The organism is Paralteromonas sediminis, from assembly GCF_003820355.1.
Taxonomy (GTDB): domain Bacteria; phylum Pseudomonadota; class Gammaproteobacteria; order Enterobacterales; family Alteromonadaceae; genus Alteromonas_F; species Alteromonas_F sediminis.
Window position 1 is genome coordinate 807,399 of sequence record NZ_RPOK01000001.1, and the last position, 115,343, is coordinate 922,741.

Annotated in this window: 102 protein-coding genes, 3 tRNA genes and 1 pseudogene (2 of these 106 cut by a window edge); 67 read left to right on the forward strand and 39 right to left on the reverse strand. The window is 46.4% G+C overall.

Translation table 11 applies throughout. The features are described 5' to 3' along the window. The 4 genes in view from DRW07_RS03660 to DRW07_RS03675 are tightly spaced (at most 6 nt apart) and all read left to right on the forward strand, a layout consistent with a single transcriptional unit that may run on beyond the window. Positions 1-769, forward strand: the 3' portion of a protein-coding gene (locus DRW07_RS03660) for a WcaI family glycosyltransferase (protein WP_124026513.1). The gene continues 479 nt to the left of window position 1, outside the view; only the last 769 of its 1,248 coding nucleotides appear in the window; its start codon lies off the left edge, out of view; the stop codon is at positions 767-769. Beyond that, positions 766-1,893 (forward strand): GDP-mannose 4,6-dehydratase, encoded by a 1,128-nt coding sequence (gene gmd / locus DRW07_RS03665; protein WP_124026514.1) that lies wholly within the window; start codon positions 766-768, stop codon positions 1,891-1,893. The genes DRW07_RS03660 and gmd overlap by 4 nt, the downstream gene beginning before the upstream one ends. 6 nt (positions 1,894-1,899) lie before the next feature. Continuing rightward, positions 1,900-2,859: a GDP-L-fucose synthase gene (fcl, locus tag DRW07_RS03670; protein WP_124026515.1), complete on the forward strand. Its 960-nt coding sequence runs from the start codon at positions 1,900-1,902 to the stop codon at positions 2,857-2,859. Between the two features lies 1 nt (position 2,860). After that, entirely contained in the window at positions 2,861-3,310 is a 450-nt protein-coding gene (locus tag DRW07_RS03675) for a GDP-mannose mannosyl hydrolase (protein WP_124026516.1), read from the forward strand. Between the two features lie 15 nt (positions 3,311-3,325). On the opposite strand, the gene DRW07_RS03680 is transcribed toward DRW07_RS03675, so the two are convergent. The 9 genes from DRW07_RS03680 to DRW07_RS18245 all read right to left on the reverse strand — a co-directional run bounded on the left by DRW07_RS03680 (position 3,326) and on the right by DRW07_RS18245 (position 11,075). Beyond that, positions 3,326-3,793, reverse strand: coding sequence for a VanZ family protein (locus tag DRW07_RS03680; protein WP_124026517.1), 468 nt, complete (start codon positions 3,791-3,793; stop codon positions 3,326-3,328). Beyond that, positions 3,780-4,922, reverse strand: coding sequence for a nucleotidyltransferase family protein (locus tag DRW07_RS03685; protein ID WP_124026518.1), 1,143 nt, complete (start codon positions 4,920-4,922; stop codon positions 3,780-3,782). The genes DRW07_RS03680 and DRW07_RS03685 overlap by 14 nt, the downstream gene beginning before the upstream one ends. Continuing rightward, complete coding sequence (locus DRW07_RS03690) at positions 4,907-5,626, reverse strand: tyrosine-protein phosphatase (protein WP_124026519.1); 720 nt, start codon at positions 5,624-5,626, stop codon at positions 4,907-4,909. Before DRW07_RS03690 ends, DRW07_RS03685 begins: the two co-directional genes overlap by 16 nt. Before the next feature lie 15 nt (positions 5,627-5,641). After that, positions 5,642-7,906, reverse strand: coding sequence for a GumC family protein (locus DRW07_RS03695; RefSeq protein WP_124026520.1), 2,265 nt, complete (start codon positions 7,904-7,906; stop codon positions 5,642-5,644). Positions 7,907-7,929: 23 nt separating this feature from the next. Beyond that, positions 7,930-8,460, reverse strand: a complete 531-nt coding sequence (locus DRW07_RS03700; protein ID WP_124026521.1) for a polysaccharide biosynthesis/export family protein — start codon at positions 8,458-8,460, stop codon at positions 7,930-7,932. 14 nt (positions 8,461-8,474) lie between these two features. Then, the gene (locus DRW07_RS03705) at positions 8,475-9,653 is read right to left on the reverse strand and encodes an outer membrane beta-barrel protein (RefSeq protein WP_124026522.1); all 1,179 of its coding nucleotides are present in this window, start codon (positions 9,651-9,653) and stop codon (positions 8,475-8,477) included. Between the two features lie 217 nt (positions 9,654-9,870). After that, entirely contained in the window at positions 9,871-10,026 is a 156-nt protein-coding gene (locus DRW07_RS03710) for a putative RiPP precursor (RefSeq protein ID WP_124026523.1), read from the reverse strand. Positions 10,027-10,042: 16 nt separating this feature from the next. Then, positions 10,043-10,750: a hypothetical protein gene (locus tag DRW07_RS03715; RefSeq protein ID WP_124026524.1), complete on the reverse strand. Its 708-nt coding sequence runs from the start codon at positions 10,748-10,750 to the stop codon at positions 10,043-10,045. Positions 10,751-10,901: 151 nt separating this feature from the next. Further along, positions 10,902-11,075, reverse strand: coding sequence for a hypothetical protein (locus DRW07_RS18245; RefSeq protein WP_165870388.1), 174 nt, complete (start codon positions 11,073-11,075; stop codon positions 10,902-10,904). A 128-nt stretch (positions 11,076-11,203) separates the two neighbouring features. On the opposite strand from DRW07_RS18245, the gene DRW07_RS03720 reads away from it, so the two are divergent. Beyond that, positions 11,204-13,153, forward strand: a complete 1,950-nt coding sequence (locus tag DRW07_RS03720) for an asparagine synthase-related protein (RefSeq protein ID WP_124026525.1) — start codon at positions 11,204-11,206, stop codon at positions 13,151-13,153. On the opposite strand, the gene DRW07_RS03725 is transcribed toward DRW07_RS03720, so the two are convergent. The 3 genes from DRW07_RS03725 to DRW07_RS03735 are packed head-to-tail and all read right to left on the reverse strand — an operon-like array spanning position 13,132 to position 15,544. Continuing rightward, positions 13,132-13,572 (reverse strand): lasso peptide biosynthesis B2 protein, encoded by a 441-nt coding sequence (locus tag DRW07_RS03725; protein WP_124026526.1) that lies wholly within the window; start codon positions 13,570-13,572, stop codon positions 13,132-13,134. The genes DRW07_RS03720 and DRW07_RS03725 overlap by 22 nt on opposite strands. Continuing rightward, positions 13,572-13,847: a PqqD family protein gene (locus DRW07_RS03730; protein WP_124026527.1), complete on the reverse strand. Its 276-nt coding sequence runs from the start codon at positions 13,845-13,847 to the stop codon at positions 13,572-13,574. Before DRW07_RS03730 ends, DRW07_RS03725 begins: the two co-directional genes overlap by 1 nt. 44 nt (positions 13,848-13,891) lie before the next feature. Beyond that, on the reverse strand, positions 13,892-15,544 hold the full coding sequence (locus tag DRW07_RS03735) for an ABC transporter ATP-binding protein (protein ID WP_124026528.1): 1,653 nt from the start codon (positions 15,542-15,544) through the stop codon (positions 13,892-13,894). Between the two features lie 160 nt (positions 15,545-15,704). On the opposite strand from DRW07_RS03735, the gene DRW07_RS03740 reads away from it, so the two are divergent. Next, positions 15,705-16,526 (forward strand): mechanosensitive ion channel family protein, encoded by an 822-nt coding sequence (locus tag DRW07_RS03740; protein ID WP_124026529.1) that lies wholly within the window; start codon positions 15,705-15,707, stop codon positions 16,524-16,526. Between the two features lie 71 nt (positions 16,527-16,597). Continuing rightward, the gene (locus tag DRW07_RS03745) at positions 16,598-18,127 is read left to right on the forward strand and encodes an AbgT family transporter (RefSeq protein ID WP_124026530.1); all 1,530 of its coding nucleotides are present in this window, start codon (positions 16,598-16,600) and stop codon (positions 18,125-18,127) included. A gap of 58 nt (positions 18,128-18,185) precedes the next feature. Here the strand turns inward: DRW07_RS03745 and DRW07_RS03750 are convergent, their stop codons facing one another. Beyond that, positions 18,186-19,406: a sensor histidine kinase gene (locus DRW07_RS03750; protein WP_124026531.1), complete on the reverse strand. Its 1,221-nt coding sequence runs from the start codon at positions 19,404-19,406 to the stop codon at positions 18,186-18,188. Further along, a complete protein-coding gene (locus DRW07_RS03755; RefSeq protein ID WP_124026532.1) occupies positions 19,393-20,076 on the reverse strand; it encodes a response regulator transcription factor in 684 nt (227 codons plus the stop codon). The genes DRW07_RS03750 and DRW07_RS03755 overlap by 14 nt, the downstream gene beginning before the upstream one ends. 139 nt (positions 20,077-20,215) lie before the next feature. Here DRW07_RS03755 and DRW07_RS03760 point away from each other — a divergent pair, with 139 nt between their 5' ends. The 8 genes from DRW07_RS03760 (at position 20,216) to DRW07_RS03795 (ending at position 33,558) form a co-directional block, all read left to right on the forward strand. Then, complete coding sequence (locus DRW07_RS03760; RefSeq protein WP_124026533.1) at positions 20,216-21,097, forward strand: ABC transporter ATP-binding protein; 882 nt, start codon at positions 20,216-20,218, stop codon at positions 21,095-21,097. After that, positions 21,094-24,666, forward strand: coding sequence for an ABC transporter permease/M1 family aminopeptidase (locus tag DRW07_RS03765; protein ID WP_124026534.1), 3,573 nt, complete (start codon positions 21,094-21,096; stop codon positions 24,664-24,666). The genes DRW07_RS03760 and DRW07_RS03765 overlap by 4 nt, the downstream gene beginning before the upstream one ends. Further along, complete coding sequence (locus DRW07_RS03770; protein ID WP_124026535.1) at positions 24,663-25,382, forward strand: hypothetical protein; 720 nt, start codon at positions 24,663-24,665, stop codon at positions 25,380-25,382. Before DRW07_RS03765 ends, DRW07_RS03770 begins: the two co-directional genes overlap by 4 nt. A 330-nt stretch (positions 25,383-25,712) precedes the next feature. Next, a complete protein-coding gene (locus tag DRW07_RS03775) occupies positions 25,713-28,730 on the forward strand; it encodes an ExeM/NucH family extracellular endonuclease (RefSeq protein WP_124026536.1) in 3,018 nt (1,005 codons plus the stop codon). A gap of 55 nt (positions 28,731-28,785) precedes the next feature. Then, positions 28,786-29,340 (forward strand): hypothetical protein, encoded by a 555-nt coding sequence (locus DRW07_RS03780; protein WP_124026537.1) that lies wholly within the window; start codon positions 28,786-28,788, stop codon positions 29,338-29,340. Between the two features lie 213 nt (positions 29,341-29,553). Beyond that, entirely contained in the window at positions 29,554-30,645 is a 1,092-nt protein-coding gene (locus DRW07_RS03785) for a 3-deoxy-7-phosphoheptulonate synthase (RefSeq protein ID WP_124026538.1), read from the forward strand. A gap of 61 nt (positions 30,646-30,706) precedes the next feature. After that, a complete protein-coding gene (gene tyrA, locus DRW07_RS03790) occupies positions 30,707-31,852 on the forward strand; it encodes a bifunctional chorismate mutase/prephenate dehydrogenase (protein ID WP_124026539.1) in 1,146 nt (381 codons plus the stop codon). A gap of 113 nt (positions 31,853-31,965) precedes the next feature. Further along, complete coding sequence (locus DRW07_RS03795; protein ID WP_124026540.1) at positions 31,966-33,558, forward strand: glycoside hydrolase family 16 protein; 1,593 nt, start codon at positions 31,966-31,968, stop codon at positions 33,556-33,558. Here DRW07_RS03795 and pheA read toward each other — a convergent pair. From pheA to DRW07_RS03810, 3 genes are all read right to left on the reverse strand, one after another. Next, complete coding sequence (gene pheA / locus DRW07_RS03800; protein WP_124026541.1) at positions 33,539-34,717, reverse strand: prephenate dehydratase; 1,179 nt, start codon at positions 34,715-34,717, stop codon at positions 33,539-33,541. The genes DRW07_RS03795 and pheA overlap by 20 nt on opposite strands. Before the next feature lie 142 nt (positions 34,718-34,859). Continuing rightward, on the reverse strand, positions 34,860-35,660 hold the full coding sequence (locus DRW07_RS03805) for a response regulator transcription factor (protein ID WP_124026542.1): 801 nt from the start codon (positions 35,658-35,660) through the stop codon (positions 34,860-34,862). A 9-nt stretch (positions 35,661-35,669) separates the two neighbouring features. Further along, positions 35,670-35,999, reverse strand: a complete 330-nt coding sequence (locus DRW07_RS03810) for an SUI1 family translation initiation factor (protein WP_124026543.1) — start codon at positions 35,997-35,999, stop codon at positions 35,670-35,672. Positions 36,000-36,115: 116 nt separating this feature from the next. Here DRW07_RS03810 and DRW07_RS03815 point away from each other — a divergent pair, with 116 nt between their 5' ends. From DRW07_RS03815 to DRW07_RS03840, 6 genes are all read left to right on the forward strand, one after another. Next, complete coding sequence (locus DRW07_RS03815; RefSeq protein WP_124026544.1) at positions 36,116-36,421, forward strand: STAS domain-containing protein; 306 nt, start codon at positions 36,116-36,118, stop codon at positions 36,419-36,421. Continuing rightward, positions 36,408-38,096, forward strand: a complete 1,689-nt coding sequence (locus tag DRW07_RS03820; RefSeq protein WP_124026545.1) for a fused response regulator/phosphatase — start codon at positions 36,408-36,410, stop codon at positions 38,094-38,096. Before DRW07_RS03815 ends, DRW07_RS03820 begins: the two co-directional genes overlap by 14 nt. A 75-nt stretch (positions 38,097-38,171) precedes the next feature. Further along, positions 38,172-39,212, forward strand: a complete 1,041-nt coding sequence (locus tag DRW07_RS03825; protein ID WP_124026546.1) for a Fe(3+) ABC transporter substrate-binding protein — start codon at positions 38,172-38,174, stop codon at positions 39,210-39,212. Further along, positions 39,213-40,832 carry an ABC transporter permease gene (locus tag DRW07_RS03830; protein ID WP_124026547.1) on the forward strand — a complete coding sequence of 540 codons (1,620 nt, stop codon included), beginning with the start codon at positions 39,213-39,215 and terminating at the stop codon, positions 40,830-40,832. After that, complete coding sequence (locus DRW07_RS03835; protein WP_124026548.1) at positions 40,816-41,799, forward strand: ABC transporter ATP-binding protein; 984 nt, start codon at positions 40,816-40,818, stop codon at positions 41,797-41,799. The genes DRW07_RS03830 and DRW07_RS03835 overlap by 17 nt, the downstream gene beginning before the upstream one ends. A gap of 2 nt (positions 41,800-41,801) precedes the next feature. After that, on the forward strand, positions 41,802-42,245 hold the full coding sequence (locus DRW07_RS03840) for a tellurite resistance TerB family protein (RefSeq protein WP_124026549.1): 444 nt from the start codon (positions 41,802-41,804) through the stop codon (positions 42,243-42,245). Positions 42,246-42,268: 23 nt separating this feature from the next. Here the strand turns inward: DRW07_RS03840 and DRW07_RS03845 are convergent, their stop codons facing one another. Further along, the gene (locus DRW07_RS03845; RefSeq protein ID WP_240630492.1) at positions 42,269-43,144 is read right to left on the reverse strand and encodes a DUF72 domain-containing protein; all 876 of its coding nucleotides are present in this window, start codon (positions 43,142-43,144) and stop codon (positions 42,269-42,271) included. A gap of 64 nt (positions 43,145-43,208) precedes the next feature. On the opposite strand from DRW07_RS03845, the gene aspS reads away from it, so the two are divergent. From aspS to DRW07_RS18640, 21 genes are all read left to right on the forward strand, one after another. After that, positions 43,209-44,987 (forward strand): aspartate--tRNA ligase, encoded by a 1,779-nt coding sequence (aspS, locus tag DRW07_RS03850; protein WP_124026550.1) that lies wholly within the window; start codon positions 43,209-43,211, stop codon positions 44,985-44,987. A gap of 3 nt (positions 44,988-44,990) precedes the next feature. Then, positions 44,991-45,434, forward strand: coding sequence for a dihydroneopterin triphosphate diphosphatase (gene nudB / locus DRW07_RS03855; protein ID WP_124026551.1), 444 nt, complete (start codon positions 44,991-44,993; stop codon positions 45,432-45,434). Further along, positions 45,428-45,949, forward strand: coding sequence for a crossover junction endodeoxyribonuclease RuvC (gene ruvC, locus DRW07_RS03860; protein ID WP_205665365.1), 522 nt, complete (start codon positions 45,428-45,430; stop codon positions 45,947-45,949). The genes nudB and ruvC overlap by 7 nt, the downstream gene beginning before the upstream one ends. Before the next feature lie 20 nt (positions 45,950-45,969). Further along, the gene (gene ruvA / locus DRW07_RS03865; protein ID WP_124026553.1) at positions 45,970-46,584 is read left to right on the forward strand and encodes a Holliday junction branch migration protein RuvA; all 615 of its coding nucleotides are present in this window, start codon (positions 45,970-45,972) and stop codon (positions 46,582-46,584) included. 8 nt (positions 46,585-46,592) lie between these two features. Next, positions 46,593-47,594 carry a Holliday junction branch migration DNA helicase RuvB gene (ruvB, locus tag DRW07_RS03870; protein WP_124026554.1) on the forward strand — a complete coding sequence of 334 codons (1,002 nt, stop codon included), beginning with the start codon at positions 46,593-46,595 and terminating at the stop codon, positions 47,592-47,594. 323 nt (positions 47,595-47,917) lie between these two features. Further along, on the forward strand, positions 47,918-48,316 hold the full coding sequence (ybgC, locus tag DRW07_RS03875; protein ID WP_124026555.1) for a tol-pal system-associated acyl-CoA thioesterase: 399 nt from the start codon (positions 47,918-47,920) through the stop codon (positions 48,314-48,316). 213 nt (positions 48,317-48,529) lie between these two features. Further along, positions 48,530-49,219 (forward strand): protein TolQ, encoded by a 690-nt coding sequence (gene tolQ / locus DRW07_RS03880; protein ID WP_124026556.1) that lies wholly within the window; start codon positions 48,530-48,532, stop codon positions 49,217-49,219. Between the two features lie 19 nt (positions 49,220-49,238). Next, positions 49,239-49,661 (forward strand): protein TolR, encoded by a 423-nt coding sequence (tolR, locus tag DRW07_RS03885; protein WP_124026557.1) that lies wholly within the window; start codon positions 49,239-49,241, stop codon positions 49,659-49,661. 5 nt (positions 49,662-49,666) lie between these two features. Continuing rightward, positions 49,667-50,434 carry a cell envelope integrity protein TolA gene (gene tolA, locus DRW07_RS03890; protein WP_124026558.1) on the forward strand — a complete coding sequence of 256 codons (768 nt, stop codon included), beginning with the start codon at positions 49,667-49,669 and terminating at the stop codon, positions 50,432-50,434. 26 nt (positions 50,435-50,460) lie between these two features. Further along, on the forward strand, positions 50,461-51,780 hold the full coding sequence (gene tolB, locus DRW07_RS03895) for a Tol-Pal system beta propeller repeat protein TolB (protein WP_240630510.1): 1,320 nt from the start codon (positions 50,461-50,463) through the stop codon (positions 51,778-51,780). A gap of 34 nt (positions 51,781-51,814) precedes the next feature. Then, on the forward strand, positions 51,815-52,381 hold the full coding sequence (gene pal, locus DRW07_RS03900; RefSeq protein WP_124026560.1) for a peptidoglycan-associated lipoprotein Pal: 567 nt from the start codon (positions 51,815-51,817) through the stop codon (positions 52,379-52,381). A 15-nt stretch (positions 52,382-52,396) separates the two neighbouring features. Next, entirely contained in the window at positions 52,397-53,194 is a 798-nt protein-coding gene (gene ybgF / locus DRW07_RS03905) for a tol-pal system protein YbgF (protein WP_124026561.1), read from the forward strand. A gap of 125 nt (positions 53,195-53,319) precedes the next feature. Then, positions 53,320-53,395 (forward strand) — tRNA-Lys (locus DRW07_RS03910). A gap of 36 nt (positions 53,396-53,431) precedes the next feature. After that, positions 53,432-53,507: transfer RNA gene (locus DRW07_RS03915), tRNA-Lys, on the forward strand. A gap of 267 nt (positions 53,508-53,774) precedes the next feature. After that, positions 53,775-54,827: a quinolinate synthase NadA gene (gene nadA / locus DRW07_RS03920; RefSeq protein WP_124026562.1), complete on the forward strand. Its 1,053-nt coding sequence runs from the start codon at positions 53,775-53,777 to the stop codon at positions 54,825-54,827. A 116-nt stretch (positions 54,828-54,943) separates the two neighbouring features. Next, a tRNA-Ser gene (locus DRW07_RS03925) sits at positions 54,944-55,034 on the forward strand. A gap of 668 nt (positions 55,035-55,702) precedes the next feature. Continuing rightward, positions 55,703-55,912: a helix-turn-helix domain-containing protein gene (locus DRW07_RS03930; RefSeq protein ID WP_124026563.1), complete on the forward strand. Its 210-nt coding sequence runs from the start codon at positions 55,703-55,705 to the stop codon at positions 55,910-55,912. A 249-nt stretch (positions 55,913-56,161) separates the two neighbouring features. Next, positions 56,162-56,464: a type II toxin-antitoxin system HigB family toxin gene (locus tag DRW07_RS03935; protein ID WP_124026564.1), complete on the forward strand. Its 303-nt coding sequence runs from the start codon at positions 56,162-56,164 to the stop codon at positions 56,462-56,464. Positions 56,465-56,481: 17 nt separating this feature from the next. Further along, positions 56,482-56,850 carry a helix-turn-helix domain-containing protein gene (locus DRW07_RS03940; RefSeq protein ID WP_124026565.1) on the forward strand — a complete coding sequence of 123 codons (369 nt, stop codon included), beginning with the start codon at positions 56,482-56,484 and terminating at the stop codon, positions 56,848-56,850. Continuing rightward, on the forward strand, positions 56,843-58,216 hold the full coding sequence (locus DRW07_RS18635) for a TOTE conflict system archaeo-eukaryotic primase domain-containing protein (RefSeq protein WP_240630493.1): 1,374 nt from the start codon (positions 56,843-56,845) through the stop codon (positions 58,214-58,216). Before DRW07_RS03940 ends, DRW07_RS18635 begins: the two co-directional genes overlap by 8 nt. Further along, complete coding sequence (locus tag DRW07_RS18640) at positions 58,213-59,202, forward strand: DEAD/DEAH box helicase (protein ID WP_240630494.1); 990 nt, start codon at positions 58,213-58,215, stop codon at positions 59,200-59,202. Before DRW07_RS18635 ends, DRW07_RS18640 begins: the two co-directional genes overlap by 4 nt. A 572-nt stretch (positions 59,203-59,774) precedes the next feature. On the opposite strand, the gene DRW07_RS18250 is transcribed toward DRW07_RS18640, so the two are convergent. Continuing rightward, positions 59,775-59,921, reverse strand: coding sequence for a hypothetical protein (locus tag DRW07_RS18250; protein ID WP_165870389.1), 147 nt, complete (start codon positions 59,919-59,921; stop codon positions 59,775-59,777). A 221-nt stretch (positions 59,922-60,142) separates the two neighbouring features. Here DRW07_RS18250 and DRW07_RS03950 point away from each other — a divergent pair. After that, positions 60,143-60,325 (forward strand): annotated as a pseudogene (locus tag DRW07_RS03950) (LytTR family transcriptional regulator DNA-binding domain-containing protein); the annotation flags it as partial. On the opposite strand, the gene DRW07_RS03955 reads toward DRW07_RS03950, so the two are convergent. After that, on the reverse strand, positions 60,322-60,768 hold the full coding sequence (locus DRW07_RS03955) for a hypothetical protein (protein WP_124026567.1): 447 nt from the start codon (positions 60,766-60,768) through the stop codon (positions 60,322-60,324). The pseudogene DRW07_RS03950 and the gene DRW07_RS03955 overlap by 4 nt on opposite strands. 211 nt (positions 60,769-60,979) lie before the next feature. Here DRW07_RS03955 and DRW07_RS18505 point away from each other — a divergent pair, with 211 nt between their 5' ends. From DRW07_RS18505 to DRW07_RS03970, 4 genes are all read left to right on the forward strand, one after another. After that, the gene (locus tag DRW07_RS18505) at positions 60,980-61,108 is read left to right on the forward strand and encodes a hypothetical protein (protein WP_276310702.1); all 129 of its coding nucleotides are present in this window, start codon (positions 60,980-60,982) and stop codon (positions 61,106-61,108) included. A 393-nt stretch (positions 61,109-61,501) separates the two neighbouring features. Continuing rightward, entirely contained in the window at positions 61,502-61,831 is a 330-nt protein-coding gene (locus DRW07_RS03960; RefSeq protein WP_124026568.1) for a hypothetical protein, read from the forward strand. A 119-nt stretch (positions 61,832-61,950) separates the two neighbouring features. Continuing rightward, positions 61,951-64,206 carry a YgiQ family radical SAM protein gene (locus DRW07_RS03965; RefSeq protein WP_124026844.1) on the forward strand — a complete coding sequence of 752 codons (2,256 nt, stop codon included), beginning with the start codon at positions 61,951-61,953 and terminating at the stop codon, positions 64,204-64,206. A 71-nt stretch (positions 64,207-64,277) separates the two neighbouring features. Beyond that, positions 64,278-64,982, forward strand: coding sequence for a glycosyltransferase family 2 protein (locus DRW07_RS03970; RefSeq protein ID WP_124026569.1), 705 nt, complete (start codon positions 64,278-64,280; stop codon positions 64,980-64,982). Positions 64,983-65,060: 78 nt separating this feature from the next. Here DRW07_RS03970 and DRW07_RS03975 read toward each other — a convergent pair whose 3' ends face one another. After that, positions 65,061-66,410, reverse strand: a complete 1,350-nt coding sequence (locus DRW07_RS03975) for a YjiH family protein (protein WP_124026570.1) — start codon at positions 66,408-66,410, stop codon at positions 65,061-65,063. Between the two features lie 140 nt (positions 66,411-66,550). Here DRW07_RS03975 and DRW07_RS03980 point away from each other — a divergent pair, with 140 nt between their 5' ends. The 4 genes from DRW07_RS03980 (at position 66,551) to DRW07_RS03995 (ending at position 71,247) form a co-directional block, all read left to right on the forward strand. Continuing rightward, on the forward strand, positions 66,551-67,078 hold the full coding sequence (locus DRW07_RS03980; protein ID WP_124026571.1) for a heme NO-binding domain-containing protein: 528 nt from the start codon (positions 66,551-66,553) through the stop codon (positions 67,076-67,078). 178 nt (positions 67,079-67,256) lie between these two features. Next, positions 67,257-68,306 (forward strand): N-acetylmuramoyl-L-alanine amidase-like domain-containing protein, encoded by a 1,050-nt coding sequence (locus DRW07_RS03985; RefSeq protein WP_124026572.1) that lies wholly within the window; start codon positions 67,257-67,259, stop codon positions 68,304-68,306. Positions 68,307-68,345: 39 nt separating this feature from the next. After that, positions 68,346-68,885, forward strand: a complete 540-nt coding sequence (locus DRW07_RS03990; protein WP_124026573.1) for an isochorismatase family protein — start codon at positions 68,346-68,348, stop codon at positions 68,883-68,885. Between the two features lie 127 nt (positions 68,886-69,012). After that, positions 69,013-71,247, forward strand: a complete 2,235-nt coding sequence (locus DRW07_RS03995) for a hybrid sensor histidine kinase/response regulator (protein ID WP_124026574.1) — start codon at positions 69,013-69,015, stop codon at positions 71,245-71,247. A 26-nt stretch (positions 71,248-71,273) separates the two neighbouring features. Here the strand turns inward: DRW07_RS03995 and DRW07_RS04000 are convergent, their stop codons facing one another. The 8 genes from DRW07_RS04000 to DRW07_RS04035 all read right to left on the reverse strand — a co-directional run bounded on the left by DRW07_RS04000 (position 71,274) and on the right by DRW07_RS04035 (position 81,915). Then, positions 71,274-72,185 (reverse strand): gluconeogenesis factor YvcK family protein, encoded by a 912-nt coding sequence (locus DRW07_RS04000; RefSeq protein WP_124026575.1) that lies wholly within the window; start codon positions 72,183-72,185, stop codon positions 71,274-71,276. Positions 72,186-72,219: 34 nt separating this feature from the next. Continuing rightward, complete coding sequence (locus DRW07_RS04005; protein ID WP_124026576.1) at positions 72,220-74,049, reverse strand: sugar transferase; 1,830 nt, start codon at positions 74,047-74,049, stop codon at positions 72,220-72,222. Position 74,050: 1 nt separating this feature from the next. After that, positions 74,051-75,184, reverse strand: coding sequence for a glycosyltransferase (locus tag DRW07_RS04010; protein WP_240630497.1), 1,134 nt, complete (start codon positions 75,182-75,184; stop codon positions 74,051-74,053). 141 nt (positions 75,185-75,325) lie between these two features. After that, positions 75,326-76,756: a chain-length determining protein gene (locus tag DRW07_RS04015; RefSeq protein ID WP_124026577.1), complete on the reverse strand. Its 1,431-nt coding sequence runs from the start codon at positions 76,754-76,756 to the stop codon at positions 75,326-75,328. Further along, on the reverse strand, positions 76,753-77,874 hold the full coding sequence (locus DRW07_RS04020; RefSeq protein WP_124026578.1) for a glycosyltransferase: 1,122 nt from the start codon (positions 77,872-77,874) through the stop codon (positions 76,753-76,755). Before DRW07_RS04020 ends, DRW07_RS04015 begins: the two co-directional genes overlap by 4 nt. A gap of 213 nt (positions 77,875-78,087) precedes the next feature. Beyond that, positions 78,088-79,119: a glycosyltransferase gene (locus DRW07_RS04025; protein WP_124026579.1), complete on the reverse strand. Its 1,032-nt coding sequence runs from the start codon at positions 79,117-79,119 to the stop codon at positions 78,088-78,090. A 2-nt stretch (positions 79,120-79,121) separates the two neighbouring features. Then, positions 79,122-80,501: an O-antigen ligase family protein gene (locus DRW07_RS04030; RefSeq protein WP_124026580.1), complete on the reverse strand. Its 1,380-nt coding sequence runs from the start codon at positions 80,499-80,501 to the stop codon at positions 79,122-79,124. Position 80,502: 1 nt separating this feature from the next. Next, positions 80,503-81,915 carry a lipopolysaccharide biosynthesis protein gene (locus tag DRW07_RS04035; RefSeq protein WP_124026581.1) on the reverse strand — a complete coding sequence of 471 codons (1,413 nt, stop codon included), beginning with the start codon at positions 81,913-81,915 and terminating at the stop codon, positions 80,503-80,505. 268 nt (positions 81,916-82,183) lie between these two features. Here DRW07_RS04035 and DRW07_RS04040 point away from each other — a divergent pair, with 268 nt between their 5' ends. From DRW07_RS04040 to DRW07_RS04055, 4 genes are all read left to right on the forward strand, one after another. Beyond that, positions 82,184-83,305: a glycosyltransferase gene (locus tag DRW07_RS04040; RefSeq protein WP_124026582.1), complete on the forward strand. Its 1,122-nt coding sequence runs from the start codon at positions 82,184-82,186 to the stop codon at positions 83,303-83,305. An 11-nt stretch (positions 83,306-83,316) separates the two neighbouring features. Next, entirely contained in the window at positions 83,317-84,258 is a 942-nt protein-coding gene (locus DRW07_RS04045; protein WP_124026583.1) for a glycosyltransferase family 2 protein, read from the forward strand. 33 nt (positions 84,259-84,291) lie between these two features. Next, positions 84,292-85,440, forward strand: a complete 1,149-nt coding sequence (locus DRW07_RS04050; protein ID WP_124026584.1) for a polysaccharide pyruvyl transferase family protein — start codon at positions 84,292-84,294, stop codon at positions 85,438-85,440. Between the two features lie 108 nt (positions 85,441-85,548). Beyond that, positions 85,549-87,129: an N-acyl-D-amino-acid deacylase family protein gene (locus DRW07_RS04055; RefSeq protein WP_165870390.1), complete on the forward strand. Its 1,581-nt coding sequence runs from the start codon at positions 85,549-85,551 to the stop codon at positions 87,127-87,129. Here the strand turns inward: DRW07_RS04055 and DRW07_RS04060 are convergent. From DRW07_RS04060 to DRW07_RS04080, 5 genes are read right to left on the reverse strand one after another with little or no spacing between them, the layout of a single operon-like run. Next, entirely contained in the window at positions 87,123-88,115 is a 993-nt protein-coding gene (locus tag DRW07_RS04060) for a glycosyltransferase family 4 protein (protein ID WP_124026586.1), read from the reverse strand. The genes DRW07_RS04055 and DRW07_RS04060 overlap by 7 nt on opposite strands. Positions 88,116-88,129: 14 nt before the next feature. Then, positions 88,130-88,840, reverse strand: coding sequence for a P-loop NTPase family protein (locus tag DRW07_RS04065; RefSeq protein ID WP_124026587.1), 711 nt, complete (start codon positions 88,838-88,840; stop codon positions 88,130-88,132). Beyond that, a complete protein-coding gene (locus DRW07_RS04070) occupies positions 88,840-90,945 on the reverse strand; it encodes an SLBB domain-containing protein (RefSeq protein WP_124026588.1) in 2,106 nt (701 codons plus the stop codon). Before DRW07_RS04070 ends, DRW07_RS04065 begins: the two co-directional genes overlap by 1 nt. Beyond that, positions 90,938-91,756, reverse strand: coding sequence for an OmpA family protein (locus tag DRW07_RS04075; RefSeq protein ID WP_124026589.1), 819 nt, complete (start codon positions 91,754-91,756; stop codon positions 90,938-90,940). Before DRW07_RS04075 ends, DRW07_RS04070 begins: the two co-directional genes overlap by 8 nt. Continuing rightward, positions 91,753-92,094, reverse strand: coding sequence for an STAS domain-containing protein (locus tag DRW07_RS04080; protein WP_165870391.1), 342 nt, complete (start codon positions 92,092-92,094; stop codon positions 91,753-91,755). The genes DRW07_RS04075 and DRW07_RS04080 overlap by 4 nt, the downstream gene beginning before the upstream one ends. A 281-nt stretch (positions 92,095-92,375) precedes the next feature. On the opposite strand from DRW07_RS04080, the gene DRW07_RS04085 reads away from it, so the two are divergent. From DRW07_RS04085 to DRW07_RS04100, 4 genes are all read left to right on the forward strand, one after another. After that, the gene (locus tag DRW07_RS04085; protein ID WP_165870392.1) at positions 92,376-93,689 is read left to right on the forward strand and encodes a response regulator; all 1,314 of its coding nucleotides are present in this window, start codon (positions 92,376-92,378) and stop codon (positions 93,687-93,689) included. Positions 93,690-93,767: 78 nt separating this feature from the next. Beyond that, on the forward strand, positions 93,768-95,207 hold the full coding sequence (locus DRW07_RS04090; RefSeq protein WP_124026592.1) for a sigma-54-dependent transcriptional regulator: 1,440 nt from the start codon (positions 93,768-93,770) through the stop codon (positions 95,205-95,207). 7 nt (positions 95,208-95,214) lie between these two features. Next, complete coding sequence (locus tag DRW07_RS04095; protein WP_124026593.1) at positions 95,215-95,466, forward strand: hypothetical protein; 252 nt, start codon at positions 95,215-95,217, stop codon at positions 95,464-95,466. Between the two features lie 85 nt (positions 95,467-95,551). Further along, the gene (locus DRW07_RS04100) at positions 95,552-96,733 is read left to right on the forward strand and encodes an acyl-CoA dehydrogenase (protein ID WP_124026594.1); all 1,182 of its coding nucleotides are present in this window, start codon (positions 95,552-95,554) and stop codon (positions 96,731-96,733) included. Here the strand turns inward: DRW07_RS04100 and DRW07_RS04105 are convergent. From DRW07_RS04105 to DRW07_RS04115, 3 genes are all read right to left on the reverse strand, one after another. After that, on the reverse strand, positions 96,718-97,950 hold the full coding sequence (locus DRW07_RS04105; protein ID WP_124026595.1) for an MFS transporter: 1,233 nt from the start codon (positions 97,948-97,950) through the stop codon (positions 96,718-96,720). The two genes, DRW07_RS04100 and DRW07_RS04105, sit on opposite strands and share 16 nt — an antisense overlap. A gap of 67 nt (positions 97,951-98,017) precedes the next feature. After that, positions 98,018-98,881, reverse strand: a complete 864-nt coding sequence (locus DRW07_RS04110; RefSeq protein ID WP_124026596.1) for an ATP-grasp domain-containing protein — start codon at positions 98,879-98,881, stop codon at positions 98,018-98,020. Positions 98,882-98,916: 35 nt separating this feature from the next. Beyond that, a complete protein-coding gene (locus DRW07_RS04115) occupies positions 98,917-100,986 on the reverse strand; it encodes a TonB-dependent receptor (protein ID WP_124026597.1) in 2,070 nt (689 codons plus the stop codon). 267 nt (positions 100,987-101,253) lie between these two features. Between DRW07_RS04115 and DRW07_RS04120 the strand changes: the two genes are divergently transcribed. Genes DRW07_RS04120 through DRW07_RS04155 form a run of 8 tightly spaced genes read left to right on the forward strand, consistent with a single transcriptional unit; the run spans position 101,254 to position 110,918 of the window. Continuing rightward, positions 101,254-101,529, forward strand: coding sequence for an STAS domain-containing protein (locus DRW07_RS04120; protein ID WP_124026598.1), 276 nt, complete (start codon positions 101,254-101,256; stop codon positions 101,527-101,529). A gap of 11 nt (positions 101,530-101,540) precedes the next feature. After that, positions 101,541-103,166 carry an ATP-binding SpoIIE family protein phosphatase gene (locus tag DRW07_RS04125; RefSeq protein WP_124026599.1) on the forward strand — a complete coding sequence of 542 codons (1,626 nt, stop codon included), beginning with the start codon at positions 101,541-101,543 and terminating at the stop codon, positions 103,164-103,166. 9 nt (positions 103,167-103,175) lie between these two features. After that, positions 103,176-104,996, forward strand: a complete 1,821-nt coding sequence (locus DRW07_RS04130; protein WP_205665350.1) for a chemotaxis protein CheA — start codon at positions 103,176-103,178, stop codon at positions 104,994-104,996. Then, positions 104,974-105,471, forward strand: coding sequence for a chemotaxis protein CheW (locus DRW07_RS04135; protein ID WP_240630498.1), 498 nt, complete (start codon positions 104,974-104,976; stop codon positions 105,469-105,471). The genes DRW07_RS04130 and DRW07_RS04135 overlap by 23 nt, the downstream gene beginning before the upstream one ends. Beyond that, complete coding sequence (locus tag DRW07_RS04140) at positions 105,468-108,521, forward strand: methyl-accepting chemotaxis protein (RefSeq protein WP_124026601.1); 3,054 nt, start codon at positions 105,468-105,470, stop codon at positions 108,519-108,521. Before DRW07_RS04135 ends, DRW07_RS04140 begins: the two co-directional genes overlap by 4 nt. Then, positions 108,518-109,327, forward strand: a complete 810-nt coding sequence (locus tag DRW07_RS04145) for a CheR family methyltransferase (RefSeq protein WP_124026602.1) — start codon at positions 108,518-108,520, stop codon at positions 109,325-109,327. Before DRW07_RS04140 ends, DRW07_RS04145 begins: the two co-directional genes overlap by 4 nt. Further along, positions 109,324-109,896 (forward strand): chemoreceptor glutamine deamidase CheD, encoded by a 573-nt coding sequence (gene cheD, locus DRW07_RS04150; protein ID WP_124026603.1) that lies wholly within the window; start codon positions 109,324-109,326, stop codon positions 109,894-109,896. Before DRW07_RS04145 ends, cheD begins: the two co-directional genes overlap by 4 nt. After that, complete coding sequence (locus DRW07_RS04155) at positions 109,893-110,918, forward strand: protein-glutamate methylesterase/protein-glutamine glutaminase (protein ID WP_205665351.1); 1,026 nt, start codon at positions 109,893-109,895, stop codon at positions 110,916-110,918. The genes cheD and DRW07_RS04155 overlap by 4 nt, the downstream gene beginning before the upstream one ends. Positions 110,919-110,935: 17 nt before the next feature. On the opposite strand, the gene DRW07_RS04160 is transcribed toward DRW07_RS04155, so the two are convergent. Both DRW07_RS04160 and DRW07_RS04165 read right to left on the reverse strand, forming a co-directional pair. Continuing rightward, a complete protein-coding gene (locus tag DRW07_RS04160; protein ID WP_124026605.1) occupies positions 110,936-112,555 on the reverse strand; it encodes a GGDEF domain-containing response regulator in 1,620 nt (539 codons plus the stop codon). Between the two features lie 67 nt (positions 112,556-112,622). Next, on the reverse strand, positions 112,623-115,343 hold the 3' portion of the coding sequence (locus DRW07_RS04165) for an efflux RND transporter permease subunit (RefSeq protein WP_124026606.1). It continues 438 nt past the right edge of the window; the window shows 2,721 of its 3,159 coding nt (coding positions 439-3,159); the start codon falls outside the window, past its right edge; it ends in the stop codon at positions 112,623-112,625.

Consider the following 115,343-nt stretch of genomic DNA (forward strand, 5'->3'; position numbering starts at 1 on the left):
GGCTCGCGGTTTTGAACGTTTTATGTTGAGGCGCTTTGACGCAATATCAACAATATCTTATTCGATGATGAAAAATGCTGAAGCCAAAGGTGTTGATAAAGACAAGTTAATCTTTTTTCCAAATTGGTCTGATATTGACTTTGTTACGCCCAATACATGTGGTCGAAAATTGAAGGCTGAATGGGGCTTTCAGGAACATGACAAAATAGTTCTTTACGCAGGCAACATTAGCCTGAAGCAAGGTCTGGATATTGTAATTGAGGCGGCCAAATCATTTTCAGAAAACGAATCTGTTAAGTTTGTTATGGTTGGCGCGGGGGCCTATGTCTCAGAGCTTGAATCATTAGCCCAACAGGCAAACCTGAGTAATGTTTTTTTTAAACCGCTTCAACCGTGGGAAAAAGTGCCGCAAATGTTGGCATTGGCAGACTTGCACCTGGTTATACAGAAAAAGGGCGCCGCTGACGCAGTACTACCGTCGAAGTTAACGAATATATTGGCCGCTGGAGGAAATGCAATAGTAACAGCAGAGCCAAACACCGAGCTTGGCGCAATAGAAAGCAAGCATCCAGGCATTTATGATTTGATAGAACCTGAATCTACGAAAGTACTGATACAGGCTATAAAAAATCATTTCAAAAAGGGTGAAACAGCGCCAAACATGGTTGCTCGCACATATGCAGAAAATAATTTGAATAAAGATGCCGTCATTGACCAATATTGTCGGGATCTAAATAACTTGGTTGAGAGTGGAGGAGCCGGAAAATGAGTACGGATAAGAAAGTGGCATTGATTACCGGTGTAACGGGACAAGATGGTAGTTACTTAGCAGAATTTTTATTAGAAAAAGGGTACGAAGTTCACGGTATCAAACGCCGCGCCTCTTTGTTTAATACAGAAAGGGTTGACCACATCTATGAAGACCCGCACGTAAAAAATCAGAGCTTTAAGCTGCATTACGGTGACTTGACCGATACCTCCAACCTTACGCGCATACTGCAAGAAGTACAGCCAGATGAGGTGTATAACCTAGGTGCACAGTCACATGTGGCAGTCTCGTTTGAAGCGCCCGAATATACCGCTGATGTTGATGCCATTGGAACGTTACGATTGCTTGAGGCCATTCGTTTTTTAGGATTAGAAAATAAGACCCGTTTTTATCAGGCTTCTACCTCTGAGCTATACGGCTTAGTGCAGGAAATCCCGCAAAAAGAAACCACACCTTTTTATCCGCGTTCGCCCTATGCTGTAGCAAAAATGTATGCCTACTGGATTACGGTTAACTATCGTGAGTCGTACGGCATTTATGCATGTAATGGTATTTTGTTTAACCACGAGTCACCACGCCGTGGTGAAACCTTTGTTACCCGCAAAATTACTCGTGGTATTGCCAACATCTCCCAAGGGCTAGAGGCTTGCTTGTACTTAGGCAATATGGATGCTTTACGTGACTGGGGGCATGCCAAAGACTATGTTCGCATGCAGTGGATGATGTTGCAGCAAGATAACCCAGAAGATTTTGTAATTGCTACCGGTAAGCAGATCTCAGTGCGTGAGTTTGTTACTATGACAGCTAAAGAAGCGGGCATTGAGCTTGAGTTTAGTGGTGAAGGTGTCGATGAAATCGCTACTGTTACGGCTGTCGATGCTGATATAGCACCTGGTGTAAAAGTAGGTGATGTGATTGTTAAGGTTGACCCACGTTATTTCCGTCCGGCAGAAGTAGAAACCTTACTTGGCGACCCAACTAAAGCAAAAGAGAAATTGGGCTGGGTACCTGAAATAACCGTTGAAGAAATGTGCGCTGAAATGGTCAGAGACGATATTCAAAAAGCAAAGCAAGTTGCACTGCTTAAAGCGCATGGTCACAAAATTTCGGTAGCTATAGAGTAATTTAGTATGACCAAGCGTATATTTGTTGCCGGCCATCGCGGTATGGTGGGCTCTGCTATTGTTCGCCAGCTTGAAAATACTGATGCGATAATTGTTACAGCAGGCAGAGAAAAGTTAGATTTGCTTGATCAAGCCGCCGTGTTTGCTTTTTTTGAGCAACAAAAGGTGGACCAGGTTTATCTGGCTGCCGCCAAGGTTGGCGGTATTGTGGCAAACAATACCTATCCGGCAGAGTTCATTTACCAAAACCTAACCATTCAAAACAACATTATTGAAGGTGCTTATAAAAGCGGCGTGAAGCAGCTGCTCTTTTTAGGTTCTTCATGCATTTATCCAAAATTGGCTGAACAGCCAATGACAGAGCATGCGCTGCTAACCGGTACGTTAGAGCCCACCAACGAGCCTTACGCCATTGCCAAGATTGCTGGTATAAAAATGTGCGAGTCGTATAACAGGCAATATGGCGTGGACTACCGCTCTGTTATGCCAACCAACCTGTACGGTGAAAATGACAACTTTCACCCAGAAAATTCTCATGTTATTCCTGCGTTAATGCGTCGGTTCCACGAAGCGAAGCTGGCGGGTGATAAAAAGGTTACTGTGTGGGGTAGTGGCAAGCCTATGCGTGAATTTTTGCATGTAGACGATATGGCCGCTGCCAGTATTCACGTTATGAACTTAGACAGCAAAACTTATGCGGCCAATACCGAGCCTATGTTGTCACATATAAACGTAGGCACAGGGGTAGACTGCACTATTCGTGAACTAGCCGAAACTATGGCTTCAGTGGTCGGTTTTGAAGGCGAACTGGAATTTGATGCAAGTAAGCCAGATGGGACCCCCAGAAAACTAATGGATGTTAGTAGGCTTAAAAGTTTGGGCTGGGCCTATTCGATATCGTTAAGTAATGGCCTTTCCAGTACCTACACTTGGTTCTTGAATAATCAGGACAAATTTAGGAAATAGTATGTTTCTGGATAAAAGCACCTTTACCACAGTTATCGACTCCACGCCTTTAGTATCGATTGATCTGGTAGTGAGCAATGAAAACGGTGAGGTGCTTTTAGGCAAACGCGTAAACAGGCCAGCTAAAGGATATTGGTTTGTGCCCGGCGGACGCATTCAAAAGAATGAATCACTGGCGAAGGCCTTCCTGCGTTTAACTCAAGAGGAACTCGGTAAACAATACTCTATTAAAGAGGCAACCCTACAAGGCCCTTATGATCACTTTTATGATGACTTTGTGTTTGGTGATCAGGTGTCTACGCACTATGTGGCCATTGCCTACCAACTTCAGGTTTTACAAAGCGAATTAGAGTTACCTTTAGGTCAGCATAACGAGTATGCTTGGCTAGCCGTAAGTGAACTGACAAAATCCTCCACTGTACATCAGCATACCAAGCTGTATTTTTTATAAATAGGCCCTTAATAGTTAAAAGCTTTGCAAAGCCTGTCTAAATGCCGGTGCCAGTTCAAGATAGCAGAGTGCAAAAACGGCCAATAATCCAACGCCGCTTATTGTTTTTCCAGTCAGCGTTTTAGACTTTATGCATAGCATAATACATAAGCTAAGGCTCACTCCTAACATGTTGCGTACAATGTCTTCTACCTGAAACGTTCGCCCCACATAATCTTGCACAACTTCAATTGTATAGCTGGCGATGAACAAAATGAGGAAAGTGTAGGCCGATTTTTCAAATAGCGTTCGTTTAATAGACGCAAAAAGCAAAAAACCAAAGGCTAAAAAGATAAAGATGTGTGAGCCATCCTGAAGCTTTTGTGTAGACTCTGGCAAGTTGAGATTTTTTACACTCACAAAAAACAAGGGAAGTGTGCAAATAGCAAATAGTATTAGCAAGCCTGCTACCAGATGCTTAGGCGGAGAGTTAGTTTTGCTCATGGCTTTTGCTTTTCAAAAGGGTTTTAAACAGGCCGCCACTGATTCTTTTTATATACCAATAAGGCAGTGACCAAGCTGGCTTTCGACCATATTTGTTGTAAACCTCATTTGGATTTGGAACGAAGCTTTCAAGGAAATAATTCAGTTTGTGTTTGATACCGCGGATCTTGGAAAAATAAAAAGCAAACATTTTCGCTTGAGAAGGCGAACTCAAAAGAAACATTATCTCTTTGTTAGGTACGGAGTCTGAAGCACGCATTTCTTTGAGGTATTGGCTGGCTCTCTTGTTAGGAAACAGGCTATTTACCTCTTCAAAAGCTGCGTAAACAAGATGCAAACAGTTTTTTTGTTTGGTTATTTCTGTGAAAGATTTCCAATCATGCTCCGTTAATAAATCTATTAACAATACAATATCCAGCAACCAAACTGCTTTTATACAGTCGCTTTGATGACGATGGCCAATCATATGAAGTATGGCGTGAAAGAGTGCATATTTTGGCGTAAGACGCGATTGTAGTGTGTTGCAAAAAGCCTCTTCTGCGGGAAGCAGTTCATCGATAATGGGATTGTTACTAATTTTTAAGTGAATGTCGAAATCAACCTTGACACCGGGGGCAATCACTTTTCTTTGGCTAAATTGGTTAACAATATATTTAGGTTCCCAACGTCTTGGATTGTAGAAACCTTGATTAGTAAAGACTTCTATAGCTTTGGCTTTAGCGCACGGTTTTATTAAGATATCTACATCTGAAGCAGGTCTGAATTCTTGTTTTTTATACAAATATCTTTGAAGTGCCCGACCTTTCAGTAAAACGAAGTCCACGTCTTTTTTTTCAAGTTCTTCTAATACCGACCGGATATATTGCTCTTGAAAGCCATTCTGTATCTTAAGTTGGGTGCAATATTCTGATAGCTCAGTGACTAATGCAGCGACATTAGCTGGTAAGGTTTGGGACGACTGAGTGACAACATCAACCAAGTAACCTGAGATACCATGTGCAATACAAACTGACTTTAGGAAAGGTATTCCTCGTGACTCAATAGTAGCGTCTACTGCTAAAAAGTCCTCTTTATGACATGCCAAAAAAAGACCGCGTAGTAGTTCTATTTCTTCTAACTTCCCACGCATCTAAGACGCCTTTTAGCAAAACTGGGAAAGAAGTTGATGCCAGTATAGCCCTCTTTATGTAACCAATCCCCAGTCTCGCCCAAATCCGGCTTTCTGCCTTTTAGATTGTGACAATCACTGGCAACTGCAAGTACCTTGTTTTCTTTAATCATCGCTAAGGCAAACTTTTGACAGTCTTCACCAAACTTACCGGTAATACTGGATGCGGTAAGCTGAATAGGGCAGCCAAATGCCATTAATTGCGCTAGTTTCTCAGGGCGCTTGATAAACGCATGGTTGCGTTCCGGGTGAACAATGATGGGCATATAACCCTGTTGGATAAGCCAACTAATGAGGTTGTCGCTGCCATGGGGCACTTCGGCACGGGGAAACTCCAGTAAAAACAGTTTTTTTCCGTTCTGCTCACCCAGTGTGGGAATGGCATTTTGTTTGGCCAGCATCATCAACTCAGGGCCTATACGAAGTTCTGCGCCAAGACGCAGTTCAACCTTAATATTGTTGCTGTCTGCTAGCTCCTTGAATTCGTTAAATCGCTGTTCAAGGTCGGCTTGTTGATTGGGGTAGCGACCAAAATGAATATGCGGCGTTAAATACTGCACGGTCACACCCTGGTCTACCGCCATGCGAAGCATGTCCAGGGCTTCCTGATTATTGCGGGCGCCGTCGTCAACGCCGGGCAGGATGTGCGCGTGAATATCTATCATAAGTACTTATAGACGTTATACGTTGGCCACTTTGAGCTCTTTTGGGTCTACATCGCCATAATATTCTTCGGCGTAATAGTGGTTACCGTAATAACTCATTTTATTGGGCTCTGCCACAGTAAGCACTGCGCCGATTACATTGGCGTTATGATTACGCAAACGTTTAATGGCTTCTTTGGCTACGTTCACCTTGGTGTCTTCTGCTTTCACCGCCATGACGACAGCATCCATTTTATTGCCTAGAATGCAGGAATCACTTACAGGCAGGGTAGGTGGGCCGTCTAGTACGATATAGTCGAAGTTGCGTTTGAGCGCTTCCATGACTTTTTCAAACTTCTTTGACGATAAAAGCTCTGCCGGGTTTCTGGGCATGGCACCTGATGTGATGACCGTAAGGTTGTCTTTTACTTTAGTTTGAAGCAAAGACTCGGTATTTTGCACGCTGCCGGTAACCAGTTCCGATAAGCCTTCTTGCGGTGTAAGCCCTAAATATCGAGCAATGCTGGGTTTGCGTAAATCCACTTCCAGCAATAGCGTTTTACCAATATTGCTGTACGCCGCAGCCAGATTAAGGGCCAACGTAGACTTGCCTTCAGAACCCGTGGAAGAGGTAACCAATACCGTTTTGGGTGGGTTATCGATATTCGAGAACAACAAGCCAGTACGTATGGTATTAATGCTCTCTGAGAAGGTAGAGCGCGGATCGTCCAGATATTGTTTTTCTGGCGTCGATTCGCTCTTTGATTTTTTCACCACAGGGGTAATTCCCAGGCTGGGTATTTTAATTTTATCTTCTATGTTGTCGGGCGTTTTAAAGGTGTTGTCTAACAGCTCTTTTAAGAACACCAGAACCGTACCGGCAAATAAACCAAACATGCCCGCCAGAACAAGAATCAACTTTTTATTGGGCTTGTAAGGGGCTTTTGGCACAGTGGCGCGGTCGATGATATGCACGTTTGACGCATCAAACTCACTATTTACATTGGCCTGCATTAACTGGCTCTGGAACGACTCATACACGCGGCGGTTGTTTTCTACTTCACGCTCTAAACGCACCAGTTCCAGGTTGTTGCCTTGCAGCCCCTGAATTTCTGCGCGGCTCTCGGCAATTAAGCGCTGTACATTTTGAACCTGGGTTTGTGCCGAGCGGTAGTTCTTTTCTACGTTAGCGATAATTTTTTCAATTTCGCTGTTCAGGTTGTCGCGGGTAGATTTTAGTGCAGAACGAGCCGCTATCATTCGGGGGTGCTTTTCGCCGTAGCGCTGCTCAAGTTGCTCTACTTCACGGGCTCTGGCTGCTTGCTCTTTTACCATGTCGCTGGCCGTTTTATTTGCCAACACGGGCGCTAACGAATAATAGCCAGGCGTGCCTGGTGTAACACTTTGTACCGCCTGATACTGTTCCGTTTCTTCACTCAGCTTGGTTTGTGCACGAATAAGTTCGCTATTCAGGTTTTGCAGCTGGGCATTGGCCAGGCGCTCTTGCTGAGACGTGTCTACCAGGCCCTGGCTGGAGCGGTAAGCACTTAATGCTGCTTCGGATTCTTGCAGCTTTTCACCCAGTTTTTGATACTGCTCGCCTAACCACTGTTCGGTGTTACGCACTTCGCCCAAGCGCGACTCTAAACCAAAGGCGATGTAGGCATCGGCCACGGCATTGATAATATCAGCGGCTTTTTGTGGGTCGTCTGAACTGTATGACACATTAATTACCTGGCTTTGTTTACCACCAGACACCTCAAGCCCGCCCTGAATCTGCATGGCCAGCATGGTTTTAATTTCTGCATCGCTGAGGGGTTTTGCCGGCGCGGCAGCTTCCTCTTTTCCGGCAAGGGCACTGAGTTCCATTTTCCAATTATCCAGCATGGCTGACAAGCCAGATTTAGGCTCTGCCTTAAGTGCGGCTTGCTCTTGTTTGTATTTTTCTACCAGTCCCAGCTTGTCGACCACGGTTTCGGCAATATTGCGAGACTGGATAATTTCATACTGGGTTTCGTAAAACAAAAAAACCAAGGCTGAAGCGATATATTGTTCATCTCTGTTTGCATTGGGCTGTTGAGGGTCGGCCAGTATTTTAGACGTGGCCTGATAGAGAGGCGTCATATTACTGGCTAATAGGCCGCCCAATATCAGGCAGCTTAATGTAATTAACAGTATTATCCACTTGCCGCGTTTAATGGTGCGCCAGTATTGCCCCAGGTCGATTAAATCATCTTCGTGATGAGCCGGGTGCCCGTTGTTGTCTAAGCCTTGTTGGTTAAGGTTACTTACAGAGTTCATTAATACAATTCCTTGGCTAAGACTTAGAAGAAGCTTTCGCTAACGGTGATCACGTCACCGGGTAATACAGCGTATGATAACGCAACCCCTTCAACCGTGGTTGACTGCCCCTGACGCACCAGTTTGATGGTGGTTTTTGAGGCGCGCTCAGTAAATCCGCCTGCCAGTGCCACGGCTTTTTCAACCGTTAGCCCTTTGCGGAACGGGTAGCTGCCCGGTTCGTCTACTTCACCGTTGATATAAAACGGGCGGTATTCGGTAATCGATACAGTCACATTGGGCTTTTTTAAATAGCCGTCGAGTAATAGTTCAGTAACTTTAGCCTCTACCTCTTCAACGGTTAAGCCTTCTACGCTTACCTGACCAATCAAGGGCATAGAAATGGCGCCTGTGGTGCTGATACGGGTTTTTTGCACACTCATATCGGGTTCCTGGAAGACGGTAATTGAAATCTCATCGTCTACCGATAAGCGGTAATTATCAAATTCGTCGGCACTGGCGCTACTTATCAGCATAACGCTGATTTGCAAAAGGATTAGGTAAACGGCTTTCATCTTATATCCTTGGATTAGTCAAAACTTACAATGGCGCCAAGCTCAATAAGCTGTGCATCAAATTCAAACAGGGCATTGTCGGAGGTGCGCTCCTGAAAACGGTACATTAATTCAATATCAAGCCAGCGCCTTAGGTCGTGGCTAAACCCAATGCCGATTTCCTGGCGCTTATCGGTGCGGCCAAGCGTTGAAGTAATATCGTATTCGGCAAAATCGTAGGTTGCTTTTAATTTAGTGCGCTCAGTAAAGGCGTGCTCAACACCTGTACGCAGGCTATTACTGATAAAACCGCCTAACCCAAGGTTAGCCGATTCATTAATGGTTCGTGCTGCACCTATGGTGACCTTGGTGTAAGTATTCGGTAACCAGGTCATATCCAGGGCGTATGACAAGCCAGAAATATCGTTAAAGGTGGCGCTGTCATCGTAACTTTTGGTTTGATAACCGGCTTTAAAGGTGCCGGATGTTTTGGCGGTAATTTCCCACTCAACACCCACTAAGTAACGGGCATCCTTACTGGACAAGTCAAACCGCTCAGTATTTTTATAGCTGACGTCGTCGTAACTGGCTTCGAACAGCATGCGGGTTTTAGGGGCTACACGGTAATAAAACTGGGCGGTAACGCCGTTTCGGTCTAAGTCGCGGTATTCTTGCTGATTGTTGTTATAGCGCTGCTGATTGTGATTAAGCATAAGCACAATCTGGCCAATACTGTCGCGACGGCCATACGCGCCCTTACCCTGTATGCGCACGATGTCCAGTTCGTTAAATTCTTGCAGGCCAAGTGTTGACTGATCGGTTACACCGGGCTCTTCAATGCGGTTTTGGTATTGCAATAGTAGGCCTGAAGTAAAGCGCTGGCTATGGTCTAGTTTGGCTTCAAACTTTAGGTCGTGAGAATCGTAGTCGAGATCATCAAGGTCGAAATACTTTTTATAGTCGCCCTGATAATTAACAGAAAAGCGGTGTTTGCCATACAAACCCACCAGTTCCAGTTCGGGGGTAACGGTTAAGCTGGTGTCAGACGCTTCTTCAGCTTGCCTTAGCACATTGCTGTCGTGGCCCAGATAGATGCCTGCGCCATAGGTAGCACCGGCTTCTTCCTGTGCATGTGCTGAAAATACACTGCATAGCATTGTCAGGCATACTGCGCGAGGTAACCGCGCCTGTTTTGTTGTAATTCTTAACGCCATAAGCTTTTATACCAATTCCAAATACTTACACATCATCAACTACGTTTAGCTTACTGCAGACGTTAGCAAAAAACACCAGCGTTAATATTGCACCTTTACTCACTAACGCTTAAAACTAAAACAGCGCCATTATCACACTTCGTATTTGAAGCTTATTGTGACATAGGGCGCTGATTTTCTTACTTCTTATTGTTAACAGCTACTAGCCGCAGGCTAATTAACCTTGGAACGGGTTACGCTTAGTGTGCCCGCCTTGCTCATCAGGAATACTGCCTGAAAAGCCTTTAGTTAGTTCGGCCAGTGTACCTGGGTTGTTAATAACCGGCTTAACGTACACTTTTTTGCTGTTAGTGTTCATATCTTGATTGTTCATAATATTAACCCTTTTCTTAAGCTTGACGCTTTCTGCGGGCAAACGCAGAGAAGGCAAGTGCCAGACCTAATAGTGAAAACACATGCGGTGCAGAAACTTTTTCGACCAGGTCAGTATCTGCCCAAAAAGAAAATCCGGCGTTGCTGGCAAATTCAAGCGTAAGGCTTGAGAACAATTCGCCTTCTACCTGGTCGTTGTAAGATGCTGCTACTTTGAAGTCGCTACCGGGTAACAAGAAGAAACCGCGACCCGTGCCACTGCCTAAGGTATCAAGTACCGGGCCGGCTGTTTCGTTGTCAAATACCGCCAGCAAATCACCTGAAGTGCTTACTGTACTGATAACTAGCTTATTGATGTTTGCGCCTTCTTGGAAAAACGACCATGCACCGTAAATTGTTGCACCTTCTGGCGTACATGGTGAACATTCACCCAAAGTGAAACCTTCCTGTTCGAGGCTCCAGCCAGTGCCTGATACGCCACCGCTTAACTCTTCAGCATCATCATATTCATTGCCGCTTGTACCAGGTACAGTGTTAATGGCTTGCCAGGTAAAGGTTTCGAAAAGTACATCGTCGATATAGGCGGATACCTGAATGCCTGCCATTTCATCGCCCGTTACTACATTGTCTGACACAATGTAAGCGGCCTGGCTGCTGAATGATGTCATTGCCATCAGCCCTGCGCCGGCTAGCAAGCTCAATGCAGATGAAAGTTTGTTCTTCATATTCATTCCTTAACCCTTATTCAGGCATTATCGCTTTATGCGTTATTTTCAACTGGTCGCAAAAAAACTCTGTAGAAGCGCGCCTGAGCGGGCCTCTTTAAATTCTGTTTTGTATTTTTAGGTCATGTTGATTTTGAGGTGCTGGTCCATTCTAGAGGATCCCTAAATCAAACACGCTCACATGACTGGTCTTTCCACTTACCGATAAAGCAAAAAGCGGGCCTGTTTTGAAAAATGCTTTTAATACAGGGGTATAGAAGAACGTTTTAGCGTTAGATACCCAGTTTTTCCCAAGTAAACCGTGAAGTGTAAAAAATGCTGACAAAAAACGGCTTAGTTTTGAATGGCTTAGGTTTTACAAAATTTTAACCTTTTGCTGGTAGCCGCTTCGTTGCATTTTTTTTATCAAGTGCGCATTATCGTTTTTCAATTCATAAATTGTAGTGATTACTGGTGCCGTTAACTTCTTCTGACATAGTGCTGTATGGCAGGCATGCCGGTCAGGCTGCGCAAGTGCTGCAGGATATTTTGCATGCGCAAACACCGAATAATGCGCAGCCGGTCAGGCTGGCTTTTGTCAGTAAAAATAGAGTGTTAGCACAGGTTTTACCGAATGCTGATAGCCGTTTCCCTGTTTCAGACTATGCCAAACACGGAATGATTTGTCAGGCGTCCCCACATTTTTCAGCACCAAAAAAGGGCGGTTTTGCCCCATTTGAGGGAAATAGCAGCAAAAGTGAATTTTCCATAACACTTTTCTTACAGCAGCTGGCTTCTCAATGTGTAAAAGATTTTGACACTAGTTCAGTTTTAGACCAAAACGACTTGTTTTCACAAGCCGTCAACAGCCTAACTGGCGACTTTTACCTTGGCTGCCCCGATGAAAGCGGGCAGTGTTTTATGCTGGCTACGTCGGCGTTTAATGCCCAAACCCTGTTCTATGCTTCGTTCCCTGATTTAGCTGAAACCTACCTTATCAGCGCTAACCTGGCGCTGCTGTTACAACTTGTACCGCCTAAGGTATGCCAAACGGCGTTGAGTTTGTGGTTGTCGGGCAGGCCGGACCCTAACCGTTCTTTGTATGCCAACATCCATCAGGTGCCGCAGGCGAGCGTAGTGCTGTTTCGGCCTGGCTTAAGCCCCAGTACCCGTTTGTATTGGGATATTAACCCCAATACCACAGAGCACAGTGTAAAAAGGCCGCTGAATGACTATCAGGACGAGTTAAGCGCAATACTGCAAAGCAGTGTGGCTGATTGTCTGCCCCCATCGGACGGGCAAATTGGCGATACCTTGTTTACTCAGTTGAGCGGGGGCATGGATTCCACGTCAGTCTCTGCCACGGCCTGGGCGCTGGCGCAGCAGCAGGGGCTTAACCTGCACAGCGTGTCGCATACCTATAAACATACCGCTGCCTGTGACGAGAGCGATAATATTGCTGCGATGATCGCACGCTACCCGTTTACCCAAAGCCATTTTATTGAGCTGGATAAGTTTACCCCTATGCGCTTTGGAGAGGTGTATCCTACCCATGTACAAAGCCCTGGCATGGTACTCTCTCCCAAATACCACGAAGAAGCCGCCTTGCTAAACGCGCAGGGGGCGGGCACCTTGTTAACCGGTAACGGCGGTGACGAAATGTTCTGGGGGCACAGCTTAGTCTATTTTGACCGGCTAATGGCCGGTGATATGTCGGTGGTTGGTGAGGTAAGCCGAAGTGCCAGGCAATTGGGCTTACCGGTATGGGGGGCCTTGAAAAGTGCCTTGCTGGGGCCTTTAAAGCGTCAGCTGGCCAGCACCTTAAAAGGTGATCCTATTGAGCAGCGCCTGGCGGCATTTGCGTATCCTGCCTGGCTAACCGGCCAAGCCAGAGCGCTGATTGAGGCTGCCCCCAAAAGGGCCAACCCTTTTACCGGGAGCAAACACAACCTGGCCCGCTATGCCCGCTACGAGGGCTTGTTTCAAACCTCTACCTTTAATTCAATGCGCTCTTATCAGGCCGTGTTTGATAACTATGGCTTGCAGGTAAAGCACCCGTTAATGAACAAGGCGCTGGCCCAGTTTAGTTTTGATGTACCCCAGCACCTGCATATTAGCGGAGAATTTCCCAAACTATTATTGCGCCAGGCCATGAGCGGCAAATTGCCGGAACAGGTATGCTGGAACAAAAGCAAAACCGTGTTTGATCAGCATTTTGCCAATTTGATTAAACACAACCAAACCGAAATACGGGCACTGCTGGCCCATGAGGCGCTGGCCGATTTAGGGCTAATTGATAACCATCAGGTACTTAGCAGCTTTGATAAGGTGGTGGCCAGCCCTGTGCCGAGTTTGCAGGTGGATTTGTTATACGCGATTTTAGTGCAGTCCTGGTATCAGACTTATTGTGTGGCTAACGCCTGAATTAGTTTTTGCGTGTCGTCGGTTATTTCTGAATACTGGGCCACATTGTCTGCCGTATCATTCAGACATTCCCCCACAAGGCTTAACCAGGCATGGGCCGCAAGCTGTTTATTGTCGTCAAACTTCACCCCGATATGCAGTGTTGGTGCTATGCCTTGCTGGTTTAGCAGGGTTTTTAATGCCAGGGTGCGGCGCATACAGTTAAAGGGGTAAGGGGATTTACGCACTACCAGAGCCAGATGTTTGGCCACATACTGGGCCGTGGCTAAATGGGCATTGCTGCTTACCGTGCCAGAGGGCGAAGTAAGCGCCGGCTTCCAGGCTGAATAGGCTGAGAAACGCAGGGTAATATCCCACTTTATCAGTTGATATAGCACCTGTAGGAGTAGGCTTAAACGATACCCTTTTATGTACACCATCAGGCAGGTTCAACCAGCTTCTTTTCCAGTAGCGTGCTGATCATCGCTTGCACATCGCGGGTAACGTCTTGTTCTGTGGCGTCGTATTCTGCGCATACTTTGCTCACTACTTCAGGCACGCTGTCTCCGGCTTTTAGCCAGTCGAGTATTTGTGTGGCCATGGTATTTAACGTGTAGTACTGGCCACTTTCCATATCCAGAATAACCATTTCACCCGACACACTTTGCACCAGAGCAGATTCGCACAGGCTAATTCGTTGGGGAAGTGAAGTCATAGAAGGCCGTCCTTTCGCTGTTTATGGGTGATTTACAAGATAAATTACTTCTCGACAATCTCAAACCGATCAATGGCATACACCTTATCTGCAATTTTTTGCATGTTTGTGTCGTGGGTAACAATAATGACAGTGCGGCCTGCCAACAGCTGTTTGATCAGCGCCGCAAACTCTTCGTGGCCCTGCTCGTCAGAAGCCGAGGTAGGCTCGTCAAAAATAATAATACGGCTGTTGAGCAAAAGCGCCCTGGCCAGTGAAATTTTCTGGCGCTGCCCGGCAGACAATAACACACCGTTTTCGCCTACCTGTGCATGGTAGCCATCTTCTAACTGATTTATAAAGCGGTCGGCACCTGATGCTTTTGCGGCTTTCACAACCTGTTCCAAACTGGTGTCAGGGCGGCCATAGGCAATGTTTTCAAAAATGCTGCCGTTACTTAAGGCCACGTCCTGCGACACAAGGGCAATATGACTGCGTAGCGATTGCAGGCTGACTTTCGAAATGTCCTGATCATCAAGCAAAATACGACCCTGCTTGGGTTCGATAAAGCGCATAAGTAAATGCAAGATGGTGGTTTTGCCCGCGCCGTTGTCGCCGATGAGCAGGGTAATGTTGTCGGGTTTAAATTCAGCATTTACGTTGGCAAGCAAAGGCTTGCCGCCATCATAGTGAAAGGTGATATTTTCCAGTTGAATATGGCCCTGTTTAAACGCGAGCTCATTGGCGCTCTCATCGATGGTTTCAGGTTCAATTTGCAGTACATCCAAAATGCGTTTAGACGCACCCTGCGCCTGCTGATACTGGCCATAGGTTGCCGCCAGGCCACTCATGGGTTTGGCAAATAGCAGGCCGTACATTAGCAGGGTGATCAGTTCAGAAATGGTCAGCTCACCACTTCGGTAGTGAAGCACACTCACCAGGGCGATTAGCACTATGCCAATGGAGATAAGCATTTGTACCAGGGGCGATAACAACGCCTGAATGTGAAACTGCGAGCGTCTTAGCTCCAGCATTTTTTCGGTGTTGTGTTTAAATTTGTCGCTTTCGGTTTGCTCACGACCAAACGATTTAAGCAGGTGAATAGCACCAATATTTTCAGAGGCATGGGCCACAATGCTGGCCTGCTGCTCGGTAACCTGCTCAGACAGCGGACGAATACGCTTGCCCAGAAGCTTGAGCAATAAGTAGAAGCCCGGAATACACACAGCAATAATTAACGCCAGGTACACATTAATACTGGCCATCAGGATAAGCGAGCCCACCGCAATAATAAGACTGGGGGCCAGACTGGTTAAAATGCCGGATAAAAAGTAGGCCAGTACATTGGCATCATTGCTGATGAGCGCCAGAATTTCGCCTTTTTTGCGCTTAGAAAAATAGCTAATAGGTAGCATTTGTACGTGGTCGTACAGCCTACAGCTGAGGCTAGACAGAATATTCGCGCCTATCATATTAATGCGAAAGCTGAACTGGTAGCGAACCAGTGCCTGAATAACAATTAACGCCAGCCAGGCACCAATAAAGTAGGAGTAATGGGCATCAATGGCTGTAGGCTCACCTAGCGCTGCACTGGAAAACTGCCCCACCAGATACGGAATACCCAGGCTGACGGCACTTTCAACCAGCATCAACACCATAATAAAGGCGTACTTATGCTTTTGAGGTTTAACGTATTCTAAAAAGTGGTTGATAAACATGTGACTGGGTCAAAGGATACGGCAAACTTATCGTATCTTAACCTTGGTCTCTTGCAAAGCACCCATTGCAGTGGTCAGAACTGACACTTAAACAGTTTACGCTTTGTCGTATATCAGGTTTAATAACTCAACCTTCCTTGTTTAGCTAATGCGGCATGCCATGGAACAAGAATTGGAACAAATCCAAACCCTGTATAACACTCTCACTGAGTTTGCTGTGACCTACAGCTTTCAGATAGTGGGTGCCATTATTATCATTATTATTGGTGCCTGGGTGGCCAGCAAAGTGGGGCACTTTGTTGAACACACCATGCGGGCCCGTGAGATTGACATCACCTTAAGCCGTTTTACCGGCGGCACCGCCAAAACCATTGTACTGGTGCTGGTATTTATTATCGCATTGGGGCAGTTGGGCATAAGTGTGACGCCTTTTATTGCTGCCATTGGTGCTTTGGGTTTGGGTGCGGGTTTAGCCATTCAGGGCATGCTGTCGAACTATGCTGCCGGGTTTACCATTATTATCACCCGGCCTTTTGTAGTGAACGACACCATAAAAGTGCAGGGTGTGGCCGGCCTGGTGGCCGAGGTGCATTTGGGCTACACCATTTTGCTGGATGAAGACAATGTGCGTATTCAAATTCCCAATCGTCTGATTGTGGGTGAAATTCTGCATAATTCAGCGGGTAATATTTTGGTTGAGCTGAGCATTGGTGTTGCCTACAGCTCGAATACCGATGAGGTGATGAGCGTTATCAGCAACGCGCTGGAGAAGGTTGAGGGCATTGATGAAAACAACGTGCCTTTAATTGGTATTGATAACTTTGGCGACAGCAGTATTAATTTTGGCGTGCGTTTTTGGGCGCCTACCGACAAACACTACCAGATAAAATACGCGGCGAATAAGGCCATTCACGACGCCATTATTGCTGCCAGTATTGAGATACCCTTTCCACAGCGGGAAGTGCGTATGCTTGGTGATTAGCCATTGCTGTGGCACACTGTGCCGCTTGGAAAAAACGACAGAAACAACAATATAATAAAAACGGAGAAACCATGAGCACTCAGTCTACCTGGGCCACCCGTGCGCTGGACAAAGTCGAGCGCGTCGGGAATAAGCTGCCCGATCCTGCCGTCATCTTTTTAATTTGCTTAGTTATTGTATGGGTGCTTTCAGCCATACTGTCTCAATTTACCTTCAGTGCAATCGACCCCAGAACACAAGAAGCGGTAGTGGTGAACAACCTGCTAACCGGTGAGGTGATGGCCGACTTTTTAAGTCGCATGGTAACCATATTCACCGGCTTTGCGCCCCTGGGTGTGGTGTTGGTAGCCATGCTGGGTGTGGGTGTTGCTGAGCACTCCGGTTTTATTAGCGCCGGGCTTAAGCGCATGCTTGACAAAACGCCGGGTGCTTTATTAACACCAATGGTGGTATTGGTGGCGATAATCAGCCATACCGCAACCGACGCCGGTTATGTACTGGTTATTCCGCTAGCCGGGGTTATTTTTTACGCCATGGGCAGACATCCGCTGGCCGGTATTGCCGCTGCCTTCGCCGGGGTAAGTGGCGGTTTTTGTGCCAACTTTATTCCGTCGGCTATCGACCCGTTACTGCAGTCGTTCACGCAGTCGGCTGCGCAGATCATCGACCCTGACATTCAGGTTAACCCGCTGAACAACTGGTTCTTTAACTCGGCGTCTACCTTACTGATTGTGGGTATTGCCTGGTATCTTACTGACAAAGTTATCGAGCCTCGCTTAAAAGACACCGAAGTTGATGGCGACCCTAATGAAATTCCCAAAATTGAAGAATTAACTGACAAGCAATCTAAAGCCTTGCGCTGGGCGTCGCTCAGCATGTTGGTGGGTATTATTGTGCTGATTGCGATTTTGATACCCGAAACTTCACCACTGCGTGATGCCGAAGGCAAGCTCACCTCATTTGCTGCTCCTGTGATGCAGTCTATTGTACCGCTTATCTTCTTGCTGTTCTTATTGCCAGGCGTGGTGTATGGCTTTATGTCGGGTACCTACCAAACCACCAAAGACATGATTGATTCCATGACCAAAGCCATGCAGGGCATGAGCTACTACATTGTTATGGCGTTTTTCTGTGCCTTGTTCATTGATGCCTTTGGTAAATCGAACCTTGGGGCCTTGCTGGCCATTGAAGGGGCGCAGGTACTGAAAACCCTGCAGTTGCCAAGCATGGTGACAATCGTGGGCATTATCTTCCTGACCGCGTTTGTTAACCTGTTTATTGGTTCATCTTCTGCGAAATGGGCGCTGCTTGGCCCTATTTTTGTTCCTATGCTGATGCAGCTGAACATTTCACCTGACTTAACGCAGGCCGCGTATCGCTTAGGCGATTCCAGCTCGAACATCATTACGCCGCTGTTGCCGTACTTCCCGCTGGTGGTGGTGTACTGTCAGCGCTATGTGAAAGGCACGGGTATTGGTACCTTGTTGTCACTCATGCTGCCGTATTCCATTGTAATTCTGTTCGCCTGGACAGCCTTCCTGCTACTTTATTGGAGCCTGGGCTTCCCACTGGGTGTACAAGCCAGCTACGTTTATCCTTAACGTTTTATTATGAATGTCTGTGGCCGTGTTCTGTGGCCACAGACATTTACTGCTCGACTTAACTTGCCTGTTGCCCAGCTATTAACGACACAGCGAATGTCGATTCGTCGTGTTTTATTTCAATACGGTGTGTAAAACGATGAGCTAGTTTTGTCACCAACAGCAGGCCTAAGCCAAAATGTTGCGGTCCGTCAGCTATTTCAAACTGGTGATTGTCATAGGCATTGGTGAGGGTAATCTGCTGCTTATCTATTGTAATCTGCAACTGTTTTTTACCCTTGCTTAATGCAGCGTATTGCACGGTATTATTTACCAGGGCATATACAATAAAATCAAACACTACAGTGGGTATATCCAGGAACAGTTGCCCGTTCTCAATTTGTTTTATAGATAGGCCATGGGCGTGGTAAGTAGCGTGCAAATCGTCCTGCAGGCTAGTTAAATGCCGGTTAATTGACAATGTATTTTGTGAAGGTTCGTCAGACAACAGCCATAACATGGCCTCACTGATGCGGTACATTTTTGTTAGTGAATTTTGTAGGCGTTTATATACCTGCTGATCAGCCAGTGCCGGATGTTTGATGGCGATGAGTTCAACCGCGTGAGTCATGGATTGCAGCGGCGTTCTTAACTCATGACTCATGCCCTGATTAAAGGTAATTTGTTCAGATAGCAATTCCTCTTTTTGCGAAAGTGCATGTGCCAACTCATCGGCAATTTGTTTTATATCTTGCTCCCGTATGAAGGCGTTTTCCCGTATCAATTCGGCGGAGTTTTTTTCTGGCTGCAAAAAGCGTTCTTTTAGTGTTAGAAAAGGGGAAAGGGCATATTTCGATAAGTGTCGTGTGGTAAGAATCGTAATAATAGAACAGGGCACTAATGCAACCAGCAGCAGTTTAATGATGCCGCTTACTCGTTGTGACACCGCAAGCAGCGGTGTGCTGTCTGTAACCAAATAGCCACTGTCGACAATCATAAAATGGTAGTGTTTTCCGTCAGCTGAAAATTCAGCAAAGGCGTTAATGCGATTTTTTAATTGTGCTTCACTTTGTGACGTGTATCCGAGCTGCTGAAGTTCCTGAAAGGTGACCTGCTTAACGGCACTGTTGTCATAAGATGTTTGCTGACTAGCTTGCCTGAGTACGTTGTGGATCATGGTGTCTTCGATTATGAAGGCAATGAGTACCGCCATGAATGAAAACACTAAGAACAGAATGAGCGTAAGCAGGGTAAGCGTTTTAGCCACTCGCCCTGTTAACGTAGTGCTACGCGTCAGCATCAAATTTATATCCTATACCTTTAACGGTTTGAACTAGTTCTTTGTTGAAGGCCTTTTTGAGTTGTTGTCTCAACGTATAAATATTGGCCCGTAAAGGATTACTGGGTGGCACTTCATCCGGCCACAGCTGGTCGATCAAAGAAGAGGTGGATACAGTTTTAGGCGCGTGCTCCAGCAATATTTTTAAAATCAAAAAGCCCAATGATTTAAGTTGAACGCTAGTACCGCATTCATGGGACAGACTTTTTGATTCAAGATCTAATACAAACCCCAGATGTTTCACACCAGCAGCGGTGTTGTTTGAATAACCTCGTGCTAAGGCGACATTGATTCTTGCAGTGAGCTCAGCGTATGAAAACGGTTTTTTAAGGTAGTCCCAGGCGCCTGACTGAAACCCCTTTATCACGTCTTTTTCATGGGTGTTGGCCGACATCATGATCACGGGAATAGCGGCCAGCTGGTCGGAAAGCAGATCCTGGCAAATATCGTATCCACTTAAGTGCGGTAAATTGATATCTAACAAAATGAGATCATAACGCTCAGCCCTAATCATCTGCTGTGCCTGAGTACCTGTATAAGCAAAATCTAATTCGTGACCGATGGTTTCAACGTACTCAGCGATACCTGTTGCGATATCAATATCATCTTCAACAATCAATATACTAGCCATGGAATCCTATTCATTGCAGCTTATTAAGTACAACGCAGTTTATGGTACCTGTGTAAAACCAAAGTAAACGTGTGTTTTACGTTAATTTTACCCCGCCCAACTAAAGTACCAGAACTTAAACTGTTACGGGGTAAAATCTATGCTCACGGTTACATCACTGTCTAAGCAATACGACAATGGCGTGAAGGCGTTAAACAATATTGAGCTTCAAATTGGCAAAGGTATGTTCGGTCTGCTAGGGCCAAATGGTGCAGGCAAGTCTAGTTTAATGCGCACCCTTGCCACTATTCAGGCCCCGGATAGCGGGTATATTCAGTTTAACGATATAAATGTGCTAAACAGGCCACATGCGCTTCGTAGGGTTCTTGGCTACTTGCCTCAGGAGTTTGGGGTTTATCCGCGAGTATCAGCATTCAGGCTGCTCGACTACCTTGCTGTATTAAAGGGCATTCACAATAAAAACGTCCGCCATAAAAAAGTGAATGAACTGCTCGAACAAACTAACTTACTAAACCATAAGCATAAGTCGGTTGCTACTTTCTCTGGGGGTATGGTCAGGCGGTTTGGTATTGCGCAAGCACTTATTGCCTCACCAGAGCTTATTGTTGTTGATGAACCTACAGCGGGCCTGGACCCTCAGGAACGCAATCGCTTTTATAGTTTGTTGAGTGAGGTAAGTGAAAACGCCACGCTCATTCTTTCGTCTCACATTATTGAAGATATTGAAGGACTATGTAGCAATCTGGCCATAATCAATAATGGCAAGGTGGTGAATCAGGGGGGTATTTCGTCGCTATCTAATGTACTTGGTGGCAAAGTATGGCAGGCACAAACGAACGAGCAGCAGGTGAGTCAATGGCAAAAGGTTTTTTCGTTCTTGTCAGTAAAAAGTATAGGGGCAGAGCGCTTTGTTCGCGTGCTGGCTGATATTCCGCCAACCCCTGATTTTTACGCGGTCCCGCCCAATTTAGAAGACGTGTACTTTGCCGCTCTGGCCAATCAGGGGCAGGAGGCAAAATGAACGTCACTGTAAAATCATTGCTGCAATTTGAAGCGTATTATTTTCTGCGCCAGCCCGTGTTTTTGCTTGGAGCCGTGTTCGTTGTGGCTCTGGGTTATTTCTTGTCTGGGCGAGTGGTTATTTCTGGCAATGTTGCCTTCTTTTCTGCTCACAATCTGACCTACTTCCTGGTTATGTTTTCCATACCAGCGTTATTTATTACCACTTTGCTTTCGTCCAACACACTGATAAGGGACAAAAGTTTCGGGTTTGCAGAGTTGGTCAACGCTGCGCCCATTAGCCATGCTCGTTTGCAGCTAAGCCGATACCTAGCGTTGGTATTGGCCAGCACAATGCTCTCACTGATTGCGTTTGTATGCTACGTGGTGCCTGCACTGTTGTCTCCTGAGGGCGAACTGATCTTTGGTCGCTTTTCATTAGCCAATACCCTATGGCCTGTAGCGATTATTCTGATACCCAATGTTATTTTTACTTGCTCTGTGCTGTTTTTCTTCAGTCAGTTCATTAGTAAAGCCCTTTGGATATTCTTAACCGGGCTTGGCATTTATGTTTTTTACATGTCTGTCACTGCCTTCTTTGACTCACCCATGTTCACGGCCTCAGAGCAAATACAGGGGGCGCAGTTACTTTTAACCAGCATACTGGACCCCTTTGGTGTGTCTGCATTTTTAGAGCAAACTCAGTTATGGTCGACGGCTGAGAAAAACACGCAGCGGTTTAGCCTAAGCGGTTCCCTGTTAATCAATCGTTTTGTATGGCTTGCGATCAGTACGGGCTTGGTTTTGCTGACGTTAAAAAATAGTGTATCGCTTTCCTCTCACAGGACTAAGACGTCTGAAGCTACACCTAAACCTGCTCCCGAACCTAAAAAGCAGATTCTCCAAAACGTGCAATACGCGACAATGAACCATGTGTATTCTGGCTGGTTGATGTTCAAACGAAGCCTGGCGATTGAACTTTCAAGTACAATTTTCAGTGTACCCTTTGCATTATTGCTCCTGTTAACCGCAGTGCTAGTCGTGGGGCAACTGATTGCTTCTCTTGAGATGAATAGCGTTATAGGTGCACTGCATCCTTATACCAGTTCAATAGCGCCTATTATTGTGACATCGCTGAAAGTAGTCAGCATTATCACAGTCTCATTTTACGCGGCAGAGTTAGCTTACAGAGCAAAAGAAAACAGATTTTACGAGGTGTTGATGGCGACACCTGTTTCTCGATGGAGCCTTTATTTATCGCAGTTGGTCACGCTTTGTGTGCTGGTGCTAAGCCTTTTATTAACCGCCATTATTTGCGCATTAGGTTACCAGCTGATTAATGGGTTTTATGACGTTAACTGGTTGCTATACGTTAGTTTAGTGCCCGTTTACGCCCTGCCAATGATGTATCTGGCGGTTTTATGTATGACGATTCAGTTCGCATTGAGTAACAAATATGCGGGTATATTGGCTTCCGTGTTAGTGATGGGCGTATTTGGGACCTCCATGGGTGCAAACCTGGGGCTTGAGCACGTGCTGGTGAAGTTTTCGACTCTGGGCACAATACGGTATTCAGACTTCAACGGCTTCGATTACTTTTGGTACAACATTTCCGCCATGTTATTTCACTGGGCAACCTATACGGGGATGCTCATATTTTTGGGTTTTGCGTTATTCAATAAACAATCTGGTAAAAGTAGAACTCAGGCTATTTTTACATTGAGCCAGGCACTTAGTGTAAAGCAGCGCGCTAGTATGATGGTGATAGCTGTATCTGCTGTCATGTCGACCCTGTTTGTTTATTGGAACACAAATGTTGTTAATACCTACCAATCAGGCAACAGCCGTGATAGCCATGCATTTGAATATCAGCAAACGTTTGCAAAGTACAAGGGGGCAAATGCGCCACTTATCACAGATATCAACGTGAATGTGGCGTTTTATCCACAAAATTATGGCTTAACTATTCATGGTAAATTTGCGCTGCAAAATACCAATATGGCGCCCATATCTGAATTTATCATCAGTGTTCCTGAGCAGGCTGCGATTACTGACATTACGATTCGTGACGCCCAGTCAATTGAACATATTGAGGCGTTCAATACCTTTAAAATCATACTGAAATCGCCACTAAAAGCGGGTGAGCGGATCAGCATGACGTTCTCTAGTGAACTATTTCGAAAGGGATTTAAGAGCAAAGACACAGACCTGACCCTAACAGCCAATGGTAGCTATTTTCATTCGGAAGCACTGTTTCCATATATTGGTTTTAATCAGGCAATGGGAGTGGATGCGCCCCCCAGGCGGCCACGACTTGTGGCTGGGACCCGCTATGATGATCACTTAAAGAAGAAAGATGCGAATTTAGTCAGCTTTGAAGCCATTGTCTCTACGCACCACGAGCAAACAGCAGTGGCACCAGGCGATCTGGTGGCGCAGTGGACGGAGGGTAACAGAGCATTTTTTCATTATAAAGTGCATAAACCCACCAGTAATTTCTTTGGTTTTTCGTCAGCGCGTTATGAGACGCTGCAACAGACCATAAATAACACACTAATAACGCTTCATTACCACCCCGGGCACCACAAAAACGTTGCCCAAATGATGAAAGCGGCTAAGTTGTCAGTAAAAACGTTTTCTGAGGATTACGCACCTTACCCTTTTAACCATCTGACTATTGCTGAAATCCCTTATCGGGGATTTGCAAGGGCCTATCCGGGAACTATTTTTTTCTCAGAAAATGCAGGGTTCAAAGAAAACCTATCCCGGCAGAACAATCTGGATGATGTATCGTCTATCGTTGCCCATGAGATTGCTCATCAATGGTGGGGGCATCAGTTAAAAACCGCCAACACTGAAGGGGCAACCTTATTAATAGAGTCTCTTGCAGAGTATTCATCATTAACGATAATGCGGCAGTTATACGGTGAGCCCTATGTAAAAGCGGAACTACAACGGGCTACATCCCGATATTTGGCTCAGCGAGGCCAGGTTGATACAGAGGAATCTGCACTCTATGTGATGAATGATGAGCGTTATCTTCGTTACGAAAAAGGACTGGTTGCTTTTTACGCCATCGCGCAAAAAGTCGGGGAGGATACGTTCAATAAAGTATTAAAAAATTTGCTAGCGGAAAAGGCTTTTTCCGATGGTGATTTTGCCACAAACCTCGATTTTCTCAATGCGTTTAAAGAACACAAATACGAGTCATTCATTAAAAACTGGCTCACAAGAGTCATGTTATATGACCTTGCGATTTCTGACGTTACGGTAACATCCAATGCGGCAGGTAACTTCACAGCAAACGCCACTATCAGTATGACTGAAAAGGATTATACACACTCTGCAAAAGGTGAATTTCATTTGTCTAACCAAGTTGTAGATTACGTTATTTACACACATAGCCAAGATAACAAAATGACCATTCATTCTGGTCAAATCCGGCTTGTTAATGGCAAAGCACAATTGCAAGTCTTACTGAACGAAAAACCGGCCAAGATCATTGTCGATCCATATCAGTTTTACACAGATCGCAACGCTCTGGACAACTCAGCGGCATTTTCAAATAAAAACCACAGGATACCCTTATGACGAAATTAACGATGAAAAAAGAATGGCTGCTTGCGGTAATATTAGTCGCGTCAGTGAATGGTTTCGCCTCGCCAGTAGATAACTCAGACAAAACGTTGGTAATGCAGCAAGTGAAGGCTGTTAAGTGGCATTCCATTATTGATGACATGGCGTGGGCTTATACGATTGAAACACGTCTTGATACGGGCAGGGGCGAGGTGCAGCAACGGGTTCAGCGCTTTAGTCCCGACTTGCCATCCAATGCACAATGGCAGTTGTTGGAGCAACAGTATGAAACGCCATCTGAGCATGCCTTACATGAATACCGTCAAACGATGTCTGCGCTTACAGATGAACCTGAAGAAGTGAAAAGTAGTAAAATTATAAGCTTGGAAACACTGCGTTATCAGGGTACCTCAGCAGAATACATTGAGTACCAATTCCAGCCTTCTCTTCCCATGTTTGATCAGGACAATGAACGAAGTTTTTCAGGCACCCTGTACGTTAACCAGGACAACAAAGAGCTTGCCTACTTAACTGTATCTCTTGTCAACCCCATTTCTCCCAGCTTTACCGTAAAGCTCATGAAGTACGAACTCAGGCTAGACTTTGCAACTGATAACAAGAGCATTCATGTTGTAAAAGTAGAATCTCACAAAGTTGGGAAGTTACTTTTTGTCTCAGAATTCAATGAAAAGTCGACACGGATTATCTCAGAAATATCAGCAGTGGACTGATTCCGATAACCTAACTGAGTGGCACAGGAAACACCTTATTCCCGTGCCACTTTTCATCGACATACACACCGTCACCTTTTTTTACACCCGCTTTTGCCTCCCTGTACGCTTAAGTCAGTGAATCTATTCATTTTTGCTCAATCAGGGCGCTAAATCACTGTCAGTATTTTTAACAAAATAAGCTTATTTTTAATTGATTCAGGTTAACTAACGTTCTGAATTTATTACTGTAATTCTGATTTTTTAACGATAAAGAAACTGTCAAAAAAGCATCATAATTGACGCGTAACGTCCTTCTGGAAAACGGAACTAACGTCCAGTGGAGGACACATGAGACATTCAATTACGCGCAAGGCAACACTGTTGGCCACCGCCATTAGTGCGGTATTTGGCTCTGCGATTGCACAGGCCAGTACGCCTTTTATCAATGAAATTCACTACGACAACACAGGCACAGATCAGGGCGAGTTTTTTGAAATAGCCGCGCCTGCGGGCACGGATTTAAGTGGTGTGTCTGTGGTGCTTTATAACGGTAGCAACGGCAACGTCTACAACACCATCAATTTAAGCGGTGTAGTAACAAACCAGGGCAATGGTTTTGGCACCGTCAGCTTTTCGTTGCCGACTAACGGCCTGCAAAACGGTAGCCCGGACGGTTTGGCGCTGGTAGCCGCTGATAGCAGTGTTATTCAGTTTTTAAGCTACGAGGGCGTATTAACTGCAAACAATGGTCCGGCGCAAGGGATGACAAGTGAAGATATCGGGGTGAGCGAGCAAAGCAGTACCCCTGTGGGTGACTCCTTGCAGCTTGAGGGCACAGGCTCATCGTATGCTGATTTTACCTGGGCTGGCCCACTGGCTAGCACACCTGATGCCATTAACACCAATCAAGAATTTGAAGCACCGTACTCGGTAGCCGACACCTTTATTAATGAAATTCACTATGACAACACAGGCACAGACCAGGGCGAAGGCTTTGAAATTGCGGGTCCTGCGGGTGTCGACCTTAACGGTGCCAAAGTTGTGTTCTACAACGGCAGCAATGGCACCCAGTACAGAACGGTTGATTTAACGGGCATACTGCCCGATCAGGAACAAGGCTTTGGCGTGCTCAGCTTCGCGTTGCCTACCAATGGCATGCAAAACGGCGCGCCGGACGGCTTAGCCTTAGTGGATGCTGACAACAATGTTATTCAGTTCCTGAGTTATGAAGGTACCTTAACCGCTACAAACGGTGTGGCTGCTGGCCTAACCAGCACGGATATTGGTGTAAGCGAGGCGTCAGGTACCCCTGTCGGTCATTCTTTGCAGCTGGCGGGTGAAGGCTTTGCTTACAGCGATTTCACCTGGACAGCGGCACAGGCGGCTACATTTGGCACGCTGAATACCGGCCAAACCATTGGTGAGTCTACTGGCGGCGGTGATGGTGGTGGTGACGGCGGTAACGGCGGCGGTGGCGATGGCACGGCTGAATTAGGTCAGTGCGCGACCCCAGCTACATTGATTAGTGCTATTCAGGGTAGCGGCGACACCTCGCCAGTAGTCGGGCAAACTCTGGTCGTGGAAGGTGTGATCACCAACTTATTGCCTGACCTGGGCGGGTTCTTCATGCAGGAAGAGCTGGCGGATGAAGATGGTGATAGCAACACCTCGGAAGGGCTATTCATTGAACTTGCCGACAGCGGTTTGTTAACCGGGCTGGCCAATGAACAAGTGGTACGTGTACGTGGCCGTGTGTCTGAGCAATACGGACGGACTCACATGGACGCCGTTGAGTTAAGAAACGACTGTGGTTCTGACTCCGGTATCATTGCAGTAGAAATGCAATTGCCATTCGCCAGTGAAAACGCCGCTGAAATCTTCGAAAATATGCTGGTTGAATTGCCACAAACGCTTACCGTCTCAAGTAACTACGATCTGACACAATATGGTCAGGTATTGGTGTCAAACGGACGTCTATACAAATCTACCCAGCTGTTTACACCTGGTTCCGCCCAGGAGCGTGCCCTTGAAGCGGCCAATAAGCTCAATCAGCTGATCATTGATGACAACAAAGACGGTAGCTACAGCGAAGAGGTGGTTTACCCGAACTTGTCACTAGGTGGCCTTTCTGCGCAGAACACACTTCGCCTGGGCGACACCATTCAGGGGCTGGTGGGTAACCTGGATTACGGTTTTGGCGATTACAGAATTCGTCCGTTAAATGAACCTGACTTTACCCCGTCTAACCCGCGTTTAAGCACCCCTGATATCAACCGTGGCAACGTGGTAGTAGCCAGCTTTAACGTGCTGAACTACTTCACGACGCTGGATAGCCGTGGTGCAGACAACAGCGAAGAGTTTGAGCGTCAGGCGGCCAAGATAGTCACCGCCATTGCCGAGATGAACGCTGATGTTGTGGGTCTGATGGAAATTGAAAACAACGGATTTGGACCAGGCAGTGCCATTTTTGATTTGGTTGAAAGACTGAATCAAACCATGGGTGAGGGGACTTACGCCATGGTTAACAACAGCGGCGACACGGGTACTGATCAAATTAAAGTCGGCATGATTTACAAGCCTGATGCAGTAACGCCAGCCGAAGCACCTCGTACTCTGGACTTTGGCGACAACAAAAACCGCAATTCTCTGGCACAACTGTTTAGTGTGAACGAGAACGGTGAAACTTTCGTGGTTAACGTTAATCACCTCAAGTCTAAAGGGTCTGGCTGTGGTGCCGGTGACGACGACACCCAAACCGGGCAGGGCAACTGTAATGGTACCCGTACTCGCGCCGCGAATGACCTGGCCAGCTGGCTGACGCAGTTTGGCAGCACGCCTGCATTAATTGTGGGTGACCTGAATGCCTATGCGAAGGAAGACCCCATTACGGCACTGGCCACTCAGGGGTACACCGATTTGGCGCGCTACTTTGACGGCGAGCTGGCTTACAGCTATGTGTTCCGCGGCGAGACAGGCTCGCTAGACTATGCCTTGGCTAACGCCGCTGCACTGGCCAAAGTGATTGATGTGACCGACTGGGCCATTAATGCCGATGAGCCTCGCACCCTTGATTACAACCTCGAGAAGAAAACACCGCTGCTTCAGGACCAGTTGTACAGTCCGAATGCCTATCGCGCGTCTGATCACGACCCGGTTATTGTGTCGCTTAACTTTGAGGCGGCAGTCAGCACCGGTGATGTTAACGGCGACGGTGTTATCGACTTTAGTGATTACATGATGATTGCCGGTGCATTGGGGGCCACAGAGGGGCAGGACAACTACCTTGCCGCTGCTGACCTCGATGAAGATGGCACTATCAGTTTCGCTGATCTTCGTTTGTGGTATCAGATTTATATCGCTCAGTAACCCAATGTGGCCCCGTGCATGGGGCCGCTATTTACGACTATTAGGAATATTAAAAATGCGTTTGTTTTATTCAGTTTTGTTATTTTGTGCAATGGCCTTTAGTGCCACCGCTAATGCGGCGGTAGTCACCATTGAAGTGAGCGACATGGCCCCTTCGGTTAATGACGTGGTGATCGTGGATATTTTTGCTTCTACGTCAGGTGTTCCGGTTGATACTGTGGGTGGTTTCAGCTTGTCGTTTTTATTCGACGAAGCCCGCTTATCGCTCGCCAGTGCAGTAACGCTGGGCAGTGATTTTATTGGCGCGCCCGTTCAGCTTCCGGCGTTTATTAATGGTGCTTCAGCCAATATCTTTGGTTTGACCGGCGCGAATATTTTGTTGGCTTCACTTGAGCTTACTGTATTGGCAGAGGGTGTTACGCCTGTCACTGTGAGCGGTCAGTTATTCAGAGGTGGCTTTCAGCCGGTCTCTGATCTGGTCAATGTAACCCAGACGATTACTGTGCAGGCAACGGATCCGGTAGACCCGGCAGAGCCTGTCAATGCGCCGGCATCCATTGCCCTGGTTAGTCTTGCGCTGGCGTTATTGGTTGCACGCAGAAAGCGTTAGTCCGCGATTATAAAACAATACCTTGTTTTACCGGCTGTGTGGTACGGCCGGTTTTTTTATTTATTCTACGCCTTTTTCTATTCTTTCCTTGATTAATTTTTAGCGCTTTGTTACAAAGTCAAGCCTCTTAGGTTTTCAAGAATATTTTAGGTGTAAACAATAGTGTACACGCTGGTTTTCTTGGCCCACTTTGTTTTCTTTTAAGGGCTTATTATGCGTAAAGATTCTCTCAATAATGTTCATGTCAGTTCTGAAAATGTACTGATCACACCGTCACAATTATCCGAAGAGCTGCCTGTCTCTGAAAAAGGGCTAAAGGGCATCGGTGAAGCACGCAAAATTATCAGCGATATCATTCATGGTGAAGATCACCGCCTGTTAGTGGTGTGTGGCCCTTGCTCTATCCATGATGTAGAAGCCGCGAAGGAATATGCACTGAAACTGAAAGAACTGCACGAGTCGTGCAAAGATTCTTTGTATATCGTGATGCGCGTTTATTTTGAAAAGCCGCGTACCACCACTGGCTGGAAAGGCCTGATCAACGACCCTTTCATTGACGGCACCTTCGATATTGAAGCCGGTTTGAGAAAAGCCAGAGAACTGCTTATTTGGCTGGCCGAGTTAGAGCTGCCTGTGGCCACAGAAGCGCTGGATCCAATCAGTCCACAATACCTGGCTGAATTGTTCAGCTGGTCGGCCATTGGTGCAAGAACCTCTGAGTCACAAACGCACCGTGAAATGGCCAGTGGCCTGTCGATGCCTGTTGGCTTTAAAAACGGCACGGACGGCAGCTTAGGCATTGCTATCAATGCGTTAAAATCGGCCGCCTCGCCGCACCAGTTTATGGGCATCAACCAGTCGGGTCAGGTAACGATCATTCAAACCCAGGGCAATCCGGACGGACACATTATTCTGCGTGGTGGCCAGCAACCTAATTACGATTCTGTGTGTGTGGCTGACTGCGAAGATGCACTGAAAAATGCTGGCCTGAATGCGGGTTTGGTTGTGGATTGCAGTCACGCTAATTCCAGTAAAGACTATCGTCGCCAGCCACTTGTTGCTCAGAACGTGGTAAATCAAATTCTGGAAGGTAATCAGTCGATTATTGGTATTATGCTGGAAAGTCATATTAACTCTGGCAACCAGTCGTCTGACGGAAAACAGGTGAGTGAACTGGAATACGGCGTGTCTATTACCGACGGCTGTATTGACTGGAAAACCACCGAAGAAGTCATTATGCAGGCGCGCGAAAAACTTATCACAGTGCTGCCCATGCGTTTATCGAAACGCGCTCAGGTTGCTTAACGTTTTTCATTGAACAGAAGGTGTGTCACCATGCACCTTCTTGTTATCTGAAAAGAACCCCATGGACCAACACCAAGATAAACAACAGCTTCACCAGGAATTGCTTTCGTGCCGCGATGGCATAGATGACATTGATCAGGCTCTGGTTGAACTGCTTGCCAAACGGTCAGCACTCACTACCCGAGTGGGTGAGATAAAGTCGCAAACCGGCATGCCTATTTATGTTCCCGAGCGCGAGAAAGAACTCTTGAGTAAGCGTCGGGCCCAGGCGCAGGAACTGGGTATTTCCGAACAACTCGTTGAAGATTTGTTGCGACGCATGATGCGTGAGTCTTATCGCACTCAGAACCGGCGTTACCTATGCGTAAACCCGGCTATTAAAAAAGTAGTCGTAATAGGGGGCGCAGGCGCACTGGGTAAGGTGTTTGTTAACCTGTTTGAAAGCAGCGGCTATCCGGTTACTGTTATGGAAAAGTCCGACTGGGATAACGCCGAAGTGATTCTTGGTGATGCCGATATGGTATTGGTGTCTGTGCCTATTACGCTCACCGAGCAGGTAATTCAGCAACTGACTATGTTGCCTGAACACTGTGTGCTGGCTGATATTACCAGTGTTAAAGTAAAGCCATTAAACGCTATGCTGGCAGCGCACAAGGGGCCTGTGGTTGGCCTGCACCCTATGTTTGGTCCTGATGCACCGGGCATGATCAAGCAAGTTGTGGTGGTGTGTCATGGTCGCGAACAAGCCGCTTACCAGTGGCTGGTTGAGCAAATGAAAACCTGGGGCGCGAATTTGTATGAAAGCACTGCTGAAGAGCATGACAATGCCATGGCATTCATTCAGGTAATGCGACACTTCAGTTCTTTTGTGTACGGTAAACACCTTTCGGAAGAAAGCCCTGACCTGGACACACTGCGCGACTTCAGCTCGCCTATATACCGCCTGGAGCTGGCCATGGTTGGGCGGTTGTTTGCGCAGGCCCCAGAGCTTTATGCTGACATCATATTTAACAACCCCGATAATGTGGCGCTTCTAAGGCGCTTTCACAAGCGATTTGGTGACGCTATTGAACTTGTGGAAGCGCAGGACAAAGCGGCCTTTATTAAGCAATTCCTGTTAACCAGTAACTGGTTTGGTGAATACGCCAAGCACAGCTTAGTCGAAAGTAAAAAACTGCTGCTTAAAGCTGATGACGACAGGGTATAAATCCTTGCCTGGTCTGGCTTAATCGCCACTCAGGTCCGTGTCATCGGATTTGGCTTGTTGTGCACTCTCTCGGCGCGGTACGCTGACTTTCTTTGCTCTTTTGGTGAGGCTGTATGCACTTCACGTTGCGCGTTTCCGTTTTTCTTTTGTTCATGTCTATACCTGGCCAGGCGATAGCAGGGTGGGAGCTTGCCTGGATCGACCGCTTTGACGGCAACGGCGTCAACTGGGACAAGTGGACGGCGCAAACCCAGGCTAATTACAACAACGAAGTGCAGTGTTACACCGATGACGACAGCTCACAAAGGCGCAATTACGAGGTGTCTGACGGCACCTTAAAAATCATCGCGCGAAAAGGCGATATTGTGTGCCAGGGCCTGAATGGTGAGGTTCGCCCCTGGTCATCGGGCCGCTTGAACAGCAAAGACAAAGGGGAGTTTTTGTATGGCCGGGTAGAAGCAAGGCTGCGCTTTCTTGAGTTAAAAGGGGGCACCTGGCCGGCGTTCTGGATGCTGGAAAACCGTATTGCCGAGCAACCGATAAAAGGCGATAACGACAACGTGCCCTGGCCAAACCCCGGCGCAGGAGAAATTGATGTGTGGGAATGGTATGCCAATAACGGTGACCGCTATATCACCAACTTTTTTAATGCTGCCAGCTGTGGCGGTGAGCGCCGTATAAACTACCCGGGAGGCGCGCCCGACGTCATGTCGTTTAACACCTATGCCATCGAATGGGATGCCGATAACATCAGCTTCTTTATGAACGACACTGTGGTGGCGGAACACGATTTGTCGGCTTGTCCACAATATGAAGAGCCCATGTTTGTGCTGCTTAATGTGGCCATAGGCGGAAACTTGGGCGGTCAAATTGCACCTGATTTAGACACCGCTACCTTAGAAGTCGATTACGTGGCCTATTGTACGCCCACAGACGCCAATAATTGGCAGGGGTGTAATGAGAGCACCCCCCTGATGCAGGACGACGATGGTGACGGTGTAAGTAATACGCTTGATCAGTGCCCGAATACATCTTCTGGCGTAACGGTTGATGCTAACGGTTGTGAGCTTGTTACAGAACCTGCGCAAGCGGCAGATTCACCCACTATCGATGCCGAGTATGTTATTTCGCTATTCAGTGATCACTACGACAACATTGAAGACATCAACTACAACCCCAATTGGGGGCAGGCAACTCGGGTAAGTGAATGGCAAATCGACGGCAATAACATTCTCAAATACGAGAACTTTAATTATCAGGGCACGGGGTTTGAAAACAATCCGCAGGATGTGTCAGGTATGGACTATTTGCACTTAGACTACTGGACACACAATGCTAATGCGCTTGATGTGTTTATCGTTAGTCCCGGCCCTTTGGAAAATGCGTTTTCTGTTGAAGTTGAACAACAGGCCTGGACGTCAGTGCGCATTCCTTTAACACACTACACAGTGCCCGATCTTAAGGACATCTTTCAACTAAAGCTAGTAGGTAACGGCGCGCTGTTTCTAGACAATATCTATTTTTCGTCTGAGCCTCCGCCGAGTGATCCACCTCCCAGCGACCCGCCACCTACGCCCACTCCAACACCTGCTCCCACACCTGAACCGCCGCAATCTGAAGGGGGAGGGGGAAGTCTGACCCAGTGGGGGCTTTTATTGTTGCTGGGTAGCGCCTTATTCAGGCGCGTTATTCATTCAATGCGTTAACCGCTGCCACACGGGTGGGGCTGATTTCCTCGCTAGGGTAGCAACCAAGAACTTTTAGCGAACGGGTTATTTTCTTCAGTTCGTCTAATGCATTCTGCATGGGACCGTCTTGAATATTGCCCTCTACATCAATGTAAAACATCTCTTCCCATGGGTTGCCCGTAATCGGGCGGGACTCTAGTTTGGACATGTTAATGCTGTTGTCTTTTAGCACTAACAGGGCATCTACTAAGGCACCTGGCGTTTGCACGGTCGACATGACCAAAGTGGTTTTTGCGGGTACCTGAAGTGGTACCGTTACCGCATTTCGCGCAACAACGATAAAGCGGCTGTGATTCTCTTTTTGATTGGCAAGGTTTGACTTAATGGCAGACAACCCATACAAGGCACCGCCTGCTTCACTGCCAATCGCGGCAACGTCATCACGCCCTGACTCACTCACGCTTATCATGGCGGCAGAGGTGCTGTCACAGGTTTTTACTTCAACATTCCCCAGCTCTGCCAAGAAGTGACTACACTGGGCAAATACTTGCGGGTGGGCATACAAGGTTTTTATCTCACTGATTTGCAGAGGCTTGGCCACTAACAACGCATGGCGAATGGGGTGGGTGAGTTCACCGATAATACTTAAATGGGTATGTTGTAGTTGGTCGTACACCTCATTGATACTGCCTGAACTAGTATTTTCTATGGGCAGTACGGCATAGTCAGCTTCGCCATTTTCCACTTTTTGCACAATTTCGTTAAAGCTTTGGCAGCCCATTTCCACAATTTCACCGGGGCGACGAGAGAAGTACTTTTGCGTGGCCAAGTAACTGTATGACCCTTTGTCACCCAAAAAGGCAACCCGATTAATGGGCAAGGTGCTGCCCGGATTGGCGCGTTCTGCCAGTAAGGCTTGCTGGTTTAACACTGAGTCTTCCAAAATGACATGGAACAGCTGCGTCACATAATGCGCATCCAGTCCAACCGCTTTCCCTTGTTTGATAAGGCGGATAAGTAACTGCTCTTCGCGCTTTTGATCGCGCACGGGAATGTGATGCTGAATTTTCGTTTCAGCTACATTATTGGTTAAACCCCGTCGACGGGCCAATAGTTCGAGTAACTCGCTATCAATGGTCGTGATCTGATCACGGAGTGAATCGAGAGGGTTTGACATGCTTTGTTTTACCTGTATACCGCTGCTTGTGAGATAACGCGTATAGCGTTGTATTGTGAAGCATTAGAATGTAAGAAGAAGGCATTGGTATGTCAATGCCTGTATACAGTTAAAAGCGCTTTTATTTTATGTTTTGCTTGACCTATTCGCCCAGCAGTGCAGCCAGCATGGTTCTGACTTCGGTAGGCTCAAACGGTTTATCACACAGGGCGTTTACACCGGTTTGTTGGATATTGGTCATATGCGCACTGTCAGCCGACTCTGAGGTCACCATAATAATAGGAATATGCGTAGTTTCAGGGTTGAAGCGAATAAACTCAGACAGCTCACGACCGTCCATCTCTGGCATGTTGTAGTCGGTCACGACTAAGTCGAAGGCATTATCTTTTATCAAGGTCAGTGCCATAGCGCCATTTTCGGCTTCCATGATTTTACGCAGACCCATACCTTCTAATACACGGCGTATATGGTTACGGGCTAGTTTGCTGTCATCGACCAATAACACTCTGACTTCATGAATATCGAACAATTCGAGGTCGAGTTCATCGGTATTGATAAGGTCGATACTGGCGCGCAGAGCTCTGGCTAGGTGCAAGGGCTCAAAGGGTTTGGGCAAAATAGCCGCGACGCCCGCTTGTTTAAACTCTTCTAATTTACTCAACCTGTTTTCACTGGAGACCAGCATAAAGGGGATGCTGGAATAGGCATCGTCATCTTTAAGGAATTTGAGCAAATCGATAGCTGTGCCGTCTTCAAAGTACATGGCGCTCACGACCACATCGGCAGCATGATTGCGCAGTGCTGCCTTGGCTTCACCCACGGTGCTCACTGGGTCAACCTGTTGCACGTTTTCTTTCAGCAATAGGGTAGTAATGATTTTGCGCTGGGTGTCTGACGGTTCGACAAGAATAATGTTCAAGTCGGCGATTGAGATGTTATCCATGATAATTCCTTAACTGCCCGCAATTTTTACTTTATAGCCTGCAGTTTGCAGTAACTGACTGATTTTTTCCCGATTGTCGGTTTGTAGTTCAATGGTGCCGTCTTTAATGGCACCGCCACAGCCGCATTTTTGTTTGAGCATTTTGCACAGGGGCTTGAGCTCGTCCTTGGTCTTTTCTAGACCTCTGACAATACTCACGCCTGCGCCTTTTCGGCCCTTGGTCTCTCTGTGGATACGCACAAAACCGTCGTTGGAGTATGAGAGGTCTTCCTGTTGTTTCGAATTGGCCTTTACCCGACCTGTTTCAGTACTGTAAACAAGGTGATTAGCGTTGGACATAAAAGTAATGAAATCCTTACAACGTTAATTTTTATAAAATATCTCATTTAGGTTAGCACCTTTTCTAAATAACGACATATACTTAAGTCACCACTTACCCAACGAATGTTATGTAAATGAGTATAGAAAAATCACTTTCTGCCGACGGAACGACGCTGACAATCAAAATGGACAGCAAGTTCGATTTTAGTAAGGTTAAAGATTTCCGCGAAACCTATGACGATGTGGGCGACGAGTTAACTACGATAATTGTTGACCTCTCGCGTACTGAATACATGGACAGCTCGGCGTTGGGCATGATGCTGAATATGCAAAAAACGCTCAGTGGTCGTCCGGTTAGCTACAAAATCCAAAACTGTCAGGAGCAGGTAGCCCGGATCCTTAAAATTTCACGTTTCGACAAGAAATTTGACATCAGTTAACCCCATGCTCGACATGCGCATACTGGTTGCCGATGATGAACCCATCAATCGGTTTCTGTTGTTGCATATGTTGGAAGAACAGGGCTTTAAGGAGTGCTTTGAGGCTGAGAATGGCCGCGAGGCAGTCGAGCTCGCACGGCAGATAAGCCCCGATCTGATACTGCTTGATATCGATATGCCTGAAATGAGTGGTTTTGAAGCGGCTGAAATTCTGAAAAATGAAGCTGAAATCCATCTGCCTATCATCTTTATCACGGCCACCGAAGACAAAGAAAACCTCATAAAGTGCCTTAAAGTGGGTGGCGATGACTTTGCCATCAAGCCTTTCGATAAGGCCATTTTGTCAGCCAAAATTAATGCGCATTTGCGCAGTCGACGTATGTCTCAACACATAGACGCTCAGAACAAAGAATTATCTAAGTTCCGGGCTGAAGTTGATCAGGAACATGCCATGATTGAGCATATCTACAATCATGCGCTGACAAATCCTGAGCATGTGATGGCTTACTTTGATGTGCTTCAGCAGCCAGCGGCCAACTTCAATGGGGATTTATTCCTGGTGCAGCCTCATCCCAATGGAGGCCTGTACTTCTTTTTAGGTGATTTTACCGGGCATGGTCTGGCGTCTACCGTTGGTGCCTTGCCCGTATCTCGTACCTTTACGGCTATGGCCGTAAAGGGGCTGTCGGTGGTTGAAATTGCACAAGCCATCAACGAATTACTTTATACCTTTTTGCCTATCGACAGATTTAGTGCTGCCACCTTGGGTTATGTTAACGAAACGGGAACTCGGGTAACGATTTGGCAAGGCGGCATGCCAGATTTTTACATTCAGCGAAGCGCCGATAAATCGGTTTATGCCGTATCCTCTGAACATATGGCGTTGGGCGTGTTAGAACCGTCGGATTTTGATTCTGATTGTAATATTCTTGATCTTGAAGCGGGCGATACGCTGACCTTGTTTTCGGACGGGCTTATTGAAGCCTCCTTCACTGATGAGGAAACGGGTGAAGAATCTAACGAGTGGTTGGGCGAAGAGGCGGTAAGGAACTGGTTGCTGGAATACTCTGATCTAACCTCCCAGAAAATATTCGAACTGGCAAAAAAAGCGTTAAAGCGCGAGTATTTTGACGATGACGTTGCCGTAATTCGATTTGAAGCAAAGGATCTGCAAAGTTTGAAATCGCAAGAAAGTCACATAAGTTTACCCTTTTTGTTTTCTGTCTCACTAGGGCCAGATGAACTTCGTTCGGAATACGGGTTAAATGAGGTATTTCATATACTAAATAGCCAATCAGGGTTGGGCAGTGTGCGCGCAGACTTGTTTACGGCTATTTCAGAAATGTATACCAACGCACTTGAACACGGTGTTTTGGGGCTGAGCTCATCGCTTAAAGATACGCCTGATGGCTTTATGGAATATTATCAGGCCAGAGAGGCAAAACTCGCAGAGCTAGAAGAAGGCTTTGTGCGTATCGACATCAATATGTATCCGAAAGAAGGCGTTATCTCGGTTGCGGTGAGCGACAGCGGAAGTGGCTTTGATTATAAAACCGCCCAGCAGATTGATGACGAGGCGTCTTCAGGCCGCGGTATTATGCTTCTCAACGAGATTTGCGAGTCGCTTTGGTTTGAAGGAAACGGCAACCGCATCGTCGTTGAAATGAAGATTTAAAGAGATAATTGCCACAATTATCAGGTGACACCCCCCGCATTTTTGTTACTATGAGAATAAGAATTATTATTAACAATGCTTCCGGAGTTTCACTTGAAGTTTAAAACGTTATTGGCCACGTTAAGTAGCGTGCTGGTTTTGGTAACCCCTACAGCAGGCTTCGCGGATGAAATTAACATTTATTCAGCCCGTAATGAGGCGTTGATTAAGCCTATACTGGACAAATTTACTGAAAAAACGGATATCAAGGTGAACCTGGTGACAGGTAAAGCCGATGCCTTGATCAGTCGCATGCAAAGTGAAGGGCAATTCAGCCCGGTAGATGTGCTGGTAACCACTGATGCAGGCAGACTGGCACGCGCCAAATCTATGGGTCTGACCCAGATTATCCCCAATGAGGTTTCGCTTTCAAGTGTGAACGCTACGCTGGTTGATCCTGACCGCCATTGGACCGCATTAACAAAGCGTGCTCGCCCCATTATGTATGCCAAAGACCGCGTTGATCCGGCGACCTTGTCGACCATGGAGGCATTAACCGACGCCCAGTGGAAAGGTCGAATTTGTATTCGTTCATCCAGCAATATATACAATCAGTCTATGACGGCCGCCCTGATTGAGCAGTTAGGCGAACAGGCAACCGAGCAATGGGCCAAAGGGCTGGTAGCAAACTTTGCCAGACCACCTGCTGGTGGCGATCGCGACCAAATTCGCGCGGTGGCGGCAGGCCAGTGCGATATCGCTGTTGCGAATACATACTATCTGGCTGGAATGAGAGAATCACAAGACAAAGCCACCCGCGATGTGGCTAATTCTGTAGCCGTTTTTTGGCCTAATCAGGATGACAGAGGGGTTCACATTAACATTTCAGGCATTGCTATCGCTAAACATGCAAAAAATCTTGCACAAGCTGAAGCCCTCATCAGCTTTATGCTAAGTGAAGAAGCACAGCAATGGTATGCTCAGACAAACGGTGAATACCCTGTTGTTGACGCGGTTGCATGGAGTGACACATTAAAAGCAATGGGTACGTTTAAGCATGAAAGCATCCCGCTACAAACTGTGGGTGAGAAAAATGCTGACGCATTAAAATTGATGGACAGAGCCGGCTGGAAATAGTTGTCACGCATACTCTTCTGGCTGCTGCTGGGGCTGATTTTACTGCCGCTGGGCGTAGTTTTATCCAGCATAGCCAATCCTGACTTTTCTTTGTTGCAGCACCTCTATCAGACGGTGCTGCTTGACTATGTGAGTAACAGTGTATTGCTCGCCGTTGGCGTGGGTGTTGGGGTGGCCATCATTGGCGCCAGCCTGGCCTGGGCACTTACCCAATATTCGTTCTATGGCAGCAGATTACTCGGTTGGCTGGCCGTCTTACCCCTTGCGATGCCTGCTTACATTATCGCTTACACCTATACGGGCTTATTAGATTACAGTGGGCCGGTGCAACAATTTTTGCGTGCGACGTTTGACTGGCAATACGGTGATTACTGGTTCCCCAATGTGCGTTCTTTGGGGGGGGCTATTGTGATGATGACGCTGGTTCTGTTTCCGTATGTGTATTTGTTAGCCAGAAACGCGTTTACTGCCCAGTCGCATAGTTTGCGTGAAGCGTCAGCCAGTATGGGGGTAACCCGCTGGCATTATTTTTCGCGTATTGCCTGGCCACTTGCCTGGCCAGCCATTGTTGCAGGTATGGCGCTGGCAATGATGGAGGCGCTGGCTGACTATGGCACTGTGGCCTATTTTGGTGTGAGTACCTTTACGTCTGGCGTTTTTCGTACCTGGTTTGGTATGGGCAGTCGACAAACGGCGTTGCAGTTGGCGGCCATGTTAACCTTGATTGTATTTGTGGTGATCTGGCTTGAACAGCGCAGCAGGCACAAAGTCAGACATGCGACCAAGGGCAATGCCCGTGAGCCTGTTCGGTTAACAGGCCTAAAAGGGATGGGCATGGCGTTGGCCTGTAGTCTCCCTGTTTTTTTGGGTTTTATACTGCCCGTTATTCAGTTAAGCAGTTGGGCCGTTAGCTACTTGCCTGACTGGTCGTGGCAAGATTATGCGCCACTGGTGTCTCAGTCAGTGATGCTGGCTGGCATTACCGCACTGGCCACTGTATTGCTTGCCCTGTTTTTAAGCTATACCAAGCGCTGGTATACCGCGAGTATTCCACAGTGGGCCATTAATCTGGCCAGTATGGGCTATGCCTTGCCTGGCATTGTGATTGCCGTAGGCGTACTGGTTCCCTTGGGCTTTTTTGATATTAAACTTAATGCCTTTACTAATGCCTGGTTTGGGTACCAGCCCGGGCTCATCTTATCGGGCACTATGGTCGTGCTTGTGTTCGCCTATATGGTGCGGTTTGTGGCGGTTGCTCTGCAACACACGCAAACCGGTCTGCAAACCATTACGCCCAATATGGATGACGCTGCCAGAAGTCTAGGGGTGGGCAGTGTTAAAGCCACTTGGCGGGTGCACTTACCCATCATGAAGCCCAGTCTTATTGCCGCCTTGTTACTGGTATTTGTGGATGTATTGAAAGAGCTTCCGGCTACCTTGGTGTTGCGCCCGTTCAACGTTAACACGCTGGCCGTGAAGGCTTATGAACTGGCTATGGATGAACGATTACAACAAGCCGCATTGCCAGCCTTAAGTATTGTATTATGCGGGATTTTACCGGTGTTATTGCTTATCCGGCAGTTGAGAAAACACGAGGACAAATATGCTAAACGTGCATGATATAGCATTGAGTTATGGCACTACCCCTGTGTTGCATTCAGTGAACTTTTCACTTTTACAAGGCCAAATTGGGTGTTTACTCGGCCCGTCTGGCAGTGGAAAAACCACCTTGTTGCGCGCCATTGCCGGTTTTGCCCGTGTGGATAGCGGCAGTATTGAGATAAACGGGCAACAAGTGTCCTCTCCCGCTACCACGCTTGCTGCTGAGAAACGCGGCGTCGGCATGGTGTTTCAGGACTATGCACTTTTCCCACATTTGACGGTGGAAGATAACGTGGCGTTTGGTCTTTTTAAGGCTAACAAGGTCTATCAAAAACAGCGGGTGGATGAGTGTCTGGATATGACGGGGCTGGGGAAAATGCACAAACGCTACCCTCACGAATTATCAGGCGGGCAGCAGCAACGGGTTGCCATCGCCCGTGCACTGGCCCCAAAACCGTCCTTGCTGTTATTAGACGAACCCTTTTCGTCGTTGGACGTGTCCTTGCGCGATACCCTGGCTAATGACATCAGGCGGGTGATAAAAGATGAACAAATCACAGCCTTGCTGGTGACCCATGATCAGAAAGAAGCGTTTGCAGTCGCCGATGAAATTGGCGTGTTCGCCGACGGTGTCTTGCAGCAGTGGGGTGATGCCGGTAGTTTGTACCATAACCCGGCAAATCGTTTTGTAGCCTCGTTTATCGGTGAGGGGGCCTTGGTCGATTTTGCTTCGCTTGACAAAACCGTGTTGGTGCGACCCGAAGTTGTATCCATATGTGCCGGTGGACAGTATAAAGGCAAAGTGGTGTCGCGTTACTTCAGGGGCGATCACTTTATTTATGCACTGACAGTAGAAAAAGAGCAGGGCATAACGCTGCACACAGAGCTGCTTAGTTGTAAAGGTGAGTTAGCGGACGCTGTTGATGTTGATGAATCTGTTTCGTTTGACGTTGACCTGAACAAGGTCACCGTTTTAGAGAGGTAATCATGCTTAAGAAAATGCTTGCATTGTTTGAACCGGAAGCGGTTGAGCAAACCCCAGAGCACAGTGTGGAGCTGGCCACTGCAGCCTTGCTATTTGAAGTGATCCGCGCTGATAACGAAACGACAGAGCAAGAACGTGAAAGTTATAAAGCACAGCTTAAAAAGCATGTCAGCTTGTCAGATGATGAACTGCAAACCATTTTATCAGAGGGTGAAAAACACGCCCATGATGCGGTAGATTTAGTGCAGTTTACCCGTCGCCTAAACGATGTATTTACTCAGCCTCAAAAGCAAGCTGTACTCGAAAGTCTGTGGCATATAGCCGCAGCAGATGGCGTGATTGATAAGCACGAAGAACACATTATCCGTCGTATTTCTGACTTGCTGCATATCCCGCATAGCCAGTACATTCAGATAAAACTGCGTGTATTGGATAACGAAAGCTAACCTCTTCTCATTCACGACAGCTCTTAAAGTAAACTGGCCTGAACCTCTGATGCAAAACTCAGCTCGGGCAAACTGGCATCGGGGTAGCTTGAATTATAAAGGGTGATAAACCGTCTAAGCAAAGCCGGGGCGTCTGCATTGTCCGGGCAGTGAATAAAAACAAAAGGCGTCTTGCCTTGTTGCCGCCATTGATGGCATTTGGTGATCCACGGCAGCAACTTTTGTTCATTAATAGCAGCAGTGTTTCCACCTACAAAGCGTACGATGGGCTGACCGCCTGTGGCAATAACATTAACCGGCACCCTGGGCTTTTTTTGTTGCACCTCTTCTTCAAGATGGCTTTGTGGTGGCGTGGCAAACAAAGCGCGGGTGTCCATAATGACCCGATTAACCTTATTCTCAACAAGCAAGCGGTTCAGTGCTCTCTCTTCTGCCCCTTTGGCAAAGAAAGCCAGATGTCTCACTTCTACTGCAAGTGGAACGGGTAAGTGATAATGCTCAATAAACTGCCTGAGCTGAGGCAAATGCTCAGGCCCAAAAGAAGCGGGTAACTGAGCCATCAGCGCCCCTAGTTTTGATTGCATAGGTACTATGGCGTGCCAAAATGCAGCCAGTATGTCTTTAACGCTATTCAATTTATGGTTATGGGTTATCTCACGAGGCAATTTGAGCGTGAAGCGAAAATCAGCGGGCACGACACTTGCCCATTGCTGTGCCCGTTCTTGTGTAGGTGTTTGATAAAAAGACGTATTTCCTTCAACACTGCTGCATTGCTGAGCGTAGTCAGCTAAACCGGCTTTGGCTGTGCCAAACCAGTTTTGATGCCACTTAGGGTGGGTCCACATTGGGCAGCCCACAAAGAGTGGCGGTAATGAAGGATTACTATTGGGGTTTAACATGCATTTGTTTATACTATGCGGCCTCGAAATACAGCAACATCAACATTCTTAGGGGTCATTGAGCATGCGCTCAGATTATTGTGGAAATATTAATGCAAATCATGCGGGTCAGGAAGTCACTCTTTGCGGCTGGGTAAATAAACGTCGTGATTTAGGTGGACTTATTTTTATCGATTTGCGTGATCGCGCAGGCATTGTTCAAGTGGTATTTGAACCCGACCACCAAGAAGTGCTTGAAACCGCCAACAGCCTGCGCAACGAATTTTGTGTCAAGGTGACAGGCAAAGTACGCCTGCGTCCGGAAGGGCAGATAAACAAAGATATGGCGACGGGTGAAGTGGAAATTGTCGGTACTGCGCTGTCTATCTTTAACCGCTCTGCGCCACTGCCACTCGATTGGAATCAGGAAAACTCTGAAGAGCAACGCCTGAAATACCGTTATCTGGATCTTCGCCGTCCTGTGATGAATGACCGCTTACAGTTTCGCGCTAAAGTGACCGGTCAGGTTCGACGCTTCCTGGAAGATGAGGGCTTTCTCGACATTGAAACCCCTATATTAACCAAGGCAACGCCGGAGGGGGCCCGTGATTATTTAGTGCCAAGCCGCACACACAAAGGCGAGTTCTTTGCACTGCCACAATCGCCGCAGCTGTTTAAGCAGTTGCTGATGATGGCAGGAATGGATAAGTACTATCAAATTGTGAAGTGTTTCCGCGATGAAGACCTGCGTGCCGATCGCCAGCCAGAGTTTACGCAAATCGATTTGGAAACCACATTCTTGGATGCCGACGGTGTAATGGACATCACTGAGCGACTGGTTCGTCAGGTGTTCAAAAACTTGATGGATGTAGACCTGGGCGATTTCCCAAGAATGACCTATGCCGATGCGATGAAGCATTACGGCAGCGACAAACCCGATCTGCGTAACCCGCTTAAGCTAATCGATGTCGACCATATCCTCAAAGACGTTGAATTTAAAGTATTCAACGGCCCCGCGAATGATCCTAACGGCCGGGTAACTGTAATTTGTGTGCCCGGTGGGGCGAGCTTGTCCCGTAAGCAGCTGGATGAGTATACCAAGTTTGTGGGTATCTACGGCGCGAAAGGTATGGCATGGCTTAAGGTGAACGAGAAAGGCAAAGGAATGGACGGCCTGCAGTCACCAATCTTGAAATTCCTGAATGAGTCTGTGGTTGAGCAGCTGTTGTCGGAAACCAATGCCAACGATGGCGACATTCTATTGTTTGGTGCCGACAATGCCACTGTTGTCACTGAAGCCTTGGGAGCACTGCGCCTTAAAGTGGGTGAAGATTTTGATTTGCTTGAGGGCGACTGGCGTCCACTTTGGGTTGTCGATTTCCCTATGTTCGAAGAATTTGACGGACAATTGCACGCCCTGCATCACCCCTTTACCGCGCCGCGTGATCTCACGCCTGAGCAACTCAAAGAACAAGCGGCAACGGCATTGTCTAATGCCTATGATATGGTGCTTAACGGGGTAGAGCTCGGCGGTGGTTCTGTGCGTATTCACGATCAAACTATGCAATCAACGGTATTCGAACTCTTGGGTATCGATGAAGAAGAAGCCGAGCTTAAGTTTGGTTTCCTGTTGGAAGCCCTTCGCTATGGTGCGCCACCGCATGCTGGGTTGGCTTTCGGTCTAGACAGAATGGTCATGCTTATGACGGGTGCATCCAGTATACGTGATGTAATGGCCTTTCCTAAGACGACAACGGCGGCTTGTCCGTTAACTGATGCGCCTGGCGCGGCCAATCCACAGCAACTGGAAGAGCTTGCGATTAGAACGGTAGCAAAAGCATCAGACAGCGCTTCAGACGAGTAATTCATGGCATATAAACGCCCAGAATCTGTGTTGGTGGTTGTGTACAGCGACCAGCACCAGGTTCTGTTGCTGCAGCGCAAGGATGATCCTGAATTCTGGCAGTCTGTTACGGGCACGCTAGAAGACGGGGAAACGCCTGCCATGACGGCATTCCGTGAGGTGAAGGAAGAATTAGGCATAGACTTGTCTGATGATCCCATGGCCATTATTGATTGTCATACAGTCAATCAATTTGCGATTCGACCGCGTTGGCGGTACCGCTATCCACCAAACACATACAGCAACACTGAATATGTGTTTTGCACACAGATTAGTCAGTCGGCGACGATTATTCTGACCGAGCATTTGGCGCTGGAATGGCTGTCCAAGCAGCAGGCTATAGAGCGTGCCTGGTCACCGTCAAATCGTCGCGCGATAGAAGCATTTGTCCCCGAGCCTAAATCATGATAATACTGGGTATAGATCCAGGTTCTCGTGCTACAGGCTATGGTGTGATTAAGTTTGCATCAAACCAGTACATCTACCTTGGAAGTGGCTGTATACGCACACCTGATGGGGAATTGGCAGGGCGTTTAGACTGTATATTTCAAGGCGTCAGTACCATTATTGAACAGTACAAGCCTGATACATTTGCGATTGAACAAGTGTTTATGGCAAAAAATGCGGATTCCGCCTTAAAGCTGGGGCAGGCGCGTGGTGCGGCAATTGTGGCAGCAACGCAGCATAAACTGCCGGTCAGCGAGTACGCTGCCAGACAAATTAAGCAGGCTGTGGTTGGCAAAGGCAGCGCGCAAAAGAGCCAGGTACAGCATATGGTGACTTATATTCTGGATCTAACCAATACGCCGCAAAGCGATGCGGCAGACGCGTTGGCAGTGGCGTTATGTCACGCGCACTCGCAGCAGTCTCTGTTAAAAATGGCAGGGCAGGCAACGCGAACAGCTAGGCGTCGTTTGCGCTAATAATACCAATAGGAAGTCTTATGATTGGCCGGATCCATGGCACCTTAATTGAAAAAAGTCCACCTGATGTACTAATTGATGTAAATGGGGTGGGGTATGAAGTACAAATACCCATGACCTGTTTTTACGAGTTACCTGAACAGGGTGAATCGATTACCTTGTATACCCATTTTGTGGTGCGTGAAGACGCGCAACTGTTGTTTGGTTTTACCGATAAAATGGCCAGAGAATTGTTCAGGGAGCTGATCAAGGCTAACGGCGTGGGGCCTAAATTGGGGCTCACCATATTGTCGGGTATGTCGGCCAGTCACGTATTAAGCAGCGTACAAAATGAAGATATTTCTGCGCTGGTTAGCTTGCCCGGTGTGGGTAAAAAAACCGCAGAGCGTTTGGTGGTTGAATTAAAAGACCGACTAGCAAAATTTGCTAAGAAAGCAGAATTGCCTGCTTTACCCATTGACGGGCAAGTCAGCAGCTATGCTGAGGTGCCGGTGAATGCCGAGGACGAAGCCGTAGACGCTTTGGTCTCGCTAGGTTACAAGCCTGCGCAGGCAACCAAGATGGTGAAAAGTGTGGCGCAGTCTGGCATGACCAGTGAACTCATTATTCGCGATGCACTGAAAGCTGCGATTTAGGTAACGATATGATTGAAGCTGACCGCTTAATAAGTCCAGGCGAAAAAGGCGATGACGAAGTTATCGATCGCGCCATTCGACCTAAAATGCTGCAAGACTATACCGGCCAACCTCATGTAAGAGAGCAAATGAGCATTTTTATTGAGGCAGCGCGAAAGCGCAGCGATGCCTTGGATCATCTGCTGATTTTTGGACCACCCGGCTTAGGAAAAACGACCCTTGCTAACATAGTGGCTAATGAAATGGGGGTGAGTATCAAGACCACCTCTGGGCCTGTATTGGAAAAAGCCGGTGATCTGGCGGCAATGCTCACAAACCTTGAAGAAAACGATGTGCTCTTTATCGACGAGATTCACCGCTTAAGTCCCGTGGTTGAAGAAATCCTGTATCCCGCGATGGAAGACTATCAGCTGGACATCATGATAGGTGAGGGGCCTGCCGCGCGATCCATTAAACTGGATTTGCCGCCGTTTACACTGGTTGGTGCAACCACGCGCGCTGGCTCTCTCACATCACCGCTGCGTGACCGCTTTGGCATTGTTCAGCGACTGGAGTTTTATTCCGTTACTGACCTAACCACTATCATCAAACGCAGTGCCGCTTACTTAAACGTTAATATGGATGAACAGGGCGCTAAAGAAGTGGCGCGCCGCTCAAGAGGCACTCCCCGCATAGCCAATCGGTTGCTACGACGGGTGCGAGATTTTGCTGATGTTAAAAGTGAGGGCAACGTAGACGCTTCTGTTGCAGCCGCGGCACTGGATATGCTGGACGTTGACGTGGAAGGCTTTGATTTTATGGATAGAAAACTGCTAACTGCAATTATTGAAAAGTTTGATGGCGGTCCAGTAGGCCTTGATAATCTTGCTGCTGCCATTGGTGAAGAAAAAGATACCATCGAAGACGTTATTGAGCCTTTTTTAATTCAGCAAGGCTTTTTACAGCGTACACCAAGAGGTCGCATTGCCTCACAGCGAGCGTATCAGCACTTTGGTTTCCAGCCAGAATAGATAAAAAAAACCCGCACAAGTGTGCGGGCTAAAAATAACAACAAAGTGTTGAAGGAAAAAATCCAGGGAACCATGTCTAACGGCGTGTTACTAAATCGGCTACAGCCCTTGCGACATATGCTGCGTATTATAGGCGTGATTTTATTTCTGACAATTGAGAAAAATTCTTTTTTCACATTAGAATAATTAATGTGTTAATCGTTTGTTTATGTTGTTTTAAGATTTTGTTTCCTATGTTTTTATTGCTTTGTGACGGTTTTTTGACGATATTCTGCGATATGTGGTTTAAATTTTGAGATTAAAATAAGTATGGGTAAGTTTTTATGTCTCATTCGATGAAAGTCAGAGTGTACTTTGAAGATACGGATGCGGGTGGCATTGTATACCACGCCAATTATTTGAAGTTCATGGAGCGTGGCCGAACAGACTGGCTGCGAGAGCTTGGTTTTTCTCAGGATGTGCTGTTAAACCAGAACATTGCGTTTGTGGTGAAAAAGCTGGATATCGATTATGTGAATGCAGCTAAATTTGACCAGTTGTTAACGGTGAATTCCTCTTTGTCCACGTTTAAAAAGGCCAGCCTGCAGTTTGAACAGACGATCACTGACGAGCAGGACAGACAGATTGCTGTTGCAAAAGTACTGATAGCCTGTGTGAATACAAAAACGTTGAGGCCTACCAAAACTCCTGAACCCATCTTGTCAGCACTGTCGCACGTCTGATTGTGAACCAAAACTAACTTTTATCGTCAAACAGACGAATTTCAGCAATTATAAGGCGACTGTTTTTTTCTTGTATTGAGTATTCAGACACAAATAGTAGAATTAGACAGCGCTAGATTGATGTCCACATAAAAATAAACAATGAACACTTGAAGTTGAACAGCTTTACACCATAAACAGCTTGTTCGCTTCGACTTTTAGGGGAAATATTGCGTGTCATCTGAAATTACCTTTTGGGGCCTGTTTTTAGAGGCCAGTTTTGTTGTGCAGCTGGTTATGCTTACACTGGTTGCCGTTTCCGTCGCTTCCTGGACCTTCATCTTCCAACGCAATAAAGCCCTGGCTTATGCACGCACTGAAATGCAGCATTTTGAAGACAAATTCTGGTCAGGTGCCGACCTTAACAAGCTCTATCATGAACTATCTGCGCGCAGCAAAGTAGACGGTATGGCGAACATCTTCTGTGCAGGTTTTAAAGAGTTTGTGCGGCTTAGAAAAAGCCAAACGCCTGCAAACGGTATTGTCGACGGCTCCTATCGCGCGATGCGGGTTGCTATGTCGCGCGAAATAGATGGCCTTGAGAGTAGACTTCCCTTTTTGGCGACTGCCGGTTCAATTTCACCTTATATTGGTCTGTTTGGCACTGTGTGGGGGATCATGAACTCGTTTATCGCCCTAGGACAGGTGCAACAAGCCACGCTAGCGATGGTCGCCCCGGGTATTGCCGAAGCCCTTATCGCCACTGCAATAGGTTTGTTTGCGGCCATTCCTGCGGTTGTGGCTTACAACCGTTTTAGCCATCAGGTTGAAAAACTGGAAAACGCTTACGGTAACTTTATGGAAGAATTTTCGGCCATTTTACACCGTCAGGCCATGGCTTCGGCGCAGGCTCAACAAGCATAAATAACAGAGAGGAAGGCTAATGTTTATTCGCAAAAGACGCCGTCCCGTATCTGAAATCAATGTTGTCCCTTACATTGATGTCATGTTGGTATTGCTGATTATTTTTATGGTAACGGCACCCTTGGTCAGTCAGGGGGTGAAAGTCGACTTACCCAAAGCCAATGCTGAACCCATTGAGCAAGAAGACAATCCACCCATTATTGCCTCGATTGATGCGCAAGGCCGCTATTATTTGAATGTAGGTGATGATCAGGAAGCGCAACTAGCGCCTGAAGAACTGGCTGCCTTGGTAACAGCACAATTGGCCAAACAGCCTGATTCCCCTGTTGTTGTTAAGGGGGATGGTGCAGTACCTTACAAAGATATCATTCAGCTCATGGTATTGCTGCAAAATGCGGGCGTACCCTCAGTAGGTCTGATGACTGACCCTGAGGATAGCTAACCAGCATGAAGGTAAAACTGCCTCAATCTCCGCTGGCCAAGTCACTAGGATTGCATTTGCTGATTTTGCTTTCCATGGTGGTGAGTATCAGTTTCACTGCTGATCCTTTGCCAGCACCGGCGATGTCTGCGCCAGTGATCCAGGCAACCTTTATTGATGCGCAGGCCATTGCCGACAGAGAGCGGGCGGAGGCTCAGGCACGTGCTGCTGAACAGGAAAAGCAGCGCCAGGCAGATGCAAAAAAACGACGTGAACGTGAGGCGGCAGCGAAACGAGAGCGTGAGCGCAAAGCCAAACAGGAAGCAGAGCGAAAACGTCAGCAAGAGTTAAAGCAAAGAGCGGCAGAAGAGGCAAGAAAAAAACGCGAGCAGGAAGAAGCGCGCCAACGCGAAGCTGAACGCAAAAAGAAAGAAGCGGCAGAAAAAGCCCAACTGGAGCGCTTGATGCAGGAGCAATTAGCGCAGGAAAGAGCCGCGCAGCAGCAAAGACGCTCTCGGCAGGTGCTGTCAGAAGTCGAAAAATATCAGGCATTAATTCGTCAAACCATTCAAAACTTATTGATTGAAGACCCCGACTTTAAGGGAAAGGAATGTCGATTAAATATCAGGCTGGCATCAACAGGCCTGGTCACACAGGTAATCGATCGCGGTGGTGATCCTGCACTGTGCCGGGCAGCCAGAAGTGCGGTGCTCAGAGCAGACAAACTGCCGGTCTCCAGCGAGCCTGACGTCTTTGAACAACTGAGAAATATTAACCTAACGGTGAAACTGTGAAAAAAATTGTATTAGCATTCATTTTGATGTGCACGGCCTCGGCGGCCAGTGCGTCACTGGAGATTGTCATCACTGAAGGGGTTGATAGTGCACGCCCCATCGGTATCGTGCCCTTTAAATGGCAAGGGCAGGGCGCTTTGCCCGGTGAAATTACTGACGTTGTGATGGCCGACCTACGTCGAAGCGGGAAGTTTAATCCTGTGCCTGTCAGTGCTATGCCTCAGTTCCCTTCAAATGATGGTGAAGTGAATTATGCAGCATGGGCGAATTCTGGGGTAGACACCATAGTGGTGGGTACTATTAGTGAAGATGGTGTTGACCGCTATCGCGTGAGCTTTGAAATTATTGATGTGTTGCGAGGACAGCAAACAGGAGGTGCCAGTCGGGCGCTTCAAAACGGTAACCTGGTCGCTTCAAATGATCACATTATCGATACCCGCCAAGCGGTCATTAATGGCGCTGATTTCAGACAGTATGCCCACCGTATTAGCGATGTGGTTTATGAAAAGCTGACCGGTACGCGCGGTGCATTTTTAACCCGTATTGCGTACGTTATTGTGCGAGACAGAGAGCGCTTTGATTTGCCGTATCAGTTGGTGATCGCCGACTATGACGGTTATAACGAAACCCGCTTATTGTCTTCTCCTGAGCCACTCATGTCACCTTCTTGGTCGCCAGATGGTGAAAAACTGGCGTATGTGTCATTCGAAAACCGCCGTCCACAAATCTTTATCCAAGATATTTACACCATGGAAAGAACACGCATGACAGATTTCCCTGGAATTAATGGTAGCCCGGTCTTCTCGCCAGACGGCACTCAGCTTGCAATGGTGTTGTCAAAAGACGGTAATTCTGAAATCTATATTATGGACATTGCGACTAAGTCATTACGCCGAATTACCCGCAATAGGAGCATAGATACCGAGCCATCTTGGACGCCAGATGGAAAAAGCTTAGTATTTACGTCAGAACGGGGTGGTAAACCACAGATATATCGCGTAAATTTGACAACTAGGAAGGTGCGCCGCGTTACCTTTGAGGGCGAAATGAATTTGGGTGCGACTATTTCACCCGATAGTCAGCAAATGGTAATGGTTAACAGGACACGTGGCGACTACCACATTGCCAAGCAACCATTGGACGGCGGTGCTATGCAGGTGTTAACTCGTACATTCTTGGATGAGTCACCGAGCATTGCGCCCAATGGCAGTATGATTATTTACAGTACCTTGCACGAGGGATCGCAAGTGTTGTCTTTGGTCTCACTTGACGGTCGATTCAAAGCAAGGTTGCCGGCGACAAACGGGCAGGTAAAATCGCCTAGTTGGTCACCGTATTTGTTTTAGAAAATGTAGCAGTTAGCACTATAAGGGTTTGAGGATGCAACTAACAAAAGTAATGAGAAGTCTCGCAATTGCGCTACCGGTAATGACCATGATGGCGTGTTCATCGGGTCCATCGGAAGAAGAACTGGCCGCAGAGCGCAACCGTGTTGCGCAACAGCAGGCGCAAGCAGAAGCCGAAGCGAAGGCTGCAGAGGAAGAGCGCGTAAGAGTAGAAGCGGCTCAGCGCATGAGACAGGCAGAAGAACAGGCTCAGCGTGAACTTCAAGCGTTGCAAAACCAACAAACTGTCTATTTCGATTTCGACCGCTCTAGTGTTAAGTCAGATTTCTTCCCAGTTCTTGATAAGCACGCTGCATTCCTGGTTAAAAACCCTAACCAGGCAGTGGTTATTGAAGGACACTGTGATAGCCGTGGCACACCTGAGTACAACATCGCACTTGGTGAGCGTCGTGCAAAAGCCGTTGAGACTTACTTGCTGAACGCAGGCGTGAGCAGCAGCCAGATTTCGGTTGTTTCTTACGGTGAAGAAAAACCCGCAGTGACAGGTTCTACTGAATATGCATTTGCTCAGAACCGTCGCGGCGTGATTCGTTACAACTAACGGATTAATTTGCTTATGAAGCATTATGTGAGAGGCAAGGCGTTAAGCCTTGCCTTTGTTTTATCTACGCCAGCCGCGCTAGCACAAGCGCCTGTGTCTGATTTGTCTACGCAATCGGTGCAGACACAATCTGCCATTGGGCAAAATGTGGGCTCTCTGGAAGACAGAGTGGCGGTACTTGAGCGCATTATCAAATCACGCACAACCATGCAGCAGAGATTACAGCAACAGCTGGATACTATGCAGGGTGAGGTTGATGAGCTGAGGGGTGCCGTAGAGTTACATACCAATCAGCTCGAAAAGGTACTGCAACGTCAGCGCGAGCTTTATCTGGAAATCGATAAGCGTGTTGAAGCACTGAAACAGGCTGAGACCGCAAATGCCGGTTCGGTCACTACGCCCGTTGCAAATACTGGCGGTGTTGCTACGACTCAGCCTACAGTGTTGTCTGAGTCAGAAGCCTATGACGCCGCAGTTAACCTAATCTTAAAGACGAAAGAGTACGACAAAGCCATACCGGCATTTGAGCGTTTCCTTGAAGCTTACCCACAAAGTGACTACGCTGATAATGCACACTATTGGTTAGGCCAGTTATTGTTCAATCAGCAACAGTGGGAACCCAGCAGGCGATCCTTTGCAACGGTTGTAGATGCGTTTGCGCAGTCGAGCAAGCGGGCTGAGGCAATGGTTAAGTTGGGCTTAATTGCACAAAGAACAGGCGATGGAAACACGGCGAAAAACTGGTTCGAAAGGGTCGTTGCCGAGTACCCAAATACGACTGCCGCTAAATTAGCAGCGTCAAATTTGCGATAATCGCTTACGGATTGAGCACTTGACGCAAGTTTTTAATAAATTTGCAATCAAAGTGCTTTTTTCGGTTGCACAACGTCGGTAAATAAGTATTATATGCCGCCGTTGCACAGGCACCGAGAATTGATGGGTCGTTAGCTCAGCTGGTAGAGCAGTTGACTTTTAATCAATTGGTCGCTGGTTCGAATCCAGCACGACCCACCATCTTTTTCGCCTGACAATGTGACGTATTTCCAATGTGGGTCGTTAGCTCAGCTGGTAGAGCAGTTGACTTTTAATCAATTGGTCGCTGGTTCGAATCCAGCACGACCCACCACTTTCGAAGAAATGTATTCCCCCTGGATGAGAACCAGCGAAGCTGGTCGACAAAATTCGCGTAGCGATTTTGAACGTGCTTTAGCACGGCCCGAAGGGTGAGCATCGCAGATGCGAATAATCCAGCACGACCCACCACTTTCGAAGAAACAAATCTTTCCCACTTCTCGCGTCGTATAAACACATGTGTAATTTTTATGACAAACGGGTATAATCTCGCGCCCCATTCAGGGTTATTGATTTCCGCTAAAGAGAGTCGAAGTAGAGTATGGATCAGGTACAAAGGGTAGAGGCAATAGAATATCCGTTTCCCGCAAAGCCCATTGCTTTGTCGCAAAATGAACAAGATCACTATGTCGCTGAGATAAAGCGATTACTGAAAAGCAAAAATGCGACCTTAGTAGCGCACTACTATACCGACCCTGAGATTCAGGCGCTCGCTGAAGAAACCGGCGGTTTCATTTCAGATTCACTGGAAATGGCTCGTTATGGACGGGATTGTGATTCTGATACCCTGATCGTTGCCGGTGTAAAATTCATGGGCGAGACAGCAAAAATCCTGAGTCCTGAAAAAACAGTGTTAATGCCTACTCTGGAAGCCACTTGTTCACTTGACCTAGGATGTCCGGTCGAGCAGTTTAGTGCATTTTGCGATCAACACCCCGACCATACCGTTGTGGTATACGCCAATACCTCTGCGGCGGTAAAAGCGCGTGCAGATTGGGTTGTTACCTCAAGTATTGCGTTAGACGTCGTGGAGTATCTGGACTCACAGGGTGAAAAGATCATTTGGGGCCCCGACAGGCACTTAGGCGCCTATATCGCCAAGCAAACTGGCGCTGATATGCTCATGTGGCAAGGCGAGTGTATCGTACACGACGAGTTTTCTGCTAAAGCCTTGAACGATATGAAAAAGCTGCATCCAGACGCCGCTGTATTAGTTCACCCAGAGTCACCCGCCAGCGTCGTTGATATGGCTGATGCAGTGGGCTCTACAACGCAGTTGATTAAAGCCTCTCAGTCATTGCCTAACGATAAATTTATTGTGGCGACAGACAAAGGCATCTTTTACAAAATGCAGCAATTAGCGCCACAGAAGACCTTCTACGAAGCACCGACAGGAGGCAATGGCGCAACCTGTAAAAGCTGTGCGCATTGCCCTTGGATGGCAATGAACGGCCTCAAAGCCATTTATAATGCGCTGACCGACACAACAGGGCATGAAATATTTGTGGACGATCTTTTAAGAGAGCGCGCACTTAAGCCCCTTGACCGTATGTTAAGTTTTTCTGCAGGTAACTCTCAGCCAAAACGTGCATAACGCCTAAAAACTAAACGGGCTTTGTACAACAGCACAAAGCCCAACTCCCAATTATCGATTTATTTATCGGTATCGCTTGATTCAAATACTTATTTTCCCTACTATACGCGGCCTTAGGAGAGATGGCTGAGTGGCTGAAGGCGCACGCCTGGAAAGTGTGTATACGTTTATAGCGTATCGAGGGTTCGAATCCCTCTCTCTCCGCCAGATACAAAAGAACCGCTTTGCAGCGGTTTTTTTGTATCTGCAGGAAGGAGACGGACGAGTAGCCGAGTGGTGGGTTCGACAAGTTGCGATAGCAACTTGAAACGAGCGCGTAAGCGCGAAGCCCGAAGGGTCAAAAACGCCAAAAGCGTTTTTGATTAATCCCTCTCTCTCCGCCATATTATTTGCTCTGTCCCAGAGTTCGCTTAGTGCAATCGACTAAGTGTTGAGAAATCAAAGGGATAGCGGCTATACGAATCGGGCTTATCGTCTCCACGGTAAGCCTTTTTTCGTTCTAATACCCCATGTCTCTGTATTTTTCTCAAACTACTATTCTGGTGTTCGCTTTTAAGTCTTTGATGTAGTATTTGGCGCCATACAGTACGGAACGATGACCGTAGCTTTCCGCTGTAGATTTACTGAATTATGCGGGGATTAAGGGCTATACGAAAAGCGCTTCTTGTTCTTTCCAGTCTAGAGGAATACCTGACTTAAGTTTTTTAAGTGTCAGATTTAGTTTTTGCATTTGTATCTCCGAATAGTTGTTAAAAACCAATAGCAGTTGGCAACGTTCGAAGGATTGACTTCCAATTTTTCATTACTGCTCCGCTATCGGAGCAAGTGTTGGGCAATTATCTGTGAAGATCAAGCTCCGATAGCGGAGCAATTTAATGAATGTAATAGGAAGGCGGGTACGTGCTTTGAGGGAGGAGCACGGTTGGACTCAGGATCAGTTAGCTGCCAAGTGCAACTTGGTTGGGCTAAGTGTGAGCCGTGGTACCCTGGCAAAGATTGAAGCAGAAGTCAGACACGTTACTGATATTGAAGTTGAGCAACTAGCGACAGCTCTTAAAGTGGACATTAAAGAGCTATTTGAATAACAAAGGCAACACTGCGCGCGCACCTATCCCTGATAACTCCCTGTTATTTTTGCATTGTAAAGCCCCTCGCAGACGCAGAGAACACTGAGTTTAAGTCAATTGCTGGTTACTTAACAAATCCTCTACTAATCCACCATCTTAAATGTAAGGGCGGTTTTAACCATAACCGATCCCTTGCAGACTAAGCGCATTATATTTGTTTACCAGTTTTAAATTGACAAAGTCCCATTTTGGGACTATTGTTGAGTTATGAGAATCATTGCCTTATCGACACTGAAAGCTTTCTGGGAAGAAAACCCAGAGTACATGGATGCTAAAGAGCCAACGCTCGCTTGGTATCGGCATGCCTTAATCGCCGATTGGAGCGCACCTGCTGATGTTAAGCAGGACTTCAGGAATGCCAGCATCCTCAAAGATGGGCGTGTAGTTTTCAATATTGCAGGCAATAAGTACCGACTGGTTGTGTGGATTAACTATACCTATCGCGTGGTTTACATTCGATTTATCGGTACCCATGCGCAATATGACAAAATTGATGTACAAACGATTTAATTGTCGGAGGAAAAATTATGGACATCAAACCGATTAAAACTGATGCCGACTACCGAGTGGCATTAAAAGAAATTGAAAGCCTAATGATGGCAGGCCCTGACAGTCCCGAAGGTGAAAAGCTGGATGTAATAGTCACTCTTGTAGAGGCCTATGAAGCAAAGCATTTTCCGATGGAATTGCCTGATCCTGTTGAAGCCATCAAGTTTGAAATGGAGCGCAAAGGTTTAACAGTAAAAGACCTAGAGCCAATGATTGGTAAAAGTAACCGAGTCTATGAGATCCTTAATCACAAACGCTCACTCACACTAAAAATGATCTGGAAACTGCATGAGGGGTTGGGTATTCCTGCTGAATCCTTGATCAAACCACCTCAAGCGCATGCTTAATACTGATGAATTTCAATGCACTGCCGAGATTGATGCTCGGCTAGTTGAACTTGAACAAGAGAAAAATCAGCTTTTAGCTCTTCGAGAGCAACTCCAACAATCTTCACTCAATACATCTGACTCCTTTCTATATTCACCAGAACAAAAGGTTGCGATCTTCAGAGGCTTGTTTCGGGGCCGAACCGATATTTTTGCAAACCGTTGGCAAAACAAACAAGGTCGAAGTGGTTACTCAGTTGCCTGCGATAACGAGTGGGTTCAAGGGATCTGTAACAAGCCTCGCATCAAATGCCAGGATTGTAATCATCGCCAGTTCACAGAGTTAAATGACAGTGTCATTTATCGCCACTTAGCCGGGCAGCATATCGTTGGCCTTTATCCTTTGATACAGGACAACACCTGCTACTTCCTTGCCGCTGACTTTGATAAAGGCCAATGGCAGGAAGAAGTTAAAGCAATGTCTAAGGCTTGCCATAACTTTGGAATACCACATGCTCTTGAGATTTCACGCTCCGGTAATGGCGCACACCTTTGGATATTCTTCAGCGAAAAAGTACCAGCCAAAGAAGCCAGGCTGTTGGGATTTGGCTTGCTCGACAAAGCAATGGAGTTTTATTCAAACCTTTCTTTTGACTCCTATGATCGCTTATTCCCCAATCAGGATATTTTACCCGAAGGCGGCTTTGGGAATTTAATCGCTCTACCTCTCCAAAAGGAAGCGCGTTTGTCAGGCAATAGCTCTTTTGTTGATATCGATATGAAAGTCATCCCAGACCAATGGCAATACTTGGCTAAGTTTGAATCTGTTTCTCATAATACTCTAACAAAACTACTGACACAGATTTCACCGAACTCAACGTTATTTGAAGAGCAAGAAGTGATTGAGAAACGACCACCATGGGAGGTGACCGCTAAGGCAAAACCGCTCACACTGGAAAATCCACCTCAAAAAATATCTGCCACTCTCGCAAATCATGTTTATTTTGACTTAAGTGAAATACCAAGCGCACTAGCTGCAAGGTTAAGGCGACTCGCCAGCTTTTCTAATCCTGTGTTCTTTAAGACGCAAGCGTTACGATTTTCGACCCATGGTATTCCGCGATTTATTTCCTGCGCTCGAATTGAGCAAGGTTACCTAGCAATTCCTCGTGGGTGTTTAGATGATGCCTTGGCCTTGTTAACTGAGAGTCGGATAGAAGTTCAAATAGATGATCAACGTGAAAGTGGCTCAAAACTTAAAAAGATTAAGTCGCTCGTCAAACTCAGAAAGAATCAACAAACAGCTGTACGAGCCATGAGCAAGCACGATACTGGTATTCTGCATGTGCCGACTGCATTTGGTAAAACAGTTCCGCTATTGGCATGATTGCTAAGCGCAAAACCAATACGCTAATTTTAGTTCACAGTAGACAGCTGTTCGACCAATGGAGAGAGCGATTAAAATCCTTTTTACCTGATGTGGATGTAGGCGTAATCGGCGGGGGCAAGAAAAAATCAACGGGTGTCATCGACATCGCAACCTACCAAAGTCTCATAAACAAAAAGGACAATACTGTATTAGAGTTTGTTCAAGATTATGGGCATGTGATCGTTGATGAATGTCACCATGTTTCCGCACCACGCTTTGAAATGGTACTAAACGAAGTTAGAGCTAAATATGTGCTCGGCTTGACTGCTACGCCAGAGCGACAGGATGGTCACCAGAAAATCATCTTCATGGCTGCTGGGCCTATTCGTCACAAGGTTAAAAGCACTACCGAAGATAAGTTTGAACAACATGTCGTTGTTCAGAAACTCTATGATAACCCACCAAAGCAGTTAATAAATTCAGAAGAACGGCCGAAAATCTCTGACGCTTATCGTTGGATTATGGAGAATGATGCACGAACACAGGAAGTTATCAGCGATGTGCTGACTTGCCTTCAGCAATCAAAACACCCAATTGTTCTAACTGAGCGCAGAGAACATGCCGAAACGATTAATACCATACAGCAGGATAGAGGTATTGACTCAGTTGTTTTAAAAGGAGCAATGCGTGCGTCCGATAGGAAAGCTGTTGAAGAGCAGTTGCCTACTGCGCAAGTTGTTGTTGCCACAGGAAAGTATGTGGGCGAAGGTTTCGATCTGCCGAGACTAGACACACTTTTCTTAGCCATGCCTATTGCCTGGAAAGGTTCTCTTGCTCAGTATGCGGGTCGCATTCACCGTGAGTCAGATGGAAAAGACCGCGTTACTATCTACGATTATGTTGATTGTTCACTTCCCATGTTACAGCGGATGTTCAACAAACGAGAGAAAAGCTATAAAGCGATGGGATACCAAATTTCGTTTAATGGTAAAGAGCCAGAGTAAAGCCAATAGCCAATTTAGTTTTTGATTGCATCTAATTAATGCCGTGAATGGTGTTTCTAAGTATTGATGGTTCATTCTTGCACAAGAGTTTCCAGCTAGGTTTGTTTGTGGCAGTTTGGCTGAACTGTTAGCAAAGGCCATACGGGTATTAAGGGGATTCCAGAGGTTTCCTTGATAATTCCCGGTTATTTTTGGTGGCCAATTATCGAAAATACGCTATACGCGCCGATTTCATTGGGCTTGACAAGGTCGATGACAAGAAACCGTCGAAAGGAAGCGAGAAATTCCCAGTTCTTTCACTGTTTTTAGGGAAATTTGGAGAGACTAGTTAGCTGATGACTACATCCACCGCCAGATACAAAAGAACCGCTGCAAGGCGGTTTTTTTGTATCTGCAGGAAGGAGACGGACGAGTAGCCGAGTGGTGGGTTCGACAAGTTGCGATAGCAACTTGAAACGAGCGCGCAAGCGCGAAGCCCGAAGGGTCAAAAACGCCAAAAGTGTTTTTGATTAATTCCTCTCTCTGCCATATACTATAACTCCATGATTTTAATATAAAAATTGCACCTTATATTAGGGGTTTCTTTTTTGCCACATACCTTTGCCATAACGAGGCACTGTATGAAGCGCAAACTCACTTACCTTTATCAAGTCAAAAATTCCAAAAGTTTTTATCTGCACATCAGAAAGAAGATTGTTTTTCAGAAAATCTGCCATCATACCCTTGACTCAGGACACTTTGTTGCATCGCTAAAAACTGGCGAATATGACGAAGCACTGTGGTTATCACAATTTATTATTAAACGATAAATGGAAGGTGTACTTATGGAAAATTTGAACAAGACGGTGATCACCGTATCTCATTCTCAAGCTCAAGCGATTTCAAACATCAACGCAACGCTAAATGTTCTGCACAACTAAATTAGGTCAGCTTATCCGCCCTCGAGAACCAATTGGACCTCAAAATATTCGTGCGAATACACCGCTCCAGCATTGTTCGCAGAAGCAGTGTCAGTGAACTTCGTCCCAATGACAAAGGTGAATATCTTGTGCTGCTTAAAACAGGTGAAACACTAACACTTTCACGCACAAACAAACACAAACTCGCTGAACTGATGAATTAGCGCGCTTTTCTTAGCGCCCAAATAACCACCAGCGCACCTAATATCAGCCAGAAAATGGCGACAAAACGGTTCGATTCGCCCTCCGCGCTAACGGCATCACTAAACATGATTTTATGGCCGTCTTCAAAGAACAGTTGATAAACCGTTCCGGACGAACCTGACCACATTGCTTCTATCGGTTGCCCATCTTTTATTTTTTTTATCACGATATCGTATTCGGGAAACCACTCTTTCAACATAAAATGACGATTGTCTTCATCAACAAGTGTCGCACTTACAGACTTGCCTCTTTTCAGTTTTTCCTCAACAGAATATATGGACGGAAACACCTGCATTTGTAAGGTGTCTTCTGATTCTGGCCCTGATTGACTCATAAACAGCCAAAAAAAGCCAATTCCACATAATGAGAAAAAAAAGGCATAAACATAAAAACGCTTCTTCATAGAACTCCCCTTGAATGCGCAAATTATAAACGTCGAATGGTTTCTTCGATGTGAATGTAAATCGTAATAGAGAGAGAAAAGAAGTTGATTGTGACCAAGGATAAGAAGTCAGGGTTAACTGGTAGCCAAACTGAGGTAAGCGCAGATAAAAAAAGGCCAGTCGCAAAGAAATGGCCATAAAAATAAAGGGAAACCTACGGTTGTAAGTTATATGTTTACATCAGAAATTGTGTCTGACGCGGATAATGTTAATGATTGCCAGACCGAATGTAAGTCGAGAGTGATCAGTAACAGTAAGACCATTGCTAACGTCGCGATTCTTATTGTTAACGGTGCTTAATACGCTAAAACTCACATAAAAATTATTGAATAATACCGGCAAGCAATGTTGTAAGTGCAAATGCCATTGTTGCCGTGGCTTCATAATACAAAACGATTATTGCTCAGCAGTAACCGATTGTGTAAAGACTGACCTCGGTAGCTTGAGTGTTAGCCTTCCTGCCGATATGGCTGAATTCCAAATGCTAATGCAAGGTCGGGTTAAACAAAACAGTGATAAAGTTGAAGTGCCTGCTAAATGGGCACTGATATTAAAGCAGCTTTAACAGGGTATTAATTCATTTTGCCAATATCCGTTTGCAGGTTTATGGCAATTAACTAGAATTCAAAGGTAACGTAGTTGAAAAGTAACAAGCGGAGACGACACTAAAATGCAATATGGAGACAGTGTCACTTGAGAAAGACATCATTGGAAAAGGCGTCACAGCCGATTATAGAGCGTGTTGTCGAGGCCCACGTAAAAAATGATTACCCGCAGTTGCTCAGCATCTTTGATGGTAACCCCCATGCTTGCATACCACCAAGTGATGCATTTAACGATGCTGTAAAAGAGGCGATTGAGCCTCTTGGCAATGCGTTGTCATTTACGTACTTGGGTAACGTGAACAAGAAAAACAGCAATTTGTTATTGTGGAAAGTGAGTTTTGAATACGGCGAAGAAGAGTTACTGTGGCACCTTTATCTGACCGATAACATGGTGCTTACCGCGCTCTGGTTTGGTTGATTTTCTAACCCACACAAATGTCCTAACCTTGAATCCTGAAAAGGGGTAAATGCGCCTATTGAGTGATATACTCACAGGGTGTATCCAAATCATTTAGCCAGTATCAACCCATGCCCACCATGCAAACCAAAAATACCTTGAGAGTAAAGCCACAAAACCGTATGAAGGCGGAACGTGGGCTATTCTCTTTTCCCAAGTACTGGGCTGAATGCTACGGCCCCGCGCCGTTTTTGCCCATGTCTCGCAAAGAAATGGACCAGCTCGGCTGGGATAGCTGCGACATCATTTTAGTGACGGGCGATGCCTATGTGGATCATCCCAGTTTCGGTATGGCGGTAATCGGTCGGGTATTGGAGGCACAGGGGTTTAGAGTGGGGATTATTGCTCAGCCTGACTGGCGCAGCAAAGATGCCTTTATGGATTTAGGCGAGCCTAATCTGTTTTTTGGTGTTACTGCGGGCAATATGGATTCTATGATCAACCGCTACACCGCAGATAGGAAATTGCGCCATGATGATGCCTATACCCCTGGAAACGTGGGTGGAAAGCGTCCTGACCGGGCGGTCACGGTTTATACTCAGCGTTGTAAAGAAGCGTACAAAAAGCCTGTGGTTATCGGCGGTATTGAAGCGAGTTTGCGTCGCATTGCTCACTATGATTATTGGTCAGACAAAGTACGCCGGTCAGTATTGTTTGATGCAAAAGCCGACATGTTAATATTCGGTAATGCTGAGCGCCCCTTAATTGAGGTAGCACATCGATTTGCCATGGGCGAAACCCTTGAGCAAATGCAAGATATAAGGGGCACGGCGGTTTTGCGAAAAGAACCTTTACCTGGTTGGCAGGGCGTGGATTCAACCCATGTAGATGTCATTGGTAAGATTGACCCAATACCGAGTCCTTATGAATACGTTGAAGAAACGTGCGCCGTGTCTCAGACCGCAGACAATGAGACTGCACAAACACCAGAAGCCAAACCCATTGTTATTCAGCCTCATACTGCAAAAAAGCAGCGTCGTAAGCCATGGGAAAAAACCTACGTCATGTTGCCCGCCTATGATGTGGTCCGCGCAGAAAAGACACTGTATGCTCATGCTTCTCGTATTCTGCATAAAGAAACTAACCCCGGTTGTGCACGGGCTTTGGCCCAGCGTCATGGTGACAGGATTGTGTGGATTAATCCGCCTGCGTATCCGCTTGAAACAGAAGAGATGGACGCGGTATTTGATTTGCCCTACGCACGCGTGCCTCATCCAAGTTATGGCAATGCCAAGATCCCTGCTTATGACATGATCAAGACCTCCGTTAATATTATGCGGGGCTGTTTTGGTGGCTGTACGTTCTGCTCTATCACCGAGCACGAAGGACGGATTATTCAAAGCCGCTCAGAAGCATCTATTATCAGAGAAATTGAAGAAATTCGTGACAAGGTGCCAGGTTTTACAGGGGTGATCTCTGATTTGGGTGGCCCTACTGCCAACATGTATCAATTGCGTTGCAAAAGTGCCAAAGCGGAACAGGCATGCCGTCGTTTGTCTTGCGTATGGCCAAGTATCTGCGGTCATCTCGATACCGACCAGACGCCCACCGTTGAGCTTTACCGAAAGGCCCGCGATGTAGAAGGGGTGAAAAAAGTCCTGATTGCTTCAGGTGTGCGTTATGACCTTGCCATTGAAGACCCTAACTATGTACGAGAATTAGTGACGCATCATGTTGGAGGGTATTTAAAAATTGCGCCGGAGCACACCGAAAAGGCGCCATTGGATAAAATGATGAAGCCCGGAATGGGCACCTATGATCGTTTCAAAGAGCTGTTTGACAAATTCAGCAAAGAAGCGGGCAAAGAACAGTATTTGATCCCTTATTTTATCTCGGCCCATCCCGGTACTACCGATGAAGATATGCTCAATCTAGCGCTATGGCTGAAGGCCAACAATTTTAAACTGGACCAGGTTCAAAACTTTTATCCCTCGCCCATGGCCAACGCTACCACCATGTATCACACCAATAAGAACCCGATACATAAAGTGAATCACAAAAGCGAACAAGTGGATGTGCCCAAAGGTGAAATCCATCGTCGCTTACACAGAGCCTTTTTGCGCTATCACGACCCCGCCAACTGGCCAATGATACGCAAAGCCTTACAGGATATGGGGAAAGCCCATTTAATTGGTCATAGTGGCCGATGCTTGGTACCGCCTGAAGGGCGAGATGAACTTAAAGGTAAAAAACACAAAGAGCATGCAAAGCGCTCGGTTAACAAAGCTTACGCAAAAGGAAAGGCACAAAAAGGCCTCACGCGCTTTAGTGATGATCAGCCTTTTAATAGGGAAAAAAATAATAAAGCGAATAAGCGAAAGGCGACAAGATCATAAAAGCGCAGAGGGTAGCGTTACTGTCATCCTTTAGATTAGTATAAAAAAAGCAACGTTAAAAAGGCGAATGAATGGCAAACCCAAAAGTTTTGGTAGGTTGTCCAACCTATTCGGGCAAAAGCTATTGTTTGGAAGAATACGCCAAACGAGTCAATGGATTGTCGTACGACAATTATGACGTTTTGTTAGTGGATAATTCAAAAGAGCCCGGATACGAAAAACAAATACAGTCACATGGCCTGCAAGCCAAAAGGGACCAATATATTCCGGGTGTTAAAAAGCGATTAGCACAGTCTAGAAATATACTTCGGCAGAAAGTGTTAGATGAGGGGTATGATTATTTTCTATCTCTTGAACAGGATGTGATCCCACCCAAAAACATCATTGAACGATTGATGTCTCACAGACGAGCAGTCACCTCAGCGGTTTATTGTCGATATCAGACGATAAAGACAGAAACAGGCGATATTTTTTATCAAGGTGACGTACCTGTGCTGTATGTTCTTCCGCCCAAAGATAAAATGCGACCGATCTTTCTGTTTGAATTGAAAGGACACACCTTTATTAAAATAAATGGGGCAGGTTTAGGCTGCTTGCTTATTCATAGGTCTGTATTAGAAAAAATTGAATTTCGAGTTGAAGACCCTGCCAGAGGGTGTGATGACAATTATTTTTTCAAAGATTTAGCATCGTTAAATGTTGAAGCCTTTGCCGATGTTACATTTCAGTGCAAACACCTTGAGCAAAAATGGAGTGATGAGATTAAGAAGTCGTGATGACTTATGCTCAGCTGTAAAATAAATTAACGGGCCTGATTTACAGATGCTATCAAGGGAGTGAGTAGACTCCCTTGTTTAAAACAGCAAATTTGCCGCAATAATGGCGACCGGGAGTATCACGATGGTCCTTAAAATATAAATCAACAACAGGTCGAGTATTTTAAGGGGGATGGCCGATTGCAATAACAAGATACCGACTTCGGACAGGAATATTAATTGGCCCACTGACACCACCGCAATTACGAATCGCGTTGCCTCTGATTCTATATCGGCGGCAATCAGTGCCGGCAAAAAGTTATCGGCAAAGCCAATCACTACTGACACACCAGCAACATCAGCCGATTCTACTTGCAGCAGTGATAACAGAGCCATCACCGGGATGGCAATGGTTTTAAAAAAGTCTGTGTATTCAGCCATGGCCAAAAATGCGGTAGCCATGAACGCGCATGCCGGCACCATACCTAGCCAGATATCACTGATATTGATACCGATACTTCGTGCAATATTAGTGGGACCCGGCGCACTTTTAGCGCGCACATAGGCCCGTTGTAGTGCCCGATTGTGTACAGACAAATGTGCATCATCTCGGTCGGGGTGGCTTAACTGAGTGAGGTATTCATTAGACTTAGTGCTGAGCGGCGGAATTCTGGGCAAAATCATGGCGCATAAAATACCCGACAAGGTTAAAACTGCGTAAAAAGAGAAAAAATACTGCTGAATATTCAATACATCTGTGATGACATAACAAAACGCTATCGATACGATAGAAAAGTTAGATGCAATGATGGCGGCTTCTCTTGCAGTATAGTGCCCCTGTTCATACTGGTTACTGGTCACAACCACGCCCACTGCGCTCCCTCCCAGCCAAGAAGCGACAGCATCTACCGCGCTTCTACCCGGTATTTTAAAGAGGCGTTTAAAATATCTTTCGCAATAGGTTCCAATAAACTCCATTAAGCCGAATTCAGTAAGGAAAGGCAGCACACAACAGGCAATACCTATCGTCACTAGCATGGGCGGAAACAGATCATTGACGACGACGCCGCCAGTGGACTCTCCCCAAATCCACTCTGGCCCTATGTGATAAACTAACGAAACACAAAAAACAGCACCGAGAATTCTTATTAACGTCCAACTGTGCCCTGGGCGAAATAAACGAACGATCAAATCAGACCTAGGTGCTCTATCAAACCATTGGAAGTAAGTGGTCAGTAAAGCAGATGCCATACACAGCGCCAACGCCACGTATTTCACAATATCGCCGATAAAAGCAGTTAATGCATCCGTCAATATACCCATCGGGATCGTAATGTATTCACCATTGTGTACCGGGAATATAAGAAAAGACATGCCAATAGCTGAGGCTAAAAAGAATGCCAGTTTGTCCTTGAGTACGGGACCAGAGTTGATTGTTTTTTGTCCCATAAAGGATAGGCCTTGTTAGCAGAAAGCCACTTAACTATACAACAAGGAAAGTATCTATGCGGCTTTTTTACTCATTGTCTACACTTAAGGAAATAATGGGGGGGAATCTCTCATTTTAACGATAAAAGAAGCGCCAAATCATGAAGGGTATAATATTTTACAAATTTAACCGAATGGTCGAGACCGTGTTTGGCGCTGACATGTTAGAGCAAGTGCTTAGCAATAGCCATTTGGCATCAGAGGGCATTTACACCGTTAATGGCTATTACAGCCATGACGAGCTGGTCGAGCAGGTTAGGGTGTTGAGCGAACTGACAGAAATGGACGTTTCTCAAATTATCTTTGATTTCGGGGTGTTTTTGTTTGGTGAATTAGTTCGGCTCCCCTCTCCGTTTATGAGTAACTACAAAGACGCCTTTACCATGATTGCTGATGTTGATTCTGTTATCCATCCAGAAGTGCAAAGACAGCATCCCGATGCCAACTTACCACGATTTGAGACGCTATTACGGGACGAAAAAACGCTAAAAATAGTGTATCGGTCGTCGAGGCATTTCGACGACTTGGCACATGGCCTAATGCAAGGCTGCCTTAATCATTTTGGCGAAAAGGCATCTATTAAATCGGAACCTTATCAGTCAGGTACCTTATTTATTCTCTCAAAATAAGTACGATGCCACGCACTCCTCGAATGCGTTTTATTACCCCCTTGTTTGAATAATGTATTCTAATATGTTTCCTTCTGGCGAGTTAAATATTCTTGATATGGGGAAGACATCGTTATAGATTGACGTCATCGAGGTTGTGTTTGGTTGTCAACGCGAAGCGAAATAAGGCATTTTCACCATGCAAAAAGCAAGTATCATTATCATCAGCATTTCATTGTTAGCAGCTTTATTGAGTGGCTGTGATAACGCGAAAGAGTTGCCGCCGCTAACGTCTGAAGAAATACAAATTGCCACAGACGTCGGTATTACGCCGGAAGAATATCAGGTTATTAAACATACTCAGTTGTACGAATTGTCACCCCGCCAAACCGATCAATATTTACAGGTGTTACACCAACTTGAACCCGATTTACGTGAGCGTATTGGCATGATTGCAGAGAAGAATATTGGTCAGCCTTACGACATCTATTTGCTCGGCGAAGCGCCATTTGAACCTTACGATGCGCAACCCTTATTTGAACTTAGTAAAAGCGATTGTGTGGTATTTGCTGAGCACACCTATGCCATGGGACTATCGGATAACTGGGGCGACTTTTTTACTACGCTCCAGCATATTCGCTATAACCAGGGGGAAGTGAGTGTGGTTACCCGCAATCACTTTACCGAGTATGACTGGAATATAAATAACCGCTGGCTGGTTGAGGATATTACCGATATTGCCGGCGCAGACACAATGGGGCACTACAAGCTTACTGTGAACAAAGAACGCTTTTTTGCCAAACAGTTTGGTATTGATGTACCTGTGGATGAAGTAACGATTGATGAGGTGTATGTTGCCAATGCCCATGTCGATCAAGTTGCTCAGCACCTCAGTACAGGTGATCTTGTCAATTTTGTTCGCGGAAAAGGTGAGCATGCCTGGGTAGGGCATGTGGGGGTAATTAAAGTGGAAGAAGACGGCACGGTAAATGTTATCCATTCAGCTGAACCCGCGGTGAGAAAAGAGGGGCTCATTGCCTTGGCAAAGGAGTTTAACGAAACAGCAGCGGAACGTGAAGCTGAAGGCAAGTCTGCTACGTTAGGGTTTAAGTTTCTTCGGCTCAGAGAGCAACCCATCAGCAACCTGGCTGAAAAGTTTGATGGCGCTATTCCTCCCATCGTAATGCGAGGCCGTAAACATACCTACTTAACACAGCAGCAGGTTGAAGATAAATTAAGTAATATGTAAATAACGGTCGCTGAAGTCACACACCACATGAGGCAAACCATGCAAACGACTGAGAATACGGCACTGCTGGTCGTCGATATACAAGGTAAGCTGGCCAGACTGGTAAACAAGAGTGAGCAATGCATTGCCAACACCATTAAACTCATCGAATGTTGCCAGATTCTGTCGATACCCGTTGTTGTGCTTGAGCAAAACCCCAAAGGGTTAGGTGCAACAGTACCCGAAATTACAGCCAGCCTGCAAAATGCACGTTACTTTGAGAAGTTTGCCTTTAGTGGTTTGGGTGAGCCGGCTATTCGCGATTACATCACTAGCCTTAACCGACAACACTGGTTGGTTGCAGGGATAGAAGCGCATATTTGTGTGTATCAAACTGCACGGGACCTGCTAAAGGAGCAACTTGACGTTGCGCTTGTGTCTGATTGCGTAGCGTCAAGACTGCAGGCCAATGTAGATTTAGCGGTGCAAAACTTAAGAGAGCAAGGGGCGTTAATAACTAGCGTTGAAATGTGTGTATATGAATTGCTTACAACCAGTCAGTCACCATACTTTAAGGCGGTATTAGAAAAGATTAAGTGAAAACGGCACTATGATGTCGGATAGCATCAATATTTGGTGGGAAATCAAAAAGTAAACTACCCTTAGTAATTGAATGGACACTGCCGCCCGGCTTAAGTGTTAAGCAATTCATCAAGGGAGCTTTTGGTTGTCAGAACACAGTGAAATTCTTGAAAATCTCAATACGTTAGTTATTAAGGCCTCAAAAGAGGCTAAATTTTTATATGCAAATACCTACTGGGAAGAGCTACTGGGTATTCCTCTGCAACACATAAAACAAGTCCCTTTTTATGAGTTGATTCATCCTGCCGATATTAAGGCCACTGAAGAGGCCTTTGCCGCTGTACTGGTGCATGGCCAGCCAGTTATTGGTTTTCGTAACCGGTATCGAAAATCAACGGGTGACTATGTCTGGCTTGAATGGACGGCGCGGCTGGACTCTGAGGGAGATGTGGTTGCCTCTGCCATACCCTGTGATGAAAAAGTGGCACTCGAAGAGCACGACAAAAAAGCCTCAACATTGCTCAGGCAGTCAGAGGGCATGGCTAAAGTCGGGCACTGGAGTGTTGAGTTTGAGTCTGGCGAGTTGTTTTGGTCCGATGAAATCTATCGAATACATGGCGTAACTAAACAAAATTACACACCGACTGTCGATAGCGCTATCGCGTTCTATCACCCTGAAGACGCGCCTCGGGTTAGTCAGTTAGTGTCAGAAGCACTGACGAAGCAAAGTGAATGGGAATTTACCTTAAGGATTATACGTGCAGACGGAGAAATACGGCATGTGAGAAGTCAGGCGAAAATATCTAGAAACTCAAGCGGAGAGCCAACCAGCGTGTTTGGCATTTTTCAGGATATTACCGAATTCATTAAGCTCAACAGGCAAATTCAAAAACTGTCTAAAGTCGCTCAGACGCCAGCCACGGGTGTGGTGATCTGTAACAAACAAAAAGAAGTGGAGTGGGTGAACCAAGCCTTTACCAAAATCACTGGATACAGCATAGATGATGTTGCTGGTATGAACCTGGCAAGGGTGCTTCATGGTGACAAAACCGACCAAAATACCGTTGAGAAGATAAGAAATGGCCTTGCGAAAGATGAAAATATTGATGTTGAAATTATCAATTATCACAAGTCGGGAAAGCCTTATTGGAATAATTTGATCATCTCTCCTTTGGTAGAAAACGGCGAAACTACTCATTACATCGGTTTTCAAAATGACATAACCGAAAAGAAAACCAGAGAAGAGGAATTATTAAATGCACAAAAGGTGTCACTCGCAGGGCAAATGGCTGCGAGTATTTGTCACGACTTCAATAATATATTGAGCATTCTGGGTGCCAGTGTTGAGCTGATATCATTGAAAGATAAAGAGGGTCAATACGCCAAACTGCTCAGTAAAGCCTCTAATGCAGTAAACAGAGGGCAGAGCATTACTCAGAAGCTGTTAAAAACTACAAAAATAAGTTCGCCTTCGTTGGAAATTTTTAAATTGGATGACTTTTTACGTCAGGAAGCCTCCTTGTACGAAGATGTTATTCCCAGCAGTATAGATTTGCAGGTGGATTGTATGGCTGATTTATACGTCGAGTGTGACAAAAATGCGTTTGCCGACGTGGCGCTAAATCTCATCATTAATGCGCATAAGGCGATCAGTGCATCGGGCAAAATTGCGGTGAAAACCAGACATGAGCGTCATTTTAATGCACTTAAAACCTATACCTTTTGCAAACCCAAAGTCGCAGAGGATTATTTGGTATTTTCAGTGTCTGATTCGGGCAAAGGGATAGCGCAAAGCGAGCTTAATAATATCTTTATGCCGTTTTATACATTGAGAGAGGATCATTCAGGCCACGGTCTGGGCTTGAGTTCTGTTGCCGCTTTTTGTGACAAGCACGGGTGTGGCATAACCGTAGAATCAGAACTGGATAAAGGCTCGACCTTTTCAATTTGGTTCCCTAAAGCGAAAGAACAGAAGAAGAAAACAAAACCGCGCCATGCTAAGCCTTCAACATCATTGTCCGGTGTGCGTATTCTCTTTGTGGATGATGAGCGTGATTTGGTTGCACTGAATAAAGCGTCTCTGGAATCCCAAGGGGCCATTGTTTATGACTTTTGCGATCCCCAAGAAGCTTTGTCGTTTGCTCAAAGTAACGCAGACAATATAGACATTATTGTGTCAGACCAAACTATGCGTGGTGGCATTCAGGGTAATGAACTCATCGATCTTATTAAACGCGTCCGAAGCGATATTCCCGCGATAATTATTACCGGCGTGTCGTCTGCCAGTGCGCTAAGCGATTGCCAGTATCCCATTTTGCAAAAGCCCGTGTCGGCCACTACTTTAAAACATGCAATTACCGACAATATCGGGTCTGTATAAAAACGCCATATTGTCGAAACTCAATCTTAGAATGCATTGAACAGTGCGGGGTTGTGAACCTGAGTCAGTGTTTTAGACACATAGGTTAATGCCGACACTAAAGACGCAATTTCGTGCTTGGTATCATTACCTGCAATCACGCTTTGCAGTGATCTTGGCAGCCTATAACTGTGGTTGTTTACCAGTAACAGGTGCCGGCTAAGCTCAGCATTGATACCCATTTTTCCGCAATGCGATGTTATCCACTGCACAATCTCTTTTGGCTCAATGCGTGATGCCGGCCCTTTTTCGTAGTCAATGTTGTGGATAAACAACTTTGTTGAGCTTGTCGTTTTTAGCGCAGATTGAATATCTGGCATTAATAAAACCGGCATAATGCTGGTGAGCAAGCTGCCTGGCCCAATACAAATAAGGTCGGCGTCTTTAATGGCGTTTATACATGTCTGGGGAGCTTGCACCTCTTTATCGAGCATGAGCTGTGCAGGCATAGACGGCAGTGCATCAATGTTGGTTTCACCCGCTATACAAGTACCATTTTGTGTAATAGCAAGAAGGTCAGCGGGATGCTCACACATAGGCAGCACGCTGGCCTGCGAACCTATCATATTACCCATGATTTCAATCGCCTGAGAAACACTACCGGTTTGTTGATAAAGCGCCTCTAACATCAGGTTACCGGTGCAGTGTCCGCTAAGGTTTCCTAGAGATGCAAAGCGATGCGACATGGCTTCAAACACACTATCGTGATTAGATGTAGTGGCTATCAGGGCTTTTCTCAGATCGCCCCAGGCTACCGGACTACCTGCGCTGCGCAATCTGCCACTGCAACCGCCATTGTCGGTAGTCGCCACAATGGCTGTGACCGAGGCTCCTAATTGGCACCATGCGTTTAATACAGAGCTTAACCCTTTACCACCACCAATACATACGACGTTCATAGATGATTCTCCTCATAACAGGCAATGCGATGCACTACTGACCTTTTTTACTTATCACGACTACTAGGGTTGATAGGGCTATTTTTAAATCCATCAGGAGCCATGTGATTGGACGATACAGTGACATGGAATAGCTAAAATCCAACCCAACTTTAGCCCTAACATCTTCAATATCAGTGTCATAACCCAAGGTAACCTGAGCCAGTCCTGATATCCCGGGCAGCACACCATAGGTACGTTCTGCATAAAAGGGGATAGCGTCGATTAGGTTTTTGTAGAACACCGGACGTTCTGGACGAGGACCAATCAGTGACATTTCACCCTTTAGCACATTGATAAACTGAGGCAGTTCATCCAGGCGCGTTTTTCTTAGAAACAAGCCCACCTTAGTGATCCTAGGGTCCTGTTTGCTCGCCCATACAGCGCCAGACACCTTTTCTGCGTTATGCGTCATGGTTCTAAATTTTAAAATGCTGAATAATTCTGTGTAGTTAGGATGGGCTCTCCCAACACGGGTCTGCTTGTAAATGACAGGGCCAGCGCTATCTACCTTTATGGCCAGTGCAATGATTGGAAATAAAGGTAATGTAAGCAACAAACCCAGTGTGGCAAAGACGAGATCAAACATGCGTTTACCCATATGGGTGAGCCACAAGCTATTTCTTCCTGCCTGCACATTCACATTAGCGCGACGCCAGGGATCATGTTTCTTAACAGAAATGTAATGCAAAGCGCCTCTAAGGCCTGCGTAATAGCCAGACAAAATATAGTTAAGCGTTTTGACGAGTTTGTTGCCTACTAATCTGTGTGTAACCTGACTATACACGGCCAGTCCATAAAGAAGCGTTTGTCCCACCGCAGCTAGCGCGAAAAACGGATGGGTAGCAGAAAGTGCAACTGCTCCGAAATAAGCTATGATCATTAAAAATGGCATCATCACACGCAGTGCTTTTCCGGATGCAAAAGCAAATGCCACGCCTTTATATTTGGGTGACAGTATCGATTTCAGTCTTAACAGCTGCTGTAGATTGCCCGCTGAAATCCGCAGGCGTCGGTTTTTATCTAAGTTGTCATTGGACTTTTCCAGCTCTAATGCGTGAATACGGTTGTCTTGAGCTGCGATATAGCCCTTAGCGACTATCTTCATGGGCAACACAAAGTCATCATTAATGATATCGTGGTCGAGTGGCTCAAAAAGGTCCCGGCGAAATATATAAAACGCACCATGAGCACCGAGTGCTGAACCTAGCAATGCTTCTCTTGCTTTTATGTCGCACTGGTATTTCCAGTAATTTTCCTCACCAATGGAGCCCGGTTCCAACAGCCGATAGTAGCTGTTGAGGACGCCGACTCTGGGATCTTCAAAGTGCGCGGCAGCAATCAACAGAGCATCTACTGAGATAAGTGCAGATACATCACTTAATGCTACAAGATCTGCTTGTGTTCGCGAAACCACATCATTGAGAACGGCTACCTTTCCGCGGTTTTCTGTGAATTCAAGCACGGTAATATTAAGCTCGGTACACAAGGGTTGAGCTGCACACTCTCTGGCAATTTGTGCGGTGTTGTCGGTGCAACCATCACAGGCCAATACCACCTGTAGCTTGTCACTGGGGTAATCAAGAAACGCAAGATTGGTTATTTTGTCGGATACCCACTGCGCTTCATTGAACGCCGGAATAACAATGCAAATACTCGGCACATGCTCGTTACTGTCAGAACAGTAGTTTCTGGGCTGAAAAGGTAGCGGCTCGCTGTTTTTTACCTTGGCAACCAGTTTTAAAATGATGGGGTAACCAATGTGGTGATAAATTACTAAAAATATACTTAGCGTAGTAATGAACAACAGTAATGAATGAAACATATTAAATGCCTCCTCTTAGCTGTGCGTAGGCGGCGTGCATGCGGCGTGCGTCACCGCACTCTTCAACAAAGTCTCTGGGCGTGATTCGCAAATTTGCGTAACAACACCAGGCTAGCGCTTTGGCCATATGGGCAGGGGATTCGGGGTGTAGAAGTGTGCCTGTGAGCGGGCACAATGACTCTCGCGCTCCGCCCACATCGGTAACCGCAGTGGGTATACCACATGCTTGGGCTTCTAATGATGACAGTGGATAACCTTCAGCGCGTGAGGGCAGGCTAAACACATCAAGCGCACGGTAAAAATTGGGCATATCCTCAACCAAACCAAGAAAGTGTATCCGGTCAGCTAACCCCAACTGTTTGGCTTTTTGCATTAACGCTTGGCGCTGACTTCCGTCGCCCGCCAATGCGAGGTGAATATTGCGTGGCATTGCGCTGAGCGCATCGATTAAGAGGTCCTGGCCTTTCACCCATTCCAGTCTGCCCGCACAGCCAATGACCTTTTTATCCAAGGGTAAATTCATCGCCTGACGTGCTGCAGTTCTGTCGCCTGGGCAAAAACGAGAGATATCAATGCCGTTATATATGACGTGATCGGGTGAAAGACCTAAGTATTTCTCCATGTTTCTGGCCACCAATTTGGCGTCAGCAACCAGTACGGGCTTTACCAGTCTAATAACCAGCTTTTGCAACAAACGGCGGCGCGGAGCAGTTAGATGCCAGCCATCGTGCTCGGTGTGGATAATAGTGTCAATATTCGCCAGCCTTGCTGCAATACCTGCGTAAAGAAGCGGACCGATATGATGAGTATGTACAGCACGCACGCCATTTTTTTTGAATAGCTTATACAGCTTTAGGATAAGACTTGGTTTCCAACCTTGACCTTTATTAAGAAACGTTAAGTGGCCATCGAATGTGTTTAGTCGTGGCCAGTGCAACAACGCATTATGCCTGTCTCCCTCTAGGCTTATCAGACAAGTAGCGTCTTTATCCGGGGTCGCATTGGCTAAATCAAGTGCCATGGTTTCAATGCCACCGGGCCTTAAATGCTGAATAACTTGTGCCACAGAGCATGCAGGGTGAGCGTTCTGTTTGCTTGTCATGCGCTTATTCATTGTTGAGTCGATTAACGTCATAGTTGATGCCTCTGTTACTTGTAAGGACATATTGCATCTCGTGTGCCAAAAATAAAAACCCTTTAAAAACATTGTCTTAAAGGGTTTTTGTTTTCTGTTTTCGCATTTTGCAATGCGTTTGGTTTTTCAAAATAAGAGGTGCTAGCTGCTCCAGTGGGGAAGGCGTGTAATAACAGGGGCGTTGGCAAGTAGCGCCAGCTGGCTTTTACGGCGAACGGTACTGTCACTGAGTTCTGCGATGACTGCTAGTCCAATCCCCAAAAACAATCCGCCAAAAATCCCTGCGATAATGAAAATGAACACTGGCAGGTTTGTTGGTCCGGACGGAGTAAATGGGCGATCAATAAGTTTAATACGCTTTTCTCTTTCAAATAATCCCAAGGACCCGGTAAGTCTGGCCATCTCATGACGTTCTAATAAGTTTTCGTAAAGCTTTCGTTTTACTTTCAGGTCGCGCTCCAGTTTGGTCAGTTGCTGCTCTTTTTCGCCGAGTTGTGATATTTGGCTTTGCAGGTGCTCGATACTGCTAGTTAACGACAGCACTTCTTCACTGAGTGAATCTACTTTGCCACGTGTGGCTTGCAGGCTTTCCAGTTGAGATACCAGTAAGGGCTGGGTGTTTTGGTCAGCAGACAATGTGGTATTACTGGCAATGGCCCATAATTTATCTGGGTCCATGTCTGTACTTTGTGTATCACTGATCACTTTCGCCCGCTCGCTTTCCAGCCTGTTTAATGTGCGTTGCGCTGATTGTACTTTGCTGTGTTTGTCAGTGTATCTAGCTAACAGCAAGGCAAGTTCGCCACGGATTCTAACAATCTGCTCTTCCAATCTACTCAACACAGGGTTGGTTTTTGATAATTGCTCACCAATACCGCCCAGATTCTTTTTAGCACCAGCCAATAATGCCTGACGTTCGGTTAGACGTTGTTTGAGTTCTGCCAATCGGCTCACGGTACTGCTATGCAATTCTGGTAACTGCGCCGCATTTTCACTTCTAAATCGCGCTAATGCTGTTTCAGCGGCCTCGAGTTCTTGTCGGCGCACTTCCAAATTTTCCACTAAAAACGCGGTGGAGTCTGTCATAGAAGAGCGCTCTGGGGCCATTAATTGCTCAACAAAGTGGTGTGTCACCGACTCCAGCATGTCTTTCATTCCCTCGGGACGTGAGGCTTTGTAGTCAATGCGGATCAGATCTTTGCCGGGGATTTTCATCGTCAGTGAAGAAGACAGCTTATTGATGATCCTGTCTCTTTCTGCTGGTGACGTGTTCTCATTCACCAGACCTTGGCTCTCGGCGACACCATTTAAAATAAAACGACTGTGTAGCAAGGTGTCCAACGCGGCCATGCGTTCTTTGATCATGGCGGAAACCGCCAGATCTTCTAAAAAGGGGTTCATCTTAGCGGTTTCCTGCACCAGCATAGTGGTGTGAGAAGCATAGTTCTTTGGGCTTAACATACCGATGGCTAATCCGACAAAGGGCAAAATAAAAATCGGTACAACAATGAGATAGCGGCGTCGCCACGCGCCGTCAATGGCCACATATAATCGATGACTAAACAACTTCATAGTGCTTCCAGCCATCCAGAGACTAGTGCCGCCCTTGCTGACCAATCGTGCTCAGACACGCTCAGCGTTTGCTGATAATTCCGCGTTTTGTGTTTGTATTTGTCCAATGCTGCTAAAAATTGGTCGGCTGTTGCGACTTTTTCTACATAGTCTAAATAAGGCGACAGTGCAGGGAATGCCGTACTGATAACCGGGGTGCCCGTTGCAAGGTATTCCCGCAGTTTTAACGGATTACATGCTCTGATTTGTGCATTGTCGCGAAACGGCAACAAACTGACATTCCAGTGCTGACTGTATCCAGGTAGTGAGTGGTGAGCGCGTTCGCCTAAAAAATGGGTGTTCTCCAATTGAGCAAGTTGGCTGATATCTACGCTGGGTTTACCAATAAAAACAAAATGCCAGTTAGGTCGCTGAGCGATTACCGCCTTTAAAAGCTCCAAGTCTATCCATGCCGATAGACTACCGTAGAAACCCGCGATAGGTCTGCCGTCATTGGGCAGGTCTGCCGCTCGCTTAGTGGGCGTTGAGAACAGCTGATAATCAACACCGTGGGTGAGTACTTGAGTGTGCGAACCTGTGTGTTTTTCTGCCAGTTTTTCACTGGCAGTAATAACTAGGTTGGCTGATTTTACTAACTCTTGTTCACGTTGACTGACAATAGTGTGATCTACCCCTGCAAGCGCTGAAAAGTCATCACCACAATAGTAAACTAGCCCTCGATCACCAAGTTTCCCAGCCAGATCTACAGCGGTAGGGAGAGACGTCCACAGAACGGGGTCGCAAATACCATGTTGCTTCATGAGTGCTTTTAGTTGCCACTGGAGCAGTTTATATGCCAAGGCTCTCTCCCATTGGTAGCGTGGCACGGGTAAGGAGATGGGGTTAACAATTAATGTCGGACAAGGGCCTTGGTAGCTTGGTTTTACAGTGCTTTTTCCAAATGCTAACAGCTTGTGCCAAAGGCGTTTTATATCGTGTTTGCTCAACTTCGGACGGCGCAAACCAATAGAATTGACCCATAAGACTTTGCGTGTTTTTGCCAAGTGAGAAATAAGATGTTGCGTACTGCTGGGCAATCCGCCCCAGTCTTCACCAAAAACAATCAGATCCCGTTGCATAATCATTCCACCTTTTAATAGTTTGGCCAGAAGTTAGGTATTCGCTTTCTCGCCTTCCTTTACTCCCGTTACAGCAGAAAACGGGCCAATACATTATTCTTTATGTAAAACAATGCGTTACTTTATTTAAGGGTGGGCGTGTTCGGTGTTGTTAGCTGGGTTTTTGCAAATCGTGAATCAATTTGCAAAAACCGTCTAAGGCGCGAAATGCGTTTAGGAAAGCTGAATGGACGCTGACAGTACACGTTCAATGAGTGCATGGTGATCACCCAGTGAAAGCGCGTAATTTCGGCCTTTCTTTGAAAGTGAACGAGCTTTCTCATTATTGTGCCAAAGCGATTGCATGGCATTGGCCATATCTTTAGCAGACGCAGGTTGTACAAAACAAACAAGCTCCTCATTAAGCACATCATTTGCGCCAGGACCTTTGGTGATAATAACGGGCTTGCCCAGTGCCATAGCATCGAGGTAAGTACCAATCCCAGATGCACAAATAGAGTTAGGCAAGGTGGGGATAGCAACAATACGGGCATTTTTTAAACCATCAATCCATCCGGTTTTACTGCCGTTATCGCTAATAATGCGAACATTGTCAGGCAGATCAGATAAATCGACTTTAGTGCCATGGGCATCCCAATCACTTTCAGAGGTGCATAGAATAGCCGTGGGTAGTCCCGTTATACGAGCTGCCTCAATGAGTGTGGTGTAGTCGCGTAAGGAGCGGCCCGCTGAAAATATATAGTGTCCTGCTGGGATTTCCTCAGGAGCGCACACCGACGCCTCCATATAGATGTTTGATTTAAATGGCACATAATGGCTGCGATTTGCATCAATGCCGAAATGCTTTGTGTAGCCTCGTACATCTTTAAAATAGTGGATAAAATGATTCACCTGTTTCCAAAGTGCTTTTCTGCACCATGCCAGACATTTTGATTGGGGGGTTGAGGGTAGCCGCAGCACCATATCCACAGCAATGATCTTGGCTTTTTTCCCCAGAGTAAGGGCTTTGAGCAGACAAGCTAAAGAAATCAGCCTAGCTTCACCATTAAATACGAAGGTATCGTTTTTGTTGGACGTTAGGTATTGAAAACACAGTGCTAGTAGCGAAATAGAAGCATCCAACCGAGTTATTGAATATCGCAGTCTCTGTTTATGTATGCTTTTTGGCGCGTGGTTAAATGTTGTAAAAATGCGTCCTGTTGTCGCGTTGCGTTCTGACACGGGGGGATGTTGCAAAATCTCCATGTTCAGTTCTCCTGTTCATGTTGAGAAGAAGGGATCGTGGTGTCTACCCAGCGTGCAATAGCAATGACCAAAGCAGACAGAATATAAAGTGGCCAGGTGAAGCCTTGTGTTAAAAAAGTGCCAGAGACTAACGTTGCAGACAGTCCAGCGAGTACGGCTTGAGACGCTGCATGCACGCCAGGTGCAGTGATTGAGGACGACTCTATGAGCCGCAACGAACGAGTAGCAGACTTAAACAGTGACACTATGAGGATGATAAAAACTATCAGTCCCAAGAAACCGGTTTCGGCCATCACCCCGAACCAAGTGCTGTGTACTGCATGGTTTTTACCGTCCCAGTGCGGCGAATAAAAGAAATAGTTGTGGTAGAAGTTATCCAGACCCACGCCCGTCAACGGCCTGGCAAGTGCCATTCCCCACGCTGCTTGCCAGGCATATAGACGGCCCATCGCTGACTCGTCTATGCCTTCTTCAGCCGCGCCACCTGAGGCTCTTTCTGATATACCGGCCAGAGCGAGCAGAGCAAACATGGCAATGCCACCCACAGAAAAAAACAGCACTTTTGATTTTATCCGACGGTATCCGAACAAGGCGAACACGGCCATTATTCCTAATAATCCGCCGCGGCTTTGTGTGGCAATAACGGCAGAAAATAGTAACGGCGCGCCAACGTACCCTAATAAGCGTGCTAAGCGACCTATATTTGGGGTAAATATCAGGCTCACAGCAAACGCCATAGGAAACATGAGTACCAAGGCCAAGTCGTTAGGATCGCCTAAATTGGAGCGAATATCCCGGCCTATGGTGACGCGCGTACCTTCAACCAGACCAATGCCGTTTGCTTGGTTGTAAAGCGCAACATAAGCAATGGCAATCCCTGCGATTACGATGAGTTTGGAAGCCAGTGCGAAGTCTTTGGCTTCTCTTGTCATCCAGGCCACAGCCAGGGTCATTATTCCAATTTTTACATATACACCGGTGTAGGTTGTCATGGCGACAGAACGGTTCACTGCGACCAATACGCCAATGCTTACCAACACAAAAAATACCGCTAGCCATGTCATTTCTGGACGCCAGTAAGGCTTAATTTTTTCCGTAATGAGAATATGCCAGCTCAATACAGCAAGTGATGCGGCAGCCAATAAGAGTGGAATTCGCAATGGATAAAGCGCAGGAAACGCTTCGTGTATGCGAAAGAATGAAAAAATGACAAACATCAGAATAATAAAAAATGGGATCTGAAGAGTAGTCACAAATAGTATGGGCAGCAGGCACACAACTGCCGCAACAGCAGGGTGGGGCACAATATACCAACCAAGGGCGATTAGTAGGCAACACGTGCTGGCGATAATAATTTGATAACGGCTAGTGTTAATCTGCATGTTATTTGGCCACTAGCAATGCCCGTTGAGGCAGTAAACGAGACTTTATCAACGCTACCAACATAATAGTGAATGCGATTATCATAGAGGCCGTTTTTTCCAACAAGCCTTGTACCTCTGTGCCCATAATCAGCAGGCTAAAGGCAACCAGAGCAAAGAGCAAAAGGCGTCTGCTTGGGTAGGGAAGATACAAATTCTTTTGACTAATAAGTAGGTAGAGTACCAAGCGAATGAGCTGCGCTGTTATGAGTGCTGCAATGGCTCCCCAAATACCGAACCATGGGATCAACAGCCACATACCAACCAGCCCAAAAACACTGCCGCACAGATTGATCAGAAACTGAGCTTGCGTTGACTTTCCCGTGTAACAGCCAAGGTTAAGCAGTTCGGCAGAATCTTTGATGACTACCAAGATGACTAACCAAGGAACATACTGGCTAGCTGTCCAGTATCGCTGCGGGAGTAAAAACTCGATTAAAATAGGGGCTATTAGCCCAACCATCACAGCAATACACATAGAAAAAACACTGCCTAATGCAGCAAATTGTGCCGCCTTTTTTATCCCATTTTCATGGTTAAGTACCTGAAAGCGACGCGGGGACCACCACATCAAATAGGGTTGCAGCAGCAAGGCTGCGATCATGGCGAATTTCGCCGCCATGGCATAAGTCGCCATTTCTGCAGTACCCATATGCCCAGTCAATAGCCAACGATCTAAACCGCTGAGTACAAATCCCAATAAGCCACTACCAACCATAGGGTAGCTGTAGATTAATAGGCCTCTAGCTCGGTTTGAGAGAAAAACAATGCCCGACTGCTTTATCTGAATGACAAAGAGTACACATGCTTGTATCAATGCGGCGATGAGACCAGCTTCCATCACACCCGTTAGTCCCTTGTCTTGTTTGAGAAAGAGTACGGTCAGACTTGCTTGAAGCAGCGCACGCAACAGGCTAACGATGAAAAATGTTGCGGCCTTATCTGTCATTCTTAGCCAGCCCAAAGGGATAGCAATACAGCCTTCAATGGCGATAATGCCCACCATTATCTTAATATTGTATTGGCCTAGTTCACCAGGGATGATGGAATCTAAGGCATCAGAGAACAGCAAACCCACCAACAAGGTAACGGCACCCACCATGACGTTAATGCCAAATATTTCCGCCGCTACTTGTTGTGCTGAAGCTTTATCATTCATATCACCAGCAAAGCGAAACAAGGTGTTGAGCAAGCCAAAACCCACGATGATGGCACCAATGGCGCCAAAGCTGGTTAACAGCTCCATTCGACCATAGTCCTCTGTTGAAAGTGCGTGAGCGACAAATGGCAGCATAAACAAAGAAATGCTTTTCATAGTAACAATGCCCAGTGCGTAGAACGCGTTTTGCTGAATAGCCTTTGATAAGTGGATCACAACCTGGCCCCGCGGTTTGTACTTCTATTTACATGAAACAGAGCAATAGCTGTGCCATGCAGTTAGATGAAGGTAAATTCAATATAAAACAATGGGTTAATAATTTTATTTGGGTTTTGCAAATTGGGAATGCAGAGCGGAAATTCTCATTATGAAAAAACTAAAACGCGCGCCATTTTTAAAAAATATATAAAAATCAGTTGGTTAAGTTTTGGCACTTAAATTGCGATTGTGTCTTTATTATTGAGTTTAACCAGAGGTGTTATCCATGCAGCGTTTTCACTCGCATGAATCACGCAATGACTGTATTGCGGTAAGGATTTTACTGTCCAATTCCGGACGTGGCTTAAAGACCGACGCAGAATTATTACGCGGTATTTTAGAGGAGTACGGATGTCACGTGGAAGTATGTATCACGCCTGCCTGGAGTGAGAGAAAAACAGTGTGGAGTCACAAGTACGCCAGACTTAAATCGTTACTTCCGTCGCTATGCTCACGCTTTCTCGATAGCCTGCAGGTAAACATTTTAGGGTTAACCAAAAGTCGCACACAGCTGCAGATACACTTAGAGAGTATTGCCGTTGAATACCTAGCGTGCAGTAAAGTGAATTGGTTAATCCCTAACCAAGAGTGGATGAGAACCCAGCACCTGTGCTTTTTGCGATATATTACGTCAGTGTTGTGCAAGACGAAAGAAGCGCAGCTCGCCATTCAGCCCTACCATCAGGACGCTTCACTTGTCGGCTTTTCTAACCCTTTATTGAACAAATTACCTACTGTGGGTGAATGTAAAAACAGAATGCGTCAGTTTTTGCATGTCGCGGGTACTAATCGCAAGAAAGGCACCCGGTCTGTTGTAGCAGCGTGGCGCAAACATCCTGAGTGGCCAAGGCTCAACGTTGTCATAGACAACACATCGGCAATTGAACCTTTGCCTCACAATGTGAAGGTATGGCAACGTCCCGACGACGCTACATTAACTCATCTCAGACTGCAATGTGGCATTGTGGTAGCACCCTCTGAAGTAGAAGGCTATGGCCACATTTTTGTTGAGGCAATGGCATTTAATCAGCTTGTACTTGCGACTGACGCAGCGCCTATGAATGAAGTCGTACAGGCTCAAAGGGGGTACCTCATTCCATGGCAAAAAAAGCAAATCTGCCATCTGGGCATGCGCTACTTTGTCAGTATTAAGGCAATTGAAGACACAGTAACGGATGTTTTAAAAGCGCCCGTTGATATGCTGCTGCAAAAGGCGCGGAACGGCCGTTATTGGAGTATCAAAAACCACCATGCGTTTGTCAGTGAAATCACTGACAGAATAGACAAGCTCAGAGGGTATGAGCTCTTTGCCAGCGCACTAAACAAACCCTCATTTACCAAGCATTAGAGGTAGTCATTATGTCAATCTGCATGGCGTCAGAACCGCTTGTTACTGTGATTGTTCCCAACTTTAATTGCATGCCTTATCTACCGGCAGCCCTTGAAAGTGTGTGGGCACAGACATTTACCGATCTTGAGGTGATAGTCGTAGATGATGGTTCCACAGATGGTAGTCGTGAGTGGCTGACAGGGCAAGCGTGTTTGTTGAAAGATCTTGTTTTGCTCAAATCACATAGAACAGGACCGGCAGCCGCGAGGAATTTGGCCATTGCACATGCAAGAGGTCGTTATATTGCATTTCTGGATGCTGATGACACCTGGCTACCAAATAAACTTAACGCGCAGGTGACGTTTCATCAAGCAAACCCGGCAGTGAGTATGAGTTTTACCAATTATGAGCAAGTCAATGCACTGGGGAAACCACTTGGTGATGGTTTTTCTTGTTGGCAGTATTTTCTTAAACACAACGCCATTGGCGACTCTTTTTCGTTGTTAAACGATGCTTTTGTTGCCTTGTTTCGCGATAACCCAGTCGGCACCAGCACCGTAATGGCAACCAAGGAGAGTTTGCGCAAGGCCGAAGGATTTGATACTGCGCTTCCTTCCGCCGAAGACATTGACCTATGGTTGAAGTTAGCCCTTCAAGGCGAGGTAGCAGTGTCGAGTAACATAAATACGCATTATCTGGTTAGGCCAGGCTCTGAGTCTGCTCGGTTTGATGATCGCATGTTAGCACTCAACATGATTAATACGCGATATCTGTCACATGTAAAACAGACTGACCCCCGCGCTATTAATCATTTTAATGCGCGTTTGGCATCAGCCGTCGCGCAGTGGCACAGAAGCCAACGCCAATTCTTTTCGGCGTTCTTACGTCACTGTATGGCCTTTTTTCACATGCCTTCAAAACAGCATTTAAAAGCGCTTTTGGTTGATTTGTCCAACCTGATACCACGCTAACTTTCAGTTTAACTTTATGATAGGAAAATCTTAATGGCTAAAATTAGTATCTTGTCGTTCCCACGGTATTTCAATTTTGGGACCTTTTTGCAACTGTATGCCATGCAGCAGACAGTCAGCGCGTTAGGGCATGATGCCGAACTCATCGATTACGACCCCTATAATGATTCAGGAAAAAAGGGAGCGTCCCCACTAAAGACCTTTTTGTCTAGAGTAAAACAACGAGTACTGACGGCAGAGAGCGATAATTTCACGGTAGATAAGCAGTCGTTAAAAAAGCGCTTCCAGCATTTTCTTCATAACGAATTAAACTTGGGCCCTACCACGTATTTTTCTGCCCAAGAGTTGTGCCTATCACCGCCGAACGCAGATGCTGTTATTGTGGGTAGTGATCAAGTATGGAACCCCAATGGTCATTTCAAAGATCCTGCTTATTTTTTGACCTTTGTCGAGCCTCAAAAGCGCATCGCTTACGCGCCCAGTTTTGGTGTGTCTGACGTACCAGAGGAAACGAACAATTGGTTGTCTGAGCACTTAAATGGTATTCCTAACCTTTCAGTGCGAGAGCACGCCGGCGCCAGTATTATTCATCGGCTTACTGGAAAGCGTGTACCTGTGGTGCTGGACCCCGCTTACTTACTGCGCGCGGATACATGGAGATTGTTCGCAGGGCGAAAAAGGCCGGTCAAAGAGAAATACCTGTTTTGTTATTTCCTAGAATCAGACCCCTACATGCGTGACACCGCCCTGCGAATAGCCAAAGATAGGGGACTAAAAACCGTTATGATCCCCGTGCATAAAGCAGATGCAAAAAGGAATAAAGGGCAATTTACGCTGATCAAAGATGCGGGACCCAAAGAATTTGTGTCGCTTATTGAACATGCCGATTTTGTGTGCACGGATTCGTTTCATGGCACCTCTTTTTCATTGATCCTGCAACGACAGTTTCTAACCTTTAAACGCTACGATAATCAGCAGCAGGCGGCTAACCATTCTCGTATAGCGTCGGTCTTAGAGGCAACGGGTATGCAAAGTAGAATTGCCGATCTCAGTAACTGCAAATCAATTGGCCAGTCTGATATCTGTTTCGATAAAGCGTCCATAGCGCTTGATATGATGAGACAAGGTTCACTGGAGTATCTAACGACCTCTATAGATAACGCATTAAACAACAATCAGTAAGCTCACAGGTAGTTTGCGCCATTCGAATTATGCGCATGTCGAGGGTACTTTAGCAGCGGAATGCGGGTATACTCAGAGCCTGATGTTGGTAAAAGAAGGCTTTGCGTCATGCGGCGTGTTATCTCATTGTTGTGGTGTTTATTACTTGTAAGCTGCGTAAATACAAAGCAGATTGACTACGATACGTTAATACTCAACGGCATGATTTTAGACGGGGCTGGTACCAAGGCCTATCAATCGGATCTTGCCATAGTGGGTGACACTATCGTCGCCATAGGAGACCTTCAGAACAAGGCTGCGCAGACCATTGTTGACGCCAACGGGAAATATGTCACGCCTGGCTTTATCGATCTTCATTCTCATGCCGAAAGGGGAATATTGCGCAATCCGGATGTGCCAAACATCGTTCGTCAAGGCGTCACAACCATTCTTGGTGGAAACTGTGGCGGTAGCCCCACTCAGGTTGCCGACTATTTTTCTGCATTAGAAAAGGCGGGAAGTGCCATTAATGTTGGCTTGCTAATTGGTCACAACAGTGTACGTCGGGCTGTTATGCAGAGAGAAAACAGACCTGCCACTGACATTGAATTACACGAAATGAAAAAGCTGGTTAATGATGCTATGAAAGAAGGCGCATTTGGTTTTTCCACTGGGCTTCTTTACATCCCCGGGGTATATGCATCAACTCACGAAGTGATTGCATTGGCTTCACAAGCGGCCAATTACGGCGGAATTTATGCCACGCATATGAGAAGTGAAGGGGAGCATGTGATTGAGGCGCTGAATGAGGCCGTTAAAGTAGCAGAAGACGCGGTACTTCCTTTGCACGTATCGCATCATAAAACCGCTGGCCCTAATGCATGGGGCTTAAGTAAAAAGACGCTTGCCATTATTGACGAAAAACGCGCTAAGGGGCTTGATGTTTCACTCGACCAGTATCCTTACACGGCGTCTAATACGAACTTGGGTGTTTTATTACCTCCCTGGTCTTTGGAAGGGGGACGCCGAGCTTTTGCAGAGCGCGTTAAGGACATAGCAATACGCCAACAAATTAAGGATGAATCTGCCCAAATTATCTTTGAGCAGCGCGCAGGGGATGATTTGGACCGTATTCTAATCAGCCAGTTTGGCGCTAACCCAGAGTGGGAAGGTCAAACATTCAAAGATGTACTGGTGTCTAAAGGGGTTGAACCTTCTGCTAGCAATGCGGCAGATTTGGCCATTGATATTCAACTTGCAGGTGGTGGACGTGGCATCTATTTCACTATGACCGACGAAGACGTTGAGCGCATCATGCAGCACCCGATGACTTCCATCGCATCTGACGGCCGCGCGACTGAATGGCAAAAGGGAAACCCGCACCCAAGAAACTACGGTACCTATCCTAGAGTCGTCGCACATTATGTGAATGAAAAACGTGTGCTTCAACTTGAAGATGCGGTTAGAAAAATGACATCACTGCCCGCTGAGAGAATCAACTTACAGGACAGAGGACGCCTTAGCGTTGGCATGAAAGCAGATGTGCTGATATGGGAGCTGGAAAGACTGCAAGATATTTCGACCTTTGAAAACCCACATGCTTACTCAGAGGGTATAGACTATATGTGGGTAAACGGGCAGTCCGTTATTTTTGAAAATGAGTTAACGGGTAACCGGCCTGGACAAGGGTTGCGTCATGAGTCTCAGTAGCTGCTAATAATACTGGGGACGACTGCTGTGCTGGCATAGTGTGAGAGGATGGTTTGTTTCGCAGCCTTGCCCATGGCAGTGCGCTGCGTATCAGAATAATTTATCCAATCAGCAACATACTCCGTTAATTGCGCTAACTGGCCTTCATCAACCAGCCAGCCATTTTTTTTGTGTTTAATAAGTTTAGGGATAGCACCCACTTTTGACGCCACCAAAGGAATGTGTCTGCCCATGGCTTCAAGTGCTGCCATCGGTAAACCTTCATAACGAGAGGGAACGATAAGCAAACCAATTTGCGGCCAAATTGGGTTCATATCATCTTGCTGTCCATGAAAAATTACATTTGTGGGGGCATGTTGCTTCAACATTTCTGCCATAGGCCCGTCACCGTAAATATGAAACGCATGGGCACGAAAACAGCGTGCTAGTTCAATAAATCTGTCTGGCGCTTTTTCGTGGCTTAAGCGTCCAACAAAGGCGATTTGCTTACCTATACTGGGCACAAGATGCGTCGTGTCGATAAAGTTATTCAGTACTTGGTGACAGCCTGGCACTTTCGCGGCAATGCGTTGACTTACGGCAAAGCTTTTGTGTGCGAGCCAGGCAAGATGGCGATCACACCAATCATAAAGTGCGAGTCTTCCTGTTCCACTTTCACCCGCGTGGAATGTTGACACCACGCGCGTCCCACAGAGCCTGGCCGCAACTCGGCCCATGATGCCTGCTTTGTAGCCATGAGTATGGATAACCATGGGCCGATGAGATCTAATATGACTTAGCAGGTTTACAAACTGACCACTTAGGCAGGTAAACGGAATTTTGCATGCAGTCAGCTGGTCTTTGAGCGGGTGAGGGCCATGGTCGCGTAAAAATACCACACTCACCGCGTGTCCTTCAGTCTTGATGCCATTCGCTAGTTGCAGAACATGGGTCTCTATACCCCCCAAACCACGACTGTCTAAAAGTAACCAAATTTCGTTATTCATCGTTATGCTCCGCGTTAAACATCAAGCGTGAGCAATCGATTGTTGCTAATAACCTTTTGACAAAGGTTTCCTAGCCAGCCTGACCACTGCTTTAGTCTATTCACCTCGCGCAGCATTTCTGTTTTTAATGATGGACTGTATTGGTCATTGAGTATACAACCCTTTAATTGCGCGCCAGCTTCGTTGAGTTTGGCAATGCCTTCATTGACTTCGGCTTGGCTGGTTTGTCCAGATAACACCACTAAAAGAGCACCATCACACGACGCCGCGACTTGTTCAGCCGGGATATTATTTGCGTTGATACGATTCAGCGGTGACGTATCCACAATGATGAGGTCAAACTGTGTCTGCCATTGTTTTAATGCTTCTGTTAATGAGCCAGCACTGCGTAATTTCATTAAGGGCGTACGACCGGCCGATGGCGACACCCCGGTAAGCGCTATTTGCTTACCTTCAGGCATCATAAGTTGGGGAGCCGGAAAAAGGTGATCAACCTCTCCGTCATTTTGCACGTTAAGTAATGGCTGCAGGCTGGGTCTGTAAAGATTTAAATCGACCACAAGCGTGTTATAGCCAGCCAATAGATGTCGCTGCGCCAACGCTAACGCGAGAGATGACAAGCCTTCCTGAGAATTACACGCCGTCAGCGCTAAGGTGCGCAACTGTTGTGAAGTAATAAAGTTATAAATGCGTTGAATTTCAATACTGTGGATCGGATCGTACATTACAATACCCCTATAAGACTGGCGAGCGAAACGACCTGGAATAGGTCATTCAGACCTGTGCGAACTTTTTGCCACTGACTTTCACCTTTATTCGGCACGTATACCGTGTCACCTGCTCTCAATACGGGGAGGTCCTCAAACCTGGCAGTACGACTAAACTCAGGAAGGTCAAAGGTTCTTGCCTGATCGGCGCAGCACGACATATTTACAACGGTAATCTTCTCCAAATAAGCTGCGTCGCTGGTGCCTCCAGCCTGAGCAAGCAAATCGAGGATCGTCATGGTGTCGTCAAAGCGATAACGACCTGGTTTATTTACAGACCCAAGCACACGGATAGTCGACTCTTTGCTTTCATCCAGCCAGTGCCTTGATTTACTCGGGATGTAAATGGTGTCGCCTGGCATAACCTTGGGCAATAAATAGTCATCACCGGTCTCAAAATACATGGCCAGATTAACCTTACTGACACGCGCATACTTGTTGTTTCTGTGGCTAATACGAATATTGTGAATATCTGCGTTGCCAGTAGGGCCGTCTGCTGCGGAAAGGATGTCTAGAAAGTGCATGACTTCATTAAATTTGTAACGCCCTGGCGCGCCCACTTCGCCAAACACATAAATAGACGTTTCTGAAGACTGTCTGACCCATTGTGATTTGTTGTCTGTAGGATCATCTGGAAGACTGTGGATGCGTATGGTTGCACCGGCTTTTAACGTGGGTAGCGCTGTATCGGCAGCACCGCTTTTTATAAAGGCGTCCAGGTCAAATTTAGTTGCCAGCATGGTGCCCTCTGCGGTAGGCGTGACAATATCAATTGTGCTGGTATCGGCCCCTGCAGTTGGGCCTCCAACGTGAGCCAGCAAGTCTAGCAGGGACATCTCATCCGCCCATTCAACCCGACCTGGATTGGCCACTTCGCCCAACACGCGCACGGCTCTGCTTGGGGCCACTTTGAGCCAGGAGTCGTCATTTACATCGGCCTTTTCGGGCACAAAAATCGCGTCACCAGCACCAACCGGCGGTGGTCTGTTGGCGACGATGCCTTCTGTGTATCCGGTTAAGTCAACCTTGATTACACGTCCGTCGGGTTTGATCAATCGGATAGCACGGGTTTCCGCAAATCGAGTTGGTCCGCCTGCATTGGCAAGTATGTCTATAAATGTGGCCTCTTGCTTGCCATCATAGGCGCCAGGACGAGCAACTTCACCCATAATATAAACTGTGTTTCCGCCGCTTTTAATTTCTTCTTCCTGGCGAGGCACGAACACAGTGGCACCGGGCATAAGGTCTGGCACCAATGTTTTGTCGCCAGTATCGAGGTATTGCTTCAAGTTAAACAGCTTCGGCTCACCGTCGGTAATGATGCGCACTTGCTCAACACCGGCCCAGCGCGTTACACCGCCTGCGCGCATGAGCAAATCAATCAGCGTGCCTTTAGGGGAGTAGCTAAAGGTACCTGGGCTGTTTACTTCGCCAAACACTTTTATGGCTTGCTCATCGGCAGCGTCACCCGCATCTGCAATTTTTGCCGGGTCAAATTCAACCTCTACATTACCGATTTTGGGCGAAGCGGGTATAAAAATACTGTCAAGCGACACAAGGCCTGGCAGTAGGGCATTATCACCGCTGTCCAGGTAAGCCTTGTAATTGATGACAAACTCTTGGTCACCGCGCATCAGTTTGATTCGGTTTAATTGTGCACCATTCCTCAAGCCACCTGCAGCATGCAGTGCCATTTGCAGACTGCTCTCTGCCGGCAGAATGTATTCGCCGGGACTTTCTACATAGCCAAGTACATTAATAATTTTTCTGCGTTCCTGTACATAAACATTGAGATTAGCCAGATCTTTAAACGCGATGGACAGAGCCTCTTTCACAGCGAGGCTTGCTGCTTCTTCAGATTTTCCCAACACATACACAGGGCCAACTTCAGGCAAGACTATTTGGCCGTTTCGGTTTACGGAAAGCGGCTCTTTCAGCATGTCTTCACCCGGTAAATAGACTTTTATTAAATCACCTTGCTGAAGCGGCGTGGGGTCAGCCGAAACCGTCATTGTTGCAGCTAAGAATGCTATGGCAATCATGCGGAAAACGAATCTATTCATACTTACCTCCCTGATCCAAAAAACCGTTGGTATTTTCGATCAATTCAATGGTGACGCGTCTGTTAGTCAGGCGCACTTCCGGCGTAGTCCCTTCTGCAAAGGGTTGTGAGGCAGCCGCTGCCTCTTGCGTTATGCGACTTTCTTCAATACCAAAAATCATAAGGTATCGAGCAACTTTGTCTGCGCGGGCCTTTGCCAGCATTTCATTGGCTTCTGAGGAACCGACCTGGTCGGTATGGCCCGTAATGTGTAAGTGATATTGTGGCGATTGTGAGAGCAGTTTGGCCGCTTCAGCCAGTCTGCCGACGTACTTGGGGTTTAGCTCGGCTGAACCAAATGCAAATTGATTATCTGCATTGAGCAAGGTATCCAACTGACTGCCCAGCTCTCCCGGGGTGTCTTTCTTTTGCTCAGTGGGAATGGCACAAACTTCATGACTCAGTACGTAATCTAACTGACGCTCCAGTCTGTAAAGCAAACTGCGTTGAACTTGTATGTCGTTGGCCGCATCGTGAAACAAACCGCCTTTCAGCTCTCGAAAAGCTCTAGCTTCAATCTGCTTTGCCTGCACCACTGTAGCCGGGAAGCACAACTCGGCCCCTTCCAGAATGAGTACGTCCAAATGGCGCGACAACAATTCCAATTCAAATCTGAGTCCGTCTTCTGGAATGTGCGTTTTTTTGCGCCATTTGGGATCGATACTTTCCAGTCTGTGTTCGGCCATACCGCCTTTCCCTAGAGGTGGCCACGTCGCGCAGCCACTCAACAACAAGGTAAATAAAGACAGCAATGCCAACGACACCTTATTCATGACGCTAACCTGTGCGTCTCTTTATGCGTCCAGCTCACGTCCATCGCTTTGTCTATACGAAGCAATTCGATAAGCTCTCTAGGTTGCCCATTTACCGAATGTAACTTTAAGTCTCCGCCTGTTGCTTTGAGTCGCTTGAACATAAAGACAATAAGGCCAACACCTGACGAATCCAAAAATGTGACCCTGCTCATGTCGAGTTCGACAGTGGCCTGTGCACCATTTTGAATGATAGTTTCAATGGTGGGCTGCACTTTGGCGCAGCGGCTTGAATCCATTTCGCCGGACACTTTGACGGTCAGGTACCCGTCATTTTTTTGTTGATGAACGATATGCATGATCATTTCCTCTTTTGCGTTTGTGTGTTGCTACACCAACAGCTACAGCAAAAGTAGGGCCAGTTTAAAATAAGCTATTAAATACAATGGCTTATTGTTTTTCTGTTGCACGTTGATTGACGTTATTTTCAATTTTGCAAAGCATTTTGAAAAAGGTCGTATACTTTTTCCTACAATGGTCAGGTGCTGTTGATCAACCCTATGATAAATAATGTTTATTTCTGATTGGTTTGATTTTTGCTGGATGAGTAGACACACCTTTGAGCTTGGCGGAAGTAAACGTGGATAGGCATACTCAACCGATAAAAACGATATCGACTCCCCCCATAAATGTGTTGTTGGTTGACGACGAACAACAAATATTGCGAGCCCTCACGCGCTTGATCAGGCCTTTGGAGTTTCAGGTTTTTACAGCTTCTTGTGTATCGTCAGCAAGAAAAATCCTGCACCATGAGCCCATTGACATAGTGATTACCGATTTAAAAATGCCGTTTGAAACGGGTGATATTCTGCTGGCTGAAATTGTCACTCAGCGGCCCTGCCCAGTTCGAATTTTGCTCACTGGCTTTGCCGATTTGGTCTTTGTTAAATCATTGCTTAACCGAGGTGAAATAGACTTTTACCTGGAAAAACCTTGGGATAAAAATGAGCTGGTTGCGCTTTTAAAGAAAGCTAAAGATAAGGTTATTACCAGACATGCTAAGCACAACAAGATTCACAAAATCAATTACCTTACTCACAAATTGCGCGTTAAAAATGCGTCCTTTGTGGCCGCGTTGACGGCGAGCATTAAGCAGCAAAAAGAGGCGGCTTGTGAGAAAAAGGTAGCTGTTGACGATGCTATAGCAAGCTTGCTAAATATTGTTGAGGTTAGCCCGCAGATTGATGAGTGTTTTGCCCATGATGTGAGCCTGCTGGCGGTGCAACTTGCAAAGATGCTGGGCTTTACATCAAAGCAGACTATTAACTTGATGCTAGCGGCCAAGCTTTGCGAAATTGGTTTATTAGGGGCAAGTATAGATGTGGCTACCCAACCTATTCAGTATTTACATGCTGATCAGCGTGCAGAATACCTCAATCAGGTTAACTATGCTCAACGAGTATTAAAGCCGATACCTGCTTTACATTGTGTGAGTGACATCATTGTTCAACAATTTCTTCAACCACTCGATGCCATTCACGCTGGTATAGACATACTCGAAGAAGCATTGGTTTTGTCGGTATGTCGAGATATCTGTTTGCTTAAATACGGTAGGTTAACCGGAGAAGAAGAAAACGAAAGCACCATCAGGCGTTATATTAACAAACACGCTTCTGATAAATATTCAGCGGATATAGCCAGAGCGGCCAGTGATTTAGTCAATCAATACGATACTTTTTTATATCTAGGCAAGAAGCCGGTTAGGAGCCTACGTGCTGGCATGGTGGTAAAATCAGATTTAAGATTGAAAAAAGGACAATTACTGTTTCCTAAAGGACATAAACTTACTCAAAGAAATATCCAGCGCCTTTTAGTGGTTGAACAAAATATAGATTATCCACTGCTTGTGCCGGTCACGACGTCGTTAGACTTACAGGAGACTCAGCCAGCTTAAAAAGTATTGAAAACTAGCCATTTTAGTTCAAACCTCCATATAATGAAGTCAAGCATGGGGTGAACAAAGGCCTGTTTGATGAGTAACGCCAGCATTTTGTTAGTGGATGATGAAACGGATATTTTAGCCGCGCTCAGGCGGGTGCTGAGGAAGCAAAACTTTGATGTGTATACAGCGCCATGTGCTGCTGACGCCTTGGCGTTACTGCAAACCCAACCTGTTGACATCATTATGTCAGATCTCAATATGCCAGGAATGGATGGTATTGCGCTGTTAGCCCAAGTTGCGGAGAAATACCCCGACACCATTCGCGTCATGCTTACCGCTTATAATGATGTCGACTTGATCTTAAAATCAATCAACGAAGGTCGAGTATGGGGTTACCTGCAAAAACCTTGGGACAACAACGAACTCGTCATTTTGCTGAAGCAGGCATTAAGGGCAAGACATGACGCCGTAGAGAAGGCGATTTTAAAACGCACCTTGATGCGTTATCAGAGCAGTCGGAAAACCCGCTTCGAGGGTTTTATAGGTGATTCTGTGGTAATGCAATTTGTTTATTCAGCAATTGAAAAAGCTGCGCCCAGTAACGCATCTGTCTTTATCACCGGGCCAAGTGGATCAGGCAAAGAAGTGGCGGCTCACGCGATTCATCAGTTGAGCAAACGCAAAGACAACCCGTTTATCATTGTAAACTGTGCCGCTATTCCTAATGAATTAATGGAATCGGAGATTTTTGGTCATGTTAAAGGCGCATTCTCTGGCGCCACCAGTGACAGAAAAGGCATGGCGACGCTCGCTGATGGTGGTACGCTATTTTTGGACGAGTTGGGCGAAATGGATATTCTACTGCAGGCAAAACTGCTTAGGTTTATTCAGACGGGCGAGTTTACCAGCGTCGGGTCTGGCAAGATGCAACAAGTCAATGTGCGTTTTATTGCGGCAACAAACAGAGATCCTATGGTCGCGATCAGTGAGCAACGACTTCGTGAAGATTTGTTTTATCGACTGAATGTGATCGGCATTGATATGCCTGCACTCAAATTCAGGGAAGACGATGTTATCCAATTGGCTAATAGCTTTCTTAAGGTATTTAGCCAAGAAGAAGAGAAGGCCGTTGTCGGCTTTTCCGATGCAGCTCAGCGGCTGCTGCTAAATTATGATTGGCCGGGTAATATTCGCCAGCTGAGAAATGCTATTCACAGCAGTGTGATCATGTCTGAAAGCAAGATTATTGAAGATACTATTCTTAAGCAGCAATTGAAGATCGATCAGCATCAACCCGCAATGTCGCAAAGCAAAGCTAGTGCAACCAATGGCAAAGAACCTGAAGTTCAAGCGCCGCTTCAGCATGATAGCAATCAGGAGCAAGGGCCCATTTTGCCACTGGCTGTAATTGAGCGTCAGGCGATTGAAAGGGCCATAGCGGCATGCGAAGAAAATGTAGTACAAGCAGCCAGTGCACTTGGTGTGAGCCCATCAACCCTATATAGAAAGATTCAAAACTGGCAGGAATAGGAATGGTGTGGCCAAATTGGCAAGGTATTTGATTGTTAAAAGCCTATCTGAATATAAGGACAATTTATTGGCACTCATGAAATTACCGACAAAAAGTCTCATCGCAAAAATTGAATCGCTCTCCACACAAATGACGCCCAAACAGCTCAGAGAGTTTCTTGATGTACTTGACTGTATGTCAAGCATGATTGAAGAGGCTAAGGCGATGCCAGCCACACCAGCAACGAACCAACAAGGGAGCATAAAGCGTCTGCATTAAACACAATATTGATATTTATCAATAGACATTACTTAAAATTGGTCGACAATAGTGCCTAGTTAGAGCAACCAGCAACAGGCGTGAAATGAGCGGTATATTAAGTAATTGGGACGATATCTTATTGTTGAACGAGCAGCTGTCGGAAGACGAGCGAATGATAAAAAACGTGGCGCATGATTTTTGTCAACACGTTTTACAGCCCGGCATTTTGATGGCGAATCGCAATGAACATTTTGACCCAAACATCATGCGACAGTTTGGTGAAGTTGGCCTGCTTGGGGCGACAATCAAGGGTTATGGTTGCCCTGGCGTGAATTATGTCAGTTACGGCCTTGTTGCGCGCGAAGTGGAACGTGTGGATTCAGGTTACCGCAGTGCAATGAGCGTGCAATCTTCACTGGTCATGCACCCGATTGCGACGTTTGGTTCAGTGGCCCAAAAGGAAAAGTACCTGCCTAAACTCGCCACAGGCGAATATATAGGCTGTTTTGGACTGACTGAACCTGATGCCGGCTCAGACCCCGCCAGTATGCGTACTTCTGCCAAGAAGGTTGCAGGTGGTTACCGCCTAACGGGTTCAAAGATGTGGATCACCAATTCACCCATTGCTGATGTGTTTGTTGTTTGGGCAAAGAATGAAGCCGAAGGCAATAAGATTTGTGGTTTTGTACTTGAAAAGGGCATGCAAGGATTAAGCGCGCCTAAGATTGAGGGCAAGCTTTCACTTAAAGCGTCCATCACGGGTGAAATTGTGATGGACAATGTGTTTGTTCCCGAAGAAAACATGTTCCCTGAGGTACGAGGTTTAAAAGGCCCCTTTAGCTGTCTAAATGTGGCCAGATACGGTATTTCCTGGGGGGCGATGGGCGCCGCCGAGTTTTGTTGGCATGCGGCCAGACAATATGGTTTAGACCGACATCAGTTTGCGCGACCACTGGCGCAAACGCAGCTTTTTCAGACTAAGCTTGCCAATATGCAAACTGAGATAGCGCTCGGCTTACAGGCATCGCTGCGCGTGGGTCAGATTATTGACTCCGGAGAGTGGGACCCCACGATGATCTCTTTGGTTAAGCGCAATAACTGTGGAAAGGCCTTAGATATAGCCCGTCAGTCACGGGACATGCATGGCGGCAATGGCATCGCCGACGAATTCCATATTATGCGCCACATGATCAATTTGGAGACAGTGAATACCTACGAGGGTACCTTTGATGTTCATGGCCTCATTTTAGGACGGGCTCAAACCGGCCTTCAGGCATTTTTCTGATATATTACCCGTCGCTCTGAAAACTGCCAGTAAGCAATAAATAAACAGACTGCCAGCAAAAAAGGTACGTTCACCCACAACAGCGTCTGCCAGCCGGCGCTGTTGATCACCCAGCCGGCTGACAAAGAGGCAATGCCCTGCGACGTGTAAATAGCAAAATCGTTGACACCCTGTACCCTGAACTTTTCTGACTCGTTATAGCTTTTGGGCAAAATGCTGGTGGCTGTGATAAACATAAAGTTCCAACCAATGCCCAGTAATACCAATGCGCCCCAATAATGTATATAGGCCTGATCCACTAAGCCTATACCTATGCAGACGGTATAAGTGAAAATGCCTGCCAATAGCAGCTTTACAGCGCCATACCGGCGGATCAGTAGGCCGGTAAACAGCGAAGGCAAGTACATGGCAATAACGTGCGACTGAATAACCCACTTGGTGTCCTGCACACTGAAGGCGTGGTGGACATGCATACTGATGGGCGTAGCCGTCATAATAAAGCTCATAACAGCGAACCCCACTGCCGCAGCACTCAATGACGCCATAAAGAGAGGTTGCTTTATGATTTGCAACAAGGGCCGAACGGGTAATTCAACCTGCTTTTGATGGTGAGAAAATGGACGAAACTTAAGCAAGGGAAGCAGGGCCACCACATAACAAACCGACAACAGTAAAAAAGCCCCAGCGTATTCCGCTGCTAGCAATTCTTTTCCCCAAAAGCCTATTTCAGGGCCAATAAATGCCGCACCTAAACCTGCCATGAGCAAAGTGGAAACAGCTTGCCCGGCCTTGTCTTCACTCACCGATTCCATGGCCGCAAACCTGAATTGACCACTGGCAACCAAAGGGATGCCGTACAACAAAATACCCACACAAAAAAGCCAAAAGCTATCTAGGTAAATTGTCACCATCACGAACAGGCTGTTTAGGGCACCAAAGCTGATCGCCAGAATAAAGCCTTTTTGTCGCCCAATTTTCTCGAATACGCGCACGACCGGTAGCGCAAAAGTCGCGACGCCGCCAATCATGAAAGCGACAGGAAAAGTGGCAAAAGCCGGGTTAGGAGACAACGCCATGCCGACAAAGCTACCCACAAATACGACCATCGAGCCGGTAGCGGCAATAAAAACCTGGGCCAAAGTGAGCAGCCAGACATTGGCATGTAATTGTTTAAACATAGTGGTAATGGGTATGTGACAAAAAAGTAACTGCTGCAATAAAACAGGATTTCCGTGTCGTTGTCAGTAAAAACCTAAACAGAGTCAAAATAGGCGAGGGACTTGATTAAGAGTATTTGTGACAGAAAACATCGACAAATCGCTGTGCAGAGTGCTTATCCATATTAAAGTACAGAGAAGGCTCAATCAGTTCGACTTCCATGACACACCACTCATTGCCCGAGGTTATCAAGTCAACGCGGGCGTACAGTGTTTTTGCTGGGAGCGCAGCAAGTGTTTTCTCTGCAACACGCTGCATCTCTTCAGTCGGTATGATCGCTGTGAGCTGTCCGCCATGTTCTTCCTGTACTCTGAAATCATCTGCTTTTGGCGTTTTCAAAATGGCATGGCTGTAGGTATCACCGAAGTAAAACAAGGATATTTCACCGGGTGAAAGCACAGCCGGTAAAAAGGGTTGTAACATCAGTGCTCTGTCGTGAAAAACATCAGCCAGTAAAGTCTCATAGGACTCTGCTTGCTGAGCTGTGATCCTAAACGTATCGTCAGCATTGGCACTGATGGTGGGTTTGGCAATCAGCGTATCGCAATTAAAGTGTGCAAAGGCTTCTTTCAAGCAGCCCGTTTCATAGGCGGGTTTCCATAATGTAGGCACAATCGGCACGCCATCACTGGCTAAGTCTTTAAGATAGTTTTTATCAATATTCCACAACATTAAAGAGAGCGGGTTCTCCAGCGCGGCTGACGAGGCCTCAATTTTCTCTAGGCACCGAACAAAGCGGTCGCAGTCCTGCTGATAATCCCAGGTACTCCTTACAATGACTACGTCAAAAGCGTCCCAGTTCACCTGCTCATCCCGCCATGATACGTGATGGGTTTGCCAGCCTTTCTTTAAAAATGGACTGTCTAGCATAGTGTCATAGGCAAAAAAGTCTTCTAGGCTGTCCATGGTTAAAATGGCGACGTGACGCATGGTATCTCCGCAATTATCTGTCAATGAATGCTGGGTCACCAATCATACGCGAAGCCAATGAAAAATGTGCGCGGTTTTCCAGGGAAATAGCGGTCACCTGAGAAGCCGGTAAAGTCAGCTCTTTCGGCATAGGCTTCATTGGTCAGGTTGATGACCCTCGCAGACACTTGAATGTGCGATGACAGGCGCCACAGCGCGCGTAAGTTTAGCAGGTCATGTCCCTGATATTCATTTACATTTTCTGGGTCGGTAAAATAGGCGCTCACACTATGCCATTCTAGGGCAACCTGTGCTGATGCTGCGGGAAAATAGCTGAGTCTGATATTGGCAAGATTGCGTGGAGCTGTGTCAATATCATTGCCGTTGATATTGACACTATTGATCACGCGATCGTATTCATAAGTATGCTGACCGTGGGTATAGGCAATTGCAGCCTGCCATTGCTCAGCGAATCGCCATTGCGCCTCAACTTCCAACCCTTTGTGTTGTGTTTTACCGTCACTGACATTAAAAAAGTCGCTGTCTCTAAAAATGACGTTGTCTTTATCCATAATATAAAGCGCGGCGACAAATGAAGCCTGCTTGTAGTGACCTTTTAAGCCAATTTCCCTACTCAGTGCATCGACGGCTTCCAAGTCAGTAATTTGTTGTCCCCGTTGCAATCGATAAAGCTCGGTTGCTTGAGGTGCGCGATAGCCGCGGGCGATATTTGAAAATAGCGTTAAGTTTTCATTCACGGTATAGGTTACACCGACACTGGGAGACAGGTTGTTGAACTGGTTTTTACCGCTTTCTGGACGGTTGTATCGACAGCCCCCAAATCCACATTCAGAACCATCTTCACGGGTTCTGCCGCTTACCATATTATTGGTATAGTCGTATGCCATGCGTTCATAGCGCGCCCCAATATTGACTAGCCAGTCGCTTTTTTGCCATTGCAAATTGATAAAGGGCGCAACCTGTGTCGCTTTTACCTCGTAATCGTAATGCAGGCCTTGAGGAACCGTTTCTACTAAAAATGGCGACCCTTGAGTTGGTCTGGGCTGAGACTGAATTAATTCACCTTTTGCGTATTCTGCATCTAGACCTACGCTAAAACGAACCGGTTTGCCGGACACTGAATGCCAGACTGTCTGTAAGCCAGCACTGCGTTGTGCATTTTCTTCCAGCGGTTGCCCCGGTAGAAAATGCTGCAGAAAGTCCATGCTTTGGTCACGCAAGTAGGGGGTAACAATCACCTGTGAGCCATCTGACAGCGCGAAAGTATTGCGTGACCACAACCGCCACGCCCGATTTTTTCGAAAGGCTTCCGGGTTAGCATTAGACTGCGCGATATCTGCATCTTTATACGCTTCAAAACCGGTAATAAATCCTGCGGTATCCTGATCGAGATTGGTATAAGCCAGACCTGTCATGCTTTCCCAGTTATTGCCCTGTAAGCGATAGCGAACAGACACTTTTTCCTGTGCCACACTCTCATCGTCTCTATAACCACTGTCGCGGGTAACACTGGTTGCCATGCCGATCCCCGAATCCCCCCAGTCTTGTCCAGCTTGTAGTGCATAGCGCTGATAGCCAAAAGAGCCTAATTCAGCTCGAGCAAATCCGTCGCCTCGCGTGGTATCTGGGGTGATAACGTTTATCACGCCGTGAATCGCATTAGCGCCGTAAAACACAGAGCCCGGTCCCTTGAGGACTTCAATACGACGGGCAACCTCACTGTGTGCTTCAAACAGCTCATTGATATTACAAAAACCGGCAGCGCGGAGAGGAATGCCGTCTTCGGTTGTGAGTAATTCTCCGCATGCCCCCGCGCCTGTAAATACAGGCGAGCGCAAAGCGGGGAGGTATTCCTGACCATTGCCTCTGTGAATATTAATGCCGGCGATCTGCGCCAGGCTCTCCTGAATGTGGGTATGTGCATTCAGTGTTAGCCTAGATTCAGAGACATCACTGACCACAAGAGGCAAATTACGTTCTACTGTGTCGACACGCGTTGCTGTGGTAACAATGCGCTCAATGTCCGGCTCAGAGGCCTGGAGCAAGGGTGAGGGAACAGAGAGAAGCAAAACACTAGCACAAGAAAATAGGCGAGAAACAGACAAAAATAGGCTCCTGTGAAAACTTAAGCTGGCTTAAAAACGCTATACTAGCACCGACAGATCACTGCATGCCTCAGAATTAATCTTAAGTGCTGTAACTTATGAGACTGATTGCATGACAAAACTATTCATTGCATCGGGTATCCGATTTGCTATATCTTCTCGGGTATCAAAATCCTCAGTGTTAGCCTGCCGACACTGCATCACAACATTGACGCTATTGCAGAGTAGGGCGATAATTCGTCAAAGCAATAGTTAAGGGACCGCGTAATGACCACAATCGTTTTGCCATCAAAGTTTGATTTTAGCTACCACAAGAACTTTACCGATCAATATGCTAGCGCGCTAGCAGATGGTTCTGAGTCTGCAATCGTGCTAGATTTTAGCTCGGTAGAGTACATTGACAGTGCAGCCTTAGGCATGATGGTTTTGCTTAAGAAAAAAGCGGAAGCGGAAAATAGAACTGTTGTCATAGAAAATGCGTCCGGTGCTGCATTAGATGTGCTCAACATTGCCAATTTTAAAAATTTATTTGAAATCAAATAGTCAGGGCCGCTATGCCAGATACAGCGATAGAATATGAGTTTGTAGACGAGGTAGACGCCTCTCATACAAATGAAATTCAAGCTGTTATTGCGTCGTTAAACACCGGAAACACTCAGTTAGCCCATGCGTCTATTTGTTTACTGCACGTGCAGGTTTTGTCCAGGAGCGCGCTGGCCAAACTACATCAGCGTTGTGCCGAGCATGTTGACAGTAAGTTGGTGTTACTGACACCAGATAATTCTCAGTCAAAGCTGGTTATGGCTTATGAATCAGGGATAGAAGAACACATTCTTTTGCCGGTGGATAAGCAATTGCTCACCATCAAGCTACATAACCTCATTCGCGAACAAAACGCTCAATACTATCAGGCTGAAAAGAACCAGCAATTGGAGAGTATACTCACGCGCATACAGCAAGAAGAGAGTTTTGCGCAGCACGTGTACCAGGAAATTTCAGGTAATGCGATAAACGTTAACAAGGACTACTATTTCCTGCAGCGCTCCGCCGAGGGATTTTGTGGTGACTTTTTGTTTGATATTCGCAGTCCAACCGGGATTAGATACGTATTCTTGGCAGATGCAATGGGTCACGGTTTAGCAGCTGCGCTAAGTATGTTGCCCGTGATCAATGTAGTAAAAGCCATGGCGCATCGCAGTATGCCGATTTCCTCTATTGTTCACGAAGTTAACCGGCGCCTGAACTCTGAATTACCGGCTGATCGGTTTGTGGCGCTGGCAGCGATAGAAGTGTCGCCTTTCTCAGAAAAAATTACCGTAATTAATGCAGGCTTGCCCTCTATTTTCGTGGCAGACAAAAATGGCGAACTGCAAGAGTGTGAATCGAAAAGCCTTCCATTGGGTATCGTGCAGGGCAACGAGTTTACCATCAAGCCAGATGTATTCTCATTACAAACCATGTCGTCTTTACTGATGTATACCGATGGCTTAATAGAGCAGGAAAATGCCCATGGCGAGAGTATTTCTAAACATGGTCTGAAAGAGGCTTTGCTCAATCTGACCGCCAACGAACAGCCTTGGGAAGGGATTGCTGAGCAGTTTAATAAGCATACCGGTGAGCAGGAACTATCAGACGACGTGACCTTATGTGCCATTGATTTTGATGTGTTTGAGCTGGAGGTGCAGGCAGAACAAGCGGGCGATAAGCGTGAGGGTAATATCGCCTTTACATTAGAAATCAGCGGTGATTATCTCAATTCTGTTGATGCACCGGCTTTTGTTTCAAAGTTTCTTTATGCCGCTGGCCTTGAGGGTAAATTAGCCGGTAAAACCTTTACTGCCGTTGCAGAGCTGTACCAAAATGGACTTGATCATGGTGTACTAGAATTAGATTCATCACTAAAAAACGATACAGATGGTTTTATTCAGTATCTGTCTGAGCGTGAGATTGCCTTAAGCACGCTTAGCAGTAACGATTGTGTTACGTTAAGCCTTTCTTACAGTGCATCGGGCGGTGTAGAAGCCTCTGTGTCTGATACGGGCAAAGGTTACGATACCAGCAAAATCGAACCTGACCAGTTTTCCATGTTTGGACGGGGCCTGGCGCTGGTAAAACAACTTAGCGAATCCTGCGTTACCAATAAAACGGGCAATGAAGTTAAGGTAGTTATTAAAGAATAAGGGCTGTCTATGTCGATGGAGATAGGGGAGTTTCATCAGGTATTTTTCGCGGAATGCGATGAGCACCTAGAAGATATGGAACAAACCCTGTTGAATACGCCCATAGATGAGGTTACGCCCGATACCATCAATCGACTATTTCGCGCTGCGCACTCCATCAAAGGTGGCAGTGGAATGTTTGGTTTTACCGCTGTCACAGGTTTGACCCATGTGATGGAAACCCTGCTAGACAGTGCACGAAATGGCGAGATTGTAATGACCACTGCCATTGTCGATACATTACTCTTAAGCTTGGACGAATTGCGGTTTGTAATTGGTAAATATCAAAACGGTGAGGCGGTAGAAAAGAGCATTGTGGCGGAAAATATCGCCGCAATAGAGGTGTACCTGCACACTGATACACCCAACCCAGACGCCATTTCCTTGTTCGAGCCTATTAGCGAGTCGGAAGACGACGATATACCTTTGTTCGGTCCGCTCGATGGAGCGGCTGATGACGACATGCCTTTATTTGCGCCTATTGACACGCCCGAATCTGCATCTACGCCGGAACAGCCACAACCCAACCTCGAATCCTCTCCCAAGGTTGCCAAAAAGCTCAATAAAAAATCACAAAGCACGGCCCAGACCTCAACGATTCGGGTTGATACCACCAAGATAGATTCAGTGATGAATCAATTGGGAGAGTTGGTCATTACACAGTCAGTGTTACGTAATCTTGCCAATAAAACGTCCGGTAGCTTAGCGGTGGAATTTGAAGAGGCTCTGGATAATTTAAGCTTTCAATTACGCGAAATGCAGGAAAGTACATTGTCTATTCGCATGCTTCCCGTGAGCAATCTTTTTTCCCGTTTTGGGCGGCTGGTGAGAGATGCAGCGAGTAAGGCCAATAAGCAGGTTGCATTGGTTGTGGAAGGCACTGAAACCGAAATAGACAAAACCATGATTGAGCATCTTGCCGATCCCCTAACACATATAATCCGCAATGGGATTGACCACGGCATTGAGTCGCCAGAGGATAGAGTCTACAAGGGGAAAGAGGCACAGGGCACCCTATTGCTAAAAGCGTTTCAGCAAGGCAGTTCGGTCATCATTCAGCTCAAAGATGATGGCGCAGGCTTAAACCGTGAAAAAATCATCGAAAAAGCCCGGCAAAAGGGCATGGCAGTCTCTGCGGCCATGCCCGATGAATCGGTGTGGAAACTCATTTTTGAACCGGGCTTTTCAACCGCTGAGCAAGTCTCCGATCTGTCAGGCAGAGGTGTGGGCATGGATGTGGTGAAACGAAACGTTGAAGACTTAAATGGCACGATAGATATTCAGAGTGAATCTGAAAAAGGCACCACATTTACCCTTATATTACCGCTCACTTTAGCTATCCTTGATGGTATGAGTGTAAAAGTCGGTAAGCAGGTTTTTATTATTCCGCTGTTGAGTATCGTAGAGTCATTTCAGGTAGAAGCGCATCTTGTAAAGCGCGTTGGAAACCAGCCTGTGGTCCTACACCGGGATCATTACTGGCCCATATTATCTTTAGCAGCCTGTATGGGCATAGACTCACAGGAGCGCGATTTAAGCGACGGCATCATTGTATTACTGAACGCGTCTACTGCGCGGGTAGCGTTACTGGTTGATGATTTAGTAGGCGAGCAGCAAATCGTAGTTAAATCATTGAAAAAGCATTTTCGAACGGTGCCTAATGTCTCCGCAGCAACCATTCTGGGTGATGGCAGCGTGTCACTTATTCTGGATGTAGAACAGCTTACCAAGCAGGTTTCATTACCGCCAGAAATTCTAAAGGATGACGATGAGCAATCAGAACACGAATGAGGCACTGCTGCTGGAATATTTAACCTTTCGGCTAGGTGAAGAAACCTATGGGTTGGATATCATGGCAGTGAAAGAAATTCGCGGTTACGAAAAAGGTACCAAGCTGGCCAATGTCCCTGAGTTTGTGCTAGGGGTAGTGAATTTGCGCGGTGATATTGTCCCGATCGTCGATTTACGTATCCGATTCAACGTGGGTAAACCGATATACGACGAGTTCACCATAGTGATCATGCTTAACATTAATGAACGCTTTGTGGGTATTGTGGTTGATGAAGTATGTGATGTTATTAAAGTCGACAGTGAAACGATTAAACCTGCACCGCAGTTTGGTGCAGTGTTTGATATGGAATACCTCGAAGGACTGGTAACAGTTGAAGATATTATGGTTATACTGGTGAATATACAGGCGTTAGTTACCAGCGATACCTTTGCGCTAATTGACAAAAATAACGAAGAACAGGAGCGCCCGCAATGACGTTTTTTATGCGACTCAACAATGTCTCCATTCGCAGTAAGCTGGTTTTTCTAAGCTTCTTGGTGCTCTGTGCGCTGTTGGTACCTAGCTATCTTTTTTATCAGCATACACAAGTTGATATCGACATATTAAAAACCGCCATTAAGGGGCAACCTGTCACCCGTAATGGGGTAACCTTGGCAAAGTTATTTGCTGAGCACAGAGGCCTGTCAGCGCGCTATTTAAACGGCGATGAAAATGCCCGTATGCTTATCATCAATAAGGGAGGCGAAATAGCAAATCAGTTAAACGCATTTAAACAGCAAATTGCTGACTCAGGCTCTGAAGACATGGCTGCGGAGTTGGAGACGATTTCGTCTTCCTGGAATGTATTGAAAGCCAATGTACCGCAAAATACGATAGAGGCAAGAAGCTCGTTCGAGCAGCATTCTCTGCTGATTAGGCAAATGCACCACTTGCTAGAAATCACTATTCGTCATTATCAGATGACTTATTTGCAATCGGCAGTAGCCTACAACTTAACCATTTCAAGTGCAGTTGATTTACCCATAGTCACCGATAAACTCGGTCAAATCAGAGGGCACGGCGCTGGCATATTGAGTGCTAAGAAGGCATCCGACTCGGATATAGCCATACTTAATTCCTATATGGTGGGTATGTCGCAAGCACTTCAAAATCTCAATGACCATGTTCAACTGGTTTCCCGCTCAGGTGTTGGGCTACCGGCTGTCGAAACCTTAACGCTGAGCGCTGAGGGACTGTTATTGAATGCTGAAAATGAAATTATTAACGCCACCACAATCACACAGGATGCCGGTACTTTTTTTGATGAAGCCACGCGTATTATCGGGGAGTTTTACCAATTTAATGATCAGATGACGCAGGTATTGAGTTCAACACTTGATGAGAATCTTGCCTCGTTACAATGGCAGCAGCGACTTTCACTGCTGTTTATTGGTTTTATCGCCTGTTTAACGTTGGGCATGTTTTATGCCATCACCCGTTCAATAAACATAGGCGTCACAAAAACCGTCAACGCACTTTCGGATATTGCAGAAGGTGATTACTCGTTCGACGCTGCTGTTATACGAAAAGATGAATTTGGCAGTATTGGTAGAACGCTGGTTGAGGTGGCCGCCAAGCTTCGCCACTTTAAAAATGTGTCTATTGAAGCAATACGGGTAAAACAAGCGCTAGACAATAGCTCTACCTGTTACATGATTGCCAACACAAACCGGGAAATTATTTATATGAATGACTCGGTGATCACTATGCTTAGCGAGGCTGAGGGGGATATTCGCAAAGATTTACCGCAATTCAGCATTAAGCATTTGCTGGGTAAAAGTATCGATGAGTTTCATAAAAACCCGCACCATCAACGGGGCATACTGGACAAACTCAGGGAAACTTATACCACAACAATATCACTAGGCAACTTCACCTTCCGGCTTATTGTGAATCCTATCTTCAATGAAGACAAAGCGATTATCGGTCACTCCGTTGAATGGCATGACATGACAGACTTTTTTGAGAAAGAACGTCGCATAGCCCGTTTGCTAGAGTCGCTGGATTGTGCGTCGACCAATGTGATGATTGCCGATGCCGATCGCAAGATTATTTACATGAACAAGGCGGTTACGAAAATGCTGCGTGCAGTGGAATCAGATTTGCAACAGGAGCTGCCGAATTTTAATGTGGATACTGTACTGGGTTCGTCGATAGATGACTTTCATACCGACCCTGCTCACCAGATGAAATTACTGGGCGAGTTAACCACGACTTACCAAGCGAAGATTCAGGTAGGTAGACGTCACTTTAAGTTAACAGCAAACCCCATCATTTCAGAGTCTGGTGAACGTTTGGGGTCGGTCGTTGAATGGTTAGACAGAACTAAAGAGATTGAAGCAGAGCAAGAAATTGAAGCGCTGGTAAAAGCAGCTGTGCATGGCGACTTTTCGGTACGCGCCGATGATACAGACAAGACAGGCTTTCAGCATGTGCTTACCTGCGGTTTGAACGATTTATTGGATATTGCTGAGCAAGGCTTGTCGGAGGTGTCTAAAATTCTGCTCGCCATTTCTGAAGGCGACCTGACGCAAAAAATTGAAAAAGACTTTGAAGGTACCTTCGAACAGCTAAGACTATATTGCAATAAGACCTCACAAAACCTAGCCGAAATCGTCTATGAAATTCGCACTGCCAGCAGTTCACTGAGTATTACCTCTTCGGAAATTGCGCTGGGTAACAAAGATTTGTCTTCTAGAACGGAACAACAGGCTTCGACCTTAGAAGAGACGGCTTCCAGTATGGAGCAGATAAACAGCGCCGTGCGCAATACCGCACTTAATGCACAACAGGCAAGTATGTTGGCCACACAGGCTTCAGAAATGGCGACTACAGGCGGTGCACTGGTTGATGGCGTTGTAGATACCATGGCGCAAATTAACGGGTCGGCGAAACAAATTGAAGACATTATTGGCGTAATTGATGGAATTGCGTTTCAAACCAATATTCTTGCTTTGAATGCGGCAGTGGAAGCCGCTCGTGCAGGCGAACAGGGCCGTGGCTTTGCAGTAGTCGCGTCGGAAGTAAGAACTCTGGCTAAACGTTCTGCCAGTTCTGCCAAAGATATTAAAGCCTTGATTTCCGACTCGGTCTCGCGTATCGAAACCGGCAATGCACTGGTCATCCAGTCGGGGAAATCGATCGCTGAGGTCGTTGAGGTCGTCCGACAAGTCAGCGACCTTATCACGGATATTGCAACGGCATCTGAACAACAAGCGTCGGGTATCGATGAAGTGAATAAAGCGGTTGCTGGCATGGATGATATGACACAGCAAAATGCCGCTATGGTTGAACAAGCTGCGGCGGCAGCAGAGAGTATGCACGCATTGGCGCAACAGCTTGAAGAGAGAGTGAAGGCGTTTAATATTGGTGAGTTTTCCCTTGATGCGTTACATGCGCCAGCCAAGCCACTTCCACCACCTGATACTATGCCTAAGCCGCAATCTAAAGGGTATGAGGATGACGACGACTGGGAGAGTTTTTGAGCCGGCCCTATTCCTTTAATCGCCGAGATTTTAAGGCGATACAATCCCTGGTTTATGAACGGGCAGGGATTGCACTATCAGCCAGCAAAGATGCCATGGTGTACAGCCGTTTAAGCCGTCGACTTAGGGTTCTTTCTTTGTCGACATTTGGCGAATACATCGAGTACTTGTCTGATAATGACCATGAAATGCAGTTATTTATTGATGCATTAACAACAAATAAAACGGCCTTTTTTAGAGAAGAACATCATTTTTCGTTTTTGAAAGACTGGCTGGCCAAGCAGTCAACATCTGTCACTATTTGGTGTGCGGCAAGCAGTTCCGGGGAAGAGCCGTATTCCATAGCGATGACATGTGAGGATGCGTTTAGAAAAACAAACCTCGGTTACGAGGTTTTTGCTTCTGACATTAATACCGCTATGCTAGATAAAGCCAGACAAGCAAGTTACTCCATTGAGATGTTGGAGGCGATCCCCAAGGACTATGTAAAGCGGTATTGTCAAAAAGGCAAAAATAAAAATGCCGGCCTATTTCGGGTGCATCCCACTATTTATGCCAATACACATTTCTTCCATCAGAATTTACTCGATAATTCCTGGTCCCTTCCCACTAAGCTGGATATTATTTTTTGTCGCAATGTTATGATTTACTTCGATAAAGCGACCCAAACCAAACTACTGAAGCGTTTTGCCGAAAAGCTAAAGCCTGGTGGACTTTATTTTGCCGGTCACTCTGAATCTGTCATGCCACTGTGTGATCACTATTCACCGTTAGGGCATACCATTTATCAAAAGGTCAGTGGATGAGTGAGGCTAACGCGCCTAACCGCTATTATGATCGGTATTTCCAAAGACAGGCCGTTAAAATCTTGCCCGGTGAATTTTACGCCACGGCAGAGAAAACGCTAATCGTGACTGTGCTCGGTAGCTGTTTGTCGGTGTGTTTACGCGATCCGCTGACGGCAATATGCGGTATGAATCACTTTCTATTACCGTTTGAATACAGTGCAGGGGCGACAACGAAAAAAAACCAATTTCAATACGGCGATGTTGCCGTGGGCAAGCTGATCACTGAAATGGTTAAATTGGGGGCCAGTGAGTCACACATTGAAGCCAAAGTATTTGGTGCCGCGAATTTAATGCAAGGGTTGAATATGTCCAATGTAGGGCAGAGCAGTGCTGACTTTGTGCTTGCCTACCTTCGCTATAAAGAAATTCCGCTCATCGCATCAGATTTGCTCGACCAATTTCCAAGAAAGGTGTATTTTTTCCCTGAGACAGGTGAAGTCAAAGTGAAAAAAATTAAAAACCTCAATAACACAACAATTCTGGATAGGGAAAGTGAATACCGAATGCGATTAAGGCAAACCCTGTGATTTCAGTTCTGATTGTTGATGACTCTGTCACCATTTGTAATGTGCTGAAAAAAGCTATTGAATTACATCCGGCCATGCAAGTGGTAGGCATAGCGCATGATGCCTTCCAGGCAAAAGAGCTGGTAAACCGACACAAGCCAGACGTGATTACTTTGGATGTGCAAATGCCTGAGGTAGATGGCCTTCGATTTTTAGAAAAGTTAATGAAGGCGCGACCAACACCCGTGGTCATGTTCTCATCATTAACTGGTAAAAATTCAGACGTCTCGCTCAAAGCATTGGAATTAGGTGCAGTGGATTTTATTCCTAAATCTCAGCTTGATTTATATAATACCGCCCCCTTCACCAAGCTATTACACGAAAAGCTGCTGTCGGTGGCTAACACTAAAATTACTACAAAGCCGCGTGCTCTGCCTATTCCTGGACGTGAAGGGTTCAGTTATAAAAATCACGATGTTGTAGTGGCTATCGGTGCCAGCACGGGGGGCACAGAGGCGATTAAACAGGTTATGCAGAATCTTCCCAGTAACTTCCCGCCAGTGGTGGTGGCGCTGCATATGCCTAAGGGGTTTACCGAATCTTATGCAAACAGGCTTGATGCGTTGACAGCATTGGCGGTCCGTGAAGCCTGTGACGGCGAACGTCTGTTAGCAGGACATGCTTACATTGCACCGGGTGATCATCATTTGCGCATTGTCAGAAAAGGTGTGCATTACGAGGCGAGTGTGCTACAGGACGAAAAAGTGACTGGACACCGTCCGTCAGTAGATGCTTTATTTTTAAGCGTGGCTGAGGCGGCAGGGAAGTCTTCTATTGGCATATTGTTAACCGGTATGGGCAAAGACGGTGCAAGCGGTTTAGCGACTATTAAGCAGGCCGGTGGTCACACATTGGTGCAGGATGAGGCTTCCTGTGTAGTGTACGGTATGCCCAAAGAGGCGGCTAAAATCAACGCCCATTGCGAGCAGGTAGCGTTGGAAAACATACCCGTTAGAGTGATGAGTGAGGTGAAGCGAAGATAAGTCGTGAGCCCGCTCTGTTACGCTACTTTGACAGCGTTTTTACCTTCTCTTTTTACCTCGTACATCACTTGGTCAGCACGATTAATGACATCTTTGACCGTCTCGTTTGGCGTGGCAGTTGCTAAACCGCAGCTAAACGAGCAGCCAAAAGTATGATCGCCATCGTTAAATCGAAGTTGCGTGAAGGTCTGCAAGATTTCCTGTAGCTTACCTTGAATTGTGGCTAAATCTTCTGAGTGAAAAACCACGATAAATTCTTCTCCGCCGTACCTGCCAACTACATCTGTATCTCTGATGGAGGTTTTTAGCAACTGCGCCAAACCAACTATGACATTGTCGCCAACCATATGACCGTGGGTATCATTGACGTTTTTGAAGTTGTCTATGTCTAACATTGCGACTGTGATGCTACTGTTGTTTCTGCGTGCCAGCTTCAGCGCTGAGCTTGCCGCATCCATCATTTGCCCGTGGTTCAAGAGGCCTGTTAGGCTATCTTTAACCGCCATTGAGCGAATACGCTGCCCACGCACAATGCGTTTTTCCATTTGTCGGAAAATAATATCGGGAGGGTTGTGCTTAATAACCAGATCGTCTGCCCCAGCAGAAAGTGCATCAACCTTGGTTTCCAGCCTGTCGTCACCGCTAAGGAATACAATCGGTACATAATCGAACCGCTTTTGCTGCCTGAGGATCTTGCACACTTCAATACCGGAAATTTCTGGAACGTCTACCTCCAGCAGGAAAAGATCGGGAACCCCATTATCAAGCGCGTTGATAAGCGATTCACTTGAGTTAAAAAGTGTAATTTTTATATCCATCGAAGTCGCGTAACTTCGCAGCTGATCGCCGAAGGCTTGGTCGTTATCAAGCAGCATTACATGAAATGGCTTAGTGACGTCCAAATTGCAAATCCAGCGTATATTGCTAACCAATAGGTTAATATCGAATGGCTTGGTCACATAGCCACCAATTCCGGCTCTCACTGCTTTCAACCTAAGGTTTACAGAATCTGAGCCTGATACCAGAATCACTTTAATGTTTTTTTGTCGAAGCTCCTCAGCAAAGTCAAACAATTGCTCTTCGGTAATATCGGGCATGACGACATCAAGGAGGACTAATTCGGTATTGGCCATAGCCTGCTCTGAGGCCCTGAATTTATGCACACTGTCGTAGACATCGACATCAAAGTTGAATCTGTCGAGCATGGCTTTGGTGCTAATACGAGCGAGCTCACTGTCGTCAATAATGGCAATGCGCGTAACCGCTCTTGCTGGCAACACCTCTGGCGAGGGCTGAACTTTTACCAAGAAGGGGTTACTGGGCTGTTTCGAGGCAACAATGAGTTTGTTGAGTAGTGTATCCACGTCACCAATCAGTCCATTGTCCATTAACGATGGTGAAGAGGGGAGAACTGTGGTGATTGTGTCTAACAATGCAATCAAATCATCAAGTTGAGTTTGACTGGCCCATTGCCTAAATGCATCAATAAGGTTGCGAAACTGAGTAAACTGATCATCAGCTTTGTTTTGGCGCAACATTGCCCAAGTTTTTATCACATCAGTGAATTGTGATTGGTATTCGTGCTTAATGGAATCCTGCTCAGCCATGCCTTTCCAGCGCATCAATATGTTATTCATATACTAAACCATGGTTTCAAGAATTGGCAAGAAAGGGTAAAAAAAAACCGCCATCAGGCGGTTTTTATTACGATTGTTCAACCGGTTTGGTCGTATCCACCACGGTTTTATTGCGCGTGACTTTCTTCTTAATCCAGCTAAACGGCTTACGCATATCAAGCAGTATTAGATAGAGACAAGGCACAAGTACCAGCGTTACCAGGGTCGCATACAGTACAGCAAAGCCTAATGCTACCGCCATTGGGATAACAAACGCTGCTTGCAGACTGGTCTCGAACATAATTGGCAACACGCCCATGAAGGTTGTAATAGACGTTAGCGTGATGGCCCTGAAACGCGCCTGTCCCGCTTCTGTTACCGCCTCCTTGATGGAATAGCCTTCTTCGCGTTTTTGGTTTACATAGTCTGTCATGACCAATGAGTCATTAATTACCACCCCTGCGGCAGCAATAAGGCCGAAGGTAGAGAACATACTCATATCCAGACCCAGCAGGAAGTGACCAAAGATCGCACCGGTCAGGCTGAACGGAATTACCGACATAATGATAAGCGGCTGGCCATAGCTCTTCAGCGGCACGGCTAATAGTATGTACACCATGATCATTGCAGCTACAAAGAACATGATTTGTTCATTTTGCTGAGACTGCTGTTCTTCAATGTCTCCGCCCAGCTCCGTCATCACAGAAGGGAAGGCTTCTTTCATCTGTGGCAAGAGTTTCTCTTTAATGGTTTTAACCACTTCATTAGGTTCAACCACTTCTTCATCTATTGCACCCCAAACATAAACACTTCTGTAGCCGCCTTCACGACGGATATAGCTGATACCTGGTGCTTCAGACAATGCAACTACATCGCCCAGCATGACTTCCTGACCGGATGGCGTGGTGATCACCGTGTATTTCAGCTCGGCAAATCTTTCACGAGTCAGCTGCGGGTAGCGTACCATTACACGTACTTCTTCCCCGTTTCTGATCACTCGCTGTGCTTCGCCGCCATAGAAACTTGCGCCTACCTGACGAGCGATACTCATTAGATCCAAACCAAGGTCGTAGGCAACAGGCTGTAAAGCAATTTGAATTTCTTTACTTGCCGGGTCAATGGTAGAGCTGACATCAAACAGGCCTTTTTCCTGCTGCAACAAACTGATGAAGTATTTACCTGCTTCATTCAGCGTCTTTATGTCAGCACCGTATAGCAAGTAACCAAACTCGCCGCCATCACCGCCGCCATTAACGTCATCACGAACTGTAAATGACTTCATGCCCGGGATTTCAGGGATGGCTTCACGCCAGCGTCTGGCCAGCTCAAACGTATCATAAGGGCGGAAATCTTCATGCACTAGTGGCACAACAATACGCGCTTCAGTCCTGCCTTGATTAAAAGCAAGTAAATCGCGGATCATACCCTGACCCTCGTTGGCGTCCTTGGTTTTTTGCTCGATATTCAAAATCACGCTTTCAATGGTTTTCAGTGCCTGGATCGTGGTTTCGTCAGAGACATTTTCATTCATCTCAATATTGATGTTAGGGAAGTCATGGGGCACTTTGGGATTAGGTACCATCCTTACGAAATTCGCGTTAATCAAGCCAATACTAAGCATCAGCAGTGCAACAAATGACATAAAGACTGCCCAACGAGCATTCAACGCGCGCTCAATGAAGCGGCGATAAGGGCCTCTGACAAATCCAAAGAAAGCACGGTTAAACTTAGCGCGCCAGCTATTTTCTTTTACCGGCGTAAATTTGGTGTGTGCAATGTGAGCGGGCAAAATAAGCTTTGACTCAATCAGACTGAATGTCAGGCACAATATGACGACTACGGCGATATTGAAGAAGAAGGCGCCTTCAGGGCCGCTGCTTTGGGTGAAAGGTGCAAATACGGCGATAGTTGTTAAAACACCGAAGGTTGCGGGTTTAGCGACACGTTTCGCACCGCGAACTACGTTCTGTACACCACCGCCTTTTTGTTCAATTTCTGAATAAGCGCTCTCGCCGATAACAATAGCATCGTCTACCACGATACCCAGTACCATGATGAAGGCGAACAATGACAGTATATTAATAGTCACACCAAATACTGGCATCATCATCATGGCGCCCAAGAAGCACACAGGTAGGCCTACCATTACCCAGAATGCCAACCTAAAGCGCAAGAAGATGGTAAGCATTAATGCAACCAAAATCGCGCCCATAAACAAGTTGTCTAGCATCATATCTAAACGGGCATTTAAGTAGTAGGTCATGTCAACCAGTACTTTAAGCTCCATACCGGGAGGCAGAGTTTTGTTTTTCTGCTCCATGTAGCGTTTTACTGTTTCTGCTACAGGGATAGTGTTCTGCGTTTTAGTGGCTGATACGCTCATCCAAATAGCGTTTTGACCGGAGTATTTGAAGTAGCGTTCGCCTTCGGTAAAGCCGTCTTTAATGGTTGCAACATCACGCAGAAGAACACGCGCGCCGTTGTCGCCAATTTTTACTGGGATAGCAGCAAATTCATCACCGTTATAGAACTGGTTTTCAATACGCACTGAGACAATGCCCGCGTCGGTTCTGATTTGGCCTGCTGACATATTGGCTGAATAACGACGTACAGCGTTAGCAATTTGCTCTATGGTGATACCGTATTTACGTAGCATCAACGGATCGACTTCAATTGCAATCTCGTCACCTGGGTAGCCCATATTCATCAAAGAGATGTTGTCGAGTTGCAACATTTCGTCTTCGATTTCTTTGGCAATTGGTTTAAGTTCAGAAAGCGGAACATCACCCACTAGGGACAATTCCATTAC

Coding starts and splice junctions, on each gene's coding strand:
- gmd (WP_124026514.1), top strand. CDS start 766: ATGAGTACGGATAAGAAAGTGGCATTGATTACCGGTGTAACGGGACAA.
- fcl (WP_124026515.1), top strand. CDS start 1,900: ATGACCAAGCGTATATTTGTTGCCGGCCATCGCGGTATGGTGGGCTCT.
- DRW07_RS03675 (WP_124026516.1), top strand. CDS start 2,861: ATGTTTCTGGATAAAAGCACCTTTACCACAGTTATCGACTCCACGCCT.
- DRW07_RS03680 (WP_124026517.1), bottom strand. CDS start 3,793: ATGAGCAAAACTAACTCTCCGCCTAAGCATCTGGTAGCAGGCTTGCTA.
- DRW07_RS03685 (WP_124026518.1), bottom strand. CDS start 4,922: ATGCGTGGGAAGTTAGAAGAAATAGAACTACTACGCGGTCTTTTTTTG.
- DRW07_RS03690 (WP_124026519.1), bottom strand. CDS start 5,626: ATGATAGATATTCACGCGCACATCCTGCCCGGCGTTGACGACGGCGCC.
- DRW07_RS03695 (WP_124026520.1), bottom strand. CDS start 7,906: ATGAACTCTGTAAGTAACCTTAACCAACAAGGCTTAGACAACAACGGG.
- DRW07_RS03700 (WP_124026521.1), bottom strand. CDS start 8,460: ATGAAAGCCGTTTACCTAATCCTTTTGCAAATCAGCGTTATGCTGATA.
- DRW07_RS03705 (WP_124026522.1), bottom strand. CDS start 9,653: ATGGCGTTAAGAATTACAACAAAACAGGCGCGGTTACCTCGCGCAGTA.
- DRW07_RS03710 (WP_124026523.1), bottom strand. CDS start 10,026: ATGAACAATCAAGATATGAACACTAACAGCAAAAAAGTGTACGTTAAG.
- DRW07_RS03715 (WP_124026524.1), bottom strand. CDS start 10,750: ATGAAGAACAAACTTTCATCTGCATTGAGCTTGCTAGCCGGCGCAGGG.
- DRW07_RS03725 (WP_124026526.1), bottom strand. CDS start 13,572: ATGGTGTACATAAAAGGGTATCGTTTAAGCCTACTCCTACAGGTGCTA.
- DRW07_RS03730 (WP_124026527.1), bottom strand. CDS start 13,847: ATGACTTCACTTCCCCAACGAATTAGCCTGTGCGAATCTGCTCTGGTG.
- DRW07_RS03735 (WP_124026528.1), bottom strand. CDS start 15,544: ATGTTTATCAACCACTTTTTAGAATACGTTAAACCTCAAAAGCATAAG.
- DRW07_RS03740 (WP_124026529.1), top strand. CDS start 15,705: ATGGAACAAGAATTGGAACAAATCCAAACCCTGTATAACACTCTCACT.
- DRW07_RS03745 (WP_124026530.1), top strand. CDS start 16,598: ATGAGCACTCAGTCTACCTGGGCCACCCGTGCGCTGGACAAAGTCGAG.
- DRW07_RS03750 (WP_124026531.1), bottom strand. CDS start 19,406: ATGCTGACGCGTAGCACTACGTTAACAGGGCGAGTGGCTAAAACGCTT.
- DRW07_RS03755 (WP_124026532.1), bottom strand. CDS start 20,076: ATGGCTAGTATATTGATTGTTGAAGATGATATTGATATCGCAACAGGT.
- DRW07_RS03760 (WP_124026533.1), top strand. CDS start 20,216: ATGCTCACGGTTACATCACTGTCTAAGCAATACGACAATGGCGTGAAG.
- DRW07_RS03765 (WP_124026534.1), top strand. CDS start 21,094: ATGAACGTCACTGTAAAATCATTGCTGCAATTTGAAGCGTATTATTTT.
- DRW07_RS03770 (WP_124026535.1), top strand. CDS start 24,663: ATGACGAAATTAACGATGAAAAAAGAATGGCTGCTTGCGGTAATATTA.
- DRW07_RS03775 (WP_124026536.1), top strand. CDS start 25,713: ATGAGACATTCAATTACGCGCAAGGCAACACTGTTGGCCACCGCCATT.
- DRW07_RS03780 (WP_124026537.1), top strand. CDS start 28,786: ATGCGTTTGTTTTATTCAGTTTTGTTATTTTGTGCAATGGCCTTTAGT.
- DRW07_RS03785 (WP_124026538.1), top strand. CDS start 29,554: ATGCGTAAAGATTCTCTCAATAATGTTCATGTCAGTTCTGAAAATGTA.
- tyrA (WP_124026539.1), top strand. CDS start 30,707: ATGGACCAACACCAAGATAAACAACAGCTTCACCAGGAATTGCTTTCG.
- DRW07_RS03795 (WP_124026540.1), top strand. CDS start 31,966: ATGCACTTCACGTTGCGCGTTTCCGTTTTTCTTTTGTTCATGTCTATA.
- pheA (WP_124026541.1), bottom strand. CDS start 34,717: ATGTCAAACCCTCTCGATTCACTCCGTGATCAGATCACGACCATTGAT.
- DRW07_RS03805 (WP_124026542.1), bottom strand. CDS start 35,660: ATGGATAACATCTCAATCGCCGACTTGAACATTATTCTTGTCGAACCG.
- DRW07_RS03810 (WP_124026543.1), bottom strand. CDS start 35,999: ATGTCCAACGCTAATCACCTTGTTTACAGTACTGAAACAGGTCGGGTA.
- DRW07_RS03815 (WP_124026544.1), top strand. CDS start 36,116: ATGAGTATAGAAAAATCACTTTCTGCCGACGGAACGACGCTGACAATC.
- DRW07_RS03825 (WP_124026546.1), top strand. CDS start 38,172: ATGCTTCCGGAGTTTCACTTGAAGTTTAAAACGTTATTGGCCACGTTA.
- DRW07_RS03835 (WP_124026548.1), top strand. CDS start 40,816: ATGCTAAACGTGCATGATATAGCATTGAGTTATGGCACTACCCCTGTG.
- DRW07_RS03840 (WP_124026549.1), top strand. CDS start 41,802: ATGCTTAAGAAAATGCTTGCATTGTTTGAACCGGAAGCGGTTGAGCAA.
- DRW07_RS03845 (WP_240630492.1), bottom strand. CDS start 43,144: ATGTTAAACCCCAATAGTAATCCTTCATTACCGCCACTCTTTGTGGGC.
- aspS (WP_124026550.1), top strand. CDS start 43,209: ATGCGCTCAGATTATTGTGGAAATATTAATGCAAATCATGCGGGTCAG.
- nudB (WP_124026551.1), top strand. CDS start 44,991: ATGGCATATAAACGCCCAGAATCTGTGTTGGTGGTTGTGTACAGCGAC.
- ruvA (WP_124026553.1), top strand. CDS start 45,970: ATGATTGGCCGGATCCATGGCACCTTAATTGAAAAAAGTCCACCTGAT.
- ruvB (WP_124026554.1), top strand. CDS start 46,593: ATGATTGAAGCTGACCGCTTAATAAGTCCAGGCGAAAAAGGCGATGAC.
- ybgC (WP_124026555.1), top strand. CDS start 47,918: ATGTCTCATTCGATGAAAGTCAGAGTGTACTTTGAAGATACGGATGCG.
- tolR (WP_124026557.1), top strand. CDS start 49,239: ATGTTTATTCGCAAAAGACGCCGTCCCGTATCTGAAATCAATGTTGTC.
- tolA (WP_124026558.1), top strand. CDS start 49,667: ATGAAGGTAAAACTGCCTCAATCTCCGCTGGCCAAGTCACTAGGATTG.
- tolB (WP_240630510.1), top strand. CDS start 50,461: ATGTGCACGGCCTCGGCGGCCAGTGCGTCACTGGAGATTGTCATCACT.
- pal (WP_124026560.1), top strand. CDS start 51,815: ATGCAACTAACAAAAGTAATGAGAAGTCTCGCAATTGCGCTACCGGTA.
- ybgF (WP_124026561.1), top strand. CDS start 52,397: ATGAAGCATTATGTGAGAGGCAAGGCGTTAAGCCTTGCCTTTGTTTTA.
- nadA (WP_124026562.1), top strand. CDS start 53,775: ATGGATCAGGTACAAAGGGTAGAGGCAATAGAATATCCGTTTCCCGCA.
- DRW07_RS03930 (WP_124026563.1), top strand. CDS start 55,703: ATGAATGTAATAGGAAGGCGGGTACGTGCTTTGAGGGAGGAGCACGGT.
- DRW07_RS03935 (WP_124026564.1), top strand. CDS start 56,162: ATGAGAATCATTGCCTTATCGACACTGAAAGCTTTCTGGGAAGAAAAC.
- DRW07_RS03940 (WP_124026565.1), top strand. CDS start 56,482: ATGGACATCAAACCGATTAAAACTGATGCCGACTACCGAGTGGCATTA.
- DRW07_RS18635 (WP_240630493.1), top strand. CDS start 56,843: ATGCTTAATACTGATGAATTTCAATGCACTGCCGAGATTGATGCTCGG.
- DRW07_RS18640 (WP_240630494.1), top strand. CDS start 58,213: ATGATTGCTAAGCGCAAAACCAATACGCTAATTTTAGTTCACAGTAGA.
- DRW07_RS18250 (WP_165870389.1), bottom strand. CDS start 59,921: ATGATGGCAGATTTTCTGAAAAACAATCTTCTTTCTGATGTGCAGATA.
- DRW07_RS03955 (WP_124026567.1), bottom strand. CDS start 60,768: ATGAAGAAGCGTTTTTATGTTTATGCCTTTTTTTTCTCATTATGTGGA.
- DRW07_RS18505 (WP_276310702.1), top strand. CDS start 60,980: ATGTTTACATCAGAAATTGTGTCTGACGCGGATAATGTTAATGATTGC.
- DRW07_RS03965 (WP_124026844.1), top strand. CDS start 61,951: ATGCAAACCAAAAATACCTTGAGAGTAAAGCCACAAAACCGTATGAAG.
- DRW07_RS03970 (WP_124026569.1), top strand. CDS start 64,278: ATGGCAAACCCAAAAGTTTTGGTAGGTTGTCCAACCTATTCGGGCAAA.
- DRW07_RS03975 (WP_124026570.1), bottom strand. CDS start 66,410: ATGGGACAAAAAACAATCAACTCTGGTCCCGTACTCAAGGACAAACTG.
- DRW07_RS03980 (WP_124026571.1), top strand. CDS start 66,551: ATGAAGGGTATAATATTTTACAAATTTAACCGAATGGTCGAGACCGTG.
- DRW07_RS03985 (WP_124026572.1), top strand. CDS start 67,257: ATGCAAAAAGCAAGTATCATTATCATCAGCATTTCATTGTTAGCAGCT.
- DRW07_RS03990 (WP_124026573.1), top strand. CDS start 68,346: ATGCAAACGACTGAGAATACGGCACTGCTGGTCGTCGATATACAAGGT.
- DRW07_RS04000 (WP_124026575.1), bottom strand. CDS start 72,185: ATGAACGTCGTATGTATTGGTGGTGGTAAAGGGTTAAGCTCTGTATTA.
- DRW07_RS04005 (WP_124026576.1), bottom strand. CDS start 74,049: ATGTTTCATTCATTACTGTTGTTCATTACTACGCTAAGTATATTTTTA.
- DRW07_RS04010 (WP_240630497.1), bottom strand. CDS start 75,184: ATGACGTTAATCGACTCAACAATGAATAAGCGCATGACAAGCAAACAG.
- DRW07_RS04015 (WP_124026577.1), bottom strand. CDS start 76,756: ATGAAGTTGTTTAGTCATCGATTATATGTGGCCATTGACGGCGCGTGG.
- DRW07_RS04020 (WP_124026578.1), bottom strand. CDS start 77,874: ATGCAACGGGATCTGATTGTTTTTGGTGAAGACTGGGGCGGATTGCCC.
- DRW07_RS04025 (WP_124026579.1), bottom strand. CDS start 79,119: ATGGAGATTTTGCAACATCCCCCCGTGTCAGAACGCAACGCGACAACA.
- DRW07_RS04030 (WP_124026580.1), bottom strand. CDS start 80,501: ATGCAGATTAACACTAGCCGTTATCAAATTATTATCGCCAGCACGTGT.
- DRW07_RS04040 (WP_124026582.1), top strand. CDS start 82,184: ATGCAGCGTTTTCACTCGCATGAATCACGCAATGACTGTATTGCGGTA.
- DRW07_RS04045 (WP_124026583.1), top strand. CDS start 83,317: ATGTCAATCTGCATGGCGTCAGAACCGCTTGTTACTGTGATTGTTCCC.
- DRW07_RS04050 (WP_124026584.1), top strand. CDS start 84,292: ATGGCTAAAATTAGTATCTTGTCGTTCCCACGGTATTTCAATTTTGGG.
- DRW07_RS04055 (WP_165870390.1), top strand. CDS start 85,549: ATGCGGCGTGTTATCTCATTGTTGTGGTGTTTATTACTTGTAAGCTGC.
- DRW07_RS04060 (WP_124026586.1), bottom strand. CDS start 88,115: ATGAATAACGAAATTTGGTTACTTTTAGACAGTCGTGGTTTGGGGGGT.
- DRW07_RS04065 (WP_124026587.1), bottom strand. CDS start 88,840: ATGTACGATCCGATCCACAGTATTGAAATTCAACGCATTTATAACTTT.
- DRW07_RS04070 (WP_124026588.1), bottom strand. CDS start 90,945: ATGAATAGATTCGTTTTCCGCATGATTGCCATAGCATTCTTAGCTGCA.
- DRW07_RS04075 (WP_124026589.1), bottom strand. CDS start 91,756: ATGAATAAGGTGTCGTTGGCATTGCTGTCTTTATTTACCTTGTTGTTG.
- DRW07_RS04080 (WP_165870391.1), bottom strand. CDS start 92,094: ATGCATATCGTTCATCAACAAAAAAATGACGGGTACCTGACCGTCAAA.
- DRW07_RS04090 (WP_124026592.1), top strand. CDS start 93,768: ATGAGTAACGCCAGCATTTTGTTAGTGGATGATGAAACGGATATTTTA.
- DRW07_RS04100 (WP_124026594.1), top strand. CDS start 95,552: ATGAGCGGTATATTAAGTAATTGGGACGATATCTTATTGTTGAACGAG.
- DRW07_RS04110 (WP_124026596.1), bottom strand. CDS start 98,881: ATGCGTCACGTCGCCATTTTAACCATGGACAGCCTAGAAGACTTTTTT.
- DRW07_RS04120 (WP_124026598.1), top strand. CDS start 101,254: ATGACCACAATCGTTTTGCCATCAAAGTTTGATTTTAGCTACCACAAG.
- DRW07_RS04125 (WP_124026599.1), top strand. CDS start 101,541: ATGCCAGATACAGCGATAGAATATGAGTTTGTAGACGAGGTAGACGCC.
- DRW07_RS04130 (WP_205665350.1), top strand. CDS start 103,176: ATGTCGATGGAGATAGGGGAGTTTCATCAGGTATTTTTCGCGGAATGC.
- DRW07_RS04135 (WP_240630498.1), top strand. CDS start 104,974: ATGAGCAATCAGAACACGAATGAGGCACTGCTGCTGGAATATTTAACC.
- DRW07_RS04140 (WP_124026601.1), top strand. CDS start 105,468: ATGACGTTTTTTATGCGACTCAACAATGTCTCCATTCGCAGTAAGCTG.
- cheD (WP_124026603.1), top strand. CDS start 109,324: ATGAGTGAGGCTAACGCGCCTAACCGCTATTATGATCGGTATTTCCAA.
- DRW07_RS04160 (WP_124026605.1), bottom strand. CDS start 112,555: ATGAATAACATATTGATGCGCTGGAAAGGCATGGCTGAGCAGGATTCC.